Here is a 103,727-nt window from a genome sequence, read left to right as displayed (position 1 = left end):
AGGAGTTTGCAGCCTAACTAAAAGGAATGGAAACTTGTGGTGGTTGCAATGATTCTGAATGCACTGAAGTTGTTTGCAGCCTAACTAAAAGGAATGGAAACAGGCAAATATAAAGATTGGCGATGTTTATTTGAAAGTTTGCGCCTAACTAAAAGGAATGGAAACGTAGGAAAGTAGCGAATAAAAGGAGGCTCTATAATGGACCATATTGGAGCAAAAATCAAAAAACTCATGCAAAGAAGAGAACTCACTTATGAAAAGCTTGCCAAGCAGGCTGGCATAGCCAAGCGCACACTCGAGCTTGCCATTTCCGACCCTGGTGGCCGCACGCTTGCCACCATGGAAAAAATTGCCCGCACCCTTGGAGTGTCTTTAGTCCATCTAATTGAACCTGCCCCTCTATGGGAAGAAGAAGGGACAGGTCCTCGCAAAAAAGTCTATGCCCGCATAGACGAAAAAACCTTAGAGTTCCTCAAAAAGCGGGCAGAAGATTGTGGCACTATTCTTAGTGCCTACATAGACGAAATTCTTTCTCAAGCCGCACGTATGTATCGTGTGCAGTGCGGCGAATGCGAAGGAATTTTTTGGGTTGAAAGGGAAAAACCCTTCTGCAGGTGTCCCTACTGTGGGACAGTTGTAGAAATATGTTCGGGTTTGCAGCCTAACTAAAAGGAATGGAGCCCTTCGGTGATCCTTTCTAAATAGACTACCTGGGTTTTCATATGCGACGAGACCTTTGCAAAACTACAAAAAAGAGTTGTAAGCACAACCGCTAGGGATCCGTTCCCATTTTTCGTTTTCGAAAAATAGGAACGGATCCTTGGCAACGTCGAGCCTTTAATGCCCCCAGTCCTGTGACAAAGATCTTAAAGGGACAGGCCAACCAAAGAGTTCCTGAGATCCCATGGCGACTATGTTGTCAGGCCGAGACTCCTTGCCGAATAAAGAGTGTTCCCATTATGATTCAATAACATGATTGAAATTCCTGAAACCTGGGAAAAAGCTGCCAGAGAAATCATTAAAAACAGACCTGAAAAGGTCCTGCTTATCGGCGGTATTGATGTTGGAAAAAGCACTTTTTCATTTTTCCTGATAAAAAGGCTCCTTGAGGTGGGAATCTCGCCTGCCCTTCTTGATGCTGATGTTGGTCAAAAAGACGTTGGCCCACCTACCACCATCGGTTTAAAACACTTCGCAGACCTATCCGAGCTTGAGGCAAAGCGGCCTTTCCCTGCAGAAAAGATCTACTTTGTAGGGGCGAACACCCCGGTGGGTCATTTGCTCCCGTTGGTGGTGGGCACCGGGCTTCTAATGCGCGCAAGCAAAGCTGAAATAACCATTATCAATACCACCGGCCTGGTGCGTGGCCCTGGCGTTGCGCTTAAAACCTTTCAAATAGAAAACCTTAAACCTGAACTTATCCTTGCGTTTCCCAGGGAAAAGGAACTTCAGCCCATACTTCAAGGGGCAAAACACCTAAACGTTATGACCCTTGAAATTCCCGAAAAGATTACCCCTAAAACTATTGCCGAAAGAAAAAAACGCCGGGAGGAAGCCTATCGACGATACTTTGAACCTGGCACTTTGAGGCAATTTTCCTTGAAAGAATTGAGTGTTCAACGCCCAAGAAAGCTTACCCCCAATCTTTTATGTGCTCTTTCAGACGGAGAAAATCACCTGGGCCTGGGGATCATCCAGGAAGTAACAAGAGAGAGCCTCAAAATTTTTACTCCGGTTTCAGCAGAAAACATAAAAGCTATTGTTTGCGGTTCGCTTGAGCTTAAGCTTCCTGGAGAAGAAATTACCCCTGCTCGTAAAGCACCTTCCCCATCTCGGAAACATCGTAACCACCCAAGGAGGCCACCCTCTCTCTATAAGCCTCAGAGGAAAGCAAGGCTGAGATCTTTTGCCAGAGGTCTGATGCGGAAAAATCCTTCCGCACGCAGAGGTCGTATCGCTCCCGGAAAAGGGGAACAAAATCAAGCCCAAGAAGCCGCGCCGCTGCAAGAATCCCAAGCCCCACGTCAGCCCGACCAGTAGCCACCGCAATGGCCACCCCAAGGTGGGTGTTTTCCTCGGTCTCGTATCCGGCGATGTGTTGCGGCGAAAGGCCAAGTTTTTCCAGGTGATAATCAAGCAAGACCCTTGTCCCTGCACCTTTTTGGCGATTTATAAAACGCACGTCCTCACGCACAAGGTCTTCAAGGCCTTTTATGTTTTTAGGATTCCCTCTGGGGAGGATAAGCCCCTGCTCCCGATAAGCAAAATGAACTAGGATCAAAGGGGTTTCTGGCAAATAACGCTTGATATAAGGAACGTTGAAGTCTCCGGTCTCAGGGTCAAAAAGGTGGGTGCCACCAAAATGGCAAAGCCCATCACGCAAGGCCAAAAGCCCGCCAAGGCTCCCTACATGAGCAAAGGAAAGATCAAACTCCGGGGCCTCTTTTTTCAGAAACTCTGTAAGAATGTCAAGGGCTATGTCATGGCTTCCCACCACTAAAGCGGCTTTAGACAAATCTTTTTCTGGGCGCAGTATTTCAAGCTCACATTCTGCTCCCTGAGCAAGGCCCTCAAGCTCTTCGGGAATCTCACAAAGGGCATCAGCCCGCGTAAGGGTGGTAATGGCCCCGGCTCCTCTTTTAAGGTGGATGAAAACTTTGCGCTGAGAGACCTCTCCAAGCTTTACGCGTAAGAACTCTCGCGTACCAAGACGCGAAGGGATTTTGCGCCCCGCTTTAGCACGCACTTTAGGACGCTCAGGAAGCCTTACTCCAAACATTTGCTCAAAGGCAGGCTTCATGAGCTTTTCAAAGGCAAGGATAGCTGAGACGGGATACCCGGGCACGCCGATAACTGGCTTTGGGCCAAGTCGCCCGAAAAGCGCAGGTTTGCCCGGCATCATGGTTACGCCATGAAAGAAAAGCTCGCCTTCTTCCTCTATCAGGCTTGCCGTGTAATCTTTGGCCCCTGCTGAAGAGCCTGCCAATATGGCAATCAGGTGAAAATCCTCTGAAAGAGCTTGTTTTAAAGCCGCCTTAAGAAGCTCGGGTTTGTCTGGAACAATATCAAAGACCTGGGCAGTGCCGCCCCATTCTTCCACCAGAGATGCAATCATAGCGGAGTTAAATTCCACGTTTAAGCCCCTGGCAAGATCCTGAGGGGTAGCCTTCTCCGGGGTAATCAGTTCGTCTCCAGTAGGAATAATGGCTACCCGCGGGCGTTCTTTCACCAGGACTTCAAGATGCCCGGTGGCAAGAAGGGCTCCGACATCCCAGTAAGTTAGAAGATGCGAAGAAGGGAAAAGAAGCTCACCTTCTACCACGTCTTCACCGATCTTACGCACGTGCTGCCAGGGAAAGGCAGGAGACATTATTTCCACTTCGTCTTCTGAGACCTGATGCACCTCTTCCACCATGATGACCGCGTCGGTTTCAGGAGGAAGAGGCTCCCCAGTGTTTACCCAGAAGGCCTTCCGACCAACTTTTAAACGCAAGGGATTTGACTCGTGGGCACCAAAAGTGTTGTCTGCCCGCACGGCAATACCGTCCATGGCAGCGGCGTTATATGCCGGAACCGAGCGCTTAGCATAAATGGCCTGTGCGGTAACACGGCCACGGGCCTTGCGCGACGGAATTTTTTCGGCTTTAAGGAATTCCGCCCAGGGAAAGGCAGATTTGATGATTTCAAGGGCCTCAGCAAGGGGCTTTTTTCTCAAATAGATTTTTCTTTTCATGGCGATATGTTTTTAATACGATGAGCTACCTTTGCAAAGGCTTGAAAAAAATTTGTATAGAATGAGATCGCCCAAAAGTATAAGTCGCTTAGCAATGACAATCTATCTGGCAAAATAGACGTCCTTAATTTATAATCAAATTATGTATTACGATATTGCTTCAAAAGTTGTTCTTTCTCATTGTAAAGAGCCTTTTCTTACTTATTTTTGTAATCTTCCAGTAGAAAAGGCGTCTTTAATTGATCCAAGGCCTCAGGAAACCCCCTCCCTCAGAAGATCTGACTTTGTCCTTAAGACCACTCTTTCTGACAATACTGAAATTCTCGTTCTTTTAGAATTTCTTTCTGCTTGGAAAGATGAGATCCCGTTAAGAACTCTTGAATGTCGTTCGCGCCATATTCTTCAAGAAAATCTTCCCGTAAAAACTTTTTTAATTCTTTTTATCCCTTCTCAAAGAGCTGTAAATTTTTACAAAGACGAAGAAGTGAATTTTAAGTTTAATCTTATTAAATTGTATGAAATCCCCGCTGAAGAGATTATACAAAAAGGCCCGGAGTGCTTATTCCCCTTCTTACCTCTTTTTAAAAACGGAACAAAATATATTGATGAAGCAGAAAAAAGAATTTATCAGGCAGATATTCCGCGACAAAGCAAGGCCGATCTTCTTACCGGAATGGCCATATTAGGGGGTCTTGTTTCAGAAAATATCCCTTTAAAATTAATTAAAAGAAGGAGAGATATCATGATAGAAAGCGCTGCTTATGAAATCATAAAGCGCGAAGGATACGAAGAAGGATTGAAAGAAGGAATACAGCAGGGAATTCAGCAGGGAATTCAGCAGGGAATTCAGCAGGGAATTCAACAGGGAATTCGTCAGGGATTGCTAAAAGCCATAGAACTCGGGCTAAAACTCAAATTTGGGATCGAGGGTTTGAAGTTATACCCTGAAATAAAAAAGATTGAAGACGTAGCCCTGCTTGAAGTCATAAGTGAGGCCATTGATACTGCCGAAAATATATCTGATATCAAAAAATTGATCTCTGAAGCTTAGCAACCAATTTTTCCCCTCTAAAATTCGAGTAGCTATTTGGCAAATCGGTTTTTAAAATCACTATCCGTGAAAAAAGAAGCTATGGAAGAATATTTGGTAATACCTAAAAGACTCGCGCGCATGCGCCAGGTGCTTGAAAAGCGACAACCGGACCTGCGCGTTTTTTTAGAAAGGGTTGTCAATTATCACAACGTAAGCGCTATTTTACGCACGGCAGATGCAGTGGGCATCCTTCACGTGCACTATTTTCACGAAGGCCAACTCCCTATAAATGACGCTATTTCCTGCGGAGCCCACCGCTGGCTCATACTTCACCGGGAAACTGATGTAAAAGAGGCCCTTTTAAAACTCAAACACCAGGGCTTTCAACTAGTGGCCACGGGACTTTTTCCAGAAACCATTGACTTCCGCCAAGTGGATTACACCAGGCCAACAGTCATTATCGTAGGCCATGAGCTTGAAGGCATTTCTGCCACTGTGCGCGAGCTTGCAGACTTTACCGTTAAAATCCCCATGTACGGTATGGTGCAAAGTCTAAACGTGTCAGTGGCCACAGGGGTGGTGCTTTATGAAGCTGAACGCCAGCGCCGGGAAAAAGGCCTTTACCAAAAGTGCCACCTGAGCGAAGAGGAAATTGCCGCTATCCTTGAAGAATGGGCATATGAGAGGGTAATAAAAGACAAAGCCCGTGGCAGAATGCGTTCATGAATAAAAGCGAAAAGATCATCAAGCTTACTGCTACCCCTGAAGATCAAGGAAAACGACTGGACGTTTTTTTAGGTGAAAAAATCCCTGAACTCACCCGTTCCCAGGCCAAAAAGCTTATAGAACAAGGCCGGGTCAAAATTAAAAAAGTAAAAAACCCAAGGCCCAAACATAAAATCCAGGGAGAAGAAGAAATAGAAGTCTTTATCCCTGCCCCTGCTACCCTGGAGATTACCCCTCAGGAACACGTTCCCTTTGACATCATTTACGAAGACAGCCACCTCGCCGTGATAAACAAACCTGCCGGGGTGGTGGTGCATCCTGCAGCCGGGCATTATGAAGAAACTCTTGTCCACGGGCTTTTAGCCCGTCTAAAAGGTCTTTCTGGCATCGGGGGTGAGCTTCGCCCGGGCATTGTCCACCGCCTTGACAAAGACACCTCAGGGCTTCTGGTAGTAGCCAAAGACGACCAAACCCACCAGGCCCTAACCAACATGTTCAAAGCACGCCAGGTAAAGAAAACCTACCTTGCCCTGGTGCACGGGATCCCGCATGCAAAATTTGGTGTCATCAAAAAACCCATTGGCAGGCACCCGGTAAACCGCAAAAAAATGTCTGTACACGCCAAAGTAGCCCGTGAGGCAGAAACAATTTACCGGATAAAAGAAACCTTCCACAAAGCAAGTCTCCTTGAAGTGGAACTCAAGACCGGACGCACCCATCAAATCAGGGTGCATCTTTCCTCAATAGGGCATCCCATTGTTGGAGACGAACTTTACGGAGGCGCCAAGCCCCACGGCCCAAAAGCCAAACGCCAGATGCTCCATGCCTGGCGACTTTCCTTTAAACATCCGATAACTGGTGAGGAGCTAAGTTTTGAAGCCCCTTTGCCAGAAGATTTTGAGGAACTCCTAAATGAGTTGCGAAGACAAAAAGCCGCTTAAAATCGCGGTAACAGGCCCACCTGCCGCAGGCAAAAGCACTATTTTGCGCATGTTTGCTGAAGAAGGCGTGCCTGTTTTTTCTGCTGACGAAGAGGTTCACAAGCTCTCAAGACCCTGCCAAAAGGGGTTTCATCAAATAATTGCAAAGTTTGGCGAGGAGTTTTTAACCCCTGGCGGAGAGCTTGACCGCAAAAGACTCCTTAAAGCCATGCTAAAGGACAAAAAACTTAAAAAGGCCCTGGAAGGGATCTTTCATCCCCTAGTAAAAGATCGCCTTATCAAGTGGGTTAACGAAAACCAGGGAAGTTCACGTCTTATTGCGGAAATCCCTTTGCTTTACCAGGCGGGGTGGGAAGTTTTTTTTGACAAAGTTATTTGGGTAACTGCTCCAGAAGACGTCCTTATTGGCCGCTTGACCCAAAGGCTAGGGGATGTCTCCCTCGCCAGGGCTCTTATCACGCGCTATTTTGAAGATATGCCCCGAAAAATTTTTTACGACCTTAAAATTGATGGGACTATATTGCCAGAAAAAATCAAAAAGAGGCTAAAAGAACATGATCTCTTATGAAGAGGCTCAAAAACTTATCACTGAACACATAGCTCCCCTTAAGACCACAAAGCTTCCTGTGTGGGAAGCCGAAGGCTTTGTCCTTGCCGAGGACACCTATGCCCGGATAGATGTCCCCAGTGTTTCGGTTTCGCTGAAAGATGGCTTTGCCGTGCGCGCTAAAGACGTAGCAAATGCTTCGCAAGAGACCCCGGTAAGGCTTAAGCTTCTTGGAGAAATCTTTGCAGGCGGTGAAAAAGGCCTGGTACTTAAGCCTAAAACCTGTATTCGTATAACCGCCGGAGCCCCGGTGCCTGAGGGCGCTTCTGCTGTGCTTGCCGAAGAATTCGCAAGGGCAGATGGCGATACTGTCCTTGCTTTTGCAGATGCCCCGCCCGGCAAAAACATACTTCCCCGCGGTCAGGACCTCACCAGAGGAAAACCCCTGCTTCCCAAAGGGACTTTGCTTTTTCCGCCTGAAGTAGGGCTTCTTGCAGGTGCGGGATTCGGGGAAGTCGAAGTTTTTGCTAAGCCCAAGGTGCATATTCTTGCTACAGGCGATGAGGTGGTTGCCCCGGGGCAGCCGCTTTCTGAAGGGAAAATTTACGCCAGCAACCTGGTAACTCTTTGTTCCTGGTGCAGGCATTTTGGCTTAGCAACCACATACGCCGTAGAAAAAGACGAAGAAGGTGTCATCCGCGCTCACATGGAAAAAAGCCTTGCCGAAACCGATGTGTTAATAACTAGCGGTGGCGCCTGGAAAGGCCCAAAAGATTTAGTTCACAGGGTGCTCAAGGCCCTTGGCTGGGAAGAGATTTTTCACTACGTGCGTATTGGCCCGGGAAAGGCGGTTTCTTTTGGCAAGTTAGGCAAAAAAATTATCTTTTGCCTGCCTGGTGGACCGCCTTCTAACCAGATGGCCTTTTTAAACCTGGCTTTACCTGGAATTTTGCGTTTAGCTGGCTGGCAAAACGGACCTTTTCCTTGGGTCTTTGCAAAGTTAACCCAAAGCCTTTCTGGCCAGGAGGACTGGACCCAATTTTTCCTAGGAAAAGTATTCATCGAAAAAGACGAAATGTGGTTTGAGCCCCTGCCCCCCAAAAGTCGGCTTAGTTATCTGGCTAATGCTGAAGCCCTGGCCACTCTACCTGAAGGTAAAACCTCTTTGGAAGAAGGCGAAACAATCAAAATCAAACTGCTTAAGTGGCCTTTAAATGAATCAAGGGCATGTGGGAACAAGAAATCAGATGATAATGTTTAGTTCCAAATTCTTGACGGTGTCTGAAGACTCTTTATCTTTTGCGTTTTTGGCGTAAGTGGCCAAAATTTTTTGCATTTCTTTTTTTTGTATTTCCTCAAGGGCCTTCATAGCGAGCCTGTCTGCCTGGGCTGCTACCATGCGATCTTGTGCAGAAGGATTAGCAGGCGCAAGAGCCGCCCTTTTTATAGTTCTTGCCTTTTCAAGGGTAGCTTCAGGATCCCCTGGCACTGGCGACGTATCTATTTTTACTTCTCCTGCCACGGCATAATAATTCCCGTCAGGGCCACGTACATACTTGTAGTTCGCAGCCCCTCGTACATACCTGCCACCTGCTATCATGTGGGCCTGTTCATGGGCCCGCACTTCTTTGTCAATTCGTTTTAGCTTCTGGATAAGGCGCTGCTGCTCTGCCAGTTTTAGTTTTTGTTCCAGGGCTTGGAATTTGTCTGTTTTTTTAGAAGTATCATTGAGGGCGTTATCTGCCAGGGGAGGATCTTTGGCCTGCCCTTGGCTTAGGCCTAAAGAAAACACTGGAAAAGACTGTGGCAACAGTTTTAGCACACTTCCCATATAAAATTTTTCGTCAAAAAGAAGAGACAGTTTTAAAAAAACATATAGCACAAAATAAAAATGAGGCCGGTGTTGGAATCGAACCAACCAGCCCCTGCTCTCAGCAGGGGCCCGCAGGGTTTGCAGCCCTGGAGGAGCACCAGCTCCTTATACCGGCCTCCAATTTGCGCTACGGATTCCTAATTACTTCGTAAGTAGTCTGAATATCTTTCGAAGGCTTGAGATCCACTTCCATGTAAGCCTTGTAAATGAAGTTCAAACGCTCCCCATGCTGGGCTGGCGCAAGCAAGATGTCTCTACCCCTTGTTAGACGAATTCTGTTTTCGCAAAGATGACCGTAGAAATATTCCTTCTTTTCAGGGTGTTTAGCAGCCTCAGAGGCGTCAATGCCATAAAGCTTGCCATCAGGGAAGGCCCAAAGCCAACAGTGATAACCTTTAATCACTCCGCCTTTAGGAGGAATGGGAAGCCCCATATTAAAGACGACAGGTATCCCCTGGGCCCTGGCAAGAGCGGTGAAAAGGCTGTGAAAATCTGTGCAATTACCACGTTTGGCACTACAGGCCCAGATGGCATCACCTCTTCCCCATCCCTTGCCGCTTTTGTCGTATTTCATGTGAGATACAACGTAGTCGTAAATAGCACGCAGCTTTTCTTCTTGGGTCTTTTTGCCCTTGCAGATTTCATTAGAAAGGCTGGCCAAGCTTTCTATGGGAACAAGCTTATCAGAAAGCAAATACCTTACCGGCAAGCGCTCAGGCCAGGGAGTAGGTGCGACCTCTTTGCGCACCACTTTGGCGCGAATGATAATTTCGGCACCTTTTGGCAAAGGCCCTTCTTTGCGCAAATAGACAAATTTGTTGCCGTATTCAGGCTCTTTGGTCACCATGAAAGACATGGGGGCAGAAACATCAAGGCTCTCTACCTTTTGAAAATCATCATCAGGTGGGACGGGAATCCAGATTTCAATCAGCTTGGCCTTGGAAATAGGGCCAACTTTTACCTTTGCCTTAAGCAAATAAGTAGCTTCTGCTGCCAAGGCCTGCGTGGCAAAGGCAAACACCATAAAAATCAACCAGATTCCCAGCAAATACCTCTTCATAAACAAACCTCCTTAAATTTTTGAAATTTTTATACGCGTGCTACTGAAATCGGGGATACCCCCTAAAAGGTCCACCAAGGGAAGATTAAAAAGACTCTCGTCTAAACGACTAAGAACGTTAGGGTTAAAGCCTATTTTTCTTTTTTCATCCGGGATAAGGCGCATGCCGTCAAAAATCGCCGCACCCCCTAAAAAGACCTGGGAGCCGTTTTTAACTATTAAAGAAGAAGCTCCATGCTGGGTGTGTCCGTAATGAAAGGGATAAACGCTGCATCCAGGACGCACGAGAGAAGAAATCTTTACCTTTGCCTTTAAACCCTCTTTAAAAGAGCGGGACCACACCCTTACGCTTTGCCCGTCCTTTAAACCAAGGCGTTTGGCATCTTTTGGATTTAGTAGGAGATGAGGCTCTCCTTCGTAAACCAGGGCCTTACGATAGCAAATCGTTCGTGACTGGGTGTGAAGGGCCGTCTTGTGACTAATAAGCGTAAGAGGGAAGTCTTTATCAAGCTCTGCGATGCTACTACCAAAGGCGTCACGGGAGATTTCATAGCGTACGGTGCCCCAGAAAGGGTTCCCCGTTAGACTGTTGCGACTAAGAGCAAGTTTTTCGTTCCAAAGGCAAACCTTGGGGATCCCTGCTTTGAAATTCCCACGGGAGTCAAACACGGTATCAGACGGATAAAAGACCCCGCCACGCACAAGCACCGTGCATACCCTTTGCCATTCATCTTCAGGGAGCAAGTCTTCAAATTGTGCCACAAGATAGTTTTTGGCGACAAAGTCTTGTTCTTCCTTTGAGGCAGGCTTGACTTTGGCGTTATAAGCCAAGTTAGCGATCCCTCTCAGGTAGTAGTCTTCCGCCTGATAAAGAGGATAAAGGCCGTCTTTTCCAGGGATGGCCTTTGGGCCAAATCCTGGAAGCCCCAGATAAACCGCAAGGTCTATCAGGAAGGTTTCCAGGCAAAAGGGTCTGCCGTCTTTGGTCTGGCCGGTTTTAGGTAGCACAAGCGGTGTGCGCACCGCGGTAAACTTCTCGCCAGGGGCATGAGGTGTTAAAAAGCCATACTGCCCCTCAAGATAAGTAATGTCCGGGACAATGTAATCCGCGTAGATATTGGTTTCGTTAACGGTAACGTCAATGGAAACGTGCAAGGGGACTCGCTTAGTGCACTTGAGTGTTTCTATAAACCGCCTGCCGCCAGGAGTAGTGTAAACGGGATTGTAAAAATACGTAAAAAGGATCTTGGCAGGATAGGGATAGGCCTGGTCAATTCCTGCTAGAGCCGAAAGTGATAGCCCTCCTTTGGTAAAAGGAAACCACGGAAGCTTTGAGGGATAGCCATTTTTGCGAAACTCGCTTGTTTTTTCATAGGCGGCTTTTTCGCGCGAAATCTTTATCCCTTTAGGCTTTTTAGCTCCCGGGAATTTTTTAAGGTCATACAAGCCTTTGCGCCAGGGAGCCGCACCTTTCCCAGGGCAGAGGTAGCCGCCTTTAAGGTTCACATTGCCAGCCAAGGCATTTAAAAGCGCTATAGCGTAGCTGGCATAGGCCCCGCCTACATAGTTTCCGCCCCCGTGATAAGCAAAGGCCACACTTTTTGCACCATGCCTGGCAAAATCATGGGCAAGTCGTCTGATGGTGCCTTCGTCAACGCCTGATTCTTGCGCGTAAAAAGAAAGCGGATGCTTAAAAACCGATTCTTTAAAGAGCAAAAAGGCTGTTTTTACCTTTTTGCCAGAAACTTCGCCTTCCCATTCAAGTTGTGCGGTTAAACACTTGCTTGCCGGCACAAGGCGCCCGTCTTTAACCACCACCGGTTCATCACCAGAAAGACCTGGAAGGTCCTTGGCCCGCAAGAAACGGCCGGCTTCGTCTCCCTCAAGAACAACCAAATGGGTGGCGTTAGTGAAAACATTGCGTATTTTCTTTTTCGCGGCATCAAGACTGGGAATTGAAAGAAAATCCCTGTCAAAGAGCCCTTCTTCTAAGAGCACTCGTAAAATCCCCAGGGCAAGGGCACCATCCTTACCAGGTTTAACAGGGATCCATTCTGCGGCACTATGCGTAGCTTCATGGGCCCTGGGATCTATCACCACGAACTTTAGCTTGCCCTGGGCAACCCGGTCAGCAAGGATACTTCCCACAAAGGTGAGGCTTGGCTGAAGCGCAGCATAAAGGTTGGCCCCAAAGACCAGAATGTATTCGGCATTCAAGAAATCGGCTTTGAATTCTACCTGTTTGCCGTCGGAGAAAGCGTAGTTACCCATGCGAAAACCAAGACCGCAGATGTCAGTATGGCCGATACAGTTTTTGGAACCAACAGCCTGATTAACAAAACGCTTTATAAAGTGTTTACGCCCTGCTTGAGAGCGCCCGGTAATCCATATCAATTGGTTGCGCTTAGGACCAAGCTCCGGGGCGGAAGGGTCAATGGGCTTATCAGAGAGAACGTCTTTTATCCCGGGGTAATAAGTATCATCCCCAAGATGGGCAAAAAGTTTACCTCCCTCTGCGATCTCTTTAATCAAGGTCTCCCAGGAAATAGGCACAAACTTACCTGAACCCCTTGGGCCGTTTCGTTTAAGAGGGACCCGAATGCGATAAGGGTTTTTCAAATAGTCGTTATCAAAAAGCGGCTTGGCACAAATGCCTGCTTTTTCAAGAATCGCATCCTTAAGGGGAGTTTCGTAGGGAATATGTTTGCCTGCGCGGTTGTAAGGATGATAGGGGTTTCCTTCCACGCGGATGACTTCATCGTCTTTTACCCAAACCCGCAGGCCACACCTGGCATTACACGCAAGACAGGTGGTATAGGCAAGGCGCACACCTTCAGGGAGATGAGGCTCCTTTGCAATAAGATCGGGTTTATCAGGCGCTCCCTTGGGCACCGCTATGTTAAGATGACGCCTCAAAGCATCTAAAAGGGCTGGATTAGCAGCAAGAAGTTTGGCAAGGGCACCTGTTGGAGAAGCCAGGTTGCCAAAAACAAGGGCCCCTGAAGGACAAACAGCAGCACACCGGGGCCACTGGCCCTCTTTAACCAAATCAAGGCAAAGGTCACACTTGATCGCCTTTCCTTCAAAAAGAGAAACCCCTTGATAGGGACAGGCCTCCACACAATCACCGCAACCCACACAGCGTTCCTGATTTACTTCAACAACTCCAGAGGGAAGACGCGAGAGGGCCTTTTGCGCACAAGCTTCAACACAGGTGGGTTCTTGGCACTGCCGACAAACTTCGCGCTTAAAAGAAACTTTAACCTCAGGGGGCGTCCCCTCTTCGTAGGGGTTGAGCTTTAACACCATTTCTTCCGGCTCATAGCCCCGCTCAAGCTGACAGGCGGCCATGCAGGCCCTGCAACCCAAACAACGGGACTTATCCCAAATAAGAACCGGCCTAAAAGAGGCCTTGGCAAAAACCCTGGGGACCTCAAGAGAAGCTGCTACCCAACAAACAAAGCCCGCCACATTTAACTTTAAAAACTCTCGCCTTTTCATAGCACCTCCTCTTTTCTGAAACGAAAAAACTTTCTATATCGGAACAAAAAATTAGTCAAATAGTTTTTATCAATAAAAAAGCTGTTATTTATTGGCCAATCCTTTGAAAGGTGTCTATGGCAAAGCGAACTCCTGAAACGCAGTGTCAAAATTTGGTTAAGGCTTCAAAGAATTGATATTTCCGGGTATTTTTTGCAAAAAAGTGTAAAACTGGCTAAGATTTCGAAAGCTCTAAAAAAGGAGAGGTGAATCATGGCAGGACATTCTCATTGGGCCCAGATAAAGCGCAAAAAAGCTGCTCAAGATGCCAAAAGAGGGAAGCTTTTCACCAAACTCATTAGGGAAATAATGGTAGCGGCACGCATGGGCGGAGGGGATCCAAGTGCTAACCCAAGGCTTCGTGCTGCTATCCAGGCCGCCAAGGCAGCCAATATGCCCAAAGAGAATATCGAGCGTGCTATCCGCAAGGGCACCGGCCAGGAACCTGGCATGACCTGGGAAGAAGTGGTCTATGAGGGCTATGGCCCTGGCGGGGTAGCCGTGCTCATAAAAAGCGTAACCGATAACAAACGCCGCACGGTTTCTGAGCTTCGCCATATTTTTAGCAAATGCGGTGGGAACCTTGCTGAGCCAGGCGCGGTGGCCTGGGTGTTTGAACAAAAGGGCTTAATCATCGTCCCCAAAGAAGGCGCAGATGAAGAAAAGCTTTTGGAAGAAGCCCTTGAGGCCGGTGCCGAAGACGTGCGGGAATACGAAAGTGAATTTGAAATCATTACCCTCCCTCAAGACCTTGAAACCGTTAAAACAGCCCTTGAAAAAGCGGGTTTTAAGATAGACTCTGCCAAGGTGACCATGGTCCCAAAATCAACGGTGAAGCTTGAAGACGAAAAAACCGTGCAGCAAATGTTGCGCCTGATGGAAACCCTGGAAGACCACGATGACGTGCAACAGGTCTATGCCAATTTTGATATTCCCGACGAACTCATGGAACGCGTAGGTGCCAACATTTGATGCGCATTTTAGGCATTGACCCGGGATCCCAGGTAACAGGCTATGGAGTTATTGAAAGCCGCGAGATCCCTGTTGCCTGGGGCGTGATACGTTTAAAAGAAAAGACCCTTGCCGAACGGCTTTTAAGGATCCACCGCGAGATCTTAACCCTGATTGAAAAGTTTGACCCAGCGGCCGTAGCCTTTGAAGAGGTAATACCAGAGACCTTTCCCCGGGCAGCTTTAAAACTTGGCCAGGCGCAAGGAGCTGCCATAATCGCCGCGGCAAGCACCGGTAAAAGCATCTTCTTCTACCACCCCCTTGAGGTAAAAAAGGCCCTAACAGGCTACGGCAATGCCTCTAAAGAGCAATTACGCTACATGGTGAAAACTCTCCTTGGCCTTAAAGAAGATCTGCCCACCGACGCCTCAGACGCCTTGGCCGTGGCCATCTTTCACGCCCAGAAAATGAGGTTTACCCATGCTTGCCCAGGTTAAAGGGATAGTTGTCCGCAAGGGATTAAACAAAGTCTATGTGGCCACTGGCCCTGTTGTTCTAGAAATTTGCGTGCCCCAGGCTTTGCTCGCAAAACTCCCTGATGAGGGCCACCACTTAACCCTTTACGTAACCTTGCGTTTAAGGGGCGAAGTCCTTGAGCTCTACGGTTTTGAGGACTGGGAATCAAAAGAGCTTTTTGAAAAGCTGATAAGCGTCTCAAGCCTTGGGCCAAGGCTTGCCTTAAATATCCTGGGCGTGTTTAGCCCGGCACGCTTTGCCGAAGTGGTGGCTCAAAATGACCTTGAAAGCCTTTCTAAGGTGCCAGGAATAGGCCCGAGACGGGCTGAAAAACTCTGCGTTGAATTGCGTGCCAAACTTGGGTTTAAACCAGGAAGAACAAGCACCCTTTATAGCGAGGCCCTCACGGCCCTGCTTAACCTTGGTTTTGCAGAAAAAGAAGCAAGGCTTGCCCTTGAAAAGGTATTTAAAGAAGGGGAAGATTTAGCAGAGATTATCAAAAAAGCCCTAAAAGAGCTTTCAGGAACACTTTAACAGTATAATTTTTTCCGCTTAGAAAGCTTTCGGGCTACAATTGAAAAATTATGGCATATCAGGAAATTCGCCCACAAAACCTTGAGGCCTACATTGGCCAGGAAGACGTAAAAAAAGAACTAAAGGTCTATCTTTCTGCAGCCCGTGCCAGGCAAGACGCCCTTGACCACGTGCTTTTAACAGGCTTCCCAGGCCTTGGCAAAACCACCCTTGCCCACATTATTGCTGCTGAGCTTGGTACAAACATCCACGTAACCTCAGGGGCTACCCTGGAACGCCCGGGAGACCTTGCTGCTATTCTCACTAATCTTTCTGAAAGAGACGTGCTTTTCATAGACGAAATCCACCGCTTGCCTGCAGCGGTAGAAGAAATCCTTTACCCTGCTATGGAAGACTTCAAGTTAGACATCGTGGTGGGAAAAGGCCCAGGGGCACGCATCTTAAGGCTTAATCTCCCGCGGTTTACTTTAGTAGGAGCGACCACCAGAAGCGGGCTTCTTTCTGCCCCGTTAAGAGACCGCTTTGGCATAAGCTTTAAGCTTGATTTTTACAACGAAGACGAGCTCAGCGCCATTATCACCCAAACCGCCAAAAACTTAGGCATAAATATCGAAAAAAAAGCGGCACAAGAGATTGCCAGACGCTCTCGTGGCACCCCGCGCATTGCCAACCGCTTGCTGCGCCGGGTGCTTGATTTTGCCTGTGTGGCTGAAGAAAAAAACATCACCTTTGAGATTGCCCAAAAAGCCCTTACCCTCATGGACCTTGACGAGCACGGCCTTGGCCCCTTTGACCGCCTGCTCATCAAAACCATTATCGAAAAATTCGACGGTGGCCCTGTAGGGCTTGACACCCTTGCCACGGCCCTTTGCGAAGACCCACGCACCTTAGAAGACGTCTATGAACCCTTTCTTATCAGGCTTGGTTTTATAAGACGCACCAAGCGCGGTCGGGTGATAACCAACCGGGCTTACGAATACTTTGCCAAAAGGAGCAAGACCTATGGCCTCTTCCAAAATCACGGTTCCTGAAATCATTGCCAAAAAAGATAAAGAAAAAATAGCAGCTCTTACCGCCTATGATGTTTTATGGGCAAGGATCCTTGATGAAGCAGGGATAGACATCATCCTGGTGGGTGATTCCGCAGCGATGATAGTCCTTGGTTATGAAGACACGCTTCCCATAACCATGGAAGAGATGCTTCTTTTTTCGCGGGCGGTAGCCAGAGGCGCCAAGCGGGCGCTCGTGGTGGGGGATATGCCTTTTCTTTCATATCAGACAAGCGTTTCTGAAGCCATTAAAAACGCCGGGCGTTTCCTGAAAGAAGCGGGCTGTCAGGCCGTAAAGATAGAAGGTGGCCAGGAGATAGCTGAAACCATTGCAGCTGTTGTTAAAGCCGGAATCCCTGTGATGGGGCATATTGGGCTTACCCCTCAGCGGGCCCATGCCCTTGGCGGGTTCAAGGTTCAGGGAAAAGACGTTAGCTCCGCGCGCAAGCTAATAGAAGACGCCAAGGCCCTTGAAGAGGCCGGAGTTTTTTCCCTGGTGCTTGAGTGCGTGCCCAAAGAGCTTGCCGCCTACATAACCCGCGAAATCTCTATCCCTACCATTGGCATTGGAGCTGGGGCCCAGTGTGATGGCCAGATCCTTGTGCTTCCTGATTTATTGGGGCTTTTTGAGGCCTTTCGCCCTAAGTTTGTTAAGTCCTACACCAATATGGCTGAAACCGGACGCAAGGCCATTTTGGCCTATCTTGAAGAAGTAAAAAACGGGCTTTTCCCCGGAGAAGAACACTCTTTTAAATTGTCAGACGAAGTAAAAAAAGAATTGGGCCTTTAGAAGGCTATTTGATAGCATAAAAAAGCACTTTAAAACCCCTCGGCGTAAAAAGCTGCGGCATAGTTGGCTTTGAAGAAAGAAGCCTTAAACCCTGGTAACTAAAATCGGCCTTGCTTCTTAAGCGCGGAATAATAAGTTTGGTGCTGTTCTCACGATAATTAAACTTTAGTTTAGCTGGTGGGCACTTTATCTCTAAAGAAGTAAGTTTCCCCTCATCGGAAAAAAAGGCAAGCACTTGCTTTTTTCCAGCAAAAGAAACTTTTAAGCAAAAGCCCTTATCTTCACGGTATGCCGTGGCATACTTAGACCACTCGTAAGGGAAAAATCCAAAGAAAATGTTCCCCCAGTGGGAATAAATCTCTTTGGGAAATGAAAATTCAAAAAAATAGATTTGTTTGCGTAAAAAATCGATTATTTCTGCGTGATTTTCATAGACAATTCCCTGATAAAGGGTGAGGCCAAAAGGGCTTGGGACTTCAAAATAGATAAAATCCGCACCCGCTAAAACAAAGGCCTCTCCGTGGAAACGGCCTTTGGGGGTGTCTATCTGGTACGAGGCAAAACCCTGAGCACCAAAGAACTCTTTAAGTGGCGGTTGCCAGGACACCGGCTTTGGCGGTGCGCAAGATGCAAGCACCAACAAAACTATTACGAAGAGATATCGCCACACAGCCTTTTAATCTTGCCTTCGATTCTTTCGCGGTCACGGACTTTTTGCGCAAGGGAAAGGGCCTTTTGGTAAGCTTTACACGCCTCTTTAAAGAGCCCCAGGGCCTTTAAGATATCGCCGTGGTGTTCGTGGATTATAGGATCATCAGGTGAAAGGCTAAGGGCCCTTTCAATTTCTTTTAAGGCTTCTTCATATTTCCCTTTGCGGTAATAAACCCAGGCAAGACTATCGACGATGTAGCCGTCATTGGGCTTAAGAGAAAGGGCCTTTTTGATATATTTCTCTGCCCTATCAAGGTCACGATTAAGGTCCGCCAGGGTATAGCCTACAAAATTAAGCAGCGTGGGATCATCGGGATATTTTTCAAGAAAAGGCTCAAGAACTTTTAAAATTTCTTCGTCCTTTCCTTCGCAAACCAGAAGAATGGCATACGATGTGGCAAGATCCAAATCATCAGGAAATTTTTTAAGTCCTTCGCTAAGAAGAGAAATCCCCAGGTTACAAGCATCTAGCTGGTTAAAGATGCTTGCCGCCATACGATAAAGTTCTTTATTGTCAGGGTTCGCTTGAAGCGCCTTTTCAAAAAGATGATAGATTTCTTGGGGATCATTAGTTAGGGCTGCTACCCTTCTGATAGCCAAAGGAAAAACATCTGCATCTGGGGGGATACTTTTGTAGATTTTAAGGGCCTTTTCCTTCTGGCCAACCCGTTCAAAGGCAACACCTAAGTAGAATTTGGCGGTATAGTCTTCTGGGTGTTTTTTGACTACTTCTTTGAGAATTTTTAGGGCTTCTTGGTCTCGGTTTAAGTCAAGTAGAATCAGGGCCTTGCGAAGCAACAACCGGGGATTAGGGCCTATGATTTCCTCTAAGCGTTCAATGGTATGAAGCGCTTTTTCAAAATTTCCTGCTCCGATATAAAGCCTTAGCAACGCTTCATAGAGGTGAAATTGTTCCGGGTTTTGTTTAAGGGCGTTTTCGTAAAGCTTTTGCGCCTCTTTAAAAGCGCCTATTTTTTCAAGAAAATCGCCATATTCAATGACTATTCTTAGTTTTCCGTGAGATAGCTCAAGGGCTTTCTGGTAATACGTACGCGCCTTGTCAAAATCTCCCTTACGACGGTAAAGCCGTGCTAGTTCTAAATAGATGGAGGCATTTTGAGGTTCTTTTTTGACCAGGCGTTCAAAAACTTTGATGGCTCCGTTGAGATCATGGCGCTGAAGGTAAATAGAAGCAAGTGTTGAAAGGGCTTCTTCATAATCGGGATGCTTTTCAAGCAACCTTTCAAGGGTCTCTATCGCCCGGGCTTCTCTTTTTTGGGCCCAGTAAAGCTTGGCTAAAAAGAAAAGAGTCTCTTTGTCATCAGGATTTTGAGCAAGTATTTTCTGGGCCAAAGAGATGGCTTTATTATAAAGGCCTTTTTCGGCATAAATTTTCAAGAGTTCTTTTTTGGGGGTTACGGCCTTAGGGTCGCACTTGACTACTCTTTCAAGGGCCTGTTGAGCCTGGGCGATGTCATTTTGCTGAATAAAGTACTCTCCCACCAGGAAGAAATAATAAGCCTCCCCAGGCTGGCATCTTGAGTGGGCTTGAGCTGAAAAAATGAACAGTAAAAAACAACCTAAACTAAGAACCTTCAATGGCCAGAGGATAGTTTTCTGCATCGGGTAGCCTTTCCTTTAGGTATTTGCGTAATTTTTTAAGCAACCGTTCTTCTATCTGTCTTACCCTTTCTCTCGAAATACCAAAGCGATCCCCAATTTGTTGCAAAGTAAGGGGATCTTCTGCCAAAAGGCGTTCATAAAAAATAACTCGTTCTTTGTCTTTCAAATCTTTACCAAATTCTTCAAGGATAGCACGTAGTTTACTAATAACTTCTTTTTTGGCTACCTGGTCTTCTACTTTGGCATTTGGATCTGCCAAAAAATCCCGGTGAAGCTCGTCTGAATCATCTTTTATGGGGGCATCAAGGCTTATCTCGCCTGCGTTTAAGCGCTGTTCCATCTCAATAACGTCTTCTTCACGCACGTTAAGGCGCTCTGAGATAAGCTTGGCCTTGGGTTCAAAGCCCATGGCGTCAAGCCTTTCTTTCTCTTTGCGCAGGTTATAAAAAAGTTTACGTTGGGCCTGGGTGGTGCCGATTTTGACCAGGCGCCAGTTATCCATGATGAATTTTAAGATATAGGCCTTGATCCAAAACGACGCATAATAAGAAAACTTAACCCCTCGGTAAGGGTCGAATTTTTTAACGGCCTGCATAAGGCCTACGTTTCCTTCTTGAATCAAATCGAGAAAGTTCTGCATCCAGAACTTTTGGAAATCAAGGGCAATCTTGACCACCAAGCGCAGGTTTGAAGTCACTAAACGATAGGCAATACGAGGGTCTTTGGTCTTGTAATATTCTTTGGTGAGCTTTTCTTCTTCTTCGCGAGAAAGAAGCGGATATTTACTGATTTCTTTCAGGTATTGCTGCAGAGGGTCATAGGTTACGACTTCTTTTTTGTCTTCAGGTAAGGCCGGAAGAGCCGAATGTTCTTCTACTTTTTTGTCTTTTTCTGATTTTTCCGATTTTTTAGACTTATCTTCTTTCTTTTCTTTTTTCTTTAGCTTTAGTTTAAATTTTTTCTTGCCCGTTTTGGCTGGCTCTGAAACTGATTCAGTTTCCACAGGCACAGCAAGCGGAGGTCCTTCCTTTGGCAATTTGACCAAATTTGCCTCTAGCACTTCAACATTTTCTTTTTGCCTACCCATATATCCTCCTAATTTTCTTGCCTTACCGGGCGCCAGCCGCGCTTTTTAAGGTAAATCTGAATAGCGGCAATAGCAGCTGGAGTTACCCCTGAGATACGCAAAGCCTGCCCTAAAGAACGTGGCTTAACCCTGGTTAATTTCTCTCGTATCTCCGTAGAAAGCCCTGGTATCTCCCAGTAATTTAAATCCTCAGGAAGCAGCATGCTCTCCCAGCGACGAAATCTTTCAATTTCTTGCTGCTGCCGCGTGACATAACCTGCATATTTAGTTTCTATCTCGATCTGTTGTAGAATATCATCAGGAAGTCTATCAAGAAAGGAAAAAACTTTTTTAATTTCTTCCAGCGGAATCTCCGGGCGCTTAAGCAGGTCAAAAAGACTTTGGGATTGCTTAATAGGCGCAGAACCAAGCCTTAATAAAAGGGGATTAATTTCATCTGGCCTAAGCTTTATTTTCTTAAGCTCCTGAAGCACTTTTTCAATAGTCTTTTTCTTTTGTAAAAAAAGACCATAACGCTCTTCAGAAACTAAACCTATCTTATAGCCCAGCTCCGTAAGCCTTAGATCAGCATTGTCTTCGCGCAAAAGGAGCCTATACTCAGCACGAGAGGTGAACATACGATAGGGCTCGTTAGTGCCCTTGGTAACAAGATCATCAATTAAAACACCGATATAAGCCTGGGAACGGTCCAGGGTAAACGGTTCTTTTTGCTGAACGTAATGGGCAGCATTAATCCCGGCCACAAGACCTTGAGCAGCAGCTTCTTCATAACCAGATGTCCCGTTAATCTGGCCTGCCAAAAAAAGGCCAGCTATTTCTTTGGTCTCAAGGCTGTGTTTTAGCTGGATGGGGTTAACGTAGTCGTATTCAATGGCATAACCAGGCCTAAGAATCTCAGCATGCTCAAGCCCTTTTATAGAGCGCACCATAGCCCACTGGACATCAATGGGAAGACTGGTGCTAATCCCGTTGGGATAAACTTCTACGGTATCAAGGCCTTCTGGCTCAAGAAAGATCTGGTGACGGGCTCTGTCGGCAAAGCGGAAAACCTTGTCTTCAATAGAGGGACAATAACGCGCCCCAACACCTTTAATAATCCCGGTAAAAAGGGGAGACCGATCTACCGCAGCACGGATAATTTCGTGTGTCTTTTCGTTGGTATAAGTGATGTAACAAGGGACTTGCGGAAGAGGCGGGCGTTTGCCCTGATTTTCATACGAAAAAAGCGGTGGCGGGACATCGCCCCACTGAACTTCAAGTTTGCTGTAGTCAATGGTGCGACCATCAAGCCGCGGACACGTCCCGGTCTTAAGACGCCCTATCTCAAAACCAAGCTCTTTCAAGCAGTCTGAAAGCTTATTAGAAGGGGGGTCTCCCATCCTTCCGGCAGGGAAGTTTTTAAAACCAATGTGGATAAGACCTTTAAGAAAAGTTCCTGTGGTAACAACTACGGCCTTTGTATGAAAGATCTCGCCAATTGAGGTCTCAACCCCATAGACACGTCTATCTTTAACCAGAATGCGGTCAACGGTGGCCTGTTTTACTGTAACCCGCGGGGCGTTTTCAAGGCGTTTTTTCATGTAGTCCTGGTAACGCCAGCGGTCTGCCTGGGCCCTGGTGGCCCGCACTGCAGGTCCTTTGCGGGTGTTTAGTTTACGGAATTGAATCCCTGTCTGGTCGATGGCCTTGGCCATCTCTCCCCCAAGGGCGTCTATTTCTTTTACAAGATGGCCCTTGGCAAGACCGCCGATCGCAGGGTTACAACTCATGGCCCCAATGCGATCAAGATTGATGGTGAGAACCAAAACCTCACAGCCAAGTTTGGCTGCCGCCAAGGCTGCCTCAATACCCGCATGGCCTGCGCCAATTATTACTACGTCAAATTCTTTGTGATAAACCGCCATGGCCTTTGACTTTACCCTATATTTTTTTTAGATTCTAAAGTGAATGCTGTTAATTTCCGAATGAAATTAAAAACCTCGGAGAAGTTTTATGAAGGTACATGAACGTATCATACAAGACAGTTTCGGCCAAAGTCAAAAAACTAAAACTCCTAAAGGAGAGGAAAATTTCCAGCAAATTTTTGAAAAAATCCTTTCCCAAAAAACCTCTCCTGTTACTGACATTTTAGAAATATCCCCAAGTGGTGAGGACTTTGAAAAGGCCGAAAAATTAACAGAAGAAATTTTTAGCTTACTTGAAAAGCTAATTGCTGGAGATAAATCTACCATTGAAGCTTTAGAAAAAAAGGCCTTAGAGCTCAAAACACATGCTAATCTTTTTTCACCGAGTATGCGTGAGTCTTTAGAGCAAATATCCCTTCTCGCCATGGTTTATCTAACTAAAGCCCGCGAAGGGTTACTTTAAAGAGATCTTTGCAAAAAATTAGGGCCCCTGCGCTTGTGCTCGGCATTTTTGCAAAGTCTTTTTTAAACTAGGAACGTGAGTCTGGTAAATCTGGTTTTATCCAGATTTCGAGTTCATCGATGGTAGTTTTGGTAGCGCGGCGCACTTGAATCTTTAAATTCCCGTACTCAAAAACCTCCCCAACTTTGGGGATACGGCCTGCAAGCTTTAGCACAAAGCCACCAATTGTCTCATAATCCCCTGGAGGGATATTTAATCCTAATTCTTCGTTGGCTTGCTCTATTTCAAGCCAGGCCTTAACTAAGAAATGGTTTTCAGAAAGCTTTACATAAGGCACAAGTTTTTGGTCAAACTCATCCCAAAACTCACCCAAAACTTCTTCAACAAGATCTTCGATCGTTACAATACCTACTGCCTGGCCGTATTCGTTAACCACTACCACCAGGGTTTGCCCCTGGTTTTGCATTTCAGCCAAAAGCTCTGAAGCACTTTTAAATTCCGGCACATACTTAACCTCACGCATGAAAAGGCGCACTGGTTGAGAAAGATCTCTGGCATCAAGCAGATCAAGGGCCAAAAGCAACCCAACCATATCGTGGAGGTGTTCACGATAGACTAAAAGTCGCGAAAATCCAGTTTCTGCAAAAAGCACAAGGGCTTCTTTTAAGTCCTTAGATTCTTCTATAGCCTTAACCCAAACAAGAGGGATCATCACTTGTGAGGCTTTTTTCTTAGAAAAATCAATCAACCGCGCGATAAGGCGTCTTTCATGAGGGTCAAGGCCTTCTTCAGAACACACCAAAACCCTTATTTCTTCTTTGGTGATGGAGGGAAGCCTTTTGGTTTCTTCTTTGGTGAAAAGAAAAATAAGGCCTGAAACAAGCCACACCAAAGGACAAAAAACAAAACTTATGGAATAAACCAAGGGAGCCACTTTGGGAGCCAAGGAAGCTGCTTTCTGTTGGGCAATACTTTTGGGAATCATTTGCCCAAAAAAAAGCATAAGCGGAGGAAGCATTAGAACCGCCACCAGGCCCCCGTAACGTGGAATAACCTCGATCAAGAAACTAGTGGTTAAAACACTGTTTCCGATAACCGAAAGATTAAGCCCTAGGAGGGTGGTAGTAAGGAGCCTTTCGGGGTTAGCAAGGAGTTTCAGCGCAAGACGCGCCCCAAAACTTTTTTGAGCAAGTCTTTTAAGCTGATTTTCCTCAGCAGACACCAGGGCAATCTCTGCTCCTGCAAAAAAAGCTTCACAAAAAAGAAGCACCAAGAATGTCAAAACACCGCTCAAGTAAATCATGAAACCTTTTCCACCCTGATGCTTATAAGACGTGTCCCCTTAAGTCTTTCAACGGTGAATTTAAAGCCAAATGCCTCCTTGCTTTCGCCTTCTCGGGGAAGTTTGCCAAAAACATGAAGCACAAGACCGCCAATGGTATCAAATTCTTCTGAGGGGAGATCAGCCTGGACAAAGCGATTAAATTCTTCTACCCGAAGCCTTGCCGAAACGCGCCAGATCCCGGGAGCTATCTCCTGGATAGGTTCGCGGCGCACGTCAAACTCGTCGTATATCTCGCCAAAAAGTTCTTCAAGGATGTCTTCTAAGGTAACCAGCCCTACAATAGTGCCGTATTCGTCAACCACCAACGCAAATTTAAGGCGCCGTTTTTGAAATTCTTCAAGAAGTGAACGGACCTTCATGGTCTCAGGCACAAAAAAACAGGGCCGCACAAGATCTGAGAGACGAGTTTCTCGCTTCTTGAGCTTCCAACGCAAGAGATCCTTTACGTGCAAAATACCGATAACATTGTCAAAGTTTTCCTGGTAAACAGGTATGCGCGAAACCCCACGTCTTTTAATGCGAAAGAGGAGTTCGTCAGAAATAGGACAATCCTCAAGGGCAAAAATATCACGCCTGGGAGTCATTATGGCTGAAATCGGAATTTTTTCAGACTCAAGAAGCCCGTGAATAAAACGCCTTTCCTGCTCGCCAAGGATACCTGCCCTGTAACTTTCTTCCACAAGTTGCAAAAGATCTTCCTCTGACAGGCGGGAATCATGCTTTGAAGAAAGCCCCCATAAACTCAAAAAAGCTTCAGTAAAGGCAAGCATCACCACGCGAAAAGGCGAAAAAACAAATACAAACACTCTCAGGATGGGCGCAAGAAAACACGCTGCCGCTTCACGTTTACGAAAAGCAAATACCTTAGGAAGCAGGTCTCCAAAAAGAAAAAGAAGTACCGTCATTATGGGGAAAGCATAGAGCTCTGCCCGCGATGGTCCTACGATTTTAATAAAAAGGGCGGTGGCCACCGAAGAAGAAACAATGTCAGAAAATTCATTCCCGATTAGAATAGTAGCCAAGACTTTTCGTGGAGCTTGCAAAAGCTTAGCAGCAAGACGACAAGAGCCCTTAGTATGTTCTTTGAGACGCAAAATATCAAGGCGAGAAAGGGAAAAAAGGGCCACTTCAGAGCTGGTGAAAACACCAGAAAATATTATCAAAAGGACAATTAAAAAGCCTTGAAGTATGATTTCTATTTCGAAAAAGCCTGAACTCATGTAAACTTTTTATCGATTTTAATTAAAAAAATTGAAGCACAAAACACAATTTTTTGCGATAACAGCTAATGAAAGATAGCGAAAAAAATATAATAATCGATTTCATATGCAACGAAATTTAATCGCTACGGTCATTGGATTCCTACTTGCAGGAACTGTTATTTTCCTAACGCTACGCCTCTATTTGCCCTTTTTCCAACCCATTGCCTGGGCGGCAGTGATTGCGCTTTTTCTGCACCCTGTAAACCGCTTTTTACGCCGCCAGTTTAAAGGAAGACGCGGACTTGCCGCCCTTGCCCTTTGCATTCTTTTTGTGGTCTTTATTTGCGTCCCTTTAATTTACGCTTTTGCCAACCTAACTACCCAGGCTATCGACATCATCACTAACCTTAAGCATCAAATCGAAACAGGAAAGCTAAGCCTTGTTTTCATCCCTGATCCTGAAAAATATCCTCGTCTTTATGCTTTGGGCAAAGTTGTGTTTGAAAGGGTGGCTCAATATGAACAGCAGATTGAATCTGCCGTTTTATCCATAGCTTCTTCGGCTGGCCAGTTTCTCCTTTCCCGTGGCACAGAAATATTCAGAAATACAGTTAATCTTGTGCTTCAGGTCGTGTTCATGCTCTTTACTCTTTTTTATCTCTTCCGTGACGGAGACTATTTCGTTGACAGCATAAAAAAACTTTTGCCTGTTCCTCCTGAAGAAGCAAACCGCATCATGAAAAAAGTTCAACGAGTCATTGAGGCTACCCTTTATGGTTCTCTCTTAACCGCCCTGGCTCAGGGAGCCCTGGCTCTTTTTATCTATCTAGCTTTAGGAGTGCATTCAGCTTTACTACTGGGTCTTTTAACAGCACTAGCTTCATTTGTTCCTCTGCTCGGGACAGCCATGGTCTGGGTCTCGGTGGCAATCTATTTGCTCATTCAAGGACATTTTGTAAAAGCTATGATTCTTTTCGGTTACGGCTCGCTTGTTATTAGCCAGGTAGACAACCTCATCAGGCCTTATTTTATTGGTGGTCGGGTGGAAATTCATAATCTCTTTATTTTCTTCAGTATTCTCGGAGGAATTAAATTTTTTGGATTTTTAGGCGTTTTTCTTGGGCCGATTTTCGTTGCCCTTTCTATATCAGTGCTTGAAATTTATCGTCAAAAAATAGCAGAAGAGATCTATGCCAGAACTCCCCGAAGTGGAGACTATTAAAAACACCCTTGCTTCCAAAATCACCGGAAAAAAGATTATTGACGTCCGCATTGGACTTCCCAAACTCGTTTCCCCTCAGCCAGGCAAGTTTATCGAACTTATAAAAGGCCAAGAGATAAAAAATCTGCTCCGCAAGGGTAAATTTTTGATCATAGAACTTTCTAATGACCTGGCCCTGCTGGTTCACTTTCGGTTAACAGGTCAGCTTGTCTATCTTGAAGATAGCCAAAGGCCCCCACAGCATACCCATATTATTTTTTCCCTTACTAAGGGCACCCTTTGCTATGCAGACTTGAGGCAATTTGGTCGGCTTGAACTTTTGCGTAAGGAAGCCCTAACCGAGCACAAATCTTTGCTGCGTTTAGGCCCTGAGCCTTTTGACATAAAAAACGACGATTTTCTCAAAATTCTCCAAAAAAGCTCCCGCAAAATAAAAGCCCTTTTACTTGACCAAGAAAAAATTGCAGGTCTTGGCAATATCTATGTAGATGAAGCCCTTTTTAGGGCAAAAATACGTCCTGACAGACCTGCAAACACCTTAAACCCTGAAGAAGCAAAAAGGCTTTTGAGTACGATCAAAAATATACTTAAAGAAGCTACCTCTCTGGGAGGATCATCAGTAAGAAACTACGTTGACGGAGAAGGAAACTCCGGCCGCTTTCAAGAGAGGCATCTCGTTTACGGGAAACGCGGAAAACCCTGCCCTAACTGCCAAAGAGCACTTTCTTACACTACCATTGCTAACAGGGGAACAACCTTTTGTCCTTCATGCCAAAAATAAAATTTTCTGAAGAAATTTCCCAAAAATACAAATTATTTCATTCCTTAGTAAAAGTGTTATCCTTTTAGAAAGGATTCTAATAAAATTAAGGAAAAAGATGGCCAATACTTACATCATCCGTTTAAGTGACATTTTAGACCAAATTCAATCATACCTACCCGGTGCAGACACGAGACTTGTGGAAAAGGCCTATGTCTTTGCCGCCAAGGCACATGCCGGGCAAATACGCAAATCTGGTGAGCCTTATCTTTCCCATCCCATGTCCGTGGCCTACATCTTGGCCAAGATGAAGCTAGACATCCCCACCATTGCCGCCGGCCTTTTACACGACACCGTAGAAGACACCGACGTTACCATTGAAGATATTCGCAAACATTTTGGTGACGTGGTGGCGGAAATCGTAGATGGCGTGACCAAGATCACCCATCTTTCCGCCCGCAGCAAGGTCCATACTCAAGCAGAAAATTTCCGCAAAATGCTCCTGGCCATGGCCGAAGATTTGCGGGTGATTTTAGTAAAACTTGCAGACAGACTACACAATATGCGTACGCTTGAGGCCATGCCAGAGCACAAACGCCAACGCATTGCCAGGGAAACTTTAGAAATATATGCGCCTTTAGCCCACAGGCTTGGTATTGACTGGCTAAAACAAGAGCTTGAAGACCTTTCCTTTATGTATCTTTATCCTCAAGAATACAAAGCCCTTCGCGAAGAGGTAGAAAAAGTCGTTGCTGCCAGGCAGGATTTTATCGACGAGATTAAGAACATTATCCAGCAAAAATTAAAAGAAGAAGGGATTTCCGGACGCGTCCTTGGAAGACGCAAACACCTGTGGAGCATTTTTCGCAAACTCCAACGCAATAACCTTGCCATTGAGCAACTCTACCTTGTTTACGATATAATCGGGCTACGGGTAATCGTTAAAAAAGTAAAAGAATGCTATCAGGTGCTGGGTATCATTCACTCCCTGTGGAAGCCCATCCCTGGGCGCTTTAAAGACTACATCAATCTCCCCAAGCCTAACATGTATCAATCTCTTCACACCACCGTGATTGGGCCAGGTGGGCGCCAGATGGAGATTCAAATACGCACCGAAGAAATGGACCGTATTGCCAACGAAGGTATCGCAGCCCACTTTCTCTATAAAGAACAAAAAATAATCCAGGCAGAACGTGGCAAAGTAAAACAGCTAGAATGGCTTGAACGCCTGGTAGAACTCCAGAAAGAGCTAAAAAATCCCAGAGAGTTCATTGAGTCTCTGCGGCTCGACCTCTTTCCTGAGGAAGTTTACGTGTTCACCCCGGAAGGCGATATCAAGGTGCTTCCCCAAGGGGCAACCCCTGTGGACTTTGCCTATGCCATTCACACTGAAGTTGGCCATCATTGTGCTCGGGCCAAGGTAAACGGTCGCTTGGTTCCCCTTGATTACGAACTTCAAACAGGTGACATCGTAGAAATTGTCACCACAAGCCAACAAAAACCAAGCCGTGATTGGCTTAAGTTTGTCAAAACAAGTCGCGCCAAAAGCCGTATCAAACAATGGCTTAAACAAGAAGAAAAACAAAGGATTTTCGCCGCGGGGAAAGAAATCCTAGATCGGGAACTCCGAAAGGCGAAACTTACCTTTTCAACCTTTATCGACGATGAAAAGGCTGAAAAAGTTGCCAAAAGCCTTTCTTTTAAAACAGTAGAAGAGCTTGTCATAGCAGTTGGCTACGGAAAAATCACCCCCCAGCAAATCGTCAAAAGATACCTCTTTGAAAAACAGGAAGAAGAAAAACCCCCCACTGACCAAGAACAAGAAATCCTTAAAGTTAAGAGAAAGCCGTCGCGTCCTAAAGCCGCTGACGCCCTTTCTGTTGAGGGAAGCGAAGACGTAATGTTTCACCTTAGCAAATGCTGTAAACCACTTCCTGGCGATGAGGTGGTAGGCTACATCACCCGTGGAAGAGGGATTACAGTTCACCGGGCAGACTGTCCAAACCTTGAAGGCCTTGACCCTGAAAGGCTAATCGATGTCAAATGGGAAGCAGGAGACGGCGCTACCTATACCGCCAAACTCTGGGTCATTACAGTTGACAGGAAAGGAATGCTTGCCTCGGTATCTAGTGCTATCAGCGCCACTGAAGCCAATATCCTTGAAGCAAATCTTCGCACCACCAACGACAAACGGGCCTTATTTGACTTTGTAATTGAGGTGTCAAACAAGGCCCATCTTGATCGCATTATCCAAGCAGTAAAACAAATAGAAGGGGTAATACGTGTTGAACGCAGGTTTTCTTAGTGCACTGCCTTTTGCACCTTACCGGCCTTAAGACAACGCGTGCAAACCTTCATCCTTTTCACCTGACCGTTAGGAAGGCGCACCCTGACTTTCTGGATATTGGGATACCACCAGCGGCCAGAACGCTTATTAGAGTGGCTAACTTTGTGCCCGGTATGAGGTCTTTTACCGCAAATTTCACAAATCTTAGACATTTTCCTACCTCCTTGTGCTCAAGTGGACGAAATTTTATAACGGGCTTATTCCATCTTAGCAAGCACCAATTTTTCAAATAACACCTGCGGCTTGCGCTTGATGCTCTTCATCCAGGTTAGCAAAAGTTGAATACTGAGAAAGAAAGGCCAAACGCACTACTCCCGTGGGACCATTTCGCTGTTTGCCTATAATTAACTCGGCAATGCCTTTGTCCAGGGTGTCTTTTTTATAGACCTCTTCGCGATAAATAAAAAGAATGACATCGGCATCCTGTTCAATAGCTCCAGATTCGCGCAGATCCGAAAGCTGTGGCCTTTTGTCAGGGCGCTCTTCTACCCTTCTATTAAGCTGAGAAAGCGCCACCACTGGAACGTTAAGCTCCTTGGCCATGGCCTTAAGAGAGCTTGAGATCTCTGAGATTTCCTGTTCACGTCGCTCACGCCGCTCTTTGCCCTTCATTAATTGCAAATAGTCAACGATAATGAGCCCGAGTCCGTGTTCTGCCATAAGGCGGCGCGCCTTAGCCCTTAACTCAAGCACACTTATCGCTGCGGTGTCATCAATGAAAATCGGCGCTTTAGAAAGACGGTTAGCCGCATAGGTGAGCCGTTGCCAATCAGCATCAGAAAGGCGCCCGGTACGCACGGCCTGCGCATCAACCCTTGCATCAGCACAAAGCATGCGCATGGCAAGCTGCTCCCGAGACATTTCAAGGGAAAAAATCGCCACCGGAATGCCGTGCTCCACCGCAGCGTGGTGGGCAATATTTAGGGCAAAAGATGTCTTACCCATACTGGGACGGCCCGCTACGATGATTAAGTCAGAGTTTTGAAGCCCGGCGGTAAGGCGATCAAACTCGTAAAAACCCGTGGGAATACCGGTAACTTCCTCACGGCGTTGATGGAGTTGTTCTATCTGGAGCACCGCGTCTTTGATAACTTCCTTGATGGAGAAAAAGCTTTTGCGATTACCCTGGGCCCGAATCTCAAAAATGGCCCGTTCAGCTTCTTCTAATAGGTCATCAACAGGCTCAGTGGCTTGATAACAACGGCTGACGATTTCAGTTCCTGCCATTATCAAGCGGCGCAAGATGGCCTTTTCCCGCACGATATTGGCATAATAAGCCACGTTAGCAGCAGTGGGCACAAGTTCAGCAAGCTCTGCCAGATAAGCCGCCCCACCAACCTGCTCAAGGAGTTCTCTTTCTTTAAGGGCTGCGTGCACGGTAACAAGATCAATAGGCTCGTTGCGATTGAAAAGTTCAAGCATGGTGCGGTAGATAGCAGCATGGGCCCCGCGATAAAAATCTTGCGGGCTAAGGATTTCTACCACCTTTAAAAGGGCATTGTTATCAAGAAAAATGCTTCCCAGGACACATTTTTCAGCTTCTACATCCTGAGGGGGGACCCTATCAAAAGCGACTTCATTCTTTTTGCGTCTTGGCATAATCCAACCGTTTTTTGAAAAGTATTTTAACTTTTTCAGGCAAAAACAAAAGGGCGCCTTAAGGCGCCCTGAAATTAGCTAAGGGGAACCACTTTTACTTTAATGTGAGCGGTAAGGTCAGCAGAAAGTTTGATGGGGACGACGTATTCGCCAAGTTTTTTGATGGGTTCTTCAAGAAGAACCTGCTTTTTAGCAATATCAAAGCCCTTTTCCTTAAGGGCGTTGACAATCTCAGCCACTGAGACAGAACCGTAAAGACGATCTTCTTCCACCACCCGCTGGGGGATTTCAAGCTCAAGCTCGTTTAAGCGCTCGGCCTCACTCATAAGCTTTTTGCGGATGCGCTCGGCCTTGGCAAGAATAATCTGACGTTCTCTCTCAACAGCCTTGATACTCTTCTTGCTCGCGGGAATGGCAAGGCCTTTGGGAATTAAATAATTGCGGGCATAGCCGTCTTTTACGGTGACTACGTCTCCAGGAGCACCTAAATTCGGGACATATTCTCTCAGGATCACCTGCATAAATTCCTCCTTAATAGATTTTTCCTCTAAAACCAGCTTTATAAATTTCAATCACTTTATTTTCAGAATCAAGTTTAAATATAACCCGAACTCTTCCGATTCTTAGTCTGAGAAATCCCTTCCACTCTCCTTTTAACCTTTTTACGTCTACCCTTTCTCCTTTAAGGAACTCAATAAGTTTATCTCTTATCTTTTCGAGAAGGTTATTTTCTTTTAGAAAGATAAATGCTTGCTTTCTATATTTAAATTTCCACATTTACATCTTCTTCATATACCACACTATCTTCATCTGGGCTTTTCCCAAATGATTCTTCTATTTCTTTTTGTTCTTCGTCAGATACTGTAGGCAACAACGAAATTCTCAAATTTAGTATTTCCTTCCTTACAACTTCTTCAACCACTTCTTTAATAATTTGTTTAATTTCTTCTATGGTTAAGTTGTGCTCTAACATTTAAAATACCTCTTTTTGTTATCGCACAAACTCTTCGTCTTCGATATTCGCTATGAAGGGAAGAAGCGCCATAATACGCGCCCTTTTAATCGCTGTGGTAAGCTGGCGCTGATGTTTGGCACAGGTGCCTGTCTGGCGCCTGGGAATAATTTTACCACGCTCTGTGATAAAAGCCTTTAGGATCTCAGGCTCTTTATAGTCGATTTTCAGGTTAGGATCCGCACAAAAGCGGCATATTTTACGACGCGGATAAAAGCGACGACGCCTTACCGTGCTTTGGGTTTCATTTGCCATTTCTTTTTACCTCCTCTTAAGCAGCAAGTGTTTCGGGTTCGAATTTTTCTTCAAGCTTGACCACAATAAACCGCATGACCCTTTCGTCGATACGGAAATATTGTTCGAGTTTGGGTGGAGTCTCTGCCGGGGCAGCAAATTCCATCAACACGTAATACCCCTGACGTTTTTTCTCTATGGGGTAGGCCAGTTTACGCATGCCCCAGTCGTCCTGTTTGAGAATTTCACCACCATCCTGGGTGACCATCTCGGTGATCTTGTTTACGACTTCGTCTTTGGCCTCGACGTGATCCGGATGGAGCACAAAAAGAGTTTCGTACTTGCGCAGTTTTTTAGCCATAACGCCTCCTTTTGGTCTTTTTTAAGGCCCCTTGCGGAGCAAGGAGGAACCCATTTGCTATTTTGTTTTGTCAAAAATAAAATGGTGGGCGGTGCTGGATTCGAACCAGCGACTTCCACCGTGTGAGGATGACGCTCTACCACTGAGCTAACCGCCCACCTCATGCAAAGTATAAATTATGAAGAATTCTTTGCAAGGCCCTTTTCTTTGAGTTTTTCCCACACCAGCCGATCAGCCGGGGCAAGTAATAGCCTTTCAATATCCTCTGGCGAAAACAGGCCAATTTTTTGCCCTTCAAGAGGATGCGGCTCACCAGCACAAATATCGCACGAAAACAAAAATAACCTTATGGCTACATCGGGATAATCATAGTCTATGCTCAGTAAAACTTCCCCGGGTCTGATTTCCAGCCCAAGCTCTTCTTTGATTTCCCGCACAAGGGCCTCACTAAGACTTTCTTCTGCCTCAAGCTTGCCTCCAGGAAACTCCCAGAGCCCGCCCCTTTTCTTATTAAGGGGCCGTTTGGTAAGAAGAATTTTGCCATCGATTTTGAGAAAGGCAGCTACCACAGGGAAGTGTTTCATTTAAATACCCTGGCAAAAATGGTATCCACATGCCGCAGGTAATGAGAAATATCAAATATGCGCGAAAGCTCTTCTTCTCTTAGGTATTTGGTTATTTCTGGATCCTTTTTAACGACTTCGGGGAATTCTTTATTTTCATCTTCCCAGACTTCCATGGCCCTTTTCTGCACTAGGACATAGGCTTCTTGGCGGCCAAGCCCTTTTTCAGTAAGGGCTAGCAAAAGTGGCTGGGTAAAAATAAGCCCTCTTAAGAGATTCAAATTCTTTTTCATGCGCTCAGGATAGACCACAAGCTTATCAAGCATACCTGTTAGGCGCTTAAGCATGAAATCAGCAAGGGTGGTGGCATCAGGGACAATTACCCTTTCTACCGAAGAATGACTTATATCCCGTTCATGCCAGAGAGCGTCGTTTTCAAGAGCAGGCATCACATAGCCGCGCACCATACGCGCAAGACCGCATAGGTTTTCCGAAAGAATGGGATTGCGTTTGTGGGGCATGGCAGAGGAGCCCTTCTGGCCTTTGGCAAAAAACTCTTCTGCTTCAAGGACTTCGGTGCGCTGGAGATGGCGAACTTCTGTAGCAATTTTTTCTACCGTGCCCGCCAGCACCGCAAGAGCTGCCATGTATTCGGCGTAACGATCCCGCTGGATGACCTGATTAGAAACAGGGGCTGGCTTAAGCCCCATTTTTTCGCAAACATAGGCTTCTACTTCTGGTTCAATATGGGCAAAAGTCCCAACAGCACCAGACAACTTGCCATAAGAAATGGTCTCAAGGGCGGCTTCAAGGCGCCTTTTGTTGCGCTTCATTTCCTCATACCAAAGGGCAAACTTGAGCCCAAAAGTAATGGGTTCAGCATGAATACCGTGGGTGCGCCCAATCATCACGGTATCTTTGTGCTCAAAGGCCCTGCGCTTAAGCACGGCAAGGAGTTCATCTACGTCGTCAAGGATTATTTCCATGGCCCGCTTCATAAGCCAGGCCATAGCGGTATCAAGCATATCAGAAGAGGTCATTCCGAGATGCAGGTAGCGGCCTTCTGGGCCGATGATTTGTTCCATGTAAGTAAGAAACGCGATAACATCATGGCGGGTTTCCCGCTCTATCTCAGAAACCCTGGCAACATCTTCGGAAGTAAATCCCTCATCGAGAAATTTTTTAGTCCTTTCGCGAATCACGTTAACAGCATCCTGAGGGATACGGCCAAGCCTCTCCCAACCCTCACACGCCAGTACTTCTACCAACAACCAGGCCCGTAAGCGTTCTTCAGGACTCCAGAGTTTCGCCATGACCTCGCGCGTATATCTTGGTATCATTTTGCCCTCCTGCGTGGTGTTTTGAAAAAGCTTATAAACTAAGCCATTTAAGGCTTCAAGTTAAAGCTTTAGAATTTTGAAAGTTGACACCAGCCATGGGGTGTGTTTATTAGACAAAGTCCTTGGAATTTTTGCCATTTTATGAACCAAAAGCTTCTTAAATATGGAGGAACAAGATGAAACGGACTTATCAGCCAAGCCGCATTAAAAGAAAAAGATGTCACGGATTTCGGGCGCGGATGAAAAGTCGCTCTGGAAGGCGGATTTTAGCAAACAGGCGGCGCAAGGGACGTTGGCGGCTTACGGTATAAAGTCAGAAACTTTTTCCAAAAAAGAACGCCTTAGACGCCGTAAAGAATACGAAAGAGTTTATAAAGAAGGTAAACGTCTTTATTTACCTTATTTGAAAATAGTCATAGCTCCTAATGAGCTTGGTTATAGGCGGATGGGGCTAAGTGTATCCAAAAAAGTCGGTAAAGCTGTTACACGCAACCGTATAAAAAGAATTTTACGGGAAATTTTTCGAAAAAATAAAGACATCTTTCCGAGTTCGTGTGATATAGTTTTTATTCCGCGGGCCCAAATTTTGGAAATTAAGCAAGCCCAGGTAGTGGATGATTTGGCGCGCATGTTCAGAAAATATGAAAAAAATCGCTTTGATAATAATTAAAAGCTACCAAATTTTTGTATCTCCTCTTTTTCCTTCTACATGCCGCTTTTATCCCTGTTGTAGCCAGTATGCGTTAGAAGTCTTTGCGCGCCACGGGATTTTTAAAGGAATCCTTTTGACCCTTTGGCGTCTTATGCGCTGCCATCCACTCTGCCGCGGTGGATATGATCCTCCACCAGAAAAATTTCCTTCGCCCTGGAAAAAGATAAAATCCCTTAAGGAGTCTTTCTCATGGACAGAAACGTAATCATTGCTGTTGTACTCTCTTTTCTAGTAATCGTCGGGTTTCAGCTTCTTTTTCACCCCAAACCAGTGACAAAACAACAAACAGTAGCTCAAAAAACTTCTCCTCTCGGAAACAAAGCCCAGACGGAAGAAAAACCTTCCAAGGCATCAATCCCCGAACAGAAAAACGTGTATCAAAGCAAGATTGAAACGGCAGAAGTTGATACCAGCCTTTTTCATGCCAAGATCACCGGAGCCGGGGCTCGTTTTACAAGCTTTACCCTAAAGAAATATCGCAAAACAATAGACCCTAATTCACCCCCTGTAGAACTAATAAATGCCCCCAAATTAGGCCTTCCGATAGAGATATATCCTACTGCTGCACCGGATATCGCAGTATCGCCTTATAAGGCAGATAAGCTTAAGCTTACACTTAAAGATGGCCAAAAAGGAAATCTTAATTTTTCTCCATTAGTTACTAATCCGCTAGCTATTGAAAAATTATTTTCGTTTCAAGATGGCTCTTATTTGTATTCGCTAAAAGTGCGCATTAAAAATCCCACAGAGAAAACCGTATCAGATAGAATCCTTTTTCGTATGGTTTCTCATCCCGTGTGTAAGCTTGATAGGTATGTTTTTCGCGGACCAGCCTATAGTCACGACGGTATTTACGAAGAGGTAAAACTCAAAGACGGCCAACTAGTAGATTATAGCGGGAAGCTTGACTGGATAGGCTATGGTGATCCTTATTTCCTAATGGCCATCATTCCTCCAGGAAACGAAAACTGGAGAGCAACATTTAGGCGGGTAGAGGGAAATGCTGACGAAGTAATTTTGTGGACTCCCGAAATAACTCTGGCCCCTAAAAGCGAAAAAGATCTCGAACTAAAACTTTATTTTGGTCCCAAAGAAATAGATATTCTCAAAAAAGTTGGTTACCATCTTTCAAATGCCATTCATTTTGGCTTTTTTGACCCTATTGCCAAACCTCTTCTTTATGCTCTTAAGTTTTTCTACAAATATACAGGAAATTATGGCATCGCTATCATTTTGCTAACAGTTCTTATAAGAATTCTTTTCTGGCCTCTCAACCATATCAGCATGAAAAACATGAAGAAAATGAAAGATCTTCAGCCTGTAATAGCAAAACTCAAAGAAAAGTATGGCGATGATAAAGAAAAACTTAATCAAGAACTCATGAGACTTTATCAGACCTACAAAGTAAATCCCTTTATGGGCTGTTTACCTATGCTGATTCAAATTCCGGTATTTTTTGCCCTTTATAAAGTGCTTCTTATGGCGATCGAGCTACGCCATGCGCCATTTTTCGCATGGATCCAAGATCTATCCGCCCCAGACAGGCTATATATAGGAGTGCATATTCCTTACTTAGGAGGCATTCCTGTTCTAACTATTCTCATGGGAATTTCTATGTATTTTCAGCAAAAATTAACGCCAACATCTATGGATCCAACTCAAGAGAAAATGATGCTTATGATGCCCATATTGTTTACATTTCTTTTTATCAACTTTCCATCGGGTCTGGTTCTCTATTGGCTAACCAACAACATCTTGTCTATTGCCCAGCAAATTGCGACAAACAAAATGTTGGCACGGAGAAAATAAATGATGGCAAAAGAATTCGAAGGCAAAAATATCGAACAAGCAATAGAAGAAGCATGCAGACATTTCGGAGTTTCAAAAGAAAAACTTGACATAGAAATCATCAGTCAGGGATCTACAGGTCTTTTCGGAATAGGAGCGAAAAAAGCTCGGATAAAAGCTTCGCTAAAACCAGAAACCATTCTTAAACAACGAGAAGAAGAAGCACAAAAAGTCTTAAAGGAAATCATTTCGGCTGCAGGTTTTGAAATAGAAATCAAAACCAAACAAGAAAACGGAAAAATTTATATCGAACTCACGGGAGTTGATAGCAGTCTTTTGCTGGCCAAAAGGGGAGCGCCTCTTAACGCCTTGCAGTATCTGGTAAACAAAATAGTTGCTAAACGTCTAGGGGTAGGCGCAAAAATAGTTTTTGACATTGAAGGATTTCGCGAAGACCGGGAAAAGAAGCTTAAGTCTCTTGCCCAAAAGGCTGCCAGAGAAGCCAAAAAGACCAGAAAACCATTTTCACTTCCCCCGATGCCTGCCCATGAAAGACGGGTGATTCATCTCACTATTAAAGAAATGCCCGGGGTTGAAAGCAAAAGCCGCGGTCGCGGGAGCGAACGCCACGTGGTAGTTTTCCCCAAAAACAACAGACGTAACAAACGTCGTAAACAATGAAAGACTTGGCCTATGCTGAAGCTACTATTGCTGCCATAGCCACCCCGGTTGGCCCGGGGGCGATAGGGGTTATCAAAGTAAGTGGCAATCTTTGTGAAAAGATCTTCCACAGGCTTTTCAAGCCCCGTAAAAAGATAAAAGAAATTCAAAGCCACCGCCTTTATTACGGCTATATCGTTGATCCAGAAACCGGTGCCACCATTGACGAAGTCCTTATCACCCTTATGCGCAAACCCCACACGTACACCCGCGAAGATGTCCTGGAAATCTACGGACACAGCGGCTATCTCGTGCTCAGCAAGATCCTTGAACTGGTTCTGAGAGAAGGCGCCCGCCTTGCTGAACCTGGTGAGTTTACCAGACGTGCTTTTTTAAACGGACGCATCGATCTTTCTCAGGCAGAAGCCCTTCTTGACCTTATCGAAGCCCGCTCTGAAAAAAGTCTTAAGCTTGCTCTTAATCAATTAAAGGGTGCGCTTTCTGAAAAATTAAAACCCGTGCGTGACGCCCTGCTTTCAGCCCTTGCGGTAGTAGAAGTAGCTGTTGATTTCCCCGAAGAAGACGTTGAACTTCTGGCTCACTATGAACTTGCGGCTAACCTTGAAAACCAGGTCATAAGTCGCATCCAAGAATTGCTTAAAAATTACCACCAGGGGCGCCTTTATCGCGAAGGAATAGCAGTGGTGATTGCCGGGAGGCCAAATGTTGGCAAATCAAGCCTTTTAAACGCCCTCCTAGCGGAAGAACGTGCTATTGTGACACCGGTGCCAGGCACCACCCGGGACATTATCGAAGAATTTATCAACTTAAAAGGCCTTCCTATCCGCCTGATAGACACCGCCGGGCTGAGACAAACCCAAGATGTTGTTGAAGAAATCGGAGTCAAACGTGCGCGGGAAAAAATCTCCCAGGCTGATGTAGTCATCCTGGTGGTAGATGGTGCAAGGCTTCCTGAGGAAGAAGACCTGAAAATTTATCAGGAAATTAAGACAAGCCCCTACATCGTAGTAGTAAATAAAATTGACATTGCCCAAGAAGAAACCCTAAATGAATGGAAAAAAATCTTTCCAGAAGAAAAAACAGTCTTTATCTCTGCGCTCACGGGAGAGGGCCTTGAGGCCTTAACTGAAAAAGTCTTCGAAGTGGTTACCGGAAGCACCGAAGAAATTGTCCCCTCTGTGGCCCCAAACCTGCGCCAAAAAATGGCCCTTGAGGCGGCACTTAATGCCCTTAAACGTGCCGTAACAAACCTTAAACAACCAAATGTTTATCCCGAACTTGTGGCGGTTGATTTAAGAGAGGCCCTTGATCATTTGGGAGAAATTACGGGAGAGACCACCACCGAAGACCTCCTTGATCGTATCTTTAGCAATTTTTGCATTGGAAAGTAGGCTTGCCTGTTTTTTTTACGAAAAGTTTTGCAGCTCTTTGCTTAACCCGGGAAAAAGAGTTATTTTTCCTCACATGTCACGGATTGTAGTTGCTACCATTGCCGGCTCAGACCCAAGTGGAGGCGCAGGGCTACAAACAGACCTGCGCGTGTTCTCCCTGCTTGGCGCTTACGGACAAACGGTTATCACCGCGCTCACCGTACAGAACTCTTTAGGGGTCAAACGCTGGCAGGCAGTAACTCCTGATCTAGTTAAAGACCAGCTCGTAGCCCTTTTTGAAGACTTACCGCCCTTGGCCATTAAAACCGGCATGCTTGCCAACGCTGAAATCATACGGGAAGTGGCTCAAGGCCTGCGAGAATACAAGCCCATGCTAATAATAGACCCCGTTATGGTGGCTAAAAGCGGAGACCCTCTCTTAAAAAAAGACGCCGAAGACGCCCTGGTCAAAGAACTTCTCCCCCTGGCAACAGTAATAACGCCAAATATTCCTGAAGCGGAACACATCCTGGGCGAAAAAATAACAGACATCCCGAATGCCCTTGAAAAACTTAAAAAACTAGGCCCCCAAGCTGTTATCATTAAAGGGGGGCATCTCTCAGGAGAAAATGCCACAGATTACCTCTTACACGAGGACAAAGTTTATACTTTTTCTTCTCCTCGAGTAGAAGGCAGGGTGGGACATGGCACTGGTTGCACTTTTTCAGCAGCCCTGACTGTTTTCCTTGCCCAGGGGAAAAAGCTTCCCGAGGCTGTTAAGCTGGCCAAAGATTTTGTCTTTTTGGGACTCCTTGGGGCAAAAGCATCGCCCCTTGGCAAAGGAGTCTCGCCTCTTGACCACCTGGTGCATTTCGAACGCTTAAAAGAAGCCCCGCACATCCTTAAGGAACTCGAAGAAGCGGCCGCTTATTTTTGCAGCTATCCAGTGCGCCCGTTAATTCCCGAAGTCCAGACAAACCTTGGTTATGCCCTGCCCTTTGCTCAGAAGCAAGAAGAAGTAGCTGCCTTCCCAGGACGCATTGTGGCTTTTGGCCAGGGAGCACACCCTGTGGGATGCCCGCGTTTTGGTGCCTCAAGGCACATTGCCAATGTTATCCTAGCGGCAGGTAAGTTTAACCACGAAATAAGAGCCGCCATGAATATTCGATTTCGCGAAGAATTTCTTGAAAAAGCGCAAAAAATGGGTTTTACCGTGGGCGAATTTTCCCGGGCTGATGAACCCCGAGAAATAAAAGAAAAAGAAGGATCAACCCTTTCCTGGGGTGTTACCGAAATTTGCAAAAAGTTAGGATTTGTCCCTGACTTCATCGCAGACAGGGGTGAAGTTGGCAAAGAACCCATGATTCGCATTCTTGGTAAAGACCCTTTTGAAGTGGTAAAAAAGGCCCTTAAATTGCTTGAAGGAGGTTAATAATCATGGCCATCACCAAAGAAGAAGTAGAACACGTGGCCCATCTTGCACGTTTAGAATTCTCAGAGGATGAAATAGACCTTTTTGCCGAACAACTGGCAGACATATTAACTTACGTTGCCAAATTAAACGAGCTTAACACTGAAAACGTAGAACCAACTTATCACGCCCTTAGGCTCACTAACGTATTCCGTGAAGACGAAGTCAAAGAATCATATCCCACCGATGAAATCCTTAAAAACGCTCCTGAACGGGAAAATGGCTTTTTCGTAGTACCCAAAGTTATAAAATAGGAGGCCCCCATGGACTGGCATAAACTTCCCCTTACAGAACAGCTTGCCAAGCTAAAAGCAGGCGAGGTTAGCAGCGTTGAGTTAGCCAAGGCCCTGCTCTCTTTCATTGAGGAAAAAGACCAAAAAATCAAAGCTTTCATTAAAGTTACCAAAGAAGAAGCTTTAAAGCAGGCCGAAGAGGCAGATGAGAGAAGGCGTAAAGGAGACAACGCCCCACTTCTTGGTGTGCCTCTAGCTATCAAAGACAATATTTGTATCAAAGGCGTTGAGACCACGTGTGCCTCCAAGATGCTTGAAAATTTCGTACCACCTTTCGATGCTACCGTGATTACCAAACTGAAAGAAGCCGGAGCGGTTTTCCTTGGGAAAACCAATCTGGACGAATTTGCCATGGGCTCCTCTACAGAAAACTCGGCCTTTTTTCCAACCCACAATCCGTGGGATGTTGAGCGTGTGCCAGGAGGTTCTTCAGGGGGCTCTGCCGCAGCGGTAGCTGCGGGTTTTTGCGCAGGGGCCCTTGGCTCAGATACCGGGGGCTCTATCAGGCAGCCTGCTTCTTTTTGCGGGGTGGTGGGGCTTAAGCCTACTTACGGGCGTGTTTCCCGATATGGGCTGGTGGCCTTTGCTTCTTCTCTTGATCAAATAGGCCCGATCACCCGAACCGTAAAAGACACCGCGCTTATTCTTCAGGTAATAGCGGGCAAAGACCCTATGGATTCAACTTCGGTACCTAAAGAAGTGCCAAATTACCTGGAAGAATTAAACATGAATATAAGTGGTGCCAAAATAGGTGTTCCTGAAGAATATTTTGGCGAAGGTCTTTCTGATGAGGTACGGGAAAAAATAGAAGACGCCCTTAAAGTGTTTGAAAAACTTGGCTGTCAAATAAAAAAAGTTTCTCTGCCACACACTCCTTATGCGGTAGCTGCCTACTATATCATTGCCCCGGCTGAAGCAAGCTCAAACCTTGCCCGCTACGATGGCGTTAAATATGGCCTAAGGGTGGAAGGCAAAGATCTTATAGATATGTACAAAAAAACCCGCTCTCAGGGATTTGGCCCTGAAGTGAAAAGACGTATCATGATTGGGACCTATGCGTTGTCAGCGGGCTATTATGACGCCTATTACAAAAAGGCCTCTCAAGTAAGAACTCTGATTTCCCAGGATTTTGCTAATGCCTTTGAAGAAGTAGATTTTATAGTTGGCCCTGCAGCGCCAACCCCGGCCTTTAAGATTGGCGAAAGAATAAGTGATCCCCTTCAGATGTATCTCTCCGACATCTACACCATCTCAGTAAACCTGGCCGGCATTGTGGCTTTAAGTCTTCCCTGTGGTTTTACATCTCAGGGGCTTCCGGTAGGAATGCAAATCATGGGGCCCCATTTTAGCGAAACAAAAGTGCTTGCCCTGGGACACAAATTCGAGGAAGAAACCAAATTTTACGAAAAGTATCCTGAGGTGTGATGCAAAGAATTCCCATAGAAATGGCAAAGGCTGGAATGATACTGGCAAAAGACGTCACCGACGAGGCGGGCCGCGTGCTTTGCGGCCCGGAAACTGAATTAACCACGGAGCTGATTGAAAAATTCAAAGCCATGGGGGTTAAGTTTGTTTCAGTAAAAGGGCATCCCATAGATTTTCCCTGGGAGCGCCCATATGAAGAAGAAATAAAACTACTTGAGGCCCGCTTTGCTAAAGTAGCTGATGACCCGAGGCTTATAAGTTTAAAAAAGATAATCGCTGATTACCTTAAAGAGAAAAATGCTTGATGAACGAGACTAAAAGGGAAATTAAAAAAAGGCTGCGCAATCTACAATCCTTGCCAACTCTTCCTGCTATCGTAGGTAAATTGACCCAGCTTATCGGAGACGAAAGGGCCACGGCACACCAGGTGGCGGCTCTAATTGAAAAAGACCAAGTGCTTACGGGAAAAGTTTTAAAAATGGTAAACTCAGCCTTTTATGGCTTCCCGCGTCGTATCTCTACGGTTTCTAATGCCATCGTTCTTCTTGGTTTTAACGTGATTCGGACCTTAGTGCTTACGGCGTCTATTTTTGAGAGCATGCAAGCAACCGACCTAAGCCTCTGGGAACACTCTTTGGGAACCGCTGCTGCTGCGGGTCTTTTAGCCGATAAATTGGAACTTCCTAATCCAGAAGAGGTTACTACTGCGGGTTTGCTCCACGATCTGGGCAAAGTGGTGCTAAGGACAGAATTTCCCAAATTATATAAAGAAGTAGCCACAAAGGTAAAAGAAGAAAAAACATATTTTCGGGCGGCCGAACAAGAAATCCTTGGCCTTGACCACGGAGAGATTGGGCGCATTCTTGCTAATCAATGGAATTTACCTGAACGCCTAGTAGAACCGATTGCCTATCATCACGAGGTTGAAAAGGCGCGCAAGTTCAAAAAAGAAGCAGCAATAGTGCATTTTGCCGATATTATGACTAGGGCCATGGGATACGGCTCTGGCGGAGATCCTTGGGTACCTGCTCTAAATGATAAAGCCTGGAAGCTTTTGCGTTTAAAAGAGAAAGACCTACAAGAAATAATCCCTATTTTTGATGAACGACTTCTAGAATTACGCTTTTTCACCCTGGAAATGCAAAATGAACTTAAAAAGTAAATTAGTCCTCCTAGCAGAGGAAGAGATTAAAGAAAAAACGTCTTCTCTAAAAAAATTTTATGAGATTACCTATTTTTATGACCCAATGGTTGCCGTAGAAAAAATCTTTGCAGCGCCTCCCGATATCCTTTTGGTGCAGGAAAGTCTGGCAAAAGACCTTATCAAAGGCCTGATACTTGCTTTGAAAAACGACCTGCGCTTGACTTGCATGCCTGTGGTTTTAATTGTCGAACGAATAAACTTGCCTAAAAGTTGGGAAGATTGTCCTGTTGATGACTTCGTCTTTTCAGATAGTTCTTTAGACGAATATTTGTCACGTATAAACTTGGCTTTAGCTAGGGTTAAGCGCCTTGCAGACAACAATCCTCTTACCGGCCTTCCAGGAAATACTTCAATTTTGAAGACCATTCAGGAAAAATTGAACACCAAAGAAGATGTCGCCGTAGCTTACGTTGATATAGACCAGTTCAAGCCATTTAATGATCGTTATGGATTTGCACGCGGTGATGAAATATTGAGAATGGTAGGACGAGTGCTTCTTAATGTTATTTCCGATAAATGTCGCGAAAAGGGATTTGTTGGCCATATTGGAGGAGATGATTTTGTTTTTATTTGCCCTAACGAACAAATAGAAGAAACTTGCAAAGAGATAATCAAAGAATACGAATCTATTTTGCCATCTTTTCTGGATCCAGAAGATCTTAAAAAAGGCTACTTTGTGGCCAAGGACCGCCAAGGAATCGAAAGAAAGATCCCTTTCCCGAGCATTTCTATTGCCGTAGTCCCTTTAAAAAAAGGCAAATTCAAACATTATGGGGAAGTTTCTGCAGCAGCCTCTCAGGTTAAAAAGATGGCTAAGGCCATAGAAGGAAATAGCTATTTTATTGATAGACGCCAACACTAAGCTGCAAAAAACTGATAAAGATTAAAAGGCTCAGGAAAATTTTTATAAACTTCATAATATTTTTTTTCTGCCTTTTTCAGATTCAAATGCTCCAACACTACTCCTAGATTTGGTAAAAATGGATGGGGCATCCGTGGGCCTTTTCTTTCAAAAAGCAATATTTTTTCATAAAAGTCGGCATATTTGGGATTAATACAAACCACCAAGTCAGTAATGCCATTTTTAAGCGAAAAATAGTAAATGCGACGAAAAACATAAAAGATTGCGTTTCTAGCCTTAAGTGAAGGTTGTGTAGCAACCAGGGTAATTTCTGCTATTTTATTGCGCCAACCTTTTATTTTTTTTAGTTCTTTTTTATATGGTCCTTCACAGGGGAGCCTTTTATCAACCAACAAAGCCACACAGGCAGGACCGGCTAAATCCTTAAGATAGGCTGCAAAAAAACGCCCAGGCAGAGGAGGCGGAGCCCAATCTGGAGGCACTATTCCTAATTTAACGTATCTTTTTTTTACAAATTCAAAAAAGGATTTTTTTTCTATCTTGTCTGTGGTTTCGATAATTTTGAGATTTCCAGGGTTAGTTATAGCTTCAGGAACTCCTGAAAGTTTTAAACGGCGCAGACGCCACCAGTCCTCAGAGCCAATCTGAAAAGACATTTCTCTCCCCTAAAGGATTTCTTTATAAACTTATTCGGCCAAAAAGAAATTTCTTTCAAAGCGCAAGACTCTGATTTAATGGATGAGTTTGCCTATGCGGTTCCAACGTATGCGGAAGTGTTCTTTATCCCACGAAAAATAGATAATAAAAGCCTTTCCTTTTACATCACGAATAGGTACAAACCCCCAGAAACGGCTATCATAGCTAGCATCGCGGTTATCCCCCATTACGAAAAGATGGCCTGGAGGAACTTTCACCGGGCCAAAATTGTCACGAGGGCTGACATCTCGAGGCAATATGTGAGGGTCTGTATGCTGAACGTATGGCTCTTTTAAGGGAACACCGTTTATATAAACGATTTTATTTCTTATTTCTACTATTTCCCCCGGCAACCCTATCACCCTTTTGATAAAGTCGAGCTTTCTGTCTTTGGGGAAAATAAAGACAATTATATCTCTTCTTTGGGGCGTACGGCCTTTTATCCAGACTTCCCTGGTTATAGGATTTCTGACTCCGTAAATAAACTTGTTAACCAGGATGTGATCTCCTATGAGCAGGGTTGGGATCATGGAGCCAGAAGGAATTTTAAAGGCCTGTACGAAAAAAGTACGAATAAAAAGCGCCAGCAAAAGGGCAAGAACAATAGTCTTGACCCAATCCCAGATCTTGTACGTAAGTGTGTCTTTATAAGAAAGAGTTTCTTTTTGCGACACAAGAACTCCTTATTAAGCAAATATGCTAGAGCTTTTATTACGATTTAGAAAAAAGGCAAGGGGCTAGCAAAATTTAAATACGTAAAATGGCCAAAAAAGCTTCCTGGGGGATTTCTACCTGGCCAAGGTTTTTCATCCGTTTTTTACCTTCTTTTTGCTTTTCAAGGAGTTTTCTTTTTCTGGTTACGTCACCACCATAGCACTTAGCCAGGACATCTTTGCGCATAGGGGGGATACGTTCACGGGCAATGATTTTTGAGCCAATAGCAGCCTGGATAACTACTTCAAAAAGCTGGCGCGGAATAACTTCTCTTAATTTGGAAACAAGCTCTCGCCCCCGATAATAGGCCTTGTCTTTATGAACAATAAGAGAAAGGGCATCTACGGGCTGTTTGTTGATATAAATGTCTAGTTTAACAAGGTCAGAGGGCCTATAATCTAAAAAGCTGTAATCCATCGAGGCGTAACCACGAGAATATGACTTAAGCTTGTCAAAAAAATCAAGCACCACTTCACTAAAAGGCAAATCGTATATTAATTGAACCCTCTGAGGGGTTAAATAGCGCAGGTCTTTTTGTTGGCCTCTTTTTTCTTCACAAAGGCGCATAATAGCGCCTACATACTCTTTGGGGGTAAAGATTTCTGCGCGAATATAGGGCTCTAAAACCCTTACAATTTTCTCGCGCGCCGGCCAATGAGCAGGGTTTTCTACTTCTACTGTTTTTCCGTCAACAAGCTCTACCCTATAACGCACCGAGGGGGCAGTACTGATGAGTTTAAGGTTAAATTCTCTTTCAAGGCGTTCTTGAATAATCTCCATGTGAAGAAGCCCCTGAAACCCACAACGGAAACCAAAGCCCAGGGCTGCTGAATTTTCTGGCTCATAGGAAAAGGCAGGATCATTTAACCACAGCTTTTCTACAGCTTCGCGAAGTTCATCATATTGTTCGCTTTCCACCGGGAAAAGACCACAAAATACCATCGGCTTTACCTCACGAAAACCAGGAAGTGGCTCACGCGCGGGATTAGCTGCCTCTGTTACCGTATCGCCTATTTTGGTATCACGGACTTCTTTAATGCCTGCGGCAAAAAAGCCAACCTCCCCTGCAACTAACATGTCCACACTAGTAGGATTAGGAGCAAAAACGCCGACTTTAGTAACTTCGAATTCTTTGCCGGTGGACATGAGCTTGATACGCTGGCCAGGATATAATGTGCCATCTACCATACGAATCAAAACCACTACCCCTAAATAAGGGTCGTACCAGGAATCAAAGATAAGGGCCTTAAGAGGGTTGTCTCTTTTTCCCTGTGGTGGTGGAATACGATTAACTATGGCTTCTAAAATTTCTTCGGTGCCTATTCCTTTTTTGGCACTTGCCAGAATAGCATCAGAAGCATCAAGGCCTATTATTTCTTCGATTTCTTTTTTTACCCTTTCTGGATCTGCTTGTGGTAGGTCTATTTTGTTGAGTACGGGAATAATCTCAAGATTGTTTTCAAGGGCAAGATAAACATTAGCAAGGGTCTGGGCTTCTACTCCCTGAGAGGCATCAACAACCAACAAAGCCCCTTCACAGGCAGCTAAACTTCGAGAAACTTCATAGGAGAAATCTACGTGTCCGGGAGTATCTATAAGATTAAGCTGATAAAGCTCGCCGTCTTTGGCTTTGTACCACAGTCTTACCGCCTGAGCCTTGATGGTAATGCCTCGTTCGCGTTCAAGGTCAAGCCGATCCAAAAATTGTTCACGCATTTCACGTTCGGACACCATGCCGGTCTTTTCGAGCAGACGATCTGCAAGAGTGGACTTTCCGTGGTCCACATGGGCTATGATACTAAAATTTCTTATTTTTTCTTGCGGAAACAACTTCATCTCTGGTATTGGATGTTAAAAATTTTTCTAAATTAAAAATTATAGTCTTAAAAGTTTTTGCCGATAAACATAAAAGCCACAATGAAAATTCTGATTAACAGTAATAACTCTGAAATAGTTTGACAAGACAAACAGGCGAGAACAAAGATGGCTCTAAAACTCGGAAATTTAGCCTTTGGAAAAAAGGGATACCTAGGAATAGACCTAGGGAGTTCGGCTATAAAAGTAGCTGAAGTGGAAGGATACCCTCCGGTTTTACGTTCTTTCGGCCAGGTGAAATTACCAGAGGGAGGACTATTTGCCGCAGATACCAGCTCAATGGAAGAAGTTGCCGAAAAACTCAAAAAACTGCTAGATAATCTCAAAATTAAACACAAAAGAGCCATAGTCTCTGTTTCAAGTTATACGTCAATTCTGAAGAGAATAAGTCTAGATATATCGCCTGATCAAGATTTAGAAGAAGCTATACTGGAAGAAGCCGAAGCCCACATTCCTTTTGACCTAGACGAAGTTTACCTAGATTACCAGATTTTGTCATCAGACGAAGAAAAAGTTGACTACATATTAGTTGCTGCGAAAAAAGACCTTATAGACACGATAATCGATTTTATTAAGTTAGCTAAAATAGAGCTAATCATCATAGACATTGACGCTTTAGCTATTACAAATATCTACACATATCTATACCAACCAGAAGATTGCAATTTAGTAATTGATCTAGGGGCTTCAAAAACAAGCATGATAATTGTTAACAACAACGAACTCATCACCACAAGAGATTTAAGCATTGGCACAAAACAATTAGATAACGAAGACGAAGACAAAAAACTATACAATGAAGAAAGGCTGATCAAAGGAATAGAAGAAGCCTATAATTATTTTATAGAAACATCTAATCTAGAGCCGAAAAGGATATATATCACTGGCGGGGGGAGCATTAACAAAAACCTTGTCAAAAAAATCAAACAAACACTAAAAAAAGAGATCTCATATTTTTCAATTGAACCTAAAATAAAAATTGAAAAAATAGAACAAAATACGAAAACATACATTAATCATATAGGCTTAACATCAGTGGGACTCGCATTAAGAGAGATAGTACAATGATAAAAATTAACCTACTCCCCAGAGATAGACAAAAAGAAAAAGGAGACACAAAAAGAATCTTTATACTAATAGCCATATTAGTATATTGCATCATGGCAGCCAGCTACATATGGCTATGGCAACAAGAGACACAAATAAAAGACGAAATCAACAGATTAGAAATCAAATTAAACAGCAAAAAATATGCTCTTAACAAGCTAAAAAAAGCAAAACAGGAGCAAGCAGAGATATCACAAAAAATAACTACCATAGCAAATCTGCTAAAAGAAAACCCCATTTTAATAAAAAACATAGAAATAACTACAAAAAACATTCCATATCAACAAATATTTTTAAGTAAAATACAGGCAGACCAAGCAAGTATTTCCATAAACGCTTTTGCAGCAGATCTTAAAAGCATAGCTACCTATATCAGGAAACTAGAAAAACAAGACGAAATCAAAAAAGTGGAGCTAACAAACACAAAACAAAAAGAAATAAATGGAGAAAAATTAATAAACTTCACCCTTAAAATAGGGACAAAAAATGAAAATTAAAATCCAGCAAGAGATCGAAAAAATAAAAAACCAGTGGAACGGGTTAAGCAAAAGAGATAAAACAATCATAAAAATATTAGCAATTGTCGGCCCGCTACTTTTATACATCAAACTAATAGCATTACCCGCTAAAGAAAACATTGACAAACTAATAAAAGAAAAACAAAAAATAGAACAACAAATAAATCAAGCTCAAATAGCAGAAGCACAACTAAGAAAGATAGAAAAAGAACTAAAAGAATTAAAGAAAATTTCCAAAGAAGCAGAAAAAATATTACCATCAAAAATGGAAATAGCTAGCTTACTACAAAGCATTTCAGACGAAAGTAAAAGATTCAATTTATCAATTATTGAATTCAAAACTCAACAAGAACAAGATACAGAAAATTTATATAAAAAAATTCCTATAATCTTAAAAGCAGAAGGTTCATTTAATAACATCATGCTTTTTATTGATAACATTAGATCCAAAGAAAAAATTTTAACCCCTAAAAAAATAATACTATCTAAAAAAGACAAAACTTTATTAGCAGATTGCACTTTAATTACTTACAGAACCTTAACTCCAGAAGAAATCAAAGAAAAAAAGAATCCCAAAAATAAAAAGAGAAAAAGATGATTAAAAAGAAAAAATTTTTAACAAAACTAATTTTAGCAATTTTTTGTTTAATTATAACAGAAGCGTCGGGATACTCTAAATCTATTTCGCAAAAAATTGATATTGAAGAAGCTTGGAACAAGGCTCTAAAATTAAGAGAAAGTTATAAATTTAGCCCCTTAAATTTTGATCCATTTAAACCATTTATTATTGAATATAAACCAGCTCCCATAGCAAAAAATATAACCGTTTTTCTTAATAATTATGACATTAGCGAGTTAAAACTAGTTGGCATTATTAAGAAAAAAAATGAATACATAGCTATCATTGAAGATCCTTCCGGGAAAGGCTTCTTTTTAAAAAAGGGAGACTACCTAGGAAAACAGGGCGGGGAAATAATAAAAATAACTTCATGTGCCGTTTATATAACACAAAAATTTATTGATTATAGAGGTAGAATTGTACAATCAAAAAAGCCTTTAATATTGACACTCTCAACGGAGGGCGAAACATGCACAGAATAATAAACACCTTAATTTTAATATGCTTTTTCGGATTATATACATCTCATGCAGAAGCATACGATTATAAAATTAAGAACATTAATTTTAAAGAAAAAGAAGACACAATAAGTATCTTCATATTATTCGATGGATTATCTCTCAAACCAGAAGTTAAAAGAACCGGGAAAAAGCTAGTTCTAAGCTTTAAAGATACTAAAATCAATACCATTAATCCTAAACTACCTGAAGGAATCAAAAAATTCGATATAGAACTTGAAGATAATAACACAAAACTATTCATTGAAACTAAATACACCTTGAAAGACATTAAGCAAAAAGAAAACAAAATAATTATAACATTAATAAAAGAAAAAGAAAATTCCTTCCCGTATGACTTACCCCCTCAAATAGGAGAAATAAAAACTCCTTTTCAAGACAAAAAATATACCGGAGAAAAAATATCATTAGACTTACAGGACGCAGACATAAGAACGGTTTTTAGAATGCTCAGTGAAATTGGAAATGTTAATATCGTATTAGGAGACCAGATTTCAGGCAAGATAACATTAAAACTAAAAGACGTTCCCTGGGATCAAGTACTGGATATCGTAATGGCACGATTTGGCTTAGGAAAAGCAGAAATAAATGGTATCATTTATATAGCTCCCCTACAAAAATTACAAAAACAGACAGAAGAAATCAGAAAACTAAAAGAAGCCATGATCCAAGAAAAAGAGATAACCCCTCTAAAAAGAGAATACTTAACATTAAACTACGTCAAAGCATGCGATCTTATTGATTCGGGAACTATTAAAAGTTTAATGACAGAGAGAGGAACTATAAGTTGCGACGATCGAGCAAATCTACTCATTATTAAAGACACCAGTATAGCTATTAACGCTATAAAAAATTTAATAAAGAGGATAGATATTCCCAATAAACAAGTCCTAATAGAAGCAAGAATAGTTGAAATTTCCAGTAATTTTGCACGGAATTTAGGGATTCAGTGGTATGGAGGATATTATAATTCAGGTAATTTTCGGATAGGACCATCTTCAGCTTTTCCTGTAGGTTCAGGAGGAAATCCCGTAGATGGTGTATATGATACTTCAACCGGTCAAAATACAGAAACTCCTCGAGATAGTTTTTCAAAAGGTTCTTTGCCTTTTGGCCCTATTGTAGATCTTGGAATTCCTGAGGCCACCACTACACTTGGACTTGCAATAGGTCATATTACTAGCACATCTGCATTATTATTAGACATGCGCTTATCTGCTCTAGAAACGCAAGGACTGGGAAAAATAGTATCTGCACCAAAAATTATCACTAAAGACAATGAGGAAGCCTTAATAAGACAAGGGTATCAAATACCATATCCTCAAATAACAGCAGAGGGAACAGTAGCTACAGAATTTGCGAATGCCGATTTAACTCTTAAGGTAATTCCCCACATTCTACCCAATAACGAAATTAAATTATCAATAGATATAAATAAAAGCGAACCAGATTGGAGTAGACAAGTAAATGGCGTGCCTTCAATCATTACGAGAAGTGCGAAAACTTTTGTAAGGGTCCCCAATGGAGGAACAGTTGTTATCGGTGGACTGAAAGTCACCAAAAAGAACGAAAGCTATGGTCGGGTTCCAGGGCTTTCTAAAATTCCTGGTGCTGGAAATCTTTTTAAGAATAGCCAAAAATCCCAAGAAGAACAAGAACTCCTAATTTTTATTACTGCCAAAGTCGTTAGCTCTGCGGTAGAAGAAATCGACTATTAAAGATTGCCAAGACCGAGACATGGCCTTAGGATAAGGCTATGTCTCAGTCTGTAGTTATTCTTTTTAAAGAGACCCTACGGCGCTTTTGGCACGATAAGTGCCTCATGAGTGCGCAGGCCCTCACCTACAATACCGTTTTTGCCTTTGTCCCTTTGCTTGCTTTTGGCCTTTCTATTGTTCAGGTATTTATAGGAGCTGAAGAAATAACCACCCGGATAAACGACGCCCTATCTCAGTTTTTGAATCCTGGAGCACTGAGCAAAGCCCAAGAAACCATTCTTAATCTGGTCCAGGAAGCCCAGCACGCCCCTCTTGGCGCAGCCAGTATGATCCTTTTCCTCACCATGGTTATCGGGCTTCTCATGCAGTTTGAAGAAGTTATAAATGAAATTTTTCGGGTTAAACAAAAAAGATCTATCTTCCAAAAAATAATCGTTTACTGGATGGGACTGACGCTTGGCCCCATACTTGTAACTCTTCCTTTAGGTGCAAGCATTTATCTTACCCACCTCGGATTAAAAGGGTATGGCTTGGTATCTTTTCTGCTGAAATTCTGGATGATCCCCACTTTGATGTTACTTTTCGCTGGTATTTATCTCTACCTTCCCGCCAAAAGGATAAAGTTCAAAGCCGCTTTTGCCGGAGCAACTATTGCAGCCACTTTGTGGATTATCTTGGCCTCCCTTTACGCTTTTTACACCACCAAAGCCGTTGCTTATTCTAAACTTTACGGGTCTTTGGCAGTTATTCCTTTGTTTTTACTCTGGCTCTGGCTCAATTGGGTACTGGTGCTCCTTGGAGCAGAGATAGCCTCGGTTTTACACTACAAAGAAAAAATACTTGCGCATTTCCGCACTAAAAATGACACCTCTTCCCTACTATTAGCTTTAGGGGCCCTGCTGTGCATCTACGACCATCTTCATCAAGGGGAAGAAGCTCCTACACTCGTTAGGATTTCGTCTTTGCTTAATTGTTCGCCTTTTCACTTGGAAGATGTCCTGGAAAATTTGATTAAAAACAAACTTATCTATGAGTTTGAAAATCGCTTTTATCTGGCCAAAGATGCCGAAGCGTTAGAACTTAAAGAAGTCCAGGAAGCCATTGAAGGGAAACTGCCAATTGCGATACCAGAGACACCTCTTTTAAAACCACCCTATGAATTTCTACTCAAAGAAAAAAAGCTCTGGGAGGGAAAATCTCTCAAGCACCTTTATCAAAAGACAGTAGAGGAGCGAACAAAATATGGCGCGTTGTCGGAAGTGTCGTAAAAAAGCAGATATCTTTATCCCTCACCACCGCCTGCCATTGTGTGATGCACATTTTAAAGAATGGTTCGAGGAATACCTTGAGCGTACTATCAAAAAATTTAAGATGTTTCCCAAAACGGCTAAAGTCCTGGTGGCCATCTCCGGGGGTAAAGACAGCCTGGCTCTCTGGCAAGCCCTTACCAATCTTGGTTTCGACACAGAAGGTGTCTTTATAGATCTTGGCATTGAAGATTTTTCTATTATTTCGCGCCGGGTATCAGAAAATTTTGCCGAAAACATAGGAAAGACCCTCCACGTGGTTTCCCTAAAAAAAGAAACAGGAATAAGTATCCCCGATCTCAAGGCTCGGACCCAAAAATATTGCTCTCTTTGCGGAAGCATTAAACGATACTTGCTCAATCGTTTTGCACGTCTGAATAAATTCGACGTTATCGTCACCGGTCATAACCTTGATGACGAGGCCTCCTCTCTGCTTGGCAACACCATCAACTGGCACTTAAAGTATCTAGCCAGGAAGTATCCTGTGCTTCCTGAAGGAAATGGCTTTGTTAAAAAGGCAAAGCCTCTTTGCCGATTCACCTCTTTTGAGATAAAAGAATACGCTAGAAGACAAAACATCGAATTTCTGGAAGAACGTTGCCCTCTTTCTCCAGAGGCCACGCGTTTGGTCTATGCCGAAATAATGGACGAGCTTGAAAAACGCATGCCTGGGACCAAAATTCGTTTTTACATGGACTATCTGCGCAAGGTCTATCCTATTTTTAACGAACGCGTAGAAGAATTCCTGGAAAAACCCCTTACTACCTGTGAGTTTTGTGGTGAGCCTTCGGTATCTTCTCCTTGTTTTGTATGTAAACTAAAGGCAGAAGCTAAGGCATAAGGTATTTCTGTTGGTCTTTGGGAACCCACCAGCGTTCAATATTGTAGGAGATACCAATGGGCGCAGGTTTTATACCTTTAAAACGCTTGTGAATACAGGGGAGACTCATAGGCACGTATAGAAAGGTATAAGGTTGGTCCTCTGCCAAAATTTCTTGAAAGCGAAAATAGATCCTCTTGCGCTTTTCTCTATCAAACGTGCGCCTACCCTCTTCAAGAAGTTTGTCAACTTCAGGGTTCTTGTAGCCAATAAAATTTAGCCCTGGCGGCTTAATCTTACTTGAATGCCATATATCGTAGACATCTGGCTCGGTGGAAGTGGTCCAGCCGAGAATTACCGCTTCAAAGCGCCTTTTATCAATGAATTCTTTGATAAATGCCGTCCACTCCACGGTGCGAATGTGCATCTTAATACCTATCTGGGCCAGGCGATATTGGATCACCTGCGCGGTTAAAAGGCGGGAAGTATTCCCCTGGTTGGTGAGCACGGTAAACTCAAAAGGTTTTCCGTCTTTGTCAAGGATGCCATCGCCATCGGTATCCCGCCAGCCTGCCTCATGCAACAAGGCCAGGGCCTTTTCAGGATTGTAGGGATAGCGCTTTACATGGGGATTATAAAACCAGGTGTCAGGCTTATAAGGTCCGGTGGCCTCTACCCCGAGCCCGTAAAGCACCCCGTCTATAATCTCTCGCTTGTTAATAGCGTAGGAGATGGCCTGACGCACGCGTTTGTCTTTAAACAAGGGATGGCGCAAATTGTAACCCAGGTAGGTATATGAGAATGAAAGATAGCGATATTTATTAAAACGGGCCAAGAAAGACGGAGAATTAGTCTGACGGGCATATTGAAGAGGGGTTAGCCCCATCCAATCGATCCCTTCTGCTTTAAGTTCCATAAACATGGTCGTTGGATCTGGAATTACACGAAAGATAATGTAATTAAGGTAAGGCCGACCTTGAAAATAGTTGTCATAGGCCTTGAGGACGATTTTTTCCTGCGGACGCCATGACTGAAACATAAAAGGCCCTGTGCCGATAGGATGCCTGCCAAAGTCTGTTTTGGTAATGTCTTTTCCCTCAAGGATATGCTTGGGAAGCACTACCAAATTCCCCCAGGAACCAAGGGCAGGAGCAAAGGGCTTTTTATAATGCACCCGAAAGATATATTTCCCAAGGACTTCTGCTTTTTCTACTTCCAGGAAATCGCCGGCATAAGCCGTAGGGGTCTTGGGATTGCGAATGAGGTTGAAGCCAAAAAGCACGTCTTGAGCGGTAAATTCCTTTCCGTCGTGCCATTTGACACCCTTACGAAGGTAAAAAGTAATCGTTTTGCCGCCGTTGGTTACCTCGTATCGCTCTGCCAGGTCCCCAACAAGATTAAGATTTTTGTCGTATTTAACGAGGCCGTTAAAAATAAGACCTGCTACCTCGTGACTCGGAGCATCCGTGGCAAGCATAGGGATAAGAATGCTCGCATCACCAATTGAGCCTATAACCAGAGCATCGCCATAGTCCTGGGCCTTTGCCGGAAACGCAAACACAAAAAGCGCAAATATGATTAAAAAGACTTTCCTCATAGCTAAACTCCCGTTAATTTTGGCACAAATAACTTAAATTGGAAGACATGGAGGAAATTTTGGAATTAAAAGCCATCTTAGCACCCCAAACACATTTGCGGCTTGACCTTGCAGGCCTTCTCCTTGCAGCCTTTGATAAAATTATTCTTTTACAACCCACAGAGGAAAAACCAAAGGGCCCGGTAGAAGATTTAATCAAAAAAGGTTTAGTTGAAATCATCACACCCCCGCCCCTTGGCGAAAAGCTCCCCTGGTTTCAAAGGCTAATAGCCTCTTACGAAGAATGGGGGCAGATGATGCGCTGGCCTGAAAACGTAGCCATGTTCAAGACAAGACCCGAAGTTCTTGAAGAAACCGTCTCAGAGATCAAGGCCCAGATCCTTGGCAAAGAACAAGATAAGCCCAACCCTGACCTTCAGGCACGCATCATTTTGCAACTTGCCCAAAACCTAGACAAGCGTCTGGAAGAACTCGACTTTGAATATCAGGATTTAAAGTCCCACGCCGAAAGGCTTGCAGACTTTATCGTAGGGCATGATCCTACCATCAGGCGTTTTCCAGATTGGGTTATCGAGGGCAAAGAAACAAGCCATGAACTTCCAAACTTAAAAGAACGAATGCTTGCCTTTGCCCATCTTATTGGCCTCATTGACGAACTTCCTTCCAATAAAATTGTCTCAGACCAACTCGAATTAATAGAAAGTTTTCTTGACTTTGACCCCCAAGCTCAAAAGCTGGGTAAGATAAGCCTTCCCCCGACAGAAGAAGCCCTTCTTCGTGAAGACTCAAAAGAGTGCAAAGAAAAGATAAGAGCCCTTCTTAACGGACAGAAGATAAACGAAGAAAAAGCCCCGTATCTTGAAGTCTTTCGGCTTCCTTTTGAGACCAAAAGCCTTTTTCTTGCCCTCAAAAATCCAAAGGCCTTAAAAGAAGGCGAGACTTATCTTTTTTATTTGGGGCGCGCTTAAGGCTTGACAAGAGCGTCACAATCGAGAACATTTTAAAGAGCGTGGCGGCGTAGCTCAACTGGTGAGAGCATGCGGCTCATATCCGCAAGGTTCGGGGTTCGAGTCCCTGCGCCGCCACCAACAAAACAGAGGCGGCGTAGCCAAGCGGTTAAGGCGACGGTCTGCAAAATCGTTATTCCGGGGTTCGAATCCCCGCGCCGCCTCCAAGGTGTTTCCTATGTTTGAACTCACCGTTAAAGATGAATTTGCAGCAGCACACTATTTGCGCAATTACCCTGGTGCCTGTGAACGCCCTCACGGCCATAACTGGAAAGTAGAAATCGCTGTTTGCGGCACAGAGCTTAACGAAATACACGTCCTGATTGATTTTAAAGACTTAAAACGCTTTCTTAAAGAAGTCCTTGAGGAATTAGATCATCGCGATCTAAACGAGCACCCAGCTTTTCAAGACAAAAATCCATCCTCTGAAAATATCGCGCGCTTCATTTTTGAAAACCTTAAAGAAAAACTCGCTCCGTATCCGGTAAAGCTTGTACGTGTTTCCGTATGGGAGACTGAACGCTCCTGTGCCTCATATCTTGCTGAGTGATATGCCCCAAGAAAAAGTCCTTGATGTCTCTGAAATTTTTGTAAGTCTGCAAGGAGAAGGAACCCTCGCTGGTATCCCGACTTTTTTCGTAAGACTTTCTGGTTGTAACCTGAGGTGCAACTGGTGTGACACCTCTTATGCCCAAAAACCAAGTAAAAACTTCATTTCCATTGAAGAAATAGTCAGACACTGGGAAAAAGCCGGCAAAATCCCTTATGTCCAGATAACCGGTGGAGAACCACTTTTACAGGAAAATGTTTATGATCTCATGGATTTTTTCCTGAAAGAGGGCGTAACTCTTCTTCTTGAAACCAATGGCAGCATTTCTCTTCGAAAAGTACCGAAAGAGGTCATAAAAATACTTGACTTAAAAACCCCCTCTTCGGGCATGACTCCGTACATGCGCTATGAAAATCTTGCTTATCTCGGCACAAAAGACCAGGTGAAATTCGTTATAGCGGACAGGGTAGATTACGAATGGGCCAAAAAAAGAATGAGTCTTTACTATTTGCCAGTTTATACCCAGGTACTCTTTTCCCCGGCCTGGGGGCTAATGAATCCGCAAGAGCTTGCCAATTGGATAATTGAAGAAAGACTCCCTGTGCGCTTTCAGTTACAACTTCATAAGATCCTCTGGGGTGAAAAACGCGGGGTATAAAGGGCCTGGAGGCCCAGGCCCTTTATTTTCTTTAGAAGAACACCTCAAAGGACATGTAGAAGTTATACATGTGATCAAGAGGAATAAACATCTGTGAATACGCTGGCCCGTAGGCTGTCATATCATCAAGCTCGTTAATTTCATGGGGTTCTCCGAGCCAGGAGCCACTTCCGCTGTAATTAAACCAGTAATATTGAAAGCCCAAGCGTAGGAAAACCCTAGCATATTCAGAAAGCGCTTCGCCTGCTGGCAAATCCTGGATCCAGTAAATTTCACCCACATGGCCCCTGGTGGCAAGCTTGTTGAAATAAACGTCATCTGTGGCCACCATAAAGGGCATCCACCATTTGGAGCCATAGTTGTATTCAAGCCCGAGCTTCCCACCAGGAACCTGCGGAACAGGAATCCTGGCCCCCAAATAAACCGCCCAACCTGTATGGGTCGAGGTATCAACCGCTGAAGGATCTGCTAAAGAAAAGCCGCCAAGCAAAGTGTAATACATATTCATTTCCTGCCCACTTTGGGCATTTGAGTCGTACACATAAACTGGCATGGCACCGAGTTTATCCGGGTCTGTAATAGAAAGGCCCAATGACACAAAATAGTCAACTCCGTCCAGGCCAAGATAAGGAATATCGACTTTATGTAGCCAGGTTGCCCCGATCTCGTAAATGTCGCCAAGATTGTGGTTGGTAGTGACATGCATGGGACCAAGTTTAGACATCACCCAGGTCCCTTCCGGAAAGTCCATTACCCCTTCGGCCTTAAAGAGCTGGAGTATTAACATCATATTACGGTCTTTGTCGTCTAATACATCCCAGACAAAGCCATAAAAATCAATATCATCCTTGGCGCGATCTATGGGCATTTTAAAGCCAGACTCAAAGCCACGACCATAACAAAAGCGGATCCTACCAGGCCAGGGCCAGGTGTATTGATAACCAATAGTAGCCCCATCAAAAGGTACGTCTATGTTAATGCCAGCTGGAGATGCTTCACGCTTATCAAGCCCTTCACGCAGGTGGCTCGGTGCACCGTGGGTGGTGGGACGACGTCCAAAAGAAATCCAGATTGGCAAATCAGCAATGTTAGTCCAGTTAAAGTAGGCACGGTCAACGTAAAGACGACTATCTGACGGACGCACGCCAAAAGTAAAATTGTTGCTCATAGATGGGAAAAGCTCAGGGGAAACATAGTCGTCAGACATCCCCCATATTTTGTAATACGCTAGCCTAACTTTGACATTTACGTTCTCCGTGGGATTAACTTTAAAGTTAAGGCGCATGCGGTTAGTCCAGATGGTATCGTTTTCTTTATAACCTTCTTGAAGTTGTCCGTGGCCGGGGTCTGCCATATCAATCATAGGGAGCATACGATAATAAGGGGCCCCCACGTAGTAAAAGCCGTTAAAATAACTCCAGTAGCTAGGCGCCACTTTGGCCCTGGTTGAATCCACTCTTGTGCGGATATCGCCCCAGATTTTGAATTTCCCCATATTGTTTTTTACGGTTTCCAGGTAATCACTTGTCTCTTCGACCACTTCGGCCTGTTCTTCCTGGCTGGCTTTTACTTCTTTGAGCTGTTTTTTTAAGACCTCAAGCTCGCGGGAAAGCTCCTCAATACGTTTCATTAGTTCCTCTGTAGAAGGCTTTGCCGCCCATACACCAACTGGTAACAGCAAGAGAAAGGCCAAAAAAACTCCCATCAAGCGACTCATAAAAACCTCCCTTTGGTATTTAAATTCCTAAAATTTCATTCACAATTCTAGTAGACAAATATAGAACGGGTCAAACAAAAAAGATTTATCAAAACTGATTTTTAATAAAAATTTTGCTTAAGAAGCAATGCTGAAAACAGAACAATAATGAAAGACCTATCAAAGGTCTCAAAGAGAATTTCCTTTGGTAGTTAAGTCCCAAGGCACTTCTACTACTACGTCGCCCCGTGATGACTGCTATGGGAAGTCATTATGAGCACGTGCAGAAAATAATCCCCTTCCTTATAAAACAAAGAAGCTAAATCACTTGGTCAGCCCTGCGGGCCTCTTGGGATGAGATTGTAGGCAAGATCTCAGACGTAAAATTTAATAACAAACCGTGACTACTTCTTCAGATACACAAATTCCCTTAATAAAGAAGAAAAAGACAAATACAACTTAAAAAGTTAGCAGACAAAAAAGGGCGGCTTCATAACACCGCCCTTTTGGAAAATTCTTACACGCAGCCAGTGGGCTTAGGAAGACCAGCCATTTTACAGGCTCCCTTACCAGGGCCAGAGGGAAAAAGTTCGTAAATCTTCTTAAGAGGATAGCCTGTTACCTTAGAAAGAACACGAACCATGGGAGCGACACCGTTTTTCTTGTAGTAATCCTGGAGCACCTTGATAACTTTCCAGTGTTCGTCGGTCAACTCTTCAATACCCTCAAGCTGCTTAACATACTCAACCCATTCCATGCACCACGCATCAAGACCACCGAGAAGGAAACCGTCTTCATCTACCTCAAACTTTTTACCTTTGAATTCTACTACCGGCATAATGCCCTCCTTAATTCAGAGAATTATCTTTAAAGCGCTAGTTACTATAGGGGTTTAAGCTTGTCAAGCAAACTATTTTCATGAAAATTTAGCAAGAACTCCTTTTTTGAAGATTTTATAACAGATTTTGCAAATAATGTCAAAATTTAGGCTCCAAATAGAGATTGTTCTTTCTATTATCGTAATAGCAAGGAAAGAAGGGATAAGTGGGTTTTATCGAGATTTTTAAAACCAAGTCGTCGTGTTAAAGTTAACGCCCTTTTAAATTCGTCTTTGGTAAGCAACCGATTGATCTCAGGGAATTTTTCTACCCTGCCTGCTGGATGATAGTGCCCCATTAAGTTGAGATGAACGTTTGCTGAAATTTCATCTCTTATAAAGGAAAGGATTTTTTCAGTCTCTTCAAGCATACCTGGCATTACTAAATGCCTGATAATGAGACCACGTTTGGCAAGGCCTTTTTCGTCAAGAACTAACTCGCCCACCTGGCGATACATTTCTTTAATAGCCTCTCGTGCAACCTTGGCATAATCTTTAGCCCCCAGATATTTGGCACAAAGATCAGGACTCCAGAGTTTGAAGTCCGCAAGGTAAATGTCCACAATGCCTTCAAGAAGTTTGAGTGTTTCAATTTTGTCGTAGCTTCCTGTGTTAAAAACTATGGGAAGGGCAAGACCTTTTTCACAGGCTATTTTCAAGGCCTTTAAAATTTGAAGTACCTGGTGACTAGGGGTTACAAGATTGATATTGGCACAGCCCTGCGAAGCCAGCTCTAGCATAACCTCTGCAAGTTTTTCATAAGAAATTTCTTGCCCTGCTCCTTCCTGGCTGATTTCATAGGTCTGACAAAAAACGCAGGCCAAATTACATCCAGAAAAAAAGATAGCCCCTGAACCTTGCTCTCCCACCAGGCAGGCCTCTTCGCCAAAGTGAGGTTCGTAGCCAGCAATTTTAGGGAGCCAGGAAGTTTTACAAAAACCTAGTTTTTTTACCCTATCGACACCACATTCTCTCGGGCATATACGGCAGGCTTCTTTTTGGTTTTCTAAAACCTCAATAGCTTTTGTGATAAGTAGTAATTTATTCAGAGATCCTTTTCTCCTGCCATATATTTTTCAAAGTGAGGGAAAAGCCTACGGTAAGTTGCTATCATGTGTTCCGGCACAACACGCACATCCCCAAAAACCGTCATAAAATTAACGTCTCCGTCCCAGCGGGGAACGATCTGAATGTGTAGATGCTCAGGAATTCCAGCCCCTGCTACTTTACCAAGGTTAATCCCTACATTGAAACCATCTGGCTTCATTACTTCACGCAAAATCCTTATAGATGTTCTTACCGTGAGCATAAGGGCGGAAAGCTCGTCAGGGCTCAGATCATCGAGCTCGGGCACATGACGACGCGGGGAGACAAGTAAATGCCCGGTATTGTAGGGGAACTTATTCATTATGACTATTGTTTTGTCGTCAACATAAAGAATTAGACGCTTTTCATCTGGAAGCTTTATTTCAGGAGGGCAAAAGGGACAACCTGGTTCCCTTTTGCCAAGGATGTATTCCATGCGCCAGGGAGCCCACAAAACCTTCACTTTTTACCTCCGTTGATGAGCAGCCTGTTAGGAAAACAGATACTTATCTCAGTCTCCAAGGGATGGAGTGAAAGTATTTTTAATGAACCGCCGTGTAATTCGACAATTTTTTTTGATAGCGAAAGCCCAAGGCCCGTTGCCTCTGTTTGGGTGGTTAAAGAATCAGCTTTCTTGCGAGAATAGATGACCTTGATACACAGGCCTTTATCGTCTTTAAAAACTCCAATATTTAACATTCCGCCAGCAGGCATGATTTCAAGGGCACTTTTCATCAAATGGATAAAAACTAGCTGCATTTCTTTTGGATCTACGTGGATTATAGGGTCTCCGTTGGTACATTCGAAAGAAACGTGAATGCCTCGTTCTTTAAACGTAGGGAGAAATACGTTAAGGGCAGCTTGAAGAAGCCGAAAAAGTCGTACTGGCTCTTTTTTAAGCTCAAAAGGCTTGGAAAACTGGAAGATATCTTCCAAAACCCTCTCAAGCCTTTCAGCTTCGCGCACCATGGTTTTTAGATAGCCTTCCATGCCCTCAGGGACATTTCGCCGCAAAAGAACTTTGGAAAGCCCTCCCAGAGCAGAAAGAGGATTACGAATCTCGTGAAATACTTTGGAAGAAAGCTGCCCTATTACCGCAATCCTTTCAGCTTCCAGCAGAAGATGTTTCTGGCGCATAAGTTCTTTGTAGGAAAAAAGGCGCTCAAGGGCAACACTGACCAAAAGAGATATTGTTTCTAAAAATTGTAGTTCTTCTGAACAAAATGGTTTCCTGGTTATGGCGTTATCCACCAGGATGAAGCCATAAACAAGTGGCGGCATACGCAAAGGAGCCGCAACCGCTTGTTCGACTCCAAGTTTTTCGAGAAAAGCTGCCGTCTCAGTAGATGTTTCCGGAGTCAAAAGGATAATGTTTTTTTGCCCATCAAAGATATCATACCAAACAGAAGTCTGTGGGGGAGGAGAAAATCTTTGTTTTTTAATAAAGGCAATCGCTGGGGTGTCTCCGCTTTCGATTTCATTTTTAACACGAGCAACCATCTCTTCAAAAGAGGGTTTCTCTTTCTCAAGGGCCCCCCACACCTGAGAAGCTTCTTCTGGAGACATTGGACCAATGCCAGTAACTCCCTTAAATACGTCTTCTGTCTCTTCCTTACGAAAAACAAAAGCCCTGTTAAAACGCAACCCCTCAGCCGCAGTAGCCGCCACCAACAAAGCTGCCCAAAGGTCTTTTTCGTCTTCGGCTTGTAAAAGTTGCGTTGCAAAACTAAGAGAAAGCCTAAGCAACTCTTCAATCCTGCATTTATCTTTAGGGCAGATACTCGGCTTTAAAATACCTGCGGAAATATCGTTTTTCATGCCAATAAAAGTCAAACCTCTTTTAAGTTCAAAATTTGAAATATTTTCCATTTTAAAATTAGTTTAAACTATTTGGATAACATAACAAGTTTCTTGTGAAGAAATGAACTTATTGCTGGAACACTTTTTGTCAACGTTTTCCTCTCGTGGATCCCTTCCCCTTTTTCGTTCCGAAAAATAGGAACGGATCCTTGTATTTTTGCCAAAACGATTTGACAACGAAAATAAGCCCTTCGGGAACAAAAAGCAGGATAAACATCAAGCTTAAGCCGTAAAAAATGTCTTTATATTCTTCAAAAAACCCCAAAACTAAAGGAAGAGGAGTTAAAAAAACAGACCCTAGCAACGCTCCCCATGGATTTCCCTTTCCTCCAACAAGCACCATGGTCACCACTTCTACCGAATAGAAAATATCAAATGTTTTAGGACTTATAAAAGAAAGAAAATGAGCGTAAAGAGCTCCAGAAAATGCCGTTAAGATTGCACTAAAAGTAAAAGCCCAAACTTTGTAAGACAAAACCGAAATCCCTAAGGACCTGGCCGCAGCTTCGCTTGCTTTGATGGCTTTAAGCTCTCTTCCTATCCGTCCCCCGAGCAGTCGCAATATAAAAAAGAAAATAACCAGGCCAAAAAACCAGATGAGATAGTAGTTTGATTTATCAGTATTGAAACAAAAACTTCCAATGCAGTAAGGAGGTATCCCTGGAAGGCCCGAAACACCACCAGTAACAGAATCAGCTTCCACCAAAAACACATACACTATAAGATTTAAGGCCAAAGTGGCCATAACTAGATAATGTCCGCGCAAACGCAAAATAAAACGCCCTAGGGACCAGGCTACCAATCCGGTAAAAAAAACAGCTAAAAGAGTAGCTAAAAAAGGCGAAAGCCCTAAGTAGATTTCCGTCAACGCTGAACCATAAGCCCCTAGGGCGTAAAAAGCCCCGTGACCAAGAGAAATTTGGCCTGCAAAACCGATGAAAAGGCTAAGGCCCAAGGTCACCAAAAAATAAAGGCCAATAAAAGCCAAAACATTTAAGTAATAAGAATTGTGAATAAAAATCGGCAAGGCTAAAACTATTAAAACTAAAAGAAAAAAAGCCCTCATAATTTTTCGTCCTCGTGAGAGCCAAGCAGACCCTGAGGTCTCAACAAAAGGACTATGAAAAGAAGACTATAAGCAATAAGATTTTTGAAGGCTGAAGTAAAATATCCCCCTATCCCTTCAATGAGCCCCAGCAAAAGACCCCCTATAAGGGCGCCTGGGAAACTTCCGTACCCCCCAAGAACTGCCGCGGCAAAACCTTTAAGGCCAAGATAAACTCCGCTTTCAAAAGAAAGAGGCCAAACAGGTGCTACCAAAATTCCGGCAAGCCCTCCAAGGGCTCCAGCCAAAGCAAAACTAAGGGTAATAACTTTTTTTACAGGGATCCCCACCATTGCGGCGGCTTTCCGATCCACAGCCACTGCCCGGATAGCCTTACCCCAGATAGTATGCTTAAAGAAAAAATGAAGCAGTAAAAATGCTGTAAGCGTAATGACAATAATCCACAAATACTGGGAATCTATTAAAAAAGCCCCGAGTTTCAAATTACTGTGACTAATTGGAGGAAGACTAAGAGGTCTTTTCCCCCAAACTTCTTTAATAATGCCGTGCAGGGAAATGGAAAAACCAACAGTTACAAAGACCAAAAGGATAATTTCGCGAGATTTTGCGCGCGTGAGGATAAATGACCAAAGAAAAAAACCTATCAAAGAGGCAAAAAGAACACCTCCCAAAAAGGCCAACCAGTACGGAAATCCCATGCCAACAAGAACGGTGTAGGCAAGGAAGGCTCCTAGAACGGCAAAATCACCCTGGGCAAAATTAACTATGCCGGTGGCATTGTTGATAACGCTAAATCCTAATGCAATTAAAGCGTATATAGAACCAGCAGAAAGCCCTGCCAACACGAATTGAAGAAAAACAGCCAAATCCATGGAGGAAATTTCTAACCTAAGGAGCCACAGACGTAAACACCATTAGCGTTGAGAGGCCTAATTATCCATCATTACGGCGATATTTTTTTGAATTTCTTCTAAACGAAAAGGCTTTTGAATAATATGGGTGATCGCCATGCGTTTTAAAAACTCCAGGTCATAGGGGCTTAAAAACCCTGTGGTCACGAGAATAGGCAGATCCTTCTTTTTTTGTTTGGCGGCCTCAATTACCCTGCGACCAGGAACCCCCGGAAGATTTAGATCAACCACTAAAACCCCAGGAGTAATTCCTTCCTCTAACTTTGAGATAGCTTCTTCTCCGGAAAAGCAACAAATAACATTGTATCCCTTTTCTTTTAAAAAATTAGCTATAGCTTCAGCAATCCCCTTCTCATCTTCAACTACCATCACAGTAGAAAAGGACTTTTTGAGAAGCTTTTTCTTCAGGTCTTGGCCCAGGGTTTTACGAGGAGGCGAAACCTGAGGCAAATAAACCCTAAAGGTTGAACCTTTGCCCATGGCTGTTTTTACAAGGATAAAGCCCCCGGCATTTTCTATTATGCGGCGTGTCACAGCAAGCCCAAGCCCTGTACCAGATTCTGGGTTTTTGGTAGAAAAATAGGGATCAAAAATACGCCTCAGGTCTTCAGGAGCAATACCTGTCCCCGTATCACTTACTTCTAACACTGCAAAACTTCCCCGCTTAGGAACTATCCCCCCAGGGATGTAGCCGTCTAACTTCTCATCTGGCAAAGAGGTTCGATATGTTCGCAAGGCGAGAATGCCCTTTTCTCCCATTGCTTGAACAGCGTTAAGACACAAGTTCATGATAATTTGGGTCAACTGAGAAGGATCTAACGGGACATAAAGCTCAGATTCTAAGAGGTTAAGCTTAACACCGATACCATCAGGTATTGTCTCTTGAAGAAACGTCAATGCTTCACGGACTTGATTATTCAATTCTGAAACATTGCTACTTCCTTTTCTTTCGGGATGAGAAAAAGAAATCATTTGTTTTACAATACCAGCAGCCCTATCACAAAGAGATAATATATCGTTCACATATTTAGCATCAGAAGAAAAAACCCTTTCTGTTAGTAATTCTGCCTTTAAACGGATTGCTGCTAAAATGTTATTAAAATCATGGGCAATGCCCGCAGCCATAGTTGCAATTGCTTCCATTTTCTGCATCTGAACTAATCTTTCTTGAAACTGACGCTCTTTGGTAAGATCTTCAATAGAAAAAACATATCCTAGTAAAGTATCTTTTTCTTTTTGATGAAAAGAACGAACCTTCAAAGATAAAATCTGACTTGTCTCTGATAATTTCACTTCACAATGAAAAACGCCTTCTTGCTCGACAATTTTTTTCACAAGCTCAGGATTAAAACGTCCAATCAAAAAGCTCATTAGACCATAGAAATCTTTACTTTTCGCGAGTTCAAAAAATTCCTCTGCTTTTGGATTGGAAAAAATAGGTTCCATTTTCTCGTTGGTGATTATGATGCCTATATCCGAGGCCTGTTCTACGATAAGCTGTAATATGTTTTGTATACGAACAAGCTCTTGGCTTACGGCTTCGAGTTCTTTAGTCTTTTGGTGTAAAAGTTCTTGGCCATATAACAAGGCTTTTTCTTTAAGTTCTTTTTCTACAAGATATCTGATATATTCCGGGCCACTTTCTTTTGGTAACACATAGCGCGCGCCCTTAATAACATATGCAAAGGGATCGCCTTTATAGTTTTCTTCTGGCAGAAGAAAAAGCGAAAGATGAGGGGACTCCTGTTTGATAATAAAGGCTTCCTCAGGAGAAAAAGAAGTGGAAATAAATCCTGCGGAAAAATTATTTTCCCTAACCACTCGCAACGTTTCCTTCAAAGAAGAGAGAAAAGTTACCTGAAATCCAGCTTGCCTAAGGGTTCTCAGCCAGTTGTTATCGCTATTGGTACCAAGCATAAAGACATGATAGGCCTCTTTGGTCTTTTGTCTTTCTCTCTCAAAGATTCTTTTTATTTCGCTTAAAAGCTTTTTTGATGAACAGGGATACTTTAGATACCCTTCTACGCCGAGCGCCTTTACAATGTCTTCAATCTCTTCAGGGGCAAAATAAGAAGAAATAATAAGAACTGGCAAGTTAAAATTATTTTCAAAAATAAAGCGACAAAGACCCCAGCCGTCCACCCGTGGCATGTAAAGGTCTGTAATCAATAAGTCAAAGGACTTCTTCTCAGAAACCAACTCAATGGCCTTCAAACCATCTTCAGCCACGGCAACTTCATAGCCGGCCTTTTTCAGAACTGAAGCAAGACGGTAGCGCTGAACCGGTTCGTCGTTAACAAGTAAAATATGTCTTGCTGCTCTTGCCTTCATACAATTTTTAGATTAATTCTAAATTAGCACTAAGTCCAACAAGTGAGGTGCTTATGACTAGTTCACTCCTTCTCAGCATCGCCACGTTTCTTTATTTAGCAGCGGCTATTTTTTACCTGCTTAACTGGATTTTTGGCTGGCGAAAATGCGGCCTCATAGGCACAGCCACCGCAGCAGGAGGCCTTGCGCTCCACACTCTCGGCTTTTTTATGCGCTGGTGGGAATCCCACCAACTTGGCTTTGGCCGCATCCCCCTTACCAACTTATATGAATCTTTAATATTCTTCGGCTGGTCAATCGTAGCAGTTTACCTTTTTCTTGAATTTAAACTAAAAAATCGCATTATCGGCGCTTTTGTTATGCCTTTTGCCTTTTTAAGCATGGCTTATGCCTCTTTTTCCACTGACCAGGAGATCCAACCCCTTATTCCAGCCCTCCAAAGTAACTGGCTCACCGTGCACGTGGTCACCTGCTTTTTGGGATATGCCGCTTTTACCGTGGCTTGTGGGCTGGGCATCATGTATCTTTTGCGCTCTCGCGCCAAAAGTGACCAAGGCATATGGGCTCACTTGCCGGACCTTAGAAGCCTTGATGACCTCATTTATAAAACAATTCTTTTTGGTTTCTTCTGGCTCACGGTAGGGATTATCACTGGTGCAGTTTGGGCAGAACAGGCCTGGGGTAGTTACTGGAGCTGGGACCCCAAAGAGACCTGGTCCCTGATAACCTGGTTTGTTTACGCCGCAGCTATTCATGCCAGGCTTATGCGCGGCTGGAGCGGCACGAAAATAGCCTTCCTTTCCATCATTGGCTTTGCTTCGGTGCTCTTCACTTATTTCGGTGTGAATTTCTTACTATCTGGATTACACAGCTACGGTGCGGGATAGTTTTAAATGTCGGGAGATCCCAGACGAAGATTGGTCCCGACAAAACCTTGAAAGGCTAAAAGATGCGCACCCTCATCTCCCCTGGGACAAACTCTCAGGGGAGAATTTTTTTGCTCTGTCCTCTCTTGTCGGTTTTTCTCCTTACATAACAAGCCTTCTTACACGTCGCGAAGAATTTGTTTTACTATTTTTGAAAGAAAAAATCCCTAACCCTTCAGGAAAGCAAGCCCTTTTAAAGGAAATCTTAAAAAAAGCCGCGGCCATCAAAGATTGGAAAGAATTTGCCAGGCTCCTTCGCTGGTTTAAACAAAGGGAATTTATCAAAATTCTGGCTTTAGATTTTTTAGGAAGATCTTTTCTCCGTTCGGTTTCTTCTATCACAGCCCTGGCAGAAGCCACTTTAAATGCCTCTCTTGTTTGGCTTACGGAAAATCTATTTCCAAGAGAAATGCGTGAGCGGTTTTTTGTCCTTGGGATGGGCAAATTCGGCGCCCGTGAACTAAACTACAGCTCAGATATTGATATTATTTATTTTTACCATGCTCCTTTAAACGAAAAAGAAAGATACATTTCCCTTGCCAGAGAAATTACCCGTCTGATGGATTCCCTCATCGAAAGCGAACGGGTATTCCGGGTGGACCTTGGTCTGCGCCCAGGAGGTAAAGACGGTGAGCTTGTGTGTTCGGCCAAAGCAGGACTTAATTATTATTTTTATCAATCGCATCCCTTTGAGCGTTTGGCCCTGGTAAAAGCACGCCCTGTTGCCGGAAATATTCATATGGGAAAAGCTTTCTTAAGAAATTTGCGTCCGGTCATATATCCTCATTTCCTTGATTTTGGCTATCTTGAACACATAAAAGATTTAAAAAAACGCATTGAAGCAGAAGCTCGCAAAAGCGGTGCTGAAAAGAACATAAAAATAGGCCCAGGAGGTATCCGTTCAATTGAGTTTTTCTGTCAAACCCTTCAGATGGTCTTTGGTGGAAAAATCCCGGATCTTCGCACCCGCAACACCTTATGGGCCATTAACAAGCTTGCTCAGCACGGAATAGTCCCAGAAGAAGAAGCCAAGTTTTTAAAAAACGCTTACGTCTTTTTAAGACAGGTAGAACATCGCATACAAACAGTCCATTTTAGGCAGACTTATACCCTTCCCCAGGAAGAAGCTGCCCTTGAACGCCTAGCTAAAAGTTTAGGCTACGCTGGGCACAGGGCAAAAGATGATTTTCTCGCAGACCTTAACAAAATAAGAAAGCGCTCAGAACTAATCTTTTCTTCGCTTCTTGAGCCTCAAGAAACCAGAAAAACTCAAGACATTAACGAACTGATAGAAGCTCTTTTGGATGGAGAAAGAAGGACCCAAGAAATAGCTGACTTATTAAAAATTCCTGTTCATCTCTTAGAAGAAGTTAAACATATTCTTTCGGTTAAAGGGCCGCTTGGCAGACGCAGGATCTCTCTGCTAAAGGAAATTTTGGTTGAAACCTTCAAATATTTGCAAGAATTTGAAAATTCCGGAGAAGTTCTGGCGAAATTTCTGGCATTTGTAGAACGGCTTGGCGGACGCCTTTCTTTTTATTACGCCTTAAAACACGAACCTGAAAAAATAAAAGAACTTCTTTTTGTTTTTGAAAAGAGTAATTTTTTGACCAATCTTTTGCGCGAAGCTCCAGGGGCCGCAGAAGCCCTTTTCAAACTAGAAGATAGTTTTTGCATCCCGCAGGCAAGCCCTTCTTCAAATCTTGAAGAAGCCCTGGGGATGCTACGCATGGCCAAAAACGAAGAACTTTTCCGCCTGGGATACCTTGACTTAAACCAAAAACTCGATCTTCTAACTTTGCTTACCAGACTGAGCAACCTTGCCGAAGGGATACTTAAAGAGACCCTTAATCCTGCTTTGCGGGAACGAAACCAAGAAGAGTCGCTTTTGACAGTCCTTGGGCTCGGGAAGCTCGGGGGCAAAGAGCTTGGCTACCGCTCAGACCTTGACATGGTCTTCATAACCAGCAAAGACGAAGACATTGTCTCTGCAACCAAAGTGGCCCAGCAATTTATTCACTTTCTCACGGTTCCCCTTCCCGAAGGCCCTGGCTACCAGGTAGATACCAGGCTAAGACCTGAAGGCCGCAAGGGCCCCCTGGTGACCACTTTAAAAGGCTTTTTAACCTATCACGCCAAAGATTCAGGCCTTTGGGAGAAGCTGGCCCTTTTGCGTTTAAGACCAGTTGCGGGAAACGAAGAATTAGGCCAAAAAGTAGTGCAGGAAATCAAAGAGCTCCTGAGCTCTTTTAATTTTGGCCCCAAAGAGGCGGAAGAGCTAAGAAACATGCGTTTTAAAATGGAAAAAGAGCGCACTAAAAAAGGCCTTGTTAACTTAAAGGTTGGCCGCGGCGGCCTTGCTGACATTGAATTTATCGTTCAGTGGCTTGTCTTAAAAAACATCGCTCAAGATATCTGGGAAGAAAGTACGGTAAAAGCCCTTGATAAGCTTGCTGGGAGCAACCTCCTTGATAATGCTCTCGCTGAAAAACTGAAAAATAACTACCTTTTCCTTAGGCGACTTGAACAGCTTCTTATTTTAGTGTTTGACAAACCAGGAGAAGAAAAAGAATACCTCCCGGAAGAGATAAAAGGCCTTAAGTCCTATCTAGGCAAAGATATCTGGGATAGACTCAACACCTCTTTTGAAGAAAACAGAAAAATATTTGAAAAACTCCTGGCATAATGGCGGAAGAAAAAATTCCCGAAATATTTGACCTTGAAACTTACCAATACGAACTTCCAGAAGAACTCATTGCGCAATATCCCAGCCAAAAGCGCGAAGAAAGCCGTCTTTTAGTGCTAGACCGCAAAAATAAAAAAGTCACCCATCACGAAAAATTTGCAGAAATAGAAAAATATTTCAAAGCTAGTGATCTTCTAATTGTAAATGACACAAAAGTTTTCCCAGCAAGGCTTTACGCTAGAAAAGAAACCGGAGGGCAGGTAGAAATCTTACTTTTAAGGCTCCCTGAAAAAGAAAAACCCGTACCTGCTCTTTACCGCGGCAAAAGACTTCGCAGAGGGACAAGACTTAAATTTGAAAAAGGCCTCGAAGGAATTGTCAGGGAAACCCTCGGCGAAGGTAAGATCCTTCTTTCTTTTGTGAATGTAGACGATCCTTTAAAACTCATATATGAGATAGGGCGTGTGCCCCTTCCGCCGTATATTAAACGCAGCCCCAAAGAAGAAGATCTTTTTCGGTACCAAACAGTTTATGCCAGAAAGCCCGGCGCAGTAGCTGCCCCTACGGCAGGCTTTCACTTTACTCAGACACTACTGAAAAAATTGCAAGAAAAAGGCGTGCAATTGCTTTCCATCACCCTCCATGTGGGATACGGGACCTTTGCCCCGGTAAAAGTAAAAGATATCCGCAAGCACAAGATCCACGAAGAATACGTTGAGGTGTCCCGGGAAGTAGCTGAAAAAATTAACCGGGCCAAAGATGAAGGAAAAAGTATTTTTGCTGTAGGCACTACCACTGTGCGCACCCTTGAGTTTTCCGCCCTAAAAACAGGAAAGGTAGAACCTACTTCTTCCTGGTGTGATCTTTATATCTATCCGGGGTTTAAATTTAAAGTCGTAGATCACCTGATAACTAATTTTCACCTTCCCAAATCAAGCCTTTTTATTTTGGTCTCAGCCTTTGCCGGGCTCGATTTAATCAAAAAAGCTTACCAGGAAGCCATTGAAAGAAAATATCGCTTTTTCTCCTACGGAGACGCCATGCTAATCTTGTGAAAGCTTTAAATTTACAACCACCGTGTTTTTCACATCATTGAAATATATCCCCATCTTTGCCATTTACAAGAAAGCACCCTCTTCTGTGTCATTCTGAGGGCACGAAGTGCCTGAAGAATCCACAGATGGTTCTAAGCGACCGAAGCAATCCCGTAAGATCATCGAGGCAAGCTAAACTTGCCTCGCAATGACAGTTATGGGAAGATATCTCGCGGAAACTACGTAGCAGAGCAATGGCCTTTGTTGAATAAAAAGTTTCTTATTGGAAAAATAGACCTAAACAAAAAACATGACCATTCGCCGAGAACTTGAAGAAATTGAAGAAAAGATATTATCTCCCTGGGCGGCAAAATCTTCTCAAACCCGCGGACGCTTAAGAAAAGAAGACGAATGCCCCTTACGCACCGCCTTTCAACGGGATCGAGATCGCATCATACATTCAAAGTCCTTCAGACGCTTGAAACACAAAACCCAGGTCTTTTTGTCTCCTGGTGGAGACCATTACCGTACCCGTTTGACCCACACCCTTGAAGTAGCCCAAATCGCCCGCACTATGGCCAAAGCCCTTCGGCTAAACGAAGACTTGACCGAAGCCATTGCCCTGGGCCATGACCTCGGCCATACCCCCTTTGGCCATGCAGGAGAAGCAATTCTTAACGAACTTCATCCAGAAGGTTTCAGGCATTACGAACAGAGTTTAAGGGTGGTAGATTTCCTCGAAAAAAATGGCCAAGGACTTAACCTGACATGGGAAGTACGTGACGGAATACTTAAACATTCCAAAGGCAAGGGGCCTATTCTTCCAGATGACACTTCAAAACTTGCTAAAACCCTCGAAGGCCAGCTGGTACGCGTGGCAGATATCATCGCCTATCTGAACCACGATCTAGATGACGCTTTAAGAGGAGGCGTAATCAAAGAAAGAGATATCCCGAGAGACTGCTTAAAAATCCTCGGAGAGAAGCATTCAGAGCGTATTAACACCATGGTAAAAGAGTTAATTTATGCCACGTTGAAAGCTTCCGACGGAAAACTACATCTGTCTGAAAATATCATATATGCCATGGAAATGCTGCGTGCATTTCTCTTTGAGCGAGTGTATGAAGCGCCTATCGTTTATAACGAGTTTTTAAAGGCCAAAAAACTCCTCAAAGAGCTCTATTTCTACTTTTTAGAAAACGAAATTCCCTGGGACAAAGAAAACATTTACCAGGAAGAAACCCCCTTACATCAAAAGGTTTGTGACTTTATCGCCGGGATGACAGACCGCTACGCCCTGGCACTTTTTGAAAAATATTTTGTACCTAAATCCTGGCCAATTTAAATTTAATGAATATTGCCCAAAATAACGATTCTTTTTTAAAGAAACTGTCGCTAAAGAGCATAGAAAATGTCACAATTTCCTTTTGTCGATAAAGAGAAACTTTTAGAAAGTTTTTTGGAATATTTCCACGGCTTTTTAACCATTATAGCCCCTGAGAGAAAAGTCCTTTTTGCCAATAAACCGCTAGTTGAGCGCACGGGTTATAATCCTGTCGGGCACTATTGTTATAAAGCCTTCCACAACCTAGATAGACCTTGTTCTTTCTGCCCTCTTGAAGAAGTCCTTGCCAAAGGTGGTACCCACACCTGGGAACACAAAAGCCCTTTAGATAATCGCTGGTACAGTGTGGTAAACACCCCTATAGAACTTCCGGATGGCCGTAAAGGCATGTTTTGCATCGTGATAGACGTACACGAGAAAACGCTTGCTGAAAAACGTGGGGAAAGACATCGCCTTTTATTTGAAACCATCTGGAACAGAGCCCCTTTAATGATTCTAGGAATTGAACCTCATACCGGAGAAATACTTCTTGCCAATAAGGCCTCAGAAAAGATATTAGGCTACCCTCCTCATGAACTCTTTGGCCGCAAAGTTTTTGAGCTTATTTCTCCTGAAGAACGGGAAAAAGCCTTCAAGTGCTGTCAACAAATATGCCAGGGAGAAGAGAAAGAAGACTTAGAATTTTCCTGGATTACCAAAGACGGCGAGAAAAGGCTCCTTAAAAGCTCTTGCTTTCTCGTCAATATACCAGAAGAAGGAAACATTATATTTAATGTTGCAAGGGATATTACCAGAGAAAAACGTCTTTCTGAACAGCTTATCCAGGCTCAAAAAATGGAAGCGGTAGGGCGCTTGGCTGGAGGGTTGGCACACGATTTCAACAACCTACTTACTTCTATGACAAGCTATCTTGATCTTTTGAAGGCCCACAAAAACAACCCTGAAAAAATAGAACAAATCATAGAAAACATAAAACTGTCCTTAGAACGTACCAGCAACATTACCCAGAAACTTTTAACATTTAGTGGTAAACATCCCCAGAAAAGCACTATCCTGGATATAGCTCGCTTTCTTAAAGATATGCGCGAATTTTGGCAGAGATTAGTAGGGGAAAACATCGAAGTCAAAGTATTTTCACCGGAGAGCGAAATCTATGTCCAGATAGACGACACCCATCTTCAGCAAATCATTATGAACCTGGTCGTTAACGCCCGCGATGCTATGCCAGAAGGAGGCGAACTAACCATCAAGCTCGAAATAAAAGAGGCAGACGTCTCTTCCTTTAATGAACCCGACCAAGATAGCATCTATGCCGTTTTAAGTATTACCGACTCGGGCACTGGAATCCCGGAAGAAATACTGCCCCACATATTTGAGCCTTTTTTCACCACTAAGCCCCCAGGCAAGGGAACAGGGCTTGGTCTTGCTATGGTCTATTCCCTGGTAAAGCAATACGGCGGGCACATTTCGGTTTATACGGAAAAAGGCAAGGGCACTACCTTTAAGCTTTATTTCCCCGTCTCTTTGAGGACTCAGAAAACCTATGAACAAAAACAAGAAAAATCTTTTCTCTCTAAAACAGAAAAGCAATACAACATTCTTGTAGTAGAAGACGATGATCTTGTTCGTGAACCCATTGTAGAACTTTTAAGAAGCTCAGGCTACCAGGTAGAAGCAGCCTCAGATGGTCTTGCTGCCCTGGAAGTACTTACCAAGAAGAAGTTTGACCTAGTAATTTCCGATCTCATCATGCCCAAAATGGGAGGCGAAAAACTCGCCAAAAAAATAAAAGAACTTTACCCCGATACCAAAATCATCCTGGCCTCAGGATACCCTGAGGGCAGCATTCCCATTGATGGCAAATTAGAAAACATAGCCTTTGTCTCCAAGCCTTATTCTTTCTCTCAGCTCCTGCGAAAGATACACGAAGTCCTTGAAATAGATTCTTAAATTGCCTTAATCCATTTCAGCGTTAAGATTAAGACATGGAGAGTAAAAAGGGCTTTAACTGCCCCTTTGAAACCCTTGCTGGCAAAATAAAAAAAGAAACCCTTCCCGAAAAAGTTCCTCCTTCTCCGGCAAGTCCTGATATCTCCTTTGAAGAAGCCATGACGGGGGTAAAAAAGATCCCGGGAAGGGAAAAAATTTACTGGAAGCTGGTCTTAAAGCGCCCCTCAATGCCAGGCAAAGAAGAAAAAATAGACGTTAAAAGGCTTCTTGCTATACGTGTCAGGGACACTTCCGAATACGTAGAAGAACTTGTTATGGGCTTTCAAAAAGAACTTTTTGATGCCCTTCACCAAGGGAAAATTTCTGTGGCGCGCACTCTTAACCTTCGGAGGCTTGGTGCGGCAGAGGCCGAAATAATTTTGGAACAGTTTTTCAAAGAATCCCTTGCCAGAGGAGACCACTGCATTCTAATCATTCACGGACGAGGGCTTTCTTCTAAGAAAGAGCCTGTCTTAAAAACCAAAGTACACGAGTGGCTCAAGCGAGGGCCCTACCGCAAATATGTGATAGGATTTTGTAGCGCCCGGAAATGTGACGGCGGCCCAGGCGCTACTTACGTGCTGCTTTCACACCGCCCCTTAAAAAAACAGCTCAAAAAACGTAATAACTTGACTTAAATCTCAAAAAGAAAAATCTTAGAAAGAGAACGTTATCTTTGCCAAAGTTTCAGCAAGAACGATAAAAATAAACGTTTTACCGCTCAGGCTGTACTAGAAAGCAGGAGGTGAAAATGCTGTTGCCACTTCATGGAATCAAAAATGTTTTGCTTCACGGACTTCCCGGAAGTGGAAAAACTACCCTTGTGGAACGCCTGGTAGGAAAGATCCCCTATCCCAAAAGAGGATTTTACACGCGCGAAGTGCGTGAAAAAGGCCGCCGTATTGGCTTTAAAATAGTCACGTTGGACGGAAAGGAAGCCTGGCTTGCCAAAAGAGGAAAAGGATACCCCCAGGTAGGAAAGTACCGCGTCTTTGTAGAGTCCTTTGAAAAACTCGCCGTGCCTACCATCTCTGAAATTGATCCCGGAGAAATGGTAGTCATTGATGAAATAGGCAAAATGGAACTTTTTTCTAAGTCTTTTCAGCAGGCAGTTTTAAATGTCTTGGATTCTTCTGTTCCGGTTCTTGCAACGGTAGGATATGGCCTTATCCCTTTTGTGGAAAATCTTTTCAAACGCGAAGACGCTATCTTTGCGGAGGTAACCCCTGAGACCCGAGATCACTTGGTAGATCGCATTTTGGTAGAATTCTATCGTCCGGGATTTCTAGTTGTTTTTGAGGGGCTTGATGGTTCAGGCAAAAGCACTTTAATGGCAAAACTTGCCGAAAAAATTGCCAAGGAAGGGAAAAAAGTAGTTACCACACAAGAACCAACCAAAGGAGAATGGGGCGAAAAGATACGAGAACATCTTTCTTCGGGTTCTAAAATCTCGCCACAGGCCATGGCTGAACTTTTTTTGCGTGACCGGCGCGAACATGCTGAGAAATTTTTGATTCCCGCGTTACAGGAAAAACAAATTGTACTTTGCGATCGGTATTATCTCTCCACCATGGCTTATCAAGGAGCCTGTGAACTAGACGTAAAAGAGCTCAAGCGGGCCAACGAGACCTGGGCTCCGGTCCCAGACCTGGTTATTTATCTCAAAGTGCCTATTGAAACCGCCCTTGAAAGAGTCTCTCAAAGGCCTTTTTATAAACCCGAAATTTTTGAGACCGAAGAATTTTTAGCAAAGGTAGCTGAAATCTATGAAGCAAATCTTAAATATTTCCGTCACGAAATAATAGATGCTTCAAAACCCCTGGAAGTAGTAATTGAAAACACCTGGAACGCTTTACAAAAATACCTGGCTGACTGGCAAAATCGAGAAGGCTAATTATTCTGCAGTATCTCGTATTATTTCTTTTAGGTTTTCCAGGACATATAAAATGTCTTCTACCGCCACATGCGGGTGTGTTTCGCAAAAAGTGTCGATAATTTCTAAGAGTTGCTCTGTTAGCTCGTGGAATTCTTCCATGGTAAGCCCGATGGCAGGTTCACTGGCCATAAGGCGGTCAAGGTCTATGCCATGCACCCTTAAAAGCTCCTCTTTAAGAGCCTTAAGACGTTTACTGCGGCCTCGTTTAATGCGTTTTTTATCTTTTATGGATATGATTTCTGCCATCTTGTGACCTTTGAGATGTTTTTCTTTTAAGCTTAAGAAGGACTTTTCTTTTTGGCAAGGCTAAGCGGCATAAGAAGCGATTTCTTCTTTTAGCACCAGATTGTCCCGATGAATGACTTCATCTTGGACGGCAACCCCTAAACGCTCACATATCTCTCGGGAATGACAACCCTTAATCTTTTGAATCTCTTCTGAAGAAAAATTACTGAGCCCAACAGCGATACATCTGCCATTTTCATCAAGGCATTCCACACAGGCTCCTTTATCAAATACTCCTTTCACCTCTTTGATGCCAGCGGGCAGAAGGCTTTTGCCCTTTTCTACCAAGGCCTTTACCGCCCCTTCGTCCAGCACAAGGGCCCCTTCTGGGCGTGGATGATAGGCAATCCAGAATTTTTTGGCTGTCATCTTGCGGGCAGGCAAAAACATCGTGCCAATTTCTTCTCCTGAAAAAATACGCTCAAGAATCATTGGTTCACGCCCAGGAGCAATTATCATGGGGACCCCTAGGGACGTAACCATCTTGGCCGCACGAATCTTAGAGACCATACCACCTCGGCCCAAGCGCCCTGGTTTTTTGCCGGCCATAGCTTCTATCTTTGAATCTATCTCTTCAACATAGCGCACCGGCTTGGCATCGGGATGATCTCGAGGGTCTTTATCATAAAGGGCGTCGATGTCTGAGAGGCAAATCAAAAGATCAGCCCCTATTAGCCCAACTACCATGGCAGAGAGGAGATCGTTGTCGCCAAACTGGATTTCTTCTACAGCAACAGTGTCGTTTTCATTGATAATGGGGATTACCCGCCAGCGAAGTAATGTCATCAAGGTATTTCTGGCCAGGAGATAGCGTTTGCGATCTTCCAGGTCAACGCGGGTAAGAAGTATTTGAGCCACCTGCTGTCCATACTGGGTAAAATATTCTTCGTAAGTCTGGATAAGGCCTGCCTGACCCGTAGCAGCAAGGGCCTGTTTTTCCGTAAGGGTAAAAGGCCGTTTGGGAAGCCCTAGTCTTTTTCTTCCGCAGGCGATAGCTCCTGAGGAAACTAAAACGACCTCGTAGCCTTGGTTAGCAAACCTGGTAAGTTCTGCAGAGAGGTTCCCGATTACATTGCGGGAAAGCCCGTCTTCCCCGGTAATTACCGCACTGCCTACTTTTACTACCAGTCTTTTGGATTTTGCGAGGATTTTCTCTCTGGTATTCATTTGACCTTGTGGATAAGACGCCAAAGGCCTTCAAGCAATTCTTTGATTCCTTCCCCAGTTACCGCGGAAATAGGATACACAGGATAACCTTTTTCTTCAAAATGGGCCCGCAATTTGTTCAGGAAATCATGATCATGGACAATGTCTATTTTGTTTAAGGCGATGGCTGACGGTTTCTCAAGAAGCGCAGGATGATAATGGGAAAGTTCTTTCTGCAAGAGTTCAAAATCTTTAAGAGAGTCCTCACCTCTAGAAGCATCAAGTACATAAAGCAAGGCTTTAGTGCGTTCTATATGACGCAAAAAATCAAGGCCAAGGCCAACACCCTTGTGGGATCCTTCAATAAGACCGGGAATATCAGCCACTACAAAAGACCTTTCGTCGTCAAGTTTAACCACCCCCAAGTTTGGTGTAATGGTGGTAAAGGGATAGTCGGCTATTTTGGGACGTGCTGCAGAAATACGGGCAAGAAGCGTGGATTTACCGGCGTTAGGTAGTCCTACCAGGCCAACATCAGCAATGAGTTTGAGCTCAAGGATTATCCAGCGTTCTTCCCCAGGCTCTCCTGGTTCAGCAAATCTTGGAGCCTGCCTAGTAGGCGTGGCAAAACGGGCATTGCCACGGCCCCCCTTTCCGCCTCGAGCCACCACAAACCTTTCGCCGTCTTTGGTAAAGTCGTATAGTATTTCGCCGGTCTCTGCGTCACGGACAACCGTGCCCACTGGAACCCGCAAAATCAAATCCCGCCCTGCCCGGCCTGTCATTTTCTTACCCATGCCAGGGCGACCATTTTCCGCCCTAAAATGGGTCTGGTGGTAAAAATCGTAAAGGGTATGGAGCTGGCTTGTGGCCTCTAAAATGACATCTCCGCCTTTGCCACCGTCGCCACCATCAGGGCCGCCCCGCGGGACATACTTCTCCCTTCTAAAAGAGACACAACCGTGGCCACCATCTCCAGCCTTTACGTAAATTTTTGCTTGATCAACAAAACGTGCCATAGAGATCCAAAATTACCAGTTTTTTAAGGAAAGATAAAAAGGCAATAAGAATTAGTCCAGGCGTTTAAGATAAAAGGCAAGTTTATCAAAAAGGACCGTCAAGTCGGAATGTTCTACGATTACCTCAGGCGGGTGCTTAATACGTACCGGAGCAAAATTAAGAATTCCTTTGATACCATTTTCTATCAGCAAATCTGCTGCCTCTTGTGCAGATGGGGCCGGCGTAGCGATAACCCCAATGTCTGCAGGATGTTCTCTTAAAACCCAACTTATCTGATCAACGTGATAAACATATACATCGTTTATTACCTGGCCTATTTTTTGTTCATCAACATCAAAGGCTGCTACGAACTTGAAACCTCTTTTGGGCAAAAGCTCATAGTTAAGAAGAGCCAAGCCCAAATGCCCCGCTCCCATAAGCACCAAAAACCATTCCCTATCTGTGCCCAGAATACGACGGATATGTTTAAGCAAGGCTGGGACTGAATAGCCTACTCCGCGCACCCCGAATTGGCCAAAATACGAGAGATCCTTACGAAGCTGGGCAGAGTTTACACCGCATTCGCGGGCTAATTCTTCTGAACTGATTAAATCGCGCCCTTCAGCCAGAAGCTTTTCCAGAGTCCGGGCATATAGCGCTAAACGATAAACTGTTATGCCAGGTATCTTAAAATCTGTCATTTGTGAATTGTATACCAAAATACCACAAAACGTTCAATATCTATTAATAAAAAAATAAGTGTTTTTTATCACAAGAAAATGATTTATTGCTATTTATGCAAAAATTCGGCAATAAAACCGCAGCTGATAACAAATTTCAGGCTATTCCTTTGTTCTCTTCTGCCATTGCGAGCACAGTTCATGCAGAGCAACCCTGCGAGATTTCCTTTAGCAAGTCCCCATAACCTGTGAGACCTGTGGAACATCGCTAGGCTACGTAATCGCGATAACGATTTTACAAACAAAAAAAAAGCCGTGGAAGTTTCCCCCCACGGCTTTTTTATTTCAAATAAGCCTTTTATTAAGCACCAATAAGCGCCATGTAGCCAGGAAGTTTAGCAAAGACAAGGTAGAAGCTCAAAACGAGAGCATAAAGGGTCAAAGCTTCGATAAACGCAAGACCCAAGATCATGGTAACGGTGAGCTTACCAGAAAGTTCAGGGTTACGAGCAATACCTTCACAAGCACCACGTACACAGTGACCCATGCCAACACCACAACCACTAGCAGCAACACCGATACCCAAGCAGGAACCCAAAACAACCATACCAAGGAAACCATTGCCAAGAGCAGCCTGTGTCCCTTCTGCAGCAAAAGCCATGGCTACTCCGGTGAGAAGGAAAAGAACCGTAAGACTCAAAACTCTCTTCATAACCTACTCCCTCCTTAAAAAATTTTCTTTATTTATAGTCCCGAGGGATGCAAAGGGTCTCTCCGCACCCCGCAAATTCTAGTGGTGCTCCTCAACCGCACCGGCAAAATATGCCAGCGAAAGAGTAATAAAAATGAGCATCTGGATAAAAGCTACCAAAACACCCAAAAGCAAAATGGGCAGAGGCGCAAAGAACTTACCTGCCAAGAAAAGCAAAATCCCAATCAACAATTCTTTAGCATACATATTGGCGTAAAGTCGTACGGAAAGAGAAATGATACGACCAACATGACCAAAAATCTCTGCCGGAGCAATCAGCGGAATAAGATAAGGAATAGGACCTAAAAACTGCTTGAAATATTTAAGCCCCTGAAACCTGAGACCCAAGAAGTGATAATAAACGATGGTTATCAAGGTAAGCCCCAAGGTGACGTTTATATTAGCAGTAGGGGCCATAAAACCGGGGACAATGCCTATGTAGTTGCTAAAACCGATGTATAAAGCAAAGCAGACAATGAGAGGAAAGACATAAGGCACTAAATTGAGCTTGCCACCAGAGGGAACGTTGTCTCTGGTAAAATCATAAAGGGCCTCAAGCACAAATTCCCAAAAATTCTGAGCCCCCTTGGGAATAAACTCCCGTTTTTTCAAACCCACGATTAGTAGCACAATGATGAGCGCGCATACAAAATAGCTGTGAACCATGTGAGGGGCAAAAATCTGGGCCAAAATTCCATATTGTTCAGGATGTTCGTAATAATGCCAACCTGAAGGAATTCCTATCAACTGTAGCAAGAAACATAAAAATAAAAGCGGGTGTTCCATAACCTAGCCCTCCTTCAATTTTAGCCAGAAATTACGCCCAATTTCCCTAAAAAAGCAAAGTAGGATATTCACAATAATAACGGAAATTCCCACTATAAATGGCAATGGCTCGATTATTCGAACTTTTATTACAAAAAACAGCACAATTGCCGTGGCAATGAGTCGAAGATAATACTTGAAAAGATACACTCTGGTGGCTCGCTGGGCAGTCTGATAGCCAGATGCTACGCTTTCAGCAATAGCTTTGACATCTTTGTGTAAGGACTGAAAATTAAGAAGCGCAATGGCTCCGCCTACCAGTACGCTAAGCCCCTGGGACCACTGTGCGGTGACAAGATAAAAGGCTACCGCCAAAGCTAGCAGGAGAAAAATAGTCCAGACTTTAAATCTTTTGATAAAGTTTTCGTTAGTTTCAATCCTGATCATTTTTCTCGTTTTTAAATCTTCTGCGCGTCATAACAAAAATATTTTTGATGCCTCCGGCTATGCCAAAAGCCGCACAGGCGATAGTGAACCAAGGAGAAGTGCGGCCATCGAAAATCTTTTCATCAATGAACCACCCTGTAAATACCCCAGCGGCTACCGAACCCCCAACCGCCAGGCCAACGGTTAAAAAATCGCCCAATAAGCTCAAAAAATATTTCATGCCCTCTTTCATAAACGATTTTTTGCATAGCACGTCTGATAAAAAGAGTCAATTTAAAAAACGGCAGGCCAAAAGATGGGAAAAAAGAGGATATAAGACAATTATCGCACTAAAGTGCTTTTAATTGCCTTACGATCTTGTTTATCTTTTCTTTATCTTCAGAAGACAGGCCCTGAAAACTTACTCCCATGCCGGGGGTTGGTTTTCTTATCCCCGGCATGTCAGTGTTCCATTCCACCTTACCTTTTACTTTGATAGGCTCCTTAAGAAGTGGGAGTTTGAATTCAATGATAATCTCTGTCCCTATTTCTAAGGGACGAGAAGTCTTTATGAACATTCCCCCTTCGCTTATGTTCTCCGCAAACTCATTGAAAAGGGCTTCAGGGGTACTGTAATCCACCCGAAATACATGTTCTAAGCGGGGGTGTTTGCGTTTGTCATCCATCACTCCTCCTACCAGGGGAAACTAAGCACCCCTACTAAAATAAGAATCAGGTATAGAATGCGATAGTACGCCTTTAAACTTAATCGGAAATAGAAACGATGGCCTAAAAACATGCCCGTTAAGACAACCGGCAAAAAAAGCACGTAATGTTTAAGCACTTCCAGATTCAAAATCCCTAGGCGCCAGTGCGAGAAAATCACAAAACCTGCCAACAAAAAGAAAAAACCCTGGATTGTGCTTTTGATTTCGTCCTTTTGCCAATGCTGCAAGGTGACATAGACCACCACCGGAGGCCCTGGCGTGTTAAGCGCACCCCCTAAAAAGCCTGCCATGAACCCGAAAAGGTAGCCCCAACTCTCATTTAACACCAAGGCTGGCCTGGGATTTTTGAGCCCCCAGAGCCCATAAGCAACCAAAACAACACCAAGCAGTACGCGAACAAACTGATTGGGAAAATGTGCCAAAAAATAAGCCCCTAACACTACCCCTGGGATCCCTCCTGCCAAGAGCCGAAAAACTCGTTTGAATTGAAAGGCATGCCTCAACTTAAAAAGCATGATGCCGTTTAACGTAGTGGCAAGGAGGGCGATAAGGGGGACAACTTTTTTAAGGGGCCAGCAGAAAGACAAAAGGGGCACAGCAAAAAGGGCAAAGGCAAAACCTGCCACCCCGTGAATAAAAGCTGCCAGAAAAAGAATTATCCCTATCAGGATGAGCACTTCTTAAGTCGCTCGATCAATTCATTTTCTAAGCTGACGAAAGAAACTTCCTTCTGCTCGCCAGTTTTCATATTGCGCAAAAGGGCTTTTTCTTCCGAAAGCTCACTTTCACCTATTATCAAGGTATAACGTGCCTTTTGGCGGTTGGCTGCCTTAAGCTGGGCTTTAAGACTTCGGCCTTCATGGTCCAGATCCACCATAAAACCCCGGCCCCTTAGCTTTCTAACTAGCGGAAGTACAAATCTCCGGGCTTCATTTCCCAAGGCTGCCACGAAAAGATCAAGCCCTGGCCAGAGATCGTGAGGCAAGGAAGCCACAAGCAAAAACCTTTCAACCCCTATGGCAAAACCAACTCCCGGGATATCAGGCCCGCCAAGGGCTTTAATCAAACCATCATAACGTCCACCAGCAGCTACGGTATCCTGGGCGCCTAAGTCTTTGGCTTTAATCTCAAAAGTGGTGCGCACGTAGTAATCAAGCCCTCTTACCAAGCGTGGATTTTTCTCATAGGTTATCCCCAAGAGCTCAAGCTCTTCACAAACCTGGGCAAAATGCCTGCGGCAGGTATCACACCAGAATTCTTCAATAAGAGGGGCTTCTTTGTATTCCTGCTGGCAGGATTCTTTTTTGCAATCAAGGGCACGCAAAGGATTTTTCTCTGCACGTCGTTTGCAATCGTCACAAAGTTTATCAAGCCTTGCTAGCAAAAAGTTTTTTAGCTTTTCCCGAAAAACAGGGCGGCACTCAGGGCAGCCCAGAGAATTAAGCTCAAGGCGCAAGTTTTTCGCACCACCAGCTTCAAGGATGTCCATTGCAAGGGCTATGATTTCCGCATCAACACCCGGAGCATGGCTACCAAAGACTTCAGCGTTGAACTGGTGAAATTGGCGCAGGCGACCTTTTTGGGGCCTTTCATGACGAAACATTGGCCCCATGGTGAAAAGCTTTAGCACCTTAGCCTGGGCATAAAGCCCGTTTTCAATCACCGCACGGCAAATCCCCGCCGTTGCTTCTGGGCGCAAAGTTACACTTTCTTTGTTGCGATCAAGAAAGGAATACATTTCCTTTTCAACGATGTCTGTAGCCTCGCCAATGCTTCTGGCAAAAAGCTCTGTCTTTTCAAGAATGGGGGTGCGTATCTCGCGAAAGCCGTAGGCTGAAAAAAACTTGCGGGCAAGCCCTTCAAGGTAAACCCATTTTTCTGTTTCCCCGGGAAGGATATCCTTAAAACCTCGTACCGCCTTAATCATTTTTCCTCCTGCATAAGCTCTTTTTCAGCTTCTTCAATAGCCTTGCGCACCATTTCAGGCGCAGTCCCCCCTGGCACTTTACGACGGGCTACTGATCCTTCAAGGGTAAGCCAATCATAAACGTCTTTTTCTATCACTTCTGAAAACTCTTTCATTTTTTCAAGGGGAAGCTCCCAAAGCTTAAGCCCCTTATCTTCGCAGTATGCCACCAGCTTGCCTACAATATGATGGGCTTCTCTAAACGGCACCCCTTTAGTGGCTAAATAATCCGCAAGATCCGTAGCGGTAAGATGGCCTTCCTCACAGGCCTTGCGCATCTTGGGCGCGTTCACCTTTAGCCCTGAGACCAGGGAGCTAGCAAGCCTTAAAGAGGCAAGGAGTGTTTCCGCGGTATCAAAAAGGGGCTCTTTGTCTTCCTGGAGATCCCGGTTGTAAGTCATGGGGAGCCCCTTTAAGACCGTGAGCAATGAAAAAAGATTTCCAAATACGCGGCCTGTTTTTCCGCGTATAAGTTCTGCTACGTCGGGGTTTTTCTTCTGGGGCATGATAGAGCTTCCTGTGCAAAGCTTATCTGGCAGGTCAATAAAAGAAAATTCCTGGCTCATCCAAAGAATAAGTTCTTCGCAAAGTCTTGAAAGATGCACAAACACAAGAGAAGCCGCCCCAAGGAAAGAAATGATAAAGTCTCTATCTGAAACGGCATCCATGCTGTTTCGGGAAATTCCAGCAAAGCCAAGCTCCCGTGCCACCATCTCCCTGTCAACAGGAAAAGGCGTTCCCGCAAGGGCCGCACTGCCAAGCGGGCAGACGTTTGTTTCTTCTCTTACGAAAGAAAGTCTTTTAGTGTCGCGTGTGAACATCTCGTAGTACGCCATAAGATGATGTGCAAAAAGCACTGGCTGGGCATGTTGGAGGTGTGTAAAGCCGGGCATGATGACCTCAAGGTTTTCCTTGGCCTTGAGAACCAGGACAAGTCTCAGCTCTTTGAGCGCGGCAAGGGCCTCATCGATAACATCGCGGAGATAAAGCCTTACGTCAGTTGCTACCTGGTCGTTTCGACTGCGGGCGGTATGAAGTTTTCCTGCAAGAGGGCCTATTTTTTCAAAAAGTGCGGCTTCGATATTCATGTGTACATCCTCAAGGTCCTCACGCCAGGTAAACTTTCCTTCTTGAATCTCTTTTTCCAGCTCAGCCAGACCGGCTATTATTTTTTCGGCGTCTTCTTTGGGTATTATCCCCCTTGCGCCAAGCATGCGTGCGTGGGCTATGCTTCCCTTGATGTCATAGAGGGCAAGTTTTTGGTCAAAATGCACCGAGGCTGTAAATTTTTCCACGAGTTTGTCGGTTGCTTCGGCAAATCTTCCGCCCCAGGGTTTTTTCGCCATAAAAAATCCTCCTAAAAAGACTTATGGTAAAAATAGTTCCTGAAATTTGTTTATCTTAAAGTATGATTTGCAAAAAAAGAACACGAGGAGGAGAACATGGCCTTAAAAGATTTAAACATCGGCTTTATAGGTGGCGGCAAAATGGCAGAAGCAATTATCAAGGGTGTTTTGGCCTCAAAGGCGAGTAGCCCTAAAAAGATCATTGTCTCTGAACCCAATCCTTCTCGCAGAGAATACCTTGAGAAGAGCTTCCCTGGCATAAAAATACTTGCTGACAATTGTGCCCTGGTAAAAAAGAGTGACCTGGTGGTGCTTGCAGTCAAACCAGACATCATGGAGTTTGTCCTAAGGGAAATTTCACGTTGTATTAACATCCGAAAAAACCTCATTCTTTCCATTGCCGCAGGGATCCCCCTTGATCTTATCGAAGCCTATTTACCAGAAGGCACCCGTGTCATTAGGGTTATGCCCAACACCCCTGCCCTTGTGCAAGCAGCAGTATCCGTTTACACCGATGGACATTTTGTCACCGATGAAGACTTAGCCCTTGCCGAAGAATTTTTAAAAACCTTTGGAATAGCTATCTATCTTCCAGAAATGGCTTTTGATGCGGTAACAGGGCTTTCTGGAAGTGGTCCGGCTTTTGTGGCTGCCTTTATAGAAGGACTAATCGATGCCGGGGTGCATGAGGGGCTTCCGCGGGAGGTGGCCCAGACCCTGGTCTTAGAAACAATTCTTGGCACGGTAAAGCTTATGAAAGAAGCCGGAAAAAACCCTTACGAAATAAAAAGCATGGTCGCAAGCCCTGGTGGCACAACCATCTCCGGGCTTAAGGCCATGGAAAAGGGAGCCTTTAAGGGAGTTATCATGGATACCGTGTCAGCAGCCACCGAAAGATCAAGAGAAATCACCGACCAAATCCACGAATTGCTAGACGAAGCGGTAAAAGAATTAGAAGAAATGGGCCTTCTTGAGGAGGAAGACTAAACATGAGTTATGCCATACGGGGTATCACGAAAGACGGCGCCTTTCGTATTTTTGCCGCAGATACCAAAGACATCGTTGAAGAAGCGAGAAAACGCCATAACACCCTGCCCACTGCTACCGCCGCCTTGGGAAGGGCGCTCACTGCCGCGGCCCTTCTAGGCCTTGACCTTAAAACCGGCCGGGTCATGATCCAGATAAATGGCGGTGGCCCACTTGGGGAAATCATTGCTGAGGCTGATGCCGAAGGAAACGTTCGCGGCCTGGTGCAAAAGCCCCATATTCACCTCACCCCACAAAAAGGAAAACTCCTGGTAGGCCAGGCCGTTGGTCGCGATGGTTTCATCTCGGTCACCAAAGACCTGGGGCTAAAAGAACCCTACCAGGGTTCTACCAAACTTATTTCCGGTGAAATTGCCGAAGACGTAAGCTACTATCTTACGGTCTCAGAACAAATCCCCTCTGCAGTAGGGCTCGGGGTATTCGTAGAGCCGGACAACACGGTAAAAGTAGCAGGGGGTTTTTTGATCCAAACCCTTCCTGCAGCCACAGACGAACAAATTGCCAGGATAGAAGAAGTGCTCAAGAAACTTCCACCTGTAACCAGCCTTTTGCAAGAGGGCTTTACCCCTGAGACCATCCTTGAACGCATATTTGGCAAAGAAAACGTAAAAGTCCTTGAAAAACGGCCCCTTGCCTATCATTGTCGCTGCTCAAGAGAAAGAGCCGAAAGGGCCCTCATTGCTCTCGGTCCAGAAGAAATTAAAAAACTCCTTGAAAAAGGCGAACCATCAGAAATCACTTGTGATTTTTGTCGAGAAAAATACGTCTTCACCCCTGAAGATCTCCAAAAACTGCTCGCCGAAATCGAAGTCAAAAGGCGCCAGGAGCTTGAAACATAGGCCTCTTCCCGAAGAAGTTAGAGACATGATGCGCCGGGGTGTAAAAGAAAAGGTTTTTCCCGGCGCCTGCCTTGCCATCTGGCACAGGGGAAAAAGCTATCTAGAGGCCTTTGGTTGGCAGGAGTTCTATCCTGCTCCCCAAAAAAATAGTCCTTACGTTTTTTATGACCTGGCCTCTTTGACCAAACCGCTTGCCACGACCCTTTGCCTCATGCGCCTTTTAAGCGAAGGAAAAATCTCTCTGGATGATGAACTTGGACGCTTTTTTAACGCGCCTTTTTGGTTCGAAAAAGCAACTATCGCTGATCTCCTGGCCCATCAAGCCGGATTTCCGGACCATCGGCCCTATTTCGTAAGGCTTCTTACCTATCCTCTTGAAAAAAGAAAAGAAATCATCTGCACCTGGATCCTTAAAGAGCCCCTTGCCTATCCTCTTGGGAGGAAACAAGTCTACAGCGACCTGGGATTTATCATCCTGGGGCACCTAATAGAAAAAATTGCGCAAAAAGAATTGGATTGCTTTTTCAGGGAAACTATAAATCTCCTTGGGCTTAATCCTTTAAAAATACTTTTTAGTCCCGTACGCGCGGGTATTCCTAAAGAAAAATGCGCGGCCACAGAATTTTGCCCCTGGCGTGGCAAATTGATAAAAGGCGAAGTTCACGACGAAAACGCCTGGGCCCTTGGGGGCGTAGCAGGCCATGCCGGGCTTTTTGGCAGTGCAGAAGAAGTGCTCAAGCTCCTGGTTATCCTGCTTAAGGCCTATGAAGGAGAAGCTAAAGCCTTTCTTAACCGAGACCTGGTACAAACTTTTTGGGACTGGCAAAGCAAAGCAGGTGGCCGGGCGTTGGGATTTGACCGCCCAAGCAAGGAATCTTCAAGCGCAGGGGGTCTCATTTCTCGTGCGTCTTTAGGGCACCTTGGCTTTACGGGAACATCTTTTTGGATTGACACCCAAAAAGAACTTGTCATCTTACTTCTTAGCAACAGAGTCCATCCCTCAAGAGAAAACAAGCGCATAAAAGGGTTTAGGCCGGCGCTACACGACCTGATAGTTAAGAAAATTTGTAAGTTTTCCGTTTAATTTATTTGAGGACAAAGCCATGAAGAAGTTTTTTTTAATTTTTATTTTGTTTTTCTGGTGGACAAAGCCAGCTTACCCCTTTTTTCTCACGGTGGTAGGTGAAGACGGCCTTGACTACGGGAATAAAGGCCAGGAAAAGGTATGGTTGGTGTTCAGGGCAGAGCCTTTTCAGGGCATTGTCTATGATGTCAAGGCTCCCAAAGCCAAAATCTTCACCCCTTCCGGCAAATTCGAACCCATATCCTTTTGGCGAACCAAAATAAAAGATCACGCCACCGGAAAAAAACGTTATGCCTGGAAGGCCCGTTATTTACCCACTAAAATCGGAGACTACTATCTCGTCTTACACTCGGACCCAACGCTCATTCCGGGTACTTACGAAGTGTGGGAAGAAATCGTAAAAGTGCCCTTTCATGTGGAAAGAGAAGGAAGCTGGCAAAAAAATTTAGGGCTAAAAGCAGAAATTATCCCCTACAACCGGCCTTATGGGATCACAAAAGCCGGGCTTTTCCGTGGCAGGCTTTTGCTTGACGGAAAACCCCTCTCGCAGACCCTGATTCAAGTAGTTCGTTTTAACGGAGTGTTTTTAACAGGGAAAGAACTCCCCCAGGACAGGCTTGGTAAACGCGATGACGCGCGCATGTATTATTCCCTTTACACTGACGAAAACGGAGACTTTAGCCTTACTTTCCCTCAAGAGGGCTGGTGGCTTATAAGTGCCAAGATCCCTTTTGGAAATCATCGCATTGGGAACTCGACTTATCCCATGTTTTTAAGGGCATCCATGTGGCTTTACGTTTATCCTCCTTTCGAACTCCCAGAAGGAGCCCCAAAAATCAAAGCAGAAGAATAACATACCAAAACAAGAGATCCGTTCCCATTTTTCGAAACAAAATAGGAACGGATCCTGGGAAATTTTACTACAAAGGCATGGATAAGTTTTTCCAAAAGAGTTCAATTTATGTTATCTTTTTCAAAAACATGAGGGCTGCGCTTATGAGACTCATCCCCTTGGTTGTCATCTTTTTGCTTTTAGCGGGTTTTTCACAGGCAGAAGAAAACCAATTCCTTCCCCTGCCTGAGCTAAAAGGCTGGCAATCCTCTGCCCCTGATTTTTTGAAATTTACAAGCGAACCCGGCAAGGCCTTTTACGTTAAACGTTTTTATGATAGGCCTGATGGTGCCCGTCTGGAAGTCCTTTTTGCCGGAGGCTCTCAGGGAGCAAAACTTGCCAGATCTCTTAAAGGCCGCCTTGAGGTGGAAACGCCGGAATTTGTATTGCGCTACCGCAAGATAGACGGTTATCCGGCCCTGGTAAGCTTTGCCCCTAAAGAAAAAAAGGGCTTTATTGCTATCTTCCTGAAAGAAGATCCGGCCCTTCTTCTCCTGGCCCGTTTCTCTTCCTTGACTGACCAGGACGTAATCAATATTTTACGCGAACTTGGTTGGCCAAAGCTCATAGCCGAGGGGCTTGCTTACCTTAAAAACTGAAATGTTTGCTAAATTTCGCAATGAAATAGCTGGTCTTATTTTGATGGCCCTTGGGGTTTTTGTTTTTCTGGCTCTCCTGGGTTACCATCCTGATGACCCGGGTTTTGGAAGGGTAGGTGCCACTTCACTTCACAACTTCACCGGCATTATAGGGGCCTATCTTTCAGCTTTTTTGTTTGACTTTGCTGGCTTTGGAGCCTGGTTTGTCCCCATTTTCTTAATTCTTGCGGGCATCTGGCTTTTCACCGGGAAAAGTCCCGGCTGGCAACTGCCTCTGGCCGCAGGGCTTTTTGTTACCTCGACTTCTTTTCTAGACCCCTTAGCAGGGCTTTCAGGTTCCATAGGGCCCTACCCTTTAAACGGCGGATTTTTAGCAGGCCTTGGCAAACAACTTCTCTTTTTATTGGGCAAACCAGGGCTCTTTTTACTGATAGTCTTGTTTCAGCTCACCGCACTTTGTCTTATCTCGGGTTTTTCCCCTAAAGAACTTTTAGAAAGATGCGGGGCCTTTTTTCGCTATTTGGGAAGCCTTCCGGCTTACTGGTGGCAAAAATTCCGCAAAACTTCTCATGAACATGTTCCTCCTGCCGAAGGCCTTGAGCCAGCGTTTGAGCCTAACATCCCTGTTACTCAGGAGATATACCCTGAACCAGAAGAAGAACTCTATCTTCCTGATGACAAAGAAAGCCAAGATGAAACCCTGGAAAAACTCCCTGTGCCATCCAAATCAAAGACTTATAAAAAGCCACCGCTTAGTCTTTTAGACGATCCTCCGCCAAGGTTTGAACGCGAAAACAAAGAAGAACTTCTTGCCCGCGCCAAGCTCCTTGAGCGAAAACTCGAAGATTTTGGCGTGCGGGGAAAGGTTACTGAAATCTGCCCTGGCCCAGTAATTACCGTTTACGAATACGAACCTGCCCCAGGCATAAAGATAAACAAAATCGCTTCTTTGGCAGATGACCTTGCCCTTGGGCTTAAAGCTGCAAGTGTGCGCATAGTGGCTCCAATCCCTGGCAAATCTGCTGTTGGGATAGAAGTTGCCAATAAAGAGCGTGAGATTGTTTACCTGAAAGAGATTCTTGTAAGTGAGGCTTATCGCAAGGCCAAATCAAAATTAACCCTTGCCCTTGGCAAAGACATCTCAGGCCGGCCAGTGGTTACAGACCTTGCCAAGATGCCACATCTTCTAATTGCTGGGGCTACTGGCACGGGAAAAAGTGTTTGTCTGCATGCTATGCTTATGAGCCTTCTTTTCAAGGCCACCCCTGAGGAAGTGCGCCTTTTGCTTATTGATCCCAAACGCATTGAGCTTTCGGTCTATGATGGCATTCCCCATCTTCTTCATCCAGTACTTCTTGAGCCCAAAACCGCCACCCTTGCCCTCAAATGGGCGGTATCAGAAATGGAAAGGCGCTATCAGCTTCTGGAAGAAGCCCGTGCCCGTAACCTTGAATCTTACAATGCTGAAGCCGAAGAAAAGCTCCCCTACATCGTCATAGTGGTAGACGAACTCGCTGACCTTATGGTGGTCTCTTCCAAAGAAGTAGAGATGTCCCTTACCAGACTCGCTCAAATGGCCAGGGCCTCAGGAATACATCTTTTGCTTGCCACCCAAAGGCCCTCAGTTGACGTGCTTACCGGCATTATCAAGGCTAACTTCCCTGCGCGCATTTCTTTTCAGGTCTCATCGCGTACAGACTCACGGACCATTCTAGACACAGGCGGGGCAGAGCGCTTACTTGGCGCGGGAGACATGCTCTTTTTGCCTCCCGGGACCTCAAAATTAAAACGTATCCACGGCGCCTTTATCAGTGAAAAAGAAGTCAAAAAGGTGGTAGAATACTTAAAGGCTCAGGGTGAGCCTGATTATGCCCTTGAGCTTGTGGCAGGCGGAGAAGAAGCCGTCTCAGAGCTTGACGATGAAGTTGACGAACTCTATGAGCAGGCAGTCCAGATCGTGGTGCAAACCGGGCAGGCTTCTATCTCAATGTTACAAAGACGTTTGCGGGTTGGATATAACCGTGCCGCCCGCATGATTGAACGCATGGAAAAGGAGGGTATCGTTGGTCCGTCAGATGGTGTGCGTCCTCGTCCTGTGTTGCTGCGTCCTGATAAGTAAAATAGCTTTGGCAGAAATCTCTGCCAAAGACGTAGCCACTCGTCTTCAGAACTATTACGAACAAACGAAAAACTTCACGGCAGACTTTGAACAGGAAGTCCATTTTCTGCGTGCCAACCAAATCCGGTTTTCCAAGGGGCGCGTTTATTTTGAAAAGCCTGGCCTTATGCGCTGGGAATATACCTGGCCAGAAGAACTTCTTATTGTGGCAGACAAGAAAAACATTTACGTCTATAGCAAAAAAGACAACCAGGTCATGATTTTTCCCAAGGAAAAGTCCCTCTCATCAAAGCTCATGCTAAGTTTTGTCTCAGGGAAAGGAAACATCTTTGAAGACTTCAGGCTTGGCCCGGTGGAAGAACTCCCTGAAGGCAAAGTAGCCCTGATACTTTTCCCCAAGGAAGAGGCTCAAATCCAAAAAATAAAACTTTTGATAGATAAAAAAAACGGCGCTCTTTTGGGGTTTTCCTTTTGGGATCAGCTTGGGAATTTAACCCGCATCAAATTTCTTAAAACCAAACGAAATATCCATCTTGCAAAAGCCCTCTTTAACTTTGAACCTCCAAAAGGCGCTGAAATTATACAGGAGAGGTAGGTTATGAATGAACTGCAGAAAGAAATCCGAGAATTAGCTAAAGAGCGCAAGGCCATTATCCTGGCACACAATTATCAACCCCCTGAGATCCAGGACGTAGCCGATCTTACCGGAGACTCGCTAGAGCTTTCTTTAAAAGCCGCCCAAACAGATGCGGAAGTTGTGGTTTTTTGCGGCGTGCGTTTTATGGCAGAAACAGCTGCTATCGTTTGCCCTGACAAGCTGATTGTCTTTCCGCGCATGGAAGCAGGCTGCGAGATGGCAGACATGATTGGCCCTGAAGACGTTGAAAACTTAAAAGCAAAGTATCCCAAAGCACCGGTGGTCACTTATGTCAATTCTTATGTGGAAATCAAGGCGCTTTCTGATATTTGCTGCACCTCCGCCAATGCGGTGAACGTGGTGCGCGCCCTTGATGCCGACGAGATAATCTTTCTGCCCGACATGAATCTTGCGCGTTACACCCAGCGTTTTTTCAAAGAAAAAAAGATCCACTATTTCGAAGGCTTTTGCCCGTTTCATGATGTACTTACGGTAGAAGACGTAACTGCTGCGCGCAAAGCGCACCCTAACGCGGTTTTTATGGCGCATCCAGAATGCCGTCCAGAAGTTATTGATTTGGCTGACGCCGTGCGCTCTACAAGTGGCATGCTTCGCTATGCCAAAGAGTCTGATGCTAAAGAATTTATCATTGGCACAGAAGTGGGTCTTCTTTATCCGCTAAAAAAACAAAACCCTGATAAAAACTTCTACCCTGCCTCTGAAAAGATGCTCTGCAAGGCCATGAAGATAATCTCTCTTGAAGACCTCAAGAAATCCCTTGAAACGTTGTCTCCTGTGGTGAAGGTGCCGGAAGACTTGCGGGTAAAAGCCTACCGTGCCGTGGCGCGCATGTTAGAAATTCCGCGAACCTAGGAGGGCCATATGAAACTCCCTTTTGTGTTTGGGGTACACAACCATCAGCCCCTTGGAAATTTTGACGAAGTTGTGAAACGCCTCACTGACGAAAGCTATTTCCCCTTTCTTAAAATCATCGAACGATATCCGCATTTTCGTTTCAGCCTTCACGTAAGCGGTATTTTGCTCAAGTGGTGGGAGGAAAAATACCCTGCCATATTTGAACTTTTAGGAAAACTTATCGCCCGCCAACAAATAGAACCTGTGGCAGGCGGTTTTTTTGAGCCTATCCTTGCTGTAATTCCCCGTGAAGACCGCAAAGAACAAATTCTAAGGCATAAGGATTATCTCAAAAAGCAATTCGGAGTCTCCCCGGTTGGGCTCTGGCTTACCGAGCGTGTGTGGGAACAGGCCCTGGTAGAGGATCTTGCCAAGCTTGGTATCAAATACGTGGTAGTGGATGATAGGCATTTTTTGGTCTCGGGCTTTGAGAAAGAAAATCTCTACGGCTATTTCTATACCGAAGCCGAAGGCCAGAGACTTGCGGTGTTTCCCATTGACGAGACCTTGCGCTATGCCATTCCTTTCTGGCCTGTAGAGCGCCTAGGGCGCTATCTTAACGACGTGGCCTTTCGTGGCGGACGCCTTGCCATTTATTTTGACGACGGGGAAAAATTCGGTGTCTGGCCTGGCACCAAAAAATGGGTGTACGAAGAAGGCTGGCTGGAGTCGTTTCTGCAAACCATAACTCGCTGGCAGGAAGAAGGAAAAATCGAAATCATGACCTTTGCCGAAGCCCTTGAAAAACTCCCTGCTAACGGGCTTGCTTACCTCCCAACGGCCTCTTACGCTGAGATGGAACAATGGGCCCTTCCTGCCAAACGGATTCTTGAGCTTGAAGAGCTAAATAAACGCCTTAAGCCTGAAAAGACTCGCTTCGCAGCCTTTATCCGGGGAGGTCACTGGCGCAACTTTTTCGTCAAGTACCCTGAATCAAACTACCTTCATAAAAGAATGCTTCAGGTGAGCGAACTTTCGCGCAAAAATTTTGACCCTGAAGCCCGCGTTGAGCTTTTGTCTGCCCAGTGTAACGATGCCTATTGGCATGGAATTTTCGGCGGGCTTTATCTTCCGCATCTTCGCCAGGCAGTTTGGGAAAAACTCCTTGCTGCGGAAGCCAAGTTGCGGGCAAATAGCAAGCCTTCTTTTAGTGAGCTTGATATTGATTACGATGGTGCCACAGAGGTCTGCTATGCTTCTTCTGAAGCGGTATTGGTTTTTAAACCATCTTATGGAGGGCAAATTCTCGAATGGTCTAGCTTAAAGAGCACCCACAATTACCAAAACGTCCTCACCAGACGCTTTGAGGCTTACCATGAAGCCATAAGACATCCGCAAGAATGCCCAGAAGAAAAAGAAGAAGGCGTTTCAAGCATCCACACCCTTACCAAAAGACCATCTCAGGAAGTTTTAAACGCCCTTGTTTATGATTGGTATGAACGCCATTCTTTGATAGAACACTTCTTTGATCCCAACCGCACGCTGTACGATTTTGTGAGGTGCGACTTTGGAGAATGGGGAGATTTTGCCAACCAGCCCTTTAACTGGCACCGCAAAGGAGCTGAACTCATTTTCTTTAGAGACGGAGGGCTTTATCCCCCAGGTTCAACAAGAAGGCCGCTACTTTTGCGCAAACACATCAAGGTGAATCAAGAAGGTCTTGGCCTTGAAATTTCTTACGAACTTGAATACCGCGCCGAAGAAACCACCAGGTGCTTTTTCGGAGTGGAATTCAATTTTTATCCTCCCCTTCTTGCTAAAGGAGCAGGTGAGGTTAGCTTAGATGGCCAAAGTATTCCTGTTTCTGAGCCCCAGGAAGTCTTTGGTCAGGAGCTCACCTTTTTGGCTCCTTTCGGAGAAAAATTAAAGCTTACCCTCCCGGAAACAGCGCGTTTTTTTATTTTCCCGGTAAAAACTGTCAGCCAATCAGAAGCAGGGTTTGACCTTACCACCCAAGGGATAGCCGTAATGCCCTTCTGGCCCATTGAATTCAGAAAAGGAGAGGCCCTTCACAAAAAGTTAACTTTAGCTATTGAGCCTTAAATTCGATAGAAAAAAGAGAATAATTCACAGGAGGAAAAAATATGGCAACCGAAGGGCCAACTTTGCGGCTTCCCCCTCACGAAGACCTTGAACCCAGGAGCATAGCCAAGGAAGTTATCCTGACTTTAATTACCTGTGGCTTATGGGGGCTGGTGTGGCAGTATCAACAGATACGTATGGTAAACTTACTCCTTGGCAGGGAAGAATTTAGCTTTTGGAAATGGTTTGTTTTCACCTTGCTGACCTGTGGTCTTTATCACCTTTATCATGAATACCTAATGGGCCGGGCTATCGTGCGCATCCAGCACAAATACGGATTGCCCCCAAGTGAAAGTCTCCCTGCTATTTCGCTTATAGTCACGCTTCTTTCGCTTGGCATAATAACAGACGCCTTACAGCAAAAAGAACTAAACCTCATCATCGAGGACTTAAAACAAAAAAGCAGGTGATTACCGAAAGAAGACTCTGGCAGGCCCTAATCCTAGCAGGGCTTGCCCTGTTTTTTTTAAACGCAAAGGGAATAATAAGCATTTCTTCCCTTTCGCTTCCCTGGCGCTGCCCTTTTAAACTGCTAACAGGGCTCCCTTGCCCAGGATGCGGCATGACTCATGCTGCGAAAAGCTTTCTTCAAGGGAATTTTTGCGATGCTTTTTCCACCAACCCACTTATTTTCTTGTTTGTGGGCCTGGTGTTTATGCTTGCCTTTTTACCTGATAAAGCACTTTTTTTCTTGCAGAGGAAAGGATTCTGGAAAGTAATTTTACTCCTGGTGCTTATCTGGTGGCTGACAAGGCTAATTCTTAGAATTTAAGCATTTCTTTTAAGGCCATGGCTTTATCTTGTGAGCGCATAAGGCTTTCGCCAATAAGGGCCGCTGAAATGCCTGCTTCTTTTAGCTTTTTAAGGTCAGAGGAGCTTTTTATGCCTGACTCTGATACCAGGACTATATCTTTCGGGACTTTCTTGGCAAGCTTTAAGCTTGTTTCAAGGCTTACCTCAAAGGTCTTTAAATTACGATTGTTAATGCCGATGATCTCAGCTCCAGCTTCAATGGCAAGCTTAAGTTCTTCCTCATCGTGCACTTCCACCAGGGCTTCAAGGCCAAGGGCATAAGTCATTGCCAAAAGCTCCCTTAGGCGTTTGGGTGATAAAGCCGCCACGATAAGCAAGACGGCATCTGCCCCAAAGGCCTTCGCCTCTTCAAGCTGAATTTCATCTATGATGAAGTCTTTTCTCAAAATGGGTAGTGGGACTTCTTCTCTTATGGCAGCAAGGTATTCCAGATGACCACGGAAAAACTTTTCATCTGTAAGGCAGGAGATAGCGCTTGCTCCCCCAGCTACATAGGCTCTTGCCGTGGCAAGGGGATCAAAGTCTTTGGCAATAAGGCCCTTTGAAGGCGAAGCCCTTTTTATCTCTGCTATTATCGCAAAAGGGGGAACTCTAAGGGCCTCTTTAAGGGGCTTGCGGGGAAGATCCCAAAAGGGGCGAAAAAAAAGCCCTCTTTCCTTGCGTACTCTGACTTCTTTTTCTTTTTCAGCAAGGATTTTGGCAAGGATATCTCCCATTTCTTACTCCTTTATTTTTTTGCACACTCGCAAGCAAGCCGGTAATCACAAAAACTACAGTGTTTTTCGTTTTGAGTGGCATAAAAGGCGTCTGCTTCAATGATGTGTCTTAAAAGATATTCTAGGATACGCGGAAACGTTGAAAGCATAAAGGGCTGTGCGGCTTCCATATTTTTGGGCTGAAAAAGTGGTTTTTCGATATAGTCAAGCTTCCCTGAGGCAAGCTGGAGATAGGCCGCGTTTTCAGCCCCTGCCAGAAAAAGATACAAAAAAAGCTGAATATCAGGAAGGCGCTCCTGGAAATCAAAAAAATCTTCAGCCGTAAAACTGGCAGGTGGGTCGTAGGGAAAAAGTTTTTCTTCGAGATGATTGGAGGTATAGCCTTGAACAAAGGTACCTGTTTTATAATCGAGCACGTATTGCCATTCACCGCGTCTTTCTAGTCTATCAATGCGCCCAGCAAAAAGAAAATCCTGAAACCTGCGGCTGTATTTTTCTTCAAGCTTAATGATAACAAAGCCTTCTGGTTGTTTGCTCGCCAGAAATTCAAGATAACGTTTGAGCCTGAAAATAGCGGTCTCTTCCACAAAAAAGCGCCGCTCTGGTCCAAGGGCATGATAAAGCTTTGAAGCCGCGAATAGTTCACGAAAATAGGTTATCAGCCGTTCGGGATCATTATCTTGCCTAGGGGAATAATGCTTTCCTTCATAAGGTCTAAAGTATTCCTCTAAGGCAGTGTGGACTATTTCTCCAAGCGAAGCAGCGTCAAAGTCGGTAAAGTCTTTCGCTGGCTCCAAGCCCAGGAGATAACGAAAGTAAAACTTTACCGGGCAGAGGAGATACGTATTAAGCATGGTGGCAGATATGCCATCGCTGCGATTAGCAAGGAGTTTTTCAAGGATTTCTTTTTCAGCCTGACCTTTAGGGATACTCTCTCTGCGGGCAAAGGCCTTTGGGTTCAAGTTAAGGGGGATGAAAGAAATTTTTTCAGGGCAAAGCTTTTTTTGTTCCTGCTCCTCTTCCCAGAGGAGCCTTTCCACGTAGCGGCTGCGCATTTTCTTTCCTAGGGCTTCGCCCTTGCCACTTATAGCACTCTGATAAAAGAGACTTACTTCTTCTGCTCCACGCACCAGGGCAAAGAAATGGTGCCTCTCTATTACCTCCTCGCGTTCACGCGGTGGGAGCCCAAGAATGGGCTTAACCCCCTCAGGCATAAGGGGATTAACTTCCTCCACCGAGGGTAGATAGCCCTCGTTGGCATCAAGTACAAAAACGCGTTTAAAAGAAAGAAGCCTTGTTTCAAGGAGCCCCATCACCTGAAGCCCACAAAGGGGTTCGCCTTCAAAGGGTGCGCGGATACTGCGTAAAAGCTCTTTTAAAAAGGTAAATAGCGTGCCTGGCGCAAGGGGCTCATTGGCAAAAGAGACTTTTTCTAAACTTGGCAAAATTTCGGTTTCAAAGGCGTAAAGAAAGGCTTTTTCAAGCAAGATTTCTGGAGTGTCTTCTTCAGCGCTAAGGAGCCTTTCTCTGGTGCATTCTTTCACAAGACGCCTTAAGGCCGCAGCTAACTGGGCCGTGGTTTCAAGGGTAAGCCACGGCCTTATAAGATAGGTGTGAAACCACTTTAAAAAGCGTGCAAAAGGCCCCTCTTCACAAAGGGCTTCTATTTGCTCAAGGGTAAGATAAGGACTTCCGTGCTCCCTAAGATTTTTCTCTATTTCGCGGAAAAAGGAGAAGGCTTTGTGCCCTTCAAAGCTTAAGCCGCGTAAGTAAGGATGTTTAATAAGCTTCAAGTAAGAAGGAATGTGAATTTCTTCCCTGTGAAGGTTTTCCCGTAACTCTGCCAAAAGCAAAAAAAGCTGGGCAAGGGGGGTCCTAAAAAGCGGATAACCAAGCGTGATGTTGAGAGGAATATCTGCTGGGAGCTCGTAAAGAAGAGGAATGAGATGCCCGGCCACACAAAGAAGAATGAGGGTATCATCTGGGGCTTCTATGTCTTTAGGCAAAAGTTTTTTAAGGGTTGCAAGCTCGTGGTGGACATCTGGGGCCTCGAAAAAATGAAAAGAAGGCCTTTTAAGGTCTTCTGCCAAAACTTCGACTTCACTTCCAAACACCCTGGAAAGCTCGCGATAAATTTGAGGGAGTTTGTTTCCTTCAAGGCGCCACCAAAGAGTGGCCCCTTTTTTAAGCCATTCGTTAAAGATTTTTTGTTCTGCCCTGGTAAGCATAAAAAAACCTACCAAGTGCATTGGCCCTGAGAAGGCAGGAAGTTTTTGGCAATTTTCTGCAAGCAAACGAAGCCTTTGCCCGGAAGTAATAAGGCCTTTTTCTTTTAGTTTCTGGCGAAAGGCCTGTTGGATGTCGCCTAGGTGCTCTAGAAAAAGCCTGGCCTCAAAGGGGACCTCTTCTTCTGGAGGGTAAACTACGTTTTTGGCATCAACTATTTCTCGTTCGAGCTGGTCAAGGACTTCTGCTAGGCGTAGCCCCCAGGGGAAAAAGCGGTCAAAGCTCTGGGCAACTTTTTCAAAAGGCGGCATATCTTTTACGATTTCCCAAAGGAGCCAGGCCTGATCAGCCCTTGGCAAAAGAGGTCTGGCGTCAATTTCCGTGGCAAGCTCTGCTACTAAGTCGGAAAAACATATAATTTGGGGCAAAAGGCTTGGAGCAGGCCGCCTTTGAGAAAGATAATAGCGAAAATAAAGCCCTGCCCGCTTTGTAGGAAAAACAAATACCGTATCAGGGGAAAAAAGCTCTTCTTCAGGGATTTCTTTTGTAAGGCGTATTAAAAATGCCTGCGAAGGCAAAGCCTTAAGATGGCCCATGACTTTATTTTAGCCTGCAAGGAGCCACTCAAGAAGCGCCATGTGCAGCCACATTTTATTTTCTGCCTGATCCCAGACTACAGATTGCGGCCCCTCAAGGACATCTTCGGTAATCTCTTCTCCTCTATGAGCAGGCAAACAATGCATGACAATAGCATCAGGTTTGGCAAGCTTAAGTAGCTCCCGGTTCACCTGGTAGGGAGCAAATATTCTTTTGCGCTGCTCAGCCTCTTCTTCCTGCCCCATACTGGCCCAAACGTCGGTATTAATAACGTCTGCGTCTTTCACGGCATCTTTTGGGTCGCGGACAATCTCTATGGGCTTTGGAGCAACTTGCCTGGCTTCGGTAAGAATTTCGGGATTAGGATCATAGCCTTCTGGACAGGCAAGACCCAGAGTAAATCCGATTCTAGCGGCCATTTCAATCCAGGAATGGGCAACGTTATTTCCATCTCCCACCCAGGCTATTTTTAGGTTGGTGATATCACCCTTTTTTTCAATTACCGTCATCACGTCTGACATGCCCTGGCAGGGATGATGTAAGTCGGAAAGGCCGTTTATCACAGGAATTGAAGCCCATCGTGCCAGTTCATTTACAATTTCCTGACCATAGGTGCGTACCACCAGGGCATCTACATAACGAGAAAGGACCCGGGCGGTGTCTTTTAAAGGCTCCCCACGGTCGAGTTGCAGGTCGTTTTTGGAAAGAAAAATAGTCCCACCACCAAGCTTTTGCATTCCTGCTTCAAAAGAGACCCTGGTGCGGGTAGAATGTTTTTCAAAAAGAAGGGCAAGGATTTTTCCGGCTAGGCTTTTTCGTTCTTTTCCTTTTTTGAAATCTTCTTTAAGGCGCAGGGCTCGCTTAAGGAGGTGTTCTACCTCTTCTTTGGTCAGATCAAATACCCGTGTTATATGCTTCATAACAAACCTCCTACGCCAGTATGAAAAAGTGTAATATTAGCAATTCTTGTTTCTCTTGCCAAATAGGAAACCTTCAAAAATTTTCAAAAATTTTTGCCTGTCCCCGTTAGCAGACTCTTAAGTGGGCCAAGTGATTTATTGAGGAAACTTTCCGTCGCCTGCGCTTAAGCCCAAGCTTCTCCCTTAGCTCGGCAAGCGCCTCTTTTACAAACTTCTCCGTGCCTATCACCAAGCCCTCTGAAAAAAATCTGATCCTTTGACGGTAAACCTCCGCTTCTTTTAATCCGCGCCTGTCCCCAATTCCTCCCTTCCCATACAAAAATTCTCGATACATCTTCAGCCGCTCCTGATAACCCTTGCTCGTAAACTCCGCCACTCCGAGATTCGTCGATAAGAATCCGTCTGCATTGCCTGTCCCCAAATGGTACCCAAGCGAACACCAGCGATAATGCTCGGGCTTCTCGACTATACCCGCTCGTACAGGGTTCAAATCTATGTAGGCCAGACAATTAAGCAGCGCCTCGCCTTTTTCGATAACCACGCTCTTGAACCTGTCTGACCAGAAATAGCCCTTGCGGTCGTGAATCTTGTTGTACCACCTGGAAAACCGCTGCTTTATCTCCTGCACAAACCGCGAAAGATCAGCAAAGCGTTTTCTGAAATAGGAGATCCTGTCAGGGGTAAGCATAATTTTTCGCCTGTCCCCGTAGTAGAGCTTTATGCGTTCGATTACTTCGTCGTCAGAGAAGGAGTCAGGAGGGAGCATGCGGCAGAGGAGATGGAAGTGGTTACCCATGATGCAGAAGCCATAGACTTCAACGAAGAATACT

General features: G+C 44.5%; 102 protein-coding genes, 4 tRNA genes and 1 pseudogene. 58 read left to right on the top strand and 49 right to left on the bottom strand.

What is annotated here, in order from left to right:
- The first annotated feature begins 198 nt into the window (after nucleotides 1–198).
- Entirely contained in the window at nucleotides 199–669 is a 471-nt protein-coding gene (locus H528_RS0104030) for a helix-turn-helix domain-containing protein (protein WP_022853062.1), read from the top strand.
- 303 nt (nucleotides 670–972) lie between these two features.
- A pseudogene (locus H528_RS14680) lies at nucleotides 973–1,563 on the top strand (Clp1/GlmU family protein); the annotation flags it as partial.
- A gap of 238 nt (nucleotides 1,564–1,801) precedes the next feature.
- Here H528_RS14680 and H528_RS0104025 read toward each other — a convergent pair.
- Nucleotides 1,802–3,733 (bottom strand): molybdopterin biosynthesis protein, encoded by a 1,932-nt coding sequence (locus tag H528_RS0104025; RefSeq protein ID WP_022853061.1) that lies wholly within the window; start codon nucleotides 3,731–3,733, stop codon nucleotides 1,802–1,804.
- 142 nt (nucleotides 3,734–3,875) lie between these two features.
- Between H528_RS0104025 and H528_RS0104020 the strand changes: the two genes are divergently transcribed.
- From H528_RS0104020 to H528_RS12580, 5 genes are all read left to right on the top strand, one after another.
- Nucleotides 3,876–4,784 carry an RpnC/YadD family protein gene (locus H528_RS0104020; protein ID WP_022853060.1) on the top strand — a complete coding sequence of 303 codons (909 nt, stop codon included), beginning with the start codon at nucleotides 3,876–3,878 and terminating at the stop codon, nucleotides 4,782–4,784.
- 66 nt (nucleotides 4,785–4,850) lie between these two features.
- On the top strand, nucleotides 4,851–5,492 hold the full coding sequence (locus H528_RS0104015; RefSeq protein WP_245540426.1) for a TrmH family RNA methyltransferase: 642 nt from the start codon (nucleotides 4,851–4,853) through the stop codon (nucleotides 5,490–5,492).
- A complete protein-coding gene (locus H528_RS0104010; RefSeq protein ID WP_022853058.1) occupies nucleotides 5,489–6,433 on the top strand; it encodes an RluA family pseudouridine synthase in 945 nt (314 codons plus the stop codon). Before H528_RS0104015 ends, H528_RS0104010 begins: the two co-directional genes overlap by 4 nt.
- Nucleotides 6,405–7,001 (top strand): dephospho-CoA kinase, encoded by a 597-nt coding sequence (gene coaE / locus H528_RS0104005; protein ID WP_022853057.1) that lies wholly within the window; start codon nucleotides 6,405–6,407, stop codon nucleotides 6,999–7,001. The genes H528_RS0104010 and coaE overlap by 29 nt, the downstream gene beginning before the upstream one ends.
- On the top strand, nucleotides 6,988–8,241 hold the full coding sequence (locus H528_RS12580) for a molybdopterin molybdotransferase MoeA (protein ID WP_022853056.1): 1,254 nt from the start codon (nucleotides 6,988–6,990) through the stop codon (nucleotides 8,239–8,241). The genes coaE and H528_RS12580 overlap by 14 nt, the downstream gene beginning before the upstream one ends.
- On the opposite strand, the gene H528_RS12575 is transcribed toward H528_RS12580, so the two are convergent.
- The 4 genes from H528_RS12575 to H528_RS0103985 all read right to left on the bottom strand — a co-directional run bounded on the left by H528_RS12575 (nucleotide 8,224) and on the right by H528_RS0103985 (nucleotide 13,414).
- Nucleotides 8,224–8,862, bottom strand: coding sequence for a putative metalloprotease CJM1_0395 family protein (locus tag H528_RS12575; protein ID WP_157608105.1), 639 nt, complete (start codon nucleotides 8,860–8,862; stop codon nucleotides 8,224–8,226). The two genes, H528_RS12580 and H528_RS12575, sit on opposite strands and share 18 nt — an antisense overlap.
- A 10-nt stretch (nucleotides 8,863–8,872) precedes the next feature.
- A tRNA-OTHER gene (locus H528_RS14435) sits at nucleotides 8,873–8,970 on the bottom strand.
- 10 nt (nucleotides 8,971–8,980) lie between these two features.
- Nucleotides 8,981–9,913, bottom strand: coding sequence for a transglutaminase-like domain-containing protein (locus tag H528_RS0103990; protein ID WP_022853054.1), 933 nt, complete (start codon nucleotides 9,911–9,913; stop codon nucleotides 8,981–8,983).
- 12 nt (nucleotides 9,914–9,925) lie between these two features.
- Nucleotides 9,926–13,414 (bottom strand): molybdopterin-dependent oxidoreductase, encoded by a 3,489-nt coding sequence (locus H528_RS0103985; RefSeq protein ID WP_022853053.1) that lies wholly within the window; start codon nucleotides 13,412–13,414, stop codon nucleotides 9,926–9,928.
- 252 nt (nucleotides 13,415–13,666) lie between these two features.
- Between H528_RS0103985 and H528_RS0103980 the strand changes: the two genes are divergently transcribed.
- From H528_RS0103980 to panB, 5 genes are read left to right on the top strand one after another with little or no spacing between them, the layout of a single operon-like run.
- Nucleotides 13,667–14,425 (top strand): YebC/PmpR family DNA-binding transcriptional regulator, encoded by a 759-nt coding sequence (locus tag H528_RS0103980; protein ID WP_022853052.1) that lies wholly within the window; start codon nucleotides 13,667–13,669, stop codon nucleotides 14,423–14,425.
- On the top strand, nucleotides 14,425–14,901 hold the full coding sequence (gene ruvC, locus H528_RS12570) for a crossover junction endodeoxyribonuclease RuvC (protein WP_022853051.1): 477 nt from the start codon (nucleotides 14,425–14,427) through the stop codon (nucleotides 14,899–14,901). Before H528_RS0103980 ends, ruvC begins: the two co-directional genes overlap by 1 nt.
- A complete protein-coding gene (gene ruvA / locus H528_RS0103970; RefSeq protein ID WP_022853050.1) occupies nucleotides 14,885–15,454 on the top strand; it encodes a Holliday junction branch migration protein RuvA in 570 nt (189 codons plus the stop codon). Before ruvC ends, ruvA begins: the two co-directional genes overlap by 17 nt.
- Nucleotides 15,455–15,504: 50 nt before the next feature.
- A complete protein-coding gene (gene ruvB, locus H528_RS0103965; protein WP_022853049.1) occupies nucleotides 15,505–16,485 on the top strand; it encodes a Holliday junction branch migration DNA helicase RuvB in 981 nt (326 codons plus the stop codon).
- Entirely contained in the window at nucleotides 16,457–17,293 is an 837-nt protein-coding gene (panB, locus tag H528_RS0103960; protein ID WP_022853048.1) for a 3-methyl-2-oxobutanoate hydroxymethyltransferase, read from the top strand. The genes ruvB and panB overlap by 29 nt, the downstream gene beginning before the upstream one ends.
- Before the next feature lie 4 nt (nucleotides 17,294–17,297).
- Here panB and H528_RS0103955 read toward each other — a convergent pair whose 3' ends face one another.
- The 4 genes from H528_RS0103955 to mnmG are packed head-to-tail and all read right to left on the bottom strand — an operon-like array spanning nucleotide 17,298 to nucleotide 22,618.
- A complete protein-coding gene (locus H528_RS0103955; RefSeq protein ID WP_157608102.1) occupies nucleotides 17,298–17,963 on the bottom strand; it encodes a hypothetical protein in 666 nt (221 codons plus the stop codon).
- Nucleotides 17,942–19,627, bottom strand: coding sequence for a tetratricopeptide repeat protein (locus H528_RS0103950; RefSeq protein ID WP_022853046.1), 1,686 nt, complete (start codon nucleotides 19,625–19,627; stop codon nucleotides 17,942–17,944). Before H528_RS0103950 ends, H528_RS0103955 begins: the two co-directional genes overlap by 22 nt.
- Entirely contained in the window at nucleotides 19,590–20,714 is a 1,125-nt protein-coding gene (locus H528_RS0103945) for a sigma-70 family RNA polymerase sigma factor (protein WP_022853045.1), read from the bottom strand. The genes H528_RS0103950 and H528_RS0103945 overlap by 38 nt, the downstream gene beginning before the upstream one ends.
- A gap of 8 nt (nucleotides 20,715–20,722) precedes the next feature.
- Complete coding sequence (mnmG, locus tag H528_RS0103940) at nucleotides 20,723–22,618, bottom strand: tRNA uridine-5-carboxymethylaminomethyl(34) synthesis enzyme MnmG (RefSeq protein ID WP_022853044.1); 1,896 nt, start codon at nucleotides 22,616–22,618, stop codon at nucleotides 20,723–20,725.
- Nucleotides 22,619–22,706: 88 nt separating this feature from the next.
- Here mnmG and H528_RS0103935 point away from each other — a divergent pair, with 88 nt between their 5' ends.
- A complete protein-coding gene (locus tag H528_RS0103935; protein ID WP_022853043.1) occupies nucleotides 22,707–23,081 on the top strand; it encodes a hypothetical protein in 375 nt (124 codons plus the stop codon).
- A 67-nt stretch (nucleotides 23,082–23,148) separates the two neighbouring features.
- On the opposite strand, the gene H528_RS0103930 is transcribed toward H528_RS0103935, so the two are convergent.
- Together H528_RS0103930 and H528_RS0103925 are read right to left on the bottom strand one after the other, a co-directional pair.
- Nucleotides 23,149–24,384 (bottom strand): hemolysin family protein, encoded by a 1,236-nt coding sequence (locus H528_RS0103930; protein WP_022853042.1) that lies wholly within the window; start codon nucleotides 24,382–24,384, stop codon nucleotides 23,149–23,151.
- Nucleotides 24,381–25,646: a hemolysin family protein gene (locus tag H528_RS0103925; RefSeq protein WP_022853041.1), complete on the bottom strand. Its 1,266-nt coding sequence runs from the start codon at nucleotides 25,644–25,646 to the stop codon at nucleotides 24,381–24,383. Before H528_RS0103925 ends, H528_RS0103930 begins: the two co-directional genes overlap by 4 nt.
- 106 nt (nucleotides 25,647–25,752) lie before the next feature.
- Between H528_RS0103925 and H528_RS0103920 the strand changes: the two genes are divergently transcribed.
- From H528_RS0103920 to H528_RS0103905, 3 genes are all read left to right on the top strand, one after another.
- A complete protein-coding gene (locus tag H528_RS0103920) occupies nucleotides 25,753–26,850 on the top strand; it encodes an AI-2E family transporter (protein WP_084677639.1) in 1,098 nt (365 codons plus the stop codon).
- Entirely contained in the window at nucleotides 26,819–27,631 is an 813-nt protein-coding gene (gene mutM, locus H528_RS0103915; RefSeq protein WP_022853039.1) for a bifunctional DNA-formamidopyrimidine glycosylase/DNA-(apurinic or apyrimidinic site) lyase, read from the top strand. The genes H528_RS0103920 and mutM overlap by 32 nt, the downstream gene beginning before the upstream one ends.
- A 97-nt stretch (nucleotides 27,632–27,728) precedes the next feature.
- Nucleotides 27,729–29,915, top strand: a complete 2,187-nt coding sequence (locus tag H528_RS0103905; RefSeq protein WP_022853037.1) for a RelA/SpoT family protein — start codon at nucleotides 27,729–27,731, stop codon at nucleotides 29,913–29,915.
- On the opposite strand, the gene rpmB is transcribed toward H528_RS0103905, so the two are convergent.
- The 10 genes from rpmB to purB form a co-directional block, all read right to left on the bottom strand.
- Nucleotides 29,912–30,109 carry a 50S ribosomal protein L28 gene (gene rpmB / locus H528_RS0103900; RefSeq protein ID WP_022853036.1) on the bottom strand — a complete coding sequence of 66 codons (198 nt, stop codon included), beginning with the start codon at nucleotides 30,107–30,109 and terminating at the stop codon, nucleotides 29,912–29,914. The genes H528_RS0103905 and rpmB overlap by 4 nt on opposite strands.
- A gap of 73 nt (nucleotides 30,110–30,182) precedes the next feature.
- Complete coding sequence (gene dnaB / locus H528_RS0103895; protein WP_022853035.1) at nucleotides 30,183–31,556, bottom strand: replicative DNA helicase; 1,374 nt, start codon at nucleotides 31,554–31,556, stop codon at nucleotides 30,183–30,185.
- 74 nt (nucleotides 31,557–31,630) lie between these two features.
- Nucleotides 31,631–32,077, bottom strand: coding sequence for a 50S ribosomal protein L9 (rplI, locus tag H528_RS0103885; protein ID WP_022853033.1), 447 nt, complete (start codon nucleotides 32,075–32,077; stop codon nucleotides 31,631–31,633).
- 10 nt (nucleotides 32,078–32,087) lie between these two features.
- Nucleotides 32,088–32,333: a type II toxin-antitoxin system RelE family toxin gene (locus H528_RS0103880; RefSeq protein WP_022853032.1), complete on the bottom strand. Its 246-nt coding sequence runs from the start codon at nucleotides 32,331–32,333 to the stop codon at nucleotides 32,088–32,090.
- Nucleotides 32,320–32,529 carry a hypothetical protein gene (locus tag H528_RS12565; RefSeq protein ID WP_022853031.1) on the bottom strand — a complete coding sequence of 70 codons (210 nt, stop codon included), beginning with the start codon at nucleotides 32,527–32,529 and terminating at the stop codon, nucleotides 32,320–32,322. The genes H528_RS0103880 and H528_RS12565 overlap by 14 nt, the downstream gene beginning before the upstream one ends.
- A gap of 18 nt (nucleotides 32,530–32,547) precedes the next feature.
- Nucleotides 32,548–32,823 carry a 30S ribosomal protein S18 gene (gene rpsR, locus H528_RS0103870; protein ID WP_022853030.1) on the bottom strand — a complete coding sequence of 92 codons (276 nt, stop codon included), beginning with the start codon at nucleotides 32,821–32,823 and terminating at the stop codon, nucleotides 32,548–32,550.
- A 16-nt stretch (nucleotides 32,824–32,839) separates the two neighbouring features.
- Nucleotides 32,840–33,163, bottom strand: a complete 324-nt coding sequence (gene rpsF, locus H528_RS0103865) for a 30S ribosomal protein S6 (protein ID WP_022853029.1) — start codon at nucleotides 33,161–33,163, stop codon at nucleotides 32,840–32,842.
- Between the two features lie 82 nt (nucleotides 33,164–33,245).
- Nucleotides 33,246–33,320, bottom strand: a tRNA-Val gene (locus tag H528_RS0103860).
- Nucleotides 33,321–33,339: 19 nt separating this feature from the next.
- The gene (locus H528_RS0103855) at nucleotides 33,340–33,747 is read right to left on the bottom strand and encodes a (deoxy)nucleoside triphosphate pyrophosphohydrolase (RefSeq protein ID WP_022853028.1); all 408 of its coding nucleotides are present in this window, start codon (nucleotides 33,745–33,747) and stop codon (nucleotides 33,340–33,342) included.
- Nucleotides 33,744–35,066, bottom strand: a complete 1,323-nt coding sequence (purB, locus tag H528_RS0103850; protein WP_022853027.1) for an adenylosuccinate lyase — start codon at nucleotides 35,064–35,066, stop codon at nucleotides 33,744–33,746. The genes H528_RS0103855 and purB overlap by 4 nt, the downstream gene beginning before the upstream one ends.
- A 176-nt stretch (nucleotides 35,067–35,242) precedes the next feature.
- On the opposite strand from purB, the gene rpmH reads away from it, so the two are divergent.
- From rpmH to H528_RS12560, 12 genes are all read left to right on the top strand, one after another.
- On the top strand, nucleotides 35,243–35,377 hold the full coding sequence (gene rpmH / locus H528_RS14275; RefSeq protein WP_084677638.1) for a 50S ribosomal protein L34: 135 nt from the start codon (nucleotides 35,243–35,245) through the stop codon (nucleotides 35,375–35,377).
- The gene (gene rnpA / locus H528_RS0103845) at nucleotides 35,359–35,736 is read left to right on the top strand and encodes a ribonuclease P protein component (protein WP_169352767.1); all 378 of its coding nucleotides are present in this window, start codon (nucleotides 35,359–35,361) and stop codon (nucleotides 35,734–35,736) included. Before rpmH ends, rnpA begins: the two co-directional genes overlap by 19 nt.
- Nucleotides 35,708–35,983 carry a membrane protein insertion efficiency factor YidD gene (gene yidD / locus H528_RS0103840; RefSeq protein ID WP_022853025.1) on the top strand — a complete coding sequence of 92 codons (276 nt, stop codon included), beginning with the start codon at nucleotides 35,708–35,710 and terminating at the stop codon, nucleotides 35,981–35,983. The genes rnpA and yidD overlap by 29 nt, the downstream gene beginning before the upstream one ends.
- Nucleotides 35,968–37,587 (top strand): membrane protein insertase YidC, encoded by a 1,620-nt coding sequence (gene yidC, locus H528_RS0103835; RefSeq protein WP_022853024.1) that lies wholly within the window; start codon nucleotides 35,968–35,970, stop codon nucleotides 37,585–37,587. Before yidD ends, yidC begins: the two co-directional genes overlap by 16 nt.
- On the top strand, nucleotides 37,588–38,247 hold the full coding sequence (gene jag, locus H528_RS0103830; protein WP_022853023.1) for an RNA-binding cell elongation regulator Jag/EloR: 660 nt from the start codon (nucleotides 37,588–37,590) through the stop codon (nucleotides 38,245–38,247). It begins immediately after the preceding gene.
- Nucleotides 38,244–39,638 carry a tRNA uridine-5-carboxymethylaminomethyl(34) synthesis GTPase MnmE gene (gene mnmE, locus H528_RS0103825; RefSeq protein ID WP_022853022.1) on the top strand — a complete coding sequence of 465 codons (1,395 nt, stop codon included), beginning with the start codon at nucleotides 38,244–38,246 and terminating at the stop codon, nucleotides 39,636–39,638. Before jag ends, mnmE begins: the two co-directional genes overlap by 4 nt.
- 73 nt (nucleotides 39,639–39,711) lie before the next feature.
- Complete coding sequence (gene thiD, locus H528_RS0103820) at nucleotides 39,712–41,049, top strand: bifunctional hydroxymethylpyrimidine kinase/phosphomethylpyrimidine kinase (RefSeq protein ID WP_028845762.1); 1,338 nt, start codon at nucleotides 39,712–39,714, stop codon at nucleotides 41,047–41,049.
- Nucleotides 41,050–41,054: 5 nt separating this feature from the next.
- Nucleotides 41,055–41,342 (top strand): Asp-tRNA(Asn)/Glu-tRNA(Gln) amidotransferase subunit GatC, encoded by a 288-nt coding sequence (gatC, locus tag H528_RS0103815; protein ID WP_022853020.1) that lies wholly within the window; start codon nucleotides 41,055–41,057, stop codon nucleotides 41,340–41,342.
- A 9-nt stretch (nucleotides 41,343–41,351) separates the two neighbouring features.
- The gene (gatA, locus tag H528_RS0103810; RefSeq protein WP_022853019.1) at nucleotides 41,352–42,806 is read left to right on the top strand and encodes an Asp-tRNA(Asn)/Glu-tRNA(Gln) amidotransferase subunit GatA; all 1,455 of its coding nucleotides are present in this window, start codon (nucleotides 41,352–41,354) and stop codon (nucleotides 42,804–42,806) included.
- Entirely contained in the window at nucleotides 42,806–43,111 is a 306-nt protein-coding gene (locus tag H528_RS0103805) for a hypothetical protein (RefSeq protein ID WP_033396206.1), read from the top strand. The genes gatA and H528_RS0103805 overlap by 1 nt, the downstream gene beginning before the upstream one ends.
- Nucleotides 43,111–43,968 (top strand): HDOD domain-containing protein, encoded by an 858-nt coding sequence (locus tag H528_RS0103800; RefSeq protein ID WP_022853017.1) that lies wholly within the window; start codon nucleotides 43,111–43,113, stop codon nucleotides 43,966–43,968. Before H528_RS0103805 ends, H528_RS0103800 begins: the two co-directional genes overlap by 1 nt.
- Nucleotides 43,952–44,872 carry a GGDEF domain-containing protein gene (locus H528_RS12560; RefSeq protein ID WP_022853016.1) on the top strand — a complete coding sequence of 307 codons (921 nt, stop codon included), beginning with the start codon at nucleotides 43,952–43,954 and terminating at the stop codon, nucleotides 44,870–44,872. The genes H528_RS0103800 and H528_RS12560 overlap by 17 nt, the downstream gene beginning before the upstream one ends.
- Here H528_RS12560 and H528_RS0103790 read toward each other — a convergent pair.
- The 3 genes from H528_RS0103790 to lepA all read right to left on the bottom strand — a co-directional run bounded on the left by H528_RS0103790 (nucleotide 44,869) and on the right by lepA (nucleotide 48,118).
- Nucleotides 44,869–45,528: an N-acyl amino acid synthase FeeM domain-containing protein gene (locus H528_RS0103790; protein ID WP_022853015.1), complete on the bottom strand. Its 660-nt coding sequence runs from the start codon at nucleotides 45,526–45,528 to the stop codon at nucleotides 44,869–44,871. The genes H528_RS12560 and H528_RS0103790 overlap by 4 nt on opposite strands.
- Before the next feature lie 75 nt (nucleotides 45,529–45,603).
- A complete protein-coding gene (gene lepB / locus H528_RS0103785) occupies nucleotides 45,604–46,242 on the bottom strand; it encodes a signal peptidase I (protein ID WP_022853014.1) in 639 nt (212 codons plus the stop codon).
- A gap of 73 nt (nucleotides 46,243–46,315) precedes the next feature.
- On the bottom strand, nucleotides 46,316–48,118 hold the full coding sequence (gene lepA / locus H528_RS0103780) for a translation elongation factor 4 (RefSeq protein WP_022853013.1): 1,803 nt from the start codon (nucleotides 48,116–48,118) through the stop codon (nucleotides 46,316–46,318).
- Between the two features lie 147 nt (nucleotides 48,119–48,265).
- Between lepA and pilM the strand changes: the two genes are divergently transcribed.
- The 7 genes from pilM to H528_RS0103745 are packed head-to-tail and all read left to right on the top strand — an operon-like array spanning nucleotide 48,266 to nucleotide 54,785.
- Nucleotides 48,266–49,225 (top strand): pilus assembly protein PilM, encoded by a 960-nt coding sequence (pilM, locus tag H528_RS0103775; RefSeq protein WP_022853012.1) that lies wholly within the window; start codon nucleotides 48,266–48,268, stop codon nucleotides 49,223–49,225.
- Nucleotides 49,222–49,761, top strand: coding sequence for a PilN domain-containing protein (locus H528_RS0103770; protein ID WP_022853011.1), 540 nt, complete (start codon nucleotides 49,222–49,224; stop codon nucleotides 49,759–49,761). The genes pilM and H528_RS0103770 overlap by 4 nt, the downstream gene beginning before the upstream one ends.
- Nucleotides 49,751–50,380 carry a type IV pilus inner membrane component PilO gene (locus H528_RS0103765; protein ID WP_022853010.1) on the top strand — a complete coding sequence of 210 codons (630 nt, stop codon included), beginning with the start codon at nucleotides 49,751–49,753 and terminating at the stop codon, nucleotides 50,378–50,380. The genes H528_RS0103770 and H528_RS0103765 overlap by 11 nt, the downstream gene beginning before the upstream one ends.
- Nucleotides 50,377–50,883, top strand: coding sequence for a pilus assembly protein PilP (locus H528_RS0103760; RefSeq protein ID WP_022853009.1), 507 nt, complete (start codon nucleotides 50,377–50,379; stop codon nucleotides 50,881–50,883). Before H528_RS0103765 ends, H528_RS0103760 begins: the two co-directional genes overlap by 4 nt.
- On the top strand, nucleotides 50,871–52,637 hold the full coding sequence (locus H528_RS0103755; protein ID WP_022853008.1) for a type IV pilus secretin PilQ: 1,767 nt from the start codon (nucleotides 50,871–50,873) through the stop codon (nucleotides 52,635–52,637). Before H528_RS0103760 ends, H528_RS0103755 begins: the two co-directional genes overlap by 13 nt.
- A gap of 38 nt (nucleotides 52,638–52,675) precedes the next feature.
- A complete protein-coding gene (locus tag H528_RS0103750) occupies nucleotides 52,676–53,905 on the top strand; it encodes a YhjD/YihY/BrkB family envelope integrity protein (protein ID WP_022853007.1) in 1,230 nt (409 codons plus the stop codon).
- Entirely contained in the window at nucleotides 53,880–54,785 is a 906-nt protein-coding gene (locus H528_RS0103745) for a PP-loop family protein (RefSeq protein WP_022853006.1), read from the top strand. The genes H528_RS0103750 and H528_RS0103745 overlap by 26 nt, the downstream gene beginning before the upstream one ends.
- Here H528_RS0103745 and H528_RS0103740 read toward each other — a convergent pair.
- Nucleotides 54,775–56,361, bottom strand: coding sequence for a peptide-binding protein (locus tag H528_RS0103740; RefSeq protein ID WP_022853005.1), 1,587 nt, complete (start codon nucleotides 56,359–56,361; stop codon nucleotides 54,775–54,777). The two genes, H528_RS0103745 and H528_RS0103740, sit on opposite strands and share 11 nt — an antisense overlap.
- Before the next feature lie 47 nt (nucleotides 56,362–56,408).
- Between H528_RS0103740 and H528_RS0103735 the strand changes: the two genes are divergently transcribed.
- The 5 genes from H528_RS0103735 (at nucleotide 56,409) to H528_RS0103715 (ending at nucleotide 58,576) form a co-directional block, all read left to right on the top strand.
- Nucleotides 56,409–57,329 (top strand): hypothetical protein, encoded by a 921-nt coding sequence (locus tag H528_RS0103735; protein WP_028845760.1) that lies wholly within the window; start codon nucleotides 56,409–56,411, stop codon nucleotides 57,327–57,329.
- A 43-nt stretch (nucleotides 57,330–57,372) separates the two neighbouring features.
- A tRNA-Met gene (locus H528_RS0103730) sits at nucleotides 57,373–57,449 on the top strand.
- A gap of 10 nt (nucleotides 57,450–57,459) precedes the next feature.
- Nucleotides 57,460–57,535: transfer RNA gene (locus H528_RS0103725), tRNA-Cys, on the top strand.
- Between the two features lie 11 nt (nucleotides 57,536–57,546).
- A complete protein-coding gene (queD, locus tag H528_RS0103720; RefSeq protein WP_022853003.1) occupies nucleotides 57,547–57,918 on the top strand; it encodes a 6-carboxytetrahydropterin synthase QueD in 372 nt (123 codons plus the stop codon).
- Nucleotides 57,896–58,576: a radical SAM protein gene (locus tag H528_RS0103715; RefSeq protein ID WP_245540425.1), complete on the top strand. Its 681-nt coding sequence runs from the start codon at nucleotides 57,896–57,898 to the stop codon at nucleotides 58,574–58,576. The genes queD and H528_RS0103715 overlap by 23 nt, the downstream gene beginning before the upstream one ends.
- Before the next feature lie 31 nt (nucleotides 58,577–58,607).
- Here the strand turns inward: H528_RS0103715 and H528_RS0103710 are convergent, their stop codons facing one another.
- The 8 genes from H528_RS0103710 to H528_RS0103675 form a co-directional block, all read right to left on the bottom strand.
- Complete coding sequence (locus H528_RS0103710) at nucleotides 58,608–60,293, bottom strand: DUF3373 domain-containing protein (RefSeq protein WP_022853001.1); 1,686 nt, start codon at nucleotides 60,291–60,293, stop codon at nucleotides 58,608–58,610.
- 496 nt (nucleotides 60,294–60,789) lie between these two features.
- Nucleotides 60,790–61,110 (bottom strand): TusE/DsrC/DsvC family sulfur relay protein, encoded by a 321-nt coding sequence (locus H528_RS0103705; protein ID WP_013907513.1) that lies wholly within the window; start codon nucleotides 61,108–61,110, stop codon nucleotides 60,790–60,792.
- Between the two features lie 176 nt (nucleotides 61,111–61,286).
- Nucleotides 61,287–62,018 carry a radical SAM protein gene (locus H528_RS0103700; RefSeq protein ID WP_022853000.1) on the bottom strand — a complete coding sequence of 244 codons (732 nt, stop codon included), beginning with the start codon at nucleotides 62,016–62,018 and terminating at the stop codon, nucleotides 61,287–61,289.
- 176 nt (nucleotides 62,019–62,194) lie between these two features.
- Nucleotides 62,195–62,698 carry an HIT family protein gene (locus H528_RS0103695; RefSeq protein WP_022852999.1) on the bottom strand — a complete coding sequence of 168 codons (504 nt, stop codon included), beginning with the start codon at nucleotides 62,696–62,698 and terminating at the stop codon, nucleotides 62,195–62,197.
- Nucleotides 62,695–64,104: a sensor histidine kinase gene (locus H528_RS0103690; protein WP_022852998.1), complete on the bottom strand. Its 1,410-nt coding sequence runs from the start codon at nucleotides 64,102–64,104 to the stop codon at nucleotides 62,695–62,697. Before H528_RS0103690 ends, H528_RS0103695 begins: the two co-directional genes overlap by 4 nt.
- Before the next feature lie 79 nt (nucleotides 64,105–64,183).
- On the bottom strand, nucleotides 64,184–65,161 hold the full coding sequence (locus H528_RS12555) for a branched-chain amino acid ABC transporter permease (RefSeq protein ID WP_022852997.1): 978 nt from the start codon (nucleotides 65,159–65,161) through the stop codon (nucleotides 64,184–64,186).
- Nucleotides 65,158–66,033, bottom strand: coding sequence for a branched-chain amino acid ABC transporter permease (locus tag H528_RS0103680; RefSeq protein ID WP_022852996.1), 876 nt, complete (start codon nucleotides 66,031–66,033; stop codon nucleotides 65,158–65,160). The genes H528_RS12555 and H528_RS0103680 overlap by 4 nt, the downstream gene beginning before the upstream one ends.
- A gap of 57 nt (nucleotides 66,034–66,090) precedes the next feature.
- Nucleotides 66,091–68,403: an ATP-binding response regulator gene (locus tag H528_RS0103675; protein WP_022852995.1), complete on the bottom strand. Its 2,313-nt coding sequence runs from the start codon at nucleotides 68,401–68,403 to the stop codon at nucleotides 66,091–66,093.
- A 53-nt stretch (nucleotides 68,404–68,456) separates the two neighbouring features.
- On the opposite strand from H528_RS0103675, the gene ccsB reads away from it, so the two are divergent.
- The 7 genes from ccsB (at nucleotide 68,457) to H528_RS13960 (ending at nucleotide 78,277) form a co-directional block, all read left to right on the top strand.
- A complete protein-coding gene (gene ccsB / locus H528_RS0103670) occupies nucleotides 68,457–69,290 on the top strand; it encodes a c-type cytochrome biogenesis protein CcsB (protein ID WP_022852994.1) in 834 nt (277 codons plus the stop codon).
- Nucleotides 69,280–72,015, top strand: coding sequence for a [protein-PII] uridylyltransferase family protein (locus H528_RS0103665; protein WP_022852993.1), 2,736 nt, complete (start codon nucleotides 69,280–69,282; stop codon nucleotides 72,013–72,015). The genes ccsB and H528_RS0103665 overlap by 11 nt, the downstream gene beginning before the upstream one ends.
- Nucleotides 72,015–73,070 carry a tRNA preQ1(34) S-adenosylmethionine ribosyltransferase-isomerase QueA gene (gene queA / locus H528_RS0103660; protein ID WP_022852992.1) on the top strand — a complete coding sequence of 352 codons (1,056 nt, stop codon included), beginning with the start codon at nucleotides 72,015–72,017 and terminating at the stop codon, nucleotides 73,068–73,070. The genes H528_RS0103665 and queA overlap by 1 nt, the downstream gene beginning before the upstream one ends.
- 289 nt (nucleotides 73,071–73,359) lie before the next feature.
- A complete protein-coding gene (locus H528_RS0103655) occupies nucleotides 73,360–74,394 on the top strand; it encodes a deoxyguanosinetriphosphate triphosphohydrolase (protein ID WP_022852991.1) in 1,035 nt (344 codons plus the stop codon).
- A gap of 66 nt (nucleotides 74,395–74,460) precedes the next feature.
- Nucleotides 74,461–76,344 carry a PAS domain-containing hybrid sensor histidine kinase/response regulator gene (locus H528_RS0103650; RefSeq protein WP_022852990.1) on the top strand — a complete coding sequence of 628 codons (1,884 nt, stop codon included), beginning with the start codon at nucleotides 74,461–74,463 and terminating at the stop codon, nucleotides 76,342–76,344.
- A 35-nt stretch (nucleotides 76,345–76,379) separates the two neighbouring features.
- Nucleotides 76,380–77,021: a Smr/MutS family protein gene (locus H528_RS12550; protein WP_022852989.1), complete on the top strand. Its 642-nt coding sequence runs from the start codon at nucleotides 76,380–76,382 to the stop codon at nucleotides 77,019–77,021.
- 113 nt (nucleotides 77,022–77,134) lie between these two features.
- A complete protein-coding gene (locus H528_RS13960; protein ID WP_022852988.1) occupies nucleotides 77,135–78,277 on the top strand; it encodes an NTPase in 1,143 nt (380 codons plus the stop codon).
- Here the strand turns inward: H528_RS13960 and H528_RS0103635 are convergent, their stop codons facing one another.
- From H528_RS0103635 to argH, 12 genes are all read right to left on the bottom strand, one after another.
- Complete coding sequence (locus tag H528_RS0103635; protein ID WP_022852987.1) at nucleotides 78,278–78,565, bottom strand: hypothetical protein; 288 nt, start codon at nucleotides 78,563–78,565, stop codon at nucleotides 78,278–78,280. It lies immediately after the preceding gene.
- A gap of 60 nt (nucleotides 78,566–78,625) precedes the next feature.
- Nucleotides 78,626–79,771: a glutamate 5-kinase gene (gene proB / locus H528_RS0103630; RefSeq protein ID WP_028845754.1), complete on the bottom strand. Its 1,146-nt coding sequence runs from the start codon at nucleotides 79,769–79,771 to the stop codon at nucleotides 78,626–78,628.
- On the bottom strand, nucleotides 79,768–80,769 hold the full coding sequence (gene obgE, locus H528_RS0103625) for a GTPase ObgE (RefSeq protein WP_028845753.1): 1,002 nt from the start codon (nucleotides 80,767–80,769) through the stop codon (nucleotides 79,768–79,770). The genes proB and obgE overlap by 4 nt, the downstream gene beginning before the upstream one ends.
- Nucleotides 80,770–80,820: 51 nt before the next feature.
- Nucleotides 80,821–81,450: a redox-sensing transcriptional repressor Rex gene (locus tag H528_RS0103620; protein WP_022852986.1), complete on the bottom strand. Its 630-nt coding sequence runs from the start codon at nucleotides 81,448–81,450 to the stop codon at nucleotides 80,821–80,823.
- A 340-nt stretch (nucleotides 81,451–81,790) separates the two neighbouring features.
- Nucleotides 81,791–82,141 carry an ATP synthase F0 subunit C gene (atpE, locus tag H528_RS12545; protein WP_022852985.1) on the bottom strand — a complete coding sequence of 117 codons (351 nt, stop codon included), beginning with the start codon at nucleotides 82,139–82,141 and terminating at the stop codon, nucleotides 81,791–81,793.
- Nucleotides 82,142–82,219: 78 nt separating this feature from the next.
- On the bottom strand, nucleotides 82,220–82,966 hold the full coding sequence (gene atpB, locus H528_RS0103610; RefSeq protein WP_022852984.1) for a F0F1 ATP synthase subunit A: 747 nt from the start codon (nucleotides 82,964–82,966) through the stop codon (nucleotides 82,220–82,222).
- A 3-nt stretch (nucleotides 82,967–82,969) separates the two neighbouring features.
- Nucleotides 82,970–83,392, bottom strand: coding sequence for an ATP synthase subunit I (locus tag H528_RS0103605; protein ID WP_022852983.1), 423 nt, complete (start codon nucleotides 83,390–83,392; stop codon nucleotides 82,970–82,972).
- Entirely contained in the window at nucleotides 83,379–83,612 is a 234-nt protein-coding gene (locus H528_RS12540) for an AtpZ/AtpI family protein (protein ID WP_022852982.1), read from the bottom strand. The genes H528_RS0103605 and H528_RS12540 overlap by 14 nt, the downstream gene beginning before the upstream one ends.
- 109 nt (nucleotides 83,613–83,721) lie before the next feature.
- Nucleotides 83,722–84,057: a TIGR02266 family protein gene (locus H528_RS0103595; protein ID WP_022852981.1), complete on the bottom strand. Its 336-nt coding sequence runs from the start codon at nucleotides 84,055–84,057 to the stop codon at nucleotides 83,722–83,724.
- Nucleotides 84,058–84,065: 8 nt separating this feature from the next.
- On the bottom strand, nucleotides 84,066–84,776 hold the full coding sequence (locus tag H528_RS0103590; protein WP_022852980.1) for a sulfite exporter TauE/SafE family protein: 711 nt from the start codon (nucleotides 84,774–84,776) through the stop codon (nucleotides 84,066–84,068).
- Nucleotides 84,764–86,026 carry a histidine--tRNA ligase gene (gene hisS, locus H528_RS0103585; protein WP_022852979.1) on the bottom strand — a complete coding sequence of 421 codons (1,263 nt, stop codon included), beginning with the start codon at nucleotides 86,024–86,026 and terminating at the stop codon, nucleotides 84,764–84,766. Before hisS ends, H528_RS0103590 begins: the two co-directional genes overlap by 13 nt.
- Nucleotides 86,023–87,411, bottom strand: coding sequence for an argininosuccinate lyase (gene argH, locus H528_RS0103580; protein WP_022852978.1), 1,389 nt, complete (start codon nucleotides 87,409–87,411; stop codon nucleotides 86,023–86,025). Before argH ends, hisS begins: the two co-directional genes overlap by 4 nt.
- Before the next feature lie 96 nt (nucleotides 87,412–87,507).
- Here argH and proC point away from each other — a divergent pair, with 96 nt between their 5' ends.
- The 11 genes from proC (at nucleotide 87,508) to H528_RS14600 (ending at nucleotide 98,397) form a co-directional block, all read left to right on the top strand.
- Nucleotides 87,508–88,398 (top strand): pyrroline-5-carboxylate reductase, encoded by an 891-nt coding sequence (proC, locus tag H528_RS12535; protein WP_022852977.1) that lies wholly within the window; start codon nucleotides 87,508–87,510, stop codon nucleotides 88,396–88,398.
- 2 nt (nucleotides 88,399–88,400) lie between these two features.
- Nucleotides 88,401–89,297 (top strand): Hsp33 family molecular chaperone HslO, encoded by an 897-nt coding sequence (hslO, locus tag H528_RS0103570; RefSeq protein ID WP_022852976.1) that lies wholly within the window; start codon nucleotides 88,401–88,403, stop codon nucleotides 89,295–89,297.
- A complete protein-coding gene (locus H528_RS0103565; protein WP_022852975.1) occupies nucleotides 89,287–90,381 on the top strand; it encodes a serine hydrolase domain-containing protein in 1,095 nt (364 codons plus the stop codon). Before hslO ends, H528_RS0103565 begins: the two co-directional genes overlap by 11 nt.
- 19 nt (nucleotides 90,382–90,400) lie before the next feature.
- On the top strand, nucleotides 90,401–91,234 hold the full coding sequence (locus tag H528_RS0103560; protein ID WP_022852974.1) for a DUF4198 domain-containing protein: 834 nt from the start codon (nucleotides 90,401–90,403) through the stop codon (nucleotides 91,232–91,234).
- A gap of 77 nt (nucleotides 91,235–91,311) precedes the next feature.
- Entirely contained in the window at nucleotides 91,312–91,872 is a 561-nt protein-coding gene (locus H528_RS0103555) for a hypothetical protein (RefSeq protein ID WP_022852973.1), read from the top strand.
- Between the two features lies 1 nt (nucleotide 91,873).
- Nucleotides 91,874–93,991, top strand: coding sequence for a DNA translocase FtsK (locus H528_RS0103550; protein WP_028845751.1), 2,118 nt, complete (start codon nucleotides 91,874–91,876; stop codon nucleotides 93,989–93,991).
- 7 nt (nucleotides 93,992–93,998) lie between these two features.
- On the top strand, nucleotides 93,999–94,586 hold the full coding sequence (lolA, locus tag H528_RS0103545; protein ID WP_022852971.1) for an outer membrane lipoprotein periplasmic chaperone LolA: 588 nt from the start codon (nucleotides 93,999–94,001) through the stop codon (nucleotides 94,584–94,586).
- A 3-nt stretch (nucleotides 94,587–94,589) separates the two neighbouring features.
- Nucleotides 94,590–95,501: a quinolinate synthase NadA gene (nadA, locus tag H528_RS0103540; protein WP_022852970.1), complete on the top strand. Its 912-nt coding sequence runs from the start codon at nucleotides 94,590–94,592 to the stop codon at nucleotides 95,499–95,501.
- A 9-nt stretch (nucleotides 95,502–95,510) separates the two neighbouring features.
- Entirely contained in the window at nucleotides 95,511–97,586 is a 2,076-nt protein-coding gene (locus H528_RS0103535; protein ID WP_022852969.1) for an alpha-amylase/4-alpha-glucanotransferase domain-containing protein, read from the top strand.
- A 41-nt stretch (nucleotides 97,587–97,627) separates the two neighbouring features.
- The gene (locus tag H528_RS0103530; RefSeq protein WP_022852968.1) at nucleotides 97,628–98,035 is read left to right on the top strand and encodes a DUF4234 domain-containing protein; all 408 of its coding nucleotides are present in this window, start codon (nucleotides 97,628–97,630) and stop codon (nucleotides 98,033–98,035) included.
- Nucleotides 98,032–98,397 (top strand): DUF2752 domain-containing protein, encoded by a 366-nt coding sequence (locus H528_RS14600; RefSeq protein ID WP_022852967.1) that lies wholly within the window; start codon nucleotides 98,032–98,034, stop codon nucleotides 98,395–98,397. Before H528_RS0103530 ends, H528_RS14600 begins: the two co-directional genes overlap by 4 nt.
- Here H528_RS14600 and trpC read toward each other — a convergent pair.
- The 4 genes from trpC to H528_RS0103505 all read right to left on the bottom strand — a co-directional run.
- Nucleotides 98,387–99,154 (bottom strand): indole-3-glycerol phosphate synthase TrpC, encoded by a 768-nt coding sequence (trpC, locus tag H528_RS0103520; protein ID WP_022852966.1) that lies wholly within the window; start codon nucleotides 99,152–99,154, stop codon nucleotides 98,387–98,389. The two genes, H528_RS14600 and trpC, sit on opposite strands and share 11 nt — an antisense overlap.
- Nucleotides 99,155–99,165: 11 nt before the next feature.
- The gene (locus H528_RS0103515; protein ID WP_022852965.1) at nucleotides 99,166–101,976 is read right to left on the bottom strand and encodes a PD-(D/E)XK nuclease family protein; all 2,811 of its coding nucleotides are present in this window, start codon (nucleotides 101,974–101,976) and stop codon (nucleotides 99,166–99,168) included.
- 9 nt (nucleotides 101,977–101,985) lie between these two features.
- The gene (gene argF / locus H528_RS0103510; protein ID WP_022852964.1) at nucleotides 101,986–102,897 is read right to left on the bottom strand and encodes an ornithine carbamoyltransferase; all 912 of its coding nucleotides are present in this window, start codon (nucleotides 102,895–102,897) and stop codon (nucleotides 101,986–101,988) included.
- 106 nt (nucleotides 102,898–103,003) lie between these two features.
- The coding region (locus H528_RS0103505) for a transposase (protein WP_022852963.1) at nucleotides 103,004–103,727 on the bottom strand (724 nt) is incomplete at its 5' end.

It is taken from the genome of Thermodesulfatator atlanticus DSM 21156 (genome assembly GCF_000421585.1).
Lineage (GTDB): Bacteria > Desulfobacterota > Thermodesulfobacteria > Thermodesulfobacteriales > Thermodesulfatatoraceae > Thermodesulfatator > Thermodesulfatator atlanticus.
This window is presented reverse-complemented; position numbering and strand designations above follow the sequence as displayed.

Excerpts from the sequence above, each read along its gene's own strand:
- ruvC (WP_022853051.1), top strand. The coding sequence starts at position 14,425 with ATGCGCATTTTAGGCATTGACCCGGGATCCCAGGTAACAGGCTATGGA.
- H528_RS0103740 (WP_022853005.1), bottom strand. The coding sequence starts at position 56,361 with ATGAGGAAAGTCTTTTTAATCATATTTGCGCTTTTTGTGTTTGCGTTT.
- H528_RS0103620 (WP_022852986.1), bottom strand. The coding sequence starts at position 81,450 with ATGACAGATTTTAAGATACCTGGCATAACAGTTTATCGTTTAGCGCTA.
- H528_RS0103905 (WP_022853037.1), top strand. The coding sequence starts at position 27,729 with ATGGCCAATACTTACATCATCCGTTTAAGTGACATTTTAGACCAAATT.
- queA (WP_022852992.1), top strand. The coding sequence starts at position 72,015 with ATGGCGGAAGAAAAAATTCCCGAAATATTTGACCTTGAAACTTACCAA.
- H528_RS0103925 (WP_022853041.1), bottom strand. The coding sequence starts at position 25,646 with ATGAGTTCAGGCTTTTTCGAAATAGAAATCATACTTCAAGGCTTTTTA.
- H528_RS12565 (WP_022853031.1), bottom strand. The coding sequence starts at position 32,529 with ATGTTAGAGCACAACTTAACCATAGAAGAAATTAAACAAATTATTAAA.
- H528_RS0103605 (WP_022852983.1), bottom strand. The coding sequence starts at position 83,392 with ATGATCAGGATTGAAACTAACGAAAACTTTATCAAAAGATTTAAAGTC.
- H528_RS12560 (WP_022853016.1), top strand. The coding sequence starts at position 43,952 with ATGAACTTAAAAAGTAAATTAGTCCTCCTAGCAGAGGAAGAGATTAAA.
- H528_RS0103920 (WP_084677639.1), top strand. The coding sequence starts at position 25,753 with ATGCAACGAAATTTAATCGCTACGGTCATTGGATTCCTACTTGCAGGA.
- H528_RS0103655 (WP_022852991.1), top strand. The coding sequence starts at position 73,360 with ATGACCATTCGCCGAGAACTTGAAGAAATTGAAGAAAAGATATTATCT.
- H528_RS0103555 (WP_022852973.1), top strand. The coding sequence starts at position 91,312 with ATGGATAAGTTTTTCCAAAAGAGTTCAATTTATGTTATCTTTTTCAAA.
- nadA (WP_022852970.1), top strand. The coding sequence starts at position 94,590 with ATGAATGAACTGCAGAAAGAAATCCGAGAATTAGCTAAAGAGCGCAAG.
- H528_RS0103690 (WP_022852998.1), bottom strand. The coding sequence starts at position 64,104 with ATGGAAAATATTTCAAATTTTGAACTTAAAAGAGGTTTGACTTTTATT.
- H528_RS0103990 (WP_022853054.1), bottom strand. The coding sequence starts at position 9,913 with ATGAAGAGGTATTTGCTGGGAATCTGGTTGATTTTTATGGTGTTTGCC.
- pilM (WP_022853012.1), top strand. The coding sequence starts at position 48,266 with ATGGCTCTAAAACTCGGAAATTTAGCCTTTGGAAAAAAGGGATACCTA.
- H528_RS0103710 (WP_022853001.1), bottom strand. The coding sequence starts at position 60,293 with ATGAGTCGCTTGATGGGAGTTTTTTTGGCCTTTCTCTTGCTGTTACCA.
- queD (WP_022853003.1), top strand. The coding sequence starts at position 57,547 with ATGTTTGAACTCACCGTTAAAGATGAATTTGCAGCAGCACACTATTTG.
- H528_RS12580 (WP_022853056.1), top strand. The coding sequence starts at position 6,988 with ATGATCTCTTATGAAGAGGCTCAAAAACTTATCACTGAACACATAGCT.
- H528_RS0103515 (WP_022852965.1), bottom strand. The coding sequence starts at position 101,976 with ATGGGCCATCTTAAGGCTTTGCCTTCGCAGGCATTTTTAATACGCCTT.
- H528_RS0103805 (WP_033396206.1), top strand. The coding sequence starts at position 42,806 with ATGCAAAGAATTCCCATAGAAATGGCAAAGGCTGGAATGATACTGGCA.
- H528_RS0103930 (WP_022853042.1), bottom strand. The coding sequence starts at position 24,384 with ATGATTTACTTGAGCGGTGTTTTGACATTCTTGGTGCTTCTTTTTTGT.
- H528_RS0103530 (WP_022852968.1), top strand. The coding sequence starts at position 97,628 with ATGGCAACCGAAGGGCCAACTTTGCGGCTTCCCCCTCACGAAGACCTT.
- H528_RS0103935 (WP_022853043.1), top strand. The coding sequence starts at position 22,707 with ATGAAGGTACATGAACGTATCATACAAGACAGTTTCGGCCAAAGTCAA.
- proC (WP_022852977.1), top strand. The coding sequence starts at position 87,508 with ATGGCCTTAAAAGATTTAAACATCGGCTTTATAGGTGGCGGCAAAATG.
- gatC (WP_022853020.1), top strand. The coding sequence starts at position 41,055 with ATGGCCATCACCAAAGAAGAAGTAGAACACGTGGCCCATCTTGCACGT.
- dnaB (WP_022853035.1), bottom strand. The coding sequence starts at position 31,556 with ATGCCAAGACGCAAAAAGAATGAAGTCGCTTTTGATAGGGTCCCCCCT.
- yidC (WP_022853024.1), top strand. The coding sequence starts at position 35,968 with ATGGACAGAAACGTAATCATTGCTGTTGTACTCTCTTTTCTAGTAATC.
- lepA (WP_022853013.1), bottom strand. The coding sequence starts at position 48,118 with ATGAAGTTGTTTCCGCAAGAAAAAATAAGAAATTTTAGTATCATAGCC.
- H528_RS0103550 (WP_028845751.1), top strand. The coding sequence starts at position 91,874 with ATGTTTGCTAAATTTCGCAATGAAATAGCTGGTCTTATTTTGATGGCC.
- H528_RS0103985 (WP_022853053.1), bottom strand. The coding sequence starts at position 13,414 with ATGAAAAGGCGAGAGTTTTTAAAGTTAAATGTGGCGGGCTTTGTTTGT.
- H528_RS0103950 (WP_022853046.1), bottom strand. The coding sequence starts at position 19,627 with ATGCAGAAAACTATCCTCTGGCCATTGAAGGTTCTTAGTTTAGGTTGT.
- H528_RS0103980 (WP_022853052.1), top strand. The coding sequence starts at position 13,667 with ATGGCAGGACATTCTCATTGGGCCCAGATAAAGCGCAAAAAAGCTGCT.
- H528_RS12540 (WP_022852982.1), bottom strand. The coding sequence starts at position 83,612 with ATGAAATATTTTTTGAGCTTATTGGGCGATTTTTTAACCGTTGGCCTG.
- yidD (WP_022853025.1), top strand. The coding sequence starts at position 35,708 with ATGAAAAAAATCGCTTTGATAATAATTAAAAGCTACCAAATTTTTGTA.
- H528_RS0103880 (WP_022853032.1), bottom strand. The coding sequence starts at position 32,333 with ATGTGGAAATTTAAATATAGAAAGCAAGCATTTATCTTTCTAAAAGAA.
- panB (WP_022853048.1), top strand. The coding sequence starts at position 16,457 with ATGGCCTCTTCCAAAATCACGGTTCCTGAAATCATTGCCAAAAAAGAT.
- rpmH (WP_084677638.1), top strand. The coding sequence starts at position 35,243 with ATGAAACGGACTTATCAGCCAAGCCGCATTAAAAGAAAAAGATGTCAC.
- H528_RS0103635 (WP_022852987.1), bottom strand. The coding sequence starts at position 78,565 with ATGGCAGAAATCATATCCATAAAAGATAAAAAACGCATTAAACGAGGC.
- H528_RS0103560 (WP_022852974.1), top strand. The coding sequence starts at position 90,401 with ATGAAGAAGTTTTTTTTAATTTTTATTTTGTTTTTCTGGTGGACAAAG.
- hisS (WP_022852979.1), bottom strand. The coding sequence starts at position 86,026 with ATGATTAAGGCGGTACGAGGTTTTAAGGATATCCTTCCCGGGGAAACA.
- H528_RS12555 (WP_022852997.1), bottom strand. The coding sequence starts at position 65,161 with ATGAGGGCTTTTTTTCTTTTAGTTTTAATAGTTTTAGCCTTGCCGATT.
- mnmE (WP_022853022.1), top strand. The coding sequence starts at position 38,244 with ATGAAAGACTTGGCCTATGCTGAAGCTACTATTGCTGCCATAGCCACC.
- proB (WP_028845754.1), bottom strand. The coding sequence starts at position 79,771 with ATGAATACCAGAGAGAAAATCCTCGCAAAATCCAAAAGACTGGTAGTA.
- H528_RS0103675 (WP_022852995.1), bottom strand. The coding sequence starts at position 68,403 with ATGAAGGCAAGAGCAGCAAGACATATTTTACTTGTTAACGACGAACCG.
- H528_RS12550 (WP_022852989.1), top strand. The coding sequence starts at position 76,380 with ATGGAGAGTAAAAAGGGCTTTAACTGCCCCTTTGAAACCCTTGCTGGC.
- H528_RS0103745 (WP_022853006.1), top strand. The coding sequence starts at position 53,880 with ATGGCGCGTTGTCGGAAGTGTCGTAAAAAAGCAGATATCTTTATCCCT.
- atpB (WP_022852984.1), bottom strand. The coding sequence starts at position 82,966 with ATGGAACACCCGCTTTTATTTTTATGTTTCTTGCTACAGTTGATAGGA.
- jag (WP_022853023.1), top strand. The coding sequence starts at position 37,588 with ATGATGGCAAAAGAATTCGAAGGCAAAAATATCGAACAAGCAATAGAA.
- H528_RS0103945 (WP_022853045.1), bottom strand. The coding sequence starts at position 20,714 with ATGGGTAGGCAAAAAGAAAATGTTGAAGTGCTAGAGGCAAATTTGGTC.
- ruvB (WP_022853049.1), top strand. The coding sequence starts at position 15,505 with ATGGCATATCAGGAAATTCGCCCACAAAACCTTGAGGCCTACATTGGC.
- coaE (WP_022853057.1), top strand. The coding sequence starts at position 6,405 with ATGAGTTGCGAAGACAAAAAGCCGCTTAAAATCGCGGTAACAGGCCCA.
- mutM (WP_022853039.1), top strand. The coding sequence starts at position 26,819 with ATGCCAGAACTCCCCGAAGTGGAGACTATTAAAAACACCCTTGCTTCC.
- H528_RS0103800 (WP_022853017.1), top strand. The coding sequence starts at position 43,111 with ATGAACGAGACTAAAAGGGAAATTAAAAAAAGGCTGCGCAATCTACAA.
- H528_RS0104030 (WP_022853062.1), top strand. The coding sequence starts at position 199 with ATGGACCATATTGGAGCAAAAATCAAAAAACTCATGCAAAGAAGAGAA.
- argF (WP_022852964.1), bottom strand. The coding sequence starts at position 102,897 with ATGAAGCATATAACACGGGTATTTGATCTGACCAAAGAAGAGGTAGAA.
- atpE (WP_022852985.1), bottom strand. The coding sequence starts at position 82,141 with ATGAAGAGAGTTTTGAGTCTTACGGTTCTTTTCCTTCTCACCGGAGTA.
- ruvA (WP_022853050.1), top strand. The coding sequence starts at position 14,885 with ATGCTTGCCCAGGTTAAAGGGATAGTTGTCCGCAAGGGATTAAACAAA.
- H528_RS0103765 (WP_022853010.1), top strand. The coding sequence starts at position 49,751 with ATGAAAATTAAAATCCAGCAAGAGATCGAAAAAATAAAAAACCAGTGG.
- H528_RS0103755 (WP_022853008.1), top strand. The coding sequence starts at position 50,871 with ATGCACAGAATAATAAACACCTTAATTTTAATATGCTTTTTCGGATTA.
- H528_RS0103650 (WP_022852990.1), top strand. The coding sequence starts at position 74,461 with ATGTCACAATTTCCTTTTGTCGATAAAGAGAAACTTTTAGAAAGTTTT.
- H528_RS0103855 (WP_022853028.1), bottom strand. The coding sequence starts at position 33,747 with ATGAAACACTTCCCTGTGGTAGCTGCCTTTCTCAAAATCGATGGCAAA.
- H528_RS0103760 (WP_022853009.1), top strand. The coding sequence starts at position 50,377 with ATGATTAAAAAGAAAAAATTTTTAACAAAACTAATTTTAGCAATTTTT.
- argH (WP_022852978.1), bottom strand. The coding sequence starts at position 87,411 with ATGGCGAAAAAACCCTGGGGCGGAAGATTTGCCGAAGCAACCGACAAA.
- H528_RS0104025 (WP_022853061.1), bottom strand. The coding sequence starts at position 3,733 with ATGAAAAGAAAAATCTATTTGAGAAAAAAGCCCCTTGCTGAGGCCCTT.
- gatA (WP_022853019.1), top strand. The coding sequence starts at position 41,352 with ATGGACTGGCATAAACTTCCCCTTACAGAACAGCTTGCCAAGCTAAAA.
- purB (WP_022853027.1), bottom strand. The coding sequence starts at position 35,066 with ATGATACCAAGATATACGCGCGAGGTCATGGCGAAACTCTGGAGTCCT.
- rpsR (WP_022853030.1), bottom strand. The coding sequence starts at position 32,823 with ATGGCAAATGAAACCCAAAGCACGGTAAGGCGTCGTCGCTTTTATCCG.
- H528_RS0103770 (WP_022853011.1), top strand. The coding sequence starts at position 49,222 with ATGATAAAAATTAACCTACTCCCCAGAGATAGACAAAAAGAAAAAGGA.
- obgE (WP_028845753.1), bottom strand. The coding sequence starts at position 80,769 with ATGGCACGTTTTGTTGATCAAGCAAAAATTTACGTAAAGGCTGGAGAT.
- hslO (WP_022852976.1), top strand. The coding sequence starts at position 88,401 with ATGAGTTATGCCATACGGGGTATCACGAAAGACGGCGCCTTTCGTATT.
- H528_RS0103535 (WP_022852969.1), top strand. The coding sequence starts at position 95,511 with ATGAAACTCCCTTTTGTGTTTGGGGTACACAACCATCAGCCCCTTGGA.
- mnmG (WP_022853044.1), bottom strand. The coding sequence starts at position 22,618 with ATGGCGGTTTATCACAAAGAATTTGACGTAGTAATAATTGGCGCAGGC.
- H528_RS0103735 (WP_028845760.1), top strand. The coding sequence starts at position 56,409 with ATGGAGGAAATTTTGGAATTAAAAGCCATCTTAGCACCCCAAACACAT.
- H528_RS0103595 (WP_022852981.1), bottom strand. The coding sequence starts at position 84,057 with ATGGATGACAAACGCAAACACCCCCGCTTAGAACATGTATTTCGGGTG.
- H528_RS0103790 (WP_022853015.1), bottom strand. The coding sequence starts at position 45,528 with ATGTCTTTTCAGATTGGCTCTGAGGACTGGTGGCGTCTGCGCCGTTTA.
- ccsB (WP_022852994.1), top strand. The coding sequence starts at position 68,457 with ATGACTAGTTCACTCCTTCTCAGCATCGCCACGTTTCTTTATTTAGCA.
- thiD (WP_028845762.1), top strand. The coding sequence starts at position 39,712 with ATGTCACGGATTGTAGTTGCTACCATTGCCGGCTCAGACCCAAGTGGA.
- H528_RS0103750 (WP_022853007.1), top strand. The coding sequence starts at position 52,676 with ATGTCTCAGTCTGTAGTTATTCTTTTTAAAGAGACCCTACGGCGCTTT.
- H528_RS0103680 (WP_022852996.1), bottom strand. The coding sequence starts at position 66,033 with ATGGATTTGGCTGTTTTTCTTCAATTCGTGTTGGCAGGGCTTTCTGCT.
- H528_RS0103705 (WP_013907513.1), bottom strand. The coding sequence starts at position 61,110 with ATGCCGGTAGTAGAATTCAAAGGTAAAAAGTTTGAGGTAGATGAAGAC.
- H528_RS13960 (WP_022852988.1), top strand. The coding sequence starts at position 77,135 with ATGCTGTTGCCACTTCATGGAATCAAAAATGTTTTGCTTCACGGACTT.
- trpC (WP_022852966.1), bottom strand. The coding sequence starts at position 99,154 with ATGGGAGATATCCTTGCCAAAATCCTTGCTGAAAAAGAAAAAGAAGTC.
- rpmB (WP_022853036.1), bottom strand. The coding sequence starts at position 30,109 with ATGTCTAAGATTTGTGAAATTTGCGGTAAAAGACCTCATACCGGGCAC.
- rpsF (WP_022853029.1), bottom strand. The coding sequence starts at position 33,163 with ATGGCTAAAAAACTGCGCAAGTACGAAACTCTTTTTGTGCTCCATCCG.
- H528_RS0104020 (WP_022853060.1), top strand. The coding sequence starts at position 3,876 with ATGTATTACGATATTGCTTCAAAAGTTGTTCTTTCTCATTGTAAAGAG.
- rplI (WP_022853033.1), bottom strand. The coding sequence starts at position 32,077 with ATGCAGGTGATCCTGAGAGAATATGTCCCGAATTTAGGTGCTCCTGGA.
- H528_RS0104010 (WP_022853058.1), top strand. The coding sequence starts at position 5,489 with ATGAATAAAAGCGAAAAGATCATCAAGCTTACTGCTACCCCTGAAGAT.